We start from the raw sequence: 115,343 nt of genomic DNA, 5'->3' as shown, positions 1-115,343 counted from the left end.
GATGATCAGGTCGCAATGGCTGGACACCACCGGCACGATTGGCAGCGGGTTGAGGATGCCACCGTCGACCAGCATGCGGTTGCCTTGCATCACCGGCGTGAACAGGCTGGGAATGGCCGCCGAGGCGCGCATGGCCTGATGCAGGCAACCTTCCTGGAACCAGATTTCCTGCTGGTTGGTAAGGTCGGCGGCCACTGCGGTGTAGGGTATGCGCAGTTGCTCGATGTTCATCTCGCCGACGATCTTGCGGATCTGCCCGAACACCTTGTCGCCGCGAATCGCACCGAGGCGAAAGCTGACGTCGACCAGGCGCAGCACATCGAGGTAGTCGAGGCTTTCGATCCAGTTGCGATAGTCGTCGAGCTTGCCGGCGGCATAGATACCGCCAATCACCGCGCCCATGGAACACCCCGCGACGCAGGCTATGTCGTAGCCGCGGCGCTCGATTTCCTCGATCACGCCGATGTGCGCATACCCTCGGGCTCCGCCCGATCCCAGTACCAGTGCCACACGTTTACTCATGAACATTCCCCGGCCAGTGCCATCATGGTCCTACAATGCACCCATCGCTGCCTGTGCTTCAATGTAGATCGTGCTGAGCTACTGTAATAAAACTGGCCAGGCAAAGCCGGCTGGGCATGGCACTTTCCAGCTGTCGGAGCGTCGAACAGCCACCGTTTTTCCATAGAGGTATTACTGATGAAAGCCTGGATTTGCCTTCCACTGATTGCCCTGGCCCTTGCTGGCTGCGCGGGCAAGACGGCCTACCGTGACAGCTGCGCGACCCAGCTGGATGCCGCCTGGAAGGAGCTGGACCTGGCCAAGGCCGAAGGCTTCGCCGGTGCCGTAAGTTATTCCAAGGCCTTGTCATTGCTGACCGGGGCCAAGACCCAGCAGCAGTTCGAAGGCTACGAAAGCTGTACCCGCAAAGCCGAAAAGGCGCGGTTCTACATTCGTGAATCTCGCGCCGGGCGCTGAACAGGGAGCATCGTATGTCTGCCATGCTCGACCATGTCGTTGCCCAGATACTGACCTTGCAGGTGCGCTTGCTGGCCTGTCGTGAACGCCTGGCTGCCAATACCGACAGCGAGGCCTTGCACGACTTGCGTACCACCTTGCGGCGCCTGCGCAGTCTGCTGAGGCCGCTGCGTGGGCTGCCTGGCGTGGAGCAGCTGGAGGATGCTGCGCGTTCGCTGGGGACCCTTACCACACCGCTGCGTGATCGCGAGGTGCTGGCGGCCGAGCTGATCGGGCGCGGTCACACAGCAGCCGGGCAGCGGCGTCTGGAGGGGCGTGACAGGACCTTCGCCAGTGTCGCTGCCAGCCCACAGCTGGCCAGGGTATTGGCAATTCTCGACGCCTTTCCATTGTTCCTGCGAGCGGCGGGCCGGGAGGGGCTGGTCAAGTCGCTAAGCAAACGTATCGACAAGCGCTTGGTCAAGCAGTGGCGCAAGTTGCACAAAGCGTTGCAGGACCCTGCTCACGATCGCCACCGCCTGCGTTTGCTGATCAAGCGTGCACGCTATGGCGATGAGGCCTACCCGCAACTCGATCACGCAGGGAAGAAGCTGCAACGTCTGCTGAAAAAGGCACAGGGCGACCTGGGCGATTGGCACGACCGCCTGCAATGGCTGCTGCAAGCGCGCGACCATGCCGACTTGCTCCCCTGCAAGGCCGATTGGGAGCAGGAGCTGCATGAGGCGGAGCGCCAGTCGGATGTGACGCTGGATGCCCTGCAAGAGGCGCTGGCGCGGCGTTATCACGGAAAATGACCGATATGCGGGCTGATTGCCTGGCGTTTGCTGGCTAGGATGAGCGGACCTTTTTCTTTGCAGGCAGGAGCCGGCCAATGACTTTCAACCAACTGCTCGACGCCGTGCGGGCCAACCCGGATTCCGTCAGCATTCCGCCCAGCTGGGCCCAGGGGCGCGCTGCCTTTGGCGGGCTGATGGCGGCCATGGTCTATGAAACCATGCGCCTCAAGATCAGCGACAACCGCCCGGTACGCTCATTGGCCATCAGCTTCGTGGCACCCGCGGCGGCGGATGTGCCCATCCGCTTCGAGGTGGAGGTTTTGCGCGAAGGCAAGGCGGTTAGCACGTTGCTGGGCCGCGCTGTTCAGGATGGCCAGGTGGTGACTTTGGTGCAGGGCAATTTCGGTGCGGGCCGCCCTTCGGTGGTCGAAGTGCCGGCGTTGCCGGCCATCGAAATGCCTGCGCTCGATGAGGCGGCCCCGGAGTTGCCCTATATCAAAGGCGTTACCCCTGAGTTCATGCGGCACGTGGCCCTGCGCTGGGCAGTAGGTGGGCTGCCGTTCAGTGGCAATCAGTCGCGCAAGATGGGCGGCTGGGTGCGCTTGCGGGATGTGGTGGAAGAACAGGTGAACGAGGCGCACCTGTTGGCGTTGGTCGATGCCTGGCCGCCCAGCCTCATGCCGTTTCTCAAGCAGCCCGCTGCGGGCAGTACGTTGACCTGGACCATCGAGTTCATCCAGCCAACGGCGAAGCTGTCGACCCTGGATTGGTGCCGGTACTGTGTGGAGACCGAGCATGCGCGGGATGGCTATGGGCATGCTGCTGCGGCGTTGTGGACGGCGCAGGGCGAGTTGTTGGCGTTGAGCCGGCAGACCGTCACCGTTTTCGCCTGACCCTTGCAAGGCTGCTCACAAGCAGCGCTCCGGCAGCTGGCTCAGTGCCGGTGCTTGTGCCGCTCCCGCCAGGCCCTCCACCAGGCCCCGCTCACCACAAAGCGCGGAAAGGTGATGAACTGCTCGGTCAGTAAGCGCTGCACGGCATCCTGGCGGTTGGCGAACGGTTCGGGTTGCTGGGCTTCAAGGCGGTGGCCTTGGCGCTGCAGGCCCAACGCTGCGATCAAGGCAATCACACCCACCGCGATCTGGCCGAGGTCGAAACCAAACAGACCGGACAGCACCAGCAGTGTCCCCAGAATGAACAACGGCACAGCGATCAGGTGCAACACCAGGTTGGCCGGGTGGCGGTGATTGTGGTGGTAGCCGCGCCATTGCCAGGCGGGAAGATTGGGCAGGCGTTTGCTCATGGGGATTTCCTCTCGGTCATGCCCAAAGCTTAGTGCGGCCCCCAAGCGGGGGCCAATCGAACCTGGCTATGGTGACTATAGCTTGAGCTGGCCAATGGCCTTGTTCAGTTCGCCGGCCAGGGTCGCCAGTTCGCTGCTGGTGGTCGCCGAACCGACCGTCTGCTGCACGGTCCGCTCGGTGACATCGCGGATGCTGACCACCGCGCGGTTCATTTCCTCGGCTACCTGGCTTTGCTGCTCGGCCGCTACAGCGATCTGGGTATTGCTTTCGCGCATCTGCGCCACGGCACCGGTGATTTCAGCCAGCGCCTCACCGGCTTCCTGTGCCTGACGCACACAGTCGTCGGCCTTGTACGAGCTCTCCTGCATGAACTCCACCGCATCGCGGGTGCCCGACTGCAGGGCCGAAACCATGGTGGTGATCTCATCCGTGGAGGTTTGCACGCGTTTGGCCAGGTTGCGCACTTCATCGGCCACCACGGCAAAGCCACGGCCTAGGTCGCCGGCGCGCGCGGCTTCGATGGCAGCGTTAAGCGCCAGCAAGTTGGTCTGTTCGGCAATACTGTGGATCACACTGACTACACCGTTGATCTTCTGGCTGTCCTCGGCTAGTTGTCGAATCATCTCGGCAGTTTGTTGCACGCCGCTGGAAAGCCCGGAAATCGAATCCTGCACTCGGCTGACTACCGCTTGGCCGCTGCCGGCCAAGGTGTCGGCGGTTTGTGACAAATCGCGGGTGGCACCGGCGTGCTGGGCAATGTGGTGCACGGTCGCCGACATTTCGTTGATGGCAGTGGCGGCCTGGTCGGTTTCACTCTGCTGGCCGAGCATGCCATGGCGTACGTCGCTCATGCTGGCGGCCAGGCGTGCAGCGCCCGAGTCCAGCTGTGCTGCGCTGTGGGCGACGGTGCTGACCACGCGGTGATAGGTGGACTGCATGGCGTTGAAGGCTCCGGCCATCTGGCCGACCTCGTCGCCACTGGCTAGCGGTACGCGGGCCGACAGGTCGCCGGTTTTTTCCACGTGCAGCATCACGTCCTTGAGGGTGTTGAGTTGGCTGAGCAGGAAGCGGATCAGCAGTTGCGAGGCGCCGAGCATGGCCAGCATCAGGATCAGCACACACACCGCGTAATTGCTGAAGCGATCGAAGAAGACCTGGCGCAGGCTGGGCGACTGGGCCAGCACAGCCAACTGCTGGTCGCCATTGCGCAATACCTGTGCGCCACGCGGCGGGTTTTCACCGAGGATCCAGGCGCTCGGCAATGCTACCCAGCCTTGGGCGTTGCGCAGGGCATCGAGCGCCTCCCCGGCGTAGGTTGGCGTTTGCCCGGTTGACCAACTGATGACGTTGGCCGGGCGTGGCAGTGCTTGCCCGGCTGGCCAGGCGGCCAGCAACTGGGCTTGCGCGGCCGCCTGGGCCTGAGCCGCCTCTGCACGTGCGCGTTGCTCCAGGTGCACGGCGTACAGCACCAGCAGCAAGGTGGTGACAAAGGCCACTGCGTTGACGGCCCAGAATTTGTACTTCAGGGAAACATTGCTAAGCCAGGCACCCATGGGCAGGTCTTCTCTGAGTTGAGCGGAAACAATATTGGCAAGGTGCCATCATTGTGCCCACATCCACCTGGACATGTGTTGATGCATATCAACTGTGTTCACCCGCCCCGCAACAACACGCGAGACTCAGGGGAGCTGGAAAAAATCGCGCGCCGTTGCCGTGGTATGCGCCGCCGTGTGCTCGGCTGATTCACCGCGATGCAAGGCCACCTCGCGCAGTACCTCCGGCAAGAACGCCGGCTCGTTGCGCCCGCTCTTGGGCTTGGGCCGCAAGCTGCGCGGCAGCAGGTAGGGCGCGTCGCTTTCCAGCATAAGCCGGCCTTCAGGGATGTTGCCCACCAGCGGGTGCAGGTGAGTGCCGCGGCGTTCGTCGCAGATCCAGCCGGTAATGCCGATGTGCAGGTCCAGGTCCAGGTAGGCGAACAGCGCCTCGCGCTCACCGGTGAAGCAGTGCACCACCGCGCCGGTCAGGTGGTCGCGGTAGTCCTTGAGAATCGCCAGCAAGCGCTCGCTGGCATCGCGCTCGTGCAGGAACACCGGCAGGCGCAGCTGCGCAGCCAGTGTCAGCTGGGCTTCCAGGGCTTTTTCCTGCAGCGGGCGAGGGGAAAAGTCGCGGTTGAAATCCAGGCCGCATTCGCCTACCGCGCGTACGCGCGGTTCGCTCAGCAACAGTCGCAGCTGGCGCTCGCTGTCGGTATCCCAGGCCTTGGCATCATGAGGGTGCACGCCGGCCGTGGCGAACAGGTGCGCGCCGCTGGCATCCAGTTGTTGGCACAGCTCCAGCGCTTGTTCGCTGACCGCCAGGCTGGTGCCTGTCAGCAGCATTTGCGTAACGCCGGCCTCCAGTGCGCGCTCGACGATTGCGGCCTGTTGGTCGTGGAAACTGCTGTTGGTCAGGTTGACGCCGATATCGATCAGTTGCATGGTGCTATCTCGTGCCGCGGGGCGGCCAGCATAGCAAAAACCGCGTTTTTCTGAAAAAACCAAGAACTTCATGCTGTTGCCGTGGTCTTTTACCGTCGTTTATCACTTGGCGGTGCAACCCATGGATGCCGCTCACCGACCACGGACACGTTTTCGCATGCAGCGATGCTGGCTCATTTTTCTGCTGACGCTGGGGTTGGCCTTTGCCGGTCCCGCCCAGGCGCGCTCGCCGGGGCCGCAGCAAAACATACCGCCTGCCAAGGTGCGTGACCTGGCGCAGATTCGCACCAGCAAAGTACTGCGAGTGCTGGTCAACCAGAGCCGCAACAGTTCTGGTGAGGTGAAGGGTGAGCCAGTCGGCATCGAGTATTATCGCCTGCGTGCCCTGGAGCATTTCCTCAATGCTCGTACCGCCGACGACCAACAGATCCAGCTAAAGCTCATCCCGCGGGCCAAGGAACAGTTGCTGGGCGCCCTGGCCCGCGGCGAGGGTGACCTGGCCGCGCCGGGCGAGCTGCTTGACCCCACTACGGTGAGCGGTGTCCGCAGCAGTGCACCGATACTCGACCAGGTGCCGCTGATGCTGGTCGGGCGCAAAGGCGAGCGAAGTTTCAGCAAGGTCGAACAGCTGTCAGGGCGTACCGTGGCCCTGACCAGTGCCAGTGCCGCCGGGCCGCTGATCCAGCAGGTCAACCAGCAACTGGCACTGCGCAAGCGGCCGCCGATCAAAGTGGAGTGGGTCGATTCGACGCTGGCCGTGGAGGATGTGCTGGAGATGGTACAGGCAGGCATCTACCACCTGACCGTGGTCGAGCAGCCCATTGCCCGGCGTTGGGCCCGGGTTATGCCGCGCCTGCGCCTGGACAGCCGGGTGCGCCTGGGGGCGCCGCAAGCCATGCGCTGGTATGTAGGGGGGGAAGCGCCGCAATTGCTGGCCGCAGTCGATCACTTTCTGCAAGGTTACCGCGCGCCAGATAACCAGGATGCGGCGTTCGAGCGCATCTACCGCCGCCAGTACCGGGTACACAACCCGTTGGCCAGCAAGGATCGCCAGCGTCTGGCATCGGTGCGGGCGGTGTTGCAGAAGCATGGCCAGGCGCAACAGATCGACTGGCTCAACCTGGCTGCATTGGCCTTCAAGGAGTCGACGCTCAACCCGGCTGCACGCGGTACTGGCGGTGCCCATGGCCTGATGCAGATTACCCCTTCGGCGGCCCAGCGGGTGGGGGTGAGCAATACTGCGACGGTAGATGGCAATGTCCTGGCCAGTGCCCGTTACCTGGCGCTTATCCGGCGCAAGTTTTTTGCCAGTGCCAAGATCAACGAGCGTGAGCGCATGGCCTTCGTGCTGGCAGCCTACAACCTGGGCCCCGAGCGGGTTCAGGCCATGCGTGCAGAGGCTCGACGGCGGGGGCTCAACGGCAACCAGTGGTTTTTCCAGACCGAACGCATCGCCATGGAGCAAGTGGGGATGGGACCGGTCAACTTCGTCAACAGCATCAACAAGTACTACCTGGCGTTCAACCGCGAACGTGCGGCACTGGAGCGTGTAGCGAAGCGTTAAGTATCGATTTTGTCGATTGTTATGTTGGGTTTTTTGCGATTTTCATATCAATAGAATTGATTATGATGGCGCCCATACCCACACAACTGCTTCACTTCAAGGACGCTTCGACATGAACAACACTACCCTCAACGCTCTGTTCTCTACACGTGCTGGCGCTGGCTTGAGCGTTATCCGCATCCTGGTCGGCATCATCTTCATGGCTCATGGGGCGCAAAAACTCTTCGGCCTGTTCGGTGGCTACGGCCTGGAAGGCACCGGCCAATGGATGGAAAGCATCGGCCTGGCGCCGGGTTACCTGATGGCCCTATTGTCCGGTAGTGCCGAATTCTTCGGTGGCCTGGCCTTGGTGGTCGGCCTGCTGGCTCGCCCGGCGGCCCTGGCGCTGACGGTGACCTTGATAGTGGCGATCGTTTCGGTGCACATCGGCAACGGCCTGTTCATGTCCAACAACGGCTATGAGTTCGCCCTGGCGCTGTTGGCCGGCACCGTTGCAGTCATGATCGAAGGCGCTGGCCGCTTCTCGCTCGACCGCCTGATCGCCCGGTAATCAGCTGCACGCTGTGTGCTACGAGCCGCAGGCAAGCGCAGGCCAATACTCGGCTTGTTCTTGCTTGCGGCTTGTCGCTTGCAACTTGGGGCTCATCGCTCTAGCATACCGCCTGCGCCGATTTAAACAGCTACTTGCGGGGCGCAGGAAAGCCCCACCTCCGGGCCGTCCGAAATACCGCTAAAGCGCTGGTTCGGTGACGCCTCCCACCGCTGCCCAGCGGGATTCGCGAGGCGGAGAGAAGCTCCATGAGTTGCCCACGTACCAGTGTCTGTTTGAGCCCTTTGCCTGCCAGCCAGGCGTCCCGCACACCGCGCATCCTGCTCGGCGGCCGGCATCAACCCAGCCTTTTGCGTCATCTTGAAGGCCTGTCACGGCGCAAGGGGCAGGCGCGTGCCTTTCTGATCCAGTTCGCCGATAGCGGCTGTCACCTCGCGCAGTATGGCAATGACCGTTTCGACCTGGCTGTGATCCAGGCGCCGGCACCGGACGAAGCCGCCGAAGTCATCGGCCATCTCACCCGCATCGCGCGTCAAGGCCTGATTACCCGCCGCTGAGGAATGCGCTATTGAGCACCAATATCATCACCACAGAAGGCCATGAGGCGCTGAAGAAAGAGCTGGACCACCTGTGGCGGGTGTATCGTCCGGAAATCACCCAAAAGGTTGCCTGGGCGGCTTCGTTGGGTGACCGCAGCGAGAACGCGGACTACCAGTACAACAAGAAGCTGCTGCGCGAAATCGACCGCAGGGTGCGATACCTGCGCAAGCGGCTTGAAGATGTGAAAGTGGTGGCGTACTCGCCCGAGCAGGAAGGCAAAGTGTTTTTCGGTGCCTGGGTTGAGATCGAGAACGACGAGGGCGAGACCATGAAGTTTCGCATTGTCGGCTACGACGAGATCTACGGGCGCAACGATTACATCTCGATCGATTCGCCCATGGCCCGTGCCTTGCTGAAGAAGGAGGAGGGTGATGAGGTGGTGGTGCATACACCTACCGGTGAAGCGACCTGGTATGTGAGCAGCATCCGTTACGGCCAGGGCGTCTCGACGGACTGACTGGCCCGTCTTGCGTCAGCTTGAGGCATGTGCTGTCCCGGCAGAAGCGCTGACTGCCAGGCCTCAAGCCTCGCGCAACACCGCCAGCGGGCTGGCATTCAACGCCCGCCGTGTTCCCAGCACCCCAGCACCACCCACCAGCAGTGCCCCCGTCAGCGGCAACACCAGCAGCCACGGGTGCGGGCTCCACTGCAAATCGAAGGCATAGCGGTACAGCACCCAGGTAATCAGTTCGCAGCCCACGGCCGCCAATAGCCCGCTGGCCGCACCCAGCAGGCCGAACTCGATTCGCCGGGCCTTGACCAGCAACGGCCGCGCCGCGCCCAGTGCGCGCAACAGTGCCCCTTGGCGAATGCGCTCATCCAGCGTGGCCTGCAAGCCGGCGAACAGCACTGCCAGCCCGGCGGCCAGCACGAACAGCAACACATACTCCACCGCCAGGGTTACCTGCGCGAGAATGCTGCGCAGCTGGTCGAGCAAGGCATCCACCTGCAGGATGGTCACCGCCGGAAACGCCCGTGACAGCGCGACGACATCCAGGTCATGCCCCGGTGCCAGGTAGAAGCTGGTCAGGTAAGTGGTCGGCAGCCCCTGCAGCGTGCCAGGCTGGAAGATCATGTAGAAGTTCGGCTGGAAGCTGTCCCAATGCACGTTGCGCAGGCTGCTGACGCGGGCCTGGCGCTGCTGGCCGCCAATATCGAACGTCAGCAGGTCGCCCATCTGCAGTTTCAGGCTGCTGGCCAGTTCCGCCTCCACCGAAACCCCGGGGATATCGTTGTCGGCTGGCAAGGCTGGCCACCAACTGCCTGCGGTCAGCACGTTGCCTTCGGGCAACTCGGCGGCCCAGGTCAGGCTGAGGTCGCGCTGCACGGCGCGCTCGCCTGCCGAGTCCTTGCTGACCACCTGCTGTACCGGTTTTTCGTTGATTTGCACCAGGCGCCCGGGCGTCACCGGGTACAGCGGCGCTGAGGCGGCATTGACCTGGTGCAGGTGTTGAATGAACGGCTCACGGTCATCTGGCAGGATGTTCAGGGCGAAGTGGTTAGGCGCATCCTTGGGTAGCTGTGCTTGCCAGGTATCGAGCAGCTCTGCGCGCAGCAGGGCGACCAAGGCCATGGCCAGCAGTATCAGGCCGAATGCCAGGGCCTGGCCTGCTGCCGCCGTGGGGTGGCGCAATAGCTGGCCCAGCCCCAGGCGCCAGGTGAGTGGCGCACCGGCCAGCAGCTGGCGCAGGCTGCGTAAACCGAGCAACAGCAGGCCGCCGAGCAGAAGTGCAGCGACCAGGCCGCCACCGAGCAGGGCGAAGGTGAGCAGCAGATCGAGGCTCAGGCGCCACATGATCAGGCCCAGGGCGAGCAGGGCGGCGCCGTACACCAGCCAACTGCTCGCAGGTATCGGCAGCAGGTCACGGCGCAGCACGCGCAGTGGCGGCACCTGGCCCAGCGCTGCAATCGGCGGCAGGGCAAAGCCAGCCAGTGCCACCAGCCCGGTACCGATACCTGCCAGCGCAGGAACGATGCCGCCAGCGGGCACCACGCTCGGCAGCAAGCCGTGCAGCAGGCGGAACAGGCCCAGCTGAGCCAGCCAGCCGAGCAAGGCGCCGGCCAGGGCAGCGACCAGGCCGAGCATGGCCAGTTGCAGGCAATACAGGCCCAATGCCTGGTGGCGCGACAGGCCCAGGCAGCGCAGCAGGGCACTGGCGTCCAGCCGGCGTGCAGCATAGCGACTGGCCGACAGTGCCACGGCTACGCCTGCCAGCAATACAGCCACCAGGCTGGCCATGTTCAGGTAGCGTTCGGCTTTGCCCAGCGCGCCGCCGATCTGTTGGTTGCCATCACGGGTGTCACGCAGGCGCTGGTTGGCGGCCAGGTCTTTTTCCACGGCCTGACGATACTGCGCCAGCGCCTCGGCATCGCCGCGCCACAGGTCGCGATAGGTGACCCGGCTGCCGGGCTGGATCACGCCGGTGGCTTCCAGGTCGGCCAGGTTCATCATCACGCGCGGGGTAAGGCTGTAGAAGTTGTTGGCGCGGTCCGGTTCGTAGGTAAGCACACGGCTCATGCGCAGGGTTTTGATGCCCACGTCGATGCTGTCGCCGATCGCCAGCCCCAGTGCCGCCAACAGGCGTGGTTCGACCCACACTTCGCCAGGGGCAGGGCCGCCGCCGGGTGTTTCTTCGGCATAAGGTGCCGGAGCGCTGCGTACTTGCCCGCGCAATGGGTAGGCGCCGTCGGCGGCCTTTACGCTGGACAGCTGGATGCCATTGTCGCCGCCGACCACGCTGGTGAACTCGACCACGCGTGCATGGCGCAAGCCCAGTGCCTTGCCGGCATCGAGCTGTTGCTCGCGGGCCGGCGCGCTGCCCTGCAGTACCAGATCGGCGCCCAGAAACTCGCTGGCGCGCAGCTGCATGGCGCCGTTTAGGCGGGCGCCGAAATAGCCGATGGCGGTGCTGGCAGCTACCGCCACCAACAGGGCAAAGAACAGCACGCGCACTTCACTGGCGCGAACATCGCGCAGCAACTGGCGCAGTGCCAGGCCACACAGGCGGGATAGCGGCATACGGCTCACCGGGCCTCCATCGGCGCCACAAGGCGGCCCGCGTCCAGGCGGATCTGGCGCCGGCAGCGGCGGGCCAGGCGTTCGTCATGGGTGACCAGCACCAGGGTAGTGCCGCGCTCCTTGTTCAGCTCGAACAACAAGTCGCTGATGCGTTCGCCGGTGTGGCTGTCGAGGTTACCGGTGGGCTCATCGGCGAACAGCACCGCAGGCTGCGCGGCGAAGGCGCGGGCGATTGCCACGCGCTGCTGCTCGCCGCCCGAGAGCTGCCGAGGTGTGTGGCTCAGGCGCTTGCCCAGGCCGACCCGCTCCAGCAAAGTGCGAGCCTGTTCGCGGGCATCGCGGCGGCCGTCCAGTTCCAGTGGCAGCATGACGTTTTCCAGTGCATTGAGGCTGTCGAGTAACTGGAACGACTGGAACACGAAACCCACATGTTCGGCTCGCACGCGGGCACGCTGGTCTTCATCCAGTGGCCCCAGGTCGTGGCCGGCGAGCATGACGCTGCCAGCGCTGGGCCGGTCGAGGCCGGCGAGCAAACCGAGCAGGGTCGACTTGCCAGAGCCCGAGGCGCCGACGATGGCCAGGCTGTCGCCTTGGGCCAGGTCGAGAGACAGTGCGTGGAGGATGGTAAGGTCACCTTCCGCGCTGGGGACCACTTTGCTAAGGTTCTGCGCAACGAGAATGCTGGGGCTCATGGAGAATCCGATGCGAGTGTGGTGGTTGAGTGCCGGTCTGGCCCTGTATTGCCTGGCCCAGAGCGCAGCGGCAGGAACACTGCTGGTTGTTGGCGATAGTATCAGCGCCGGTTTTGGCCTGGATAGCCGTCAGGGCTGGGTGTCTCTCTTGCAGGCCCGCCTCAGGGACGAAGGTTTTGACGAAAAAGTGGTCAATGCTTCGATCAGTGGCGATACCAGCGCAGGTGGACAGGCGCGGCTGCCGGCGCTGCTTGCAGCACATAAACCAAGCCTGGTGGTGCTGGAGCTGGGCGGCAACGATGGCCTGCGCGGGCAGTCGCCCGCACAATTGCAACAAAATCTTGCCTCGATGATCGAGCGTTCGCGTCAGGCAGGGGCCAAGGTGCTGTTATTGGGCATGCGCCTGCCGCCCAATTATGGTGTGCGTTACACCACCGCCTTTGCCAAGGTGTATGAACAGCTGGCAGCGGACAAACAGGTTCCTTTGGTGCCGTTTTTCCTCGAAGGGGTAGGGGGAGTGCCTGAACTGATGCAGGCTGATGGCATCCATCCGGCCCAGGGGGCTCAGCAGCGCCTGCTGGAAAATGCCTGGCCAGCGATAAAACCCTTGCTGTGAAGCTTTAAACGGGGCCGCCTTTGGGCTAATGTTGCGCCCCCCGTTTCGAGTGCTCCAAATGCCGCGCCCTGCCTGGTCCCTGTATGCCTATCAACTGATCGAGCCCGACGAGCAGCTCGACCTGTTCGCCTGCCAGGAAAGCCGCGTCCACCTCGTGGCCCGCCAGCTCGAGCTGGGCGTGCCGGTCGACCGTACTTTGTGTGGCGGCCTGCTGCCAGCTCAGCCGCGTTGGTCGGGGGTGCCGCGATCGATCTACCGCGATGGTCGCCTTTGTGAGCTGTGCCGTGCCATCCTCGATGCCCAGCGACGTGGCATGCGTCCGGTGTGGCCAGAGCTGCACGGCAGCTGAACGAAAAGCACCTTTCATCATCTGAAACGCTTGCAACGTGCCAATGCCTCCCGCTTGCATCGGCGCGGGTGTACAATCGATCCTCTTGACCCACCTTTCGAAGGATTTACCGGATGTTGCCGCGCTTTCCTGCCGTCACCCGTAGCCTGTCCCTGGCCGCCCTGCTGATAGCGGGCCCCGCTGCTGCGCTGGAGCTGCCACTGCCACCGCCCGGTGAAGACATCGTCGGCCAAGTGCATGTGATCAAGGCAAAGTACGAGGACACGTTCGCCGATATCGGCACCGCAAACGACCTCGGCTACCTGGAAATGATTGCCGCCAACCCCGGCGTGGACCCTTGGCTGCCGGGCGCCGGCACCGAGATCATCCTGCCAACCCGTTTCGTCCTGCCGCCGGGCCCGCGCGAAGGCATCGTCATCAACCTGGCCGAGTACCGCATGTACTACTTCCCCAAGGGGGAGAGCGTGGTGTACACCTTCCCGCTGGGCATTGGTCGCGAGGGGTGGGGGTCGCCGATCGCCAACACCAGGATTACCGCCAAGACGCCCAACCCGACCTGGACGCCGCCCGCTTCGATTCGCAAAGAGCACGCCGAGGACGGTGACATCCTGCCGACTGTGGTGCCTGCTGGCCCGGACAACCCGCTGGGGCCGTTCAAGTTCACCTTGGGCGTACCGGGCTACCTGATCCATGGTTCGAACAAGAAGTTCGGCATTGGCATGCGCACCAGTCACGGTTGCTTCCGCATGTTCAACAACAACGTGCTTGAACTGTCGAAGATGGTGCCGGTGGGGACTCCGGTGCGCATCATCAACGAGCCTTACAAGTTCGGTATCAGCGCTGGCAAGGTCTATCTTGAGGCACACACGCCACTGGATGACCAGGGTAACCCGTCGGTTGTCGACAAACACACCGCAGTTATCAATGCCTTGCTCAAGCGCGAAGACCTGGCCAATAACCTACGCATGAACTGGGACATGGTGCGTGACGTGGTGGCTGCAGAAGATGGTATGCCGGTAGAAATTGCCGTGCCGGTGGAAAACCAGGGGGCCGCACCGATGGTGACGAGCATTCCGCCCGAACTGCAGTAAGGTAATTTCGGCGTACCCAGGCCTGCCCTTAGTGCAGGCCTTTTCGTACCTGCTGACCGCGTTTGCCGGTTTCAAAGGCAATAAAAAAGCCGACCCACAAGTGGGTCGGCTTCTTAACAATCCGTGAGGATTATTACTTGCGGCTGGCTTTGTCCAGCATACGCAGGGCGCGCTCGTTGGCTTCGTCAGCGGTCTGCTGAGCCTTCTGAGCGGCTGCCATTGCGTCGTCAGCCTTACGGTAGGCTTCGTCAGCACGAGCTTGAGCGCGAGCTGCTGCGTCTTCAGTCGCAGTCAGACGAGCTTCGGTTTCTTTGGATACGCTGCTGCAACCGGTAGCCAGAACTGCGGCCAGAGCCAGAGCAGAGAATTTCAGAACGTTGTTCATCGTGTTCCCCTTCAAGGACTTTCTATTAAATAGCCATCTCTCAGGAAAGAGAAACTGGCCGGCGTACATAGTACCCATTACTTGTAGTAAGTAAACTGACAGAGCGCAAGAACTGCAAAAAAAATGTTGCTTGACTCCGCGCCGACAAGATTTGCGACGTGTCTGTGAAAAAAATCTGCAGGGTTCGCAAGCGGTTGTGGTACAGGAACTTTTTTGTTGAACTAAGGGTGACTTTAACTGTCGATCAGCGTCTTAAGCCCTAGTACATCCGGTGGCTGTTGGGCGGGCTTGGGAAAGTCGCCTAGGCGGCGGTTTAGCCTTTTTTAACCGCCAGCACCTTGAGCAATCCCGCTTGCGGTGCCTACTATCTTGTCAGTGCCAGACGATCCGAACGATTACAATCGTCCAATGGTCGAAGCGGCAACAGGTGGCATAGAGGATTCTGTGCCGGATAAACCACCATCGGTTAAGGTAAGGGTCTGCCGAGAAGACCTGCGAGGAGTAGTGATGAGCGAAGCGCTGACCATCCACCATGACCAGGCCGGTCATCAGTTCGAGACCAACGTGGACGGTCATCGTGCCTACTTGACGTACATGGATCTGGGCAAGCAGACGCTGGACATCTATCGCACCTTCGTGCCCAACGCCCTGCGCGGCCGTGGGATCGCTGCCGCCCTGACCGAGCGGGCTCTGGAGTACGCCGAGCAGATGGGGTACACGGTGATCCCGTCTTGCTCATATGTGGAGCGTTACATGGAGCGCCAGCAGCGGCATTCGAGCAAGGCCTGAGCTGACGACAGGCACCAGACACAATCGAGTAGGAGGCGGATTCACACCCGCCGTCCTCTCACACCACCGTGCGTACGGTTCCGTACACGGCGGTTCAGGTTACGCGGCTAAGCCGGTTAATCGTATCCAGTATCGAGACCAGCCCGAGCCGGTCCCACAGTTTCTTTGGCAGCGCGTAGTTCATATGTTGCGCTCCCGAATTCCACCATGGACCTCGGCCATTGAAGGCTGACTTGTTGGCACGCTCCTCGCTCAACCCCAGGCGCATCAAGTTTCTCAGCCTCGTGGGAGGCTGCTTCCATTGACGCCAGATGACGCAGCGGAGTTTGTGCCTGACCCAACCATCCAGTTCCTCAAGCGGCCGCTTGCTCTGGCTGAGCTTGAAGTAGCTAGCCCAGCCTCTCAGGACGGGGTTGATCCGCTCGATGACAGTCGCCATTTTGCGAGCCCGTACGCTGCGCAGCAGCATTCTGAGCCGGTCGCGTAAGCGGTCTAGGCTCATCCTTGCCACGCGCAGCCTTGGCTGCTGGTGCCAGCTCATCCCATAGCCTAGGTAGTCGCACTTCCACGCCCTTGCCACTTGGCTTTTCTTCCTGTTCACCGTCAGCTTCAGACGTTCTCTCAGGAAGCGCTCGACGCTGACCAACACCCGTTCGCCGGCCCGGGGACTGCGTACATAGATGTTCGCATCATCGGCATAACGTACGAAGCGATGGCCCCGCCGCTCCAGCTCGCGGTCGAGTTCGTCGAGCAGGATATTCGACAGCAACGGCGAAAGCGGGCCGCCTTGCGGCGTCCCCTCCTGCCGTGGGCTGACGACACCGCCCGACATGATCCCGGCTTCAAGGTAGCGGCGAATAAGCCTGAGTACGCACTTGTCTTTGATCCGACGTTCGATGCAGGCCATGAGGATGTCGTGATTGACCCGATCGAAAAACTTCTCCAGATCGAGTTCCACGCACCAGCGGTGTCCCGCTGTCACATGAGCACGGGCCATCTCGATGGCTTGATGCGTACTTCTGCCCGGACGAAAACCATAGCTGTAGTCCGAGAACAGTGGGTCGAAGATAGGTGTGAGCTGCTGCTGCAGTGCTTGCTGGATCAGGCGATCCACGACGCTGGGGATTCCCAGTTGCCGTGTGCCGCCCTGCGGCTTGGGAATTTCAACCGCTCGCACTGCTTGGGGCTGGTATTCACCGGCCAGTAACCTGACCTTGAGGGTTGGCCAATACTGTCTCACGTAGCCCGCCAAGTCAGCGACCGTCATGCCATCGGCACCCGGTGCTCCCTTGTTGCTGACCACGCGTTGATACGCACGTCTGAGGTTGGCCGGTGCAAGCACCCGCTCCATCAGCGTGTCCGGCTCCGCGTTCGTCCACGTCACGGACGCCGTCGATACCTTTGCACTGTCAGGCGTCACCCTCGGCTTCTGGCCGGAGCTCGGGATGACAGTTTCCGCTGTGGGAAATTTCTGCATTACGGTTACCAACGAGACGGCGACGCCTACTGGCGGCATAACCTGTTCGGCCCTTGGTGGCGCGGTTAACCGCCACTTACTACGGCTTCGGCTGACTTCTGCACGCTCATCCCGTCGCCTTTCGACGCGCGGTAGCACAATGGCAAACGTACAGATCTCCCAGGGTAATTCGCGCGACCTTCCTGCTTATGCCTGTCGGATCTACGTCACAGCGTTCCGTGCAAGTATTGGGCTTTGGCGATTTGTGCCACCTCACCCCGCTGTGCCGCCTCTATCCGCTTCCTGTTCGTCAGGCCAGCATTTTGCCTCGGGCTTCCTTCAGATTCGCGGTCACCCGCGACACCCTTGCCTCCGGCTAACACTTCCCCTTGCCGGGTGTGTAGAGGACTTTCACCTCCAAGTCACCCACTTGGCCACCACAACCAAGCGGGTTGCGCATACGCGCAACGCGCCATGCCTGGCGCACACAAAAAACGCCGGGCAGTGCCCGGCGTTTTTCATTCCCGCAATGTTCAGCCGCGCTTACGCTGCGGCAGCACATCCTTGAGCTTGGCATGCATGCTGCGCAGGGTTTTCTCGGTAGCCGACCAGTCGATGCAGGCGTCCGTGATCGACACGCCATACTGCAAATCGTCCAGGTTTTTCGGAATGGACTGACAGCCCCAGTTCAGGTGGCTTTCGACCATCAGGCCGATGATCGACTGGTTGCCTTCGAGAATCTGGTTGGCGACGTTCTCCATCACCAGCGGTTGCAGGGCCGGGTCCTTGTTGGAGTTGGCATGGCTGCAGTCGACCATGATGTTGGCCTTGATCTTGGCCTTGGCCAGGTCCTGTTCGCACAGGGCGACGCTGACCGAGTCGTAGTTCGGCTTGCCATTGCCGCCGCGCAGTACCACGTGGCCGTATGGGTTGCCCTTGGTGGTGACGATCGACACGCCGCCTTCCTGGTTGATGCCCAGGAAGCGGTGCGGCTTGGACACCGACTGCAGGGCATTGATGGCAACGGTCAGGCCGCCATCGGTACCGTTCTTGAAACCCACCGCCGAGGACAGGCCCGAGGCCATCTCGCGGTGTGTTTGCGATTCGGTGGTGCGGGCACCGATGGCCGACCAGCTGATCAGGTCTTGCAGGTACTGCGGCGAAATCGGGTCGAGCGCTTCGGTGGCGGTCGGCAGGCCCATTTCGGCCAGGTCCAGCAGCAACTTGCGGCCGATGTGCAGGCCGTCCTGGATCTTGAACGAGTCATCCAGGTACGGATCGTTGATCAGGCCTTTCCAGCCGACGGTGGTGCGCGGCTTTTCGAAGTACACGCGCATGACCAGGTACAGCGTATCGGACACTTCTTCGGCCAGCACTTTCAGGCGCTCGGCGTATTCGTGGGCTGCCTTGATGTCGTGGATGGAGCAAGGGCCGACCACGACGAACAGGCGATGGTCCTTGCCGTCGAGAATATTGCGCACCACTTCACGGCCGGCAGTCACGGTCTGCAGGGCCTTGGCGCTGAGGGGGATTTCCTTCTTGAGCTGATCAGGGGTGATCAGGGTCTCGTTGGAGGCAACGTTCAAGTCATCGATCGGTAAATCAGCCATCGTGTTACTCGTCAGGTCACGGGTGCCGGCCGCCAACTATCCCCGTGCGGCCCAGCAGCAAGAATAATCGCAGCGGGGAGCCGAACCTTAGCGCGTTACAGATGGCACGACAATGGGCTGAACCCAGTCATTGTGGGGTTTTTACCTGAGCGAGGGTGTTGCGCGCTAATGGGCTGCCCAGCGCGACGTAACCTGTGTAAAAAGAGTGCTGACCCTTTACCTGGAGATTGGCATGCATTCGCACCCCCCTCGCATCGGCATCATCGGCAGTGGCGCCATCGGCGGCTTTTATGGGTTGATGCTGGCCCGGGCCGGTTTCGATGTGCATTTTCTGTTGCGCAGCGAGTACCAGGCCGTTTGTGAGCGCGGGCTGAGCCTGGACAGTGCCGTGCATGGCGCACTGCACATGCGGGTGCAGGCTTACGTCAGTGCCGCTGACATGCCGCCCTGTGACTGGCTCCTGATCGGGGCCAAGGCCACCAGCAACGAGCAGTTGGCACCGTTGATCGTCCAGGCTGCTGCGCCCGGCGCCAAGGTGGTGCTGTTGCAGAACGGCCTGGGTGTCGAGGAGCAGTTGCGTCCGGCCTTGCGCAGCGACATGCACCTGCTCGGCGGCCTGTGCTTCATCTGCGTCAACCGCCTGGCTCCAGGTGTAATCCGCCACCAGGCGCTGGGGGCGGTCAACCTGGGGTATCACAGTGGGCCGGCCTCCGATTGCGGTGTCGCGCTGGTGAATGAAGGCGCCGGGTTGTTCCAGGCTGCGGGGATCGACTCGCAGGCCATGCCGAACCTGGCCTTGGCGCGCTGGCAGAAGCTGGTGTGGAACGTGCCTTACAACGGGCTGTCGGTGCTGCTGGGGGCCAGCACTTCGCCACTGATGGCCGACAGCAATAGTCGCGAGCTGATACAGGCCTTGATGGCCGAGGTGGTGCAGGGGGCGGCAGCCTGTGGCCATGTACTGCCCGCGGGCTATGCCGAGCACTTGTTCCAGGTGACCGAGCGCATGCCCGACTACTGGCCGAGCATGTATCACGACCATGTCCACAAACGCCCGTTGGAGCTGGAGGCCATTTACGCCGAGCCGCTGGCACGCGCACGGGCGGCAGGCTGCAGCATGCCGCGCACTGAAATGCTGTACCAAGCGCTGAGTTTCATCGACTGCAGCGACCGGCCGGCCTGAGGGTGGCCGAGGCTTCGGCGGGGCCCTCCAGCCCACGGCAGCAGCGCGCCGGACGGCAAAGCGAGCGTCCGGCGCGCTGCTAAGCTGAAGCTTGCTCTGCCGCTGCGGCAGTCGAGGAGGTCGAATGATCCGCTCCATGCTGTACGCCACCGACCTCGGTGTCTACGCCCCTTTCGTGATGCAACATGCGCTGGCCCTGGCGCGCACGTTCGGTGCCGAGTTGTATGTGATCCACGCGGTCGAGCCGATGGGCCAGTTCGCCGAATCCCTCCTGCAAAGCTACCTCGATGAGCAGACGCTCGATCAATTGCACAGCCAGGGGGTGAACACGGTGATGGCGAACATAGAGCAGCGTGTACTGGAAAACTTTCGCGACGAGTTGGGCGAAGAGGCTGACCTGGCGGTGATCAAGGCCGTGCGTGTGCGGCAGGGCGACCCGGCGCAGGTGATTCTCGACCAGGCCCAGCGGCTAAGCGTCGACCTGTTGATATTTGGTAGCCACAGTGCCGGTGCCGGGGTGGATGTACCGCTGGGGCGCACGGCGGTGCGGCTGCTGCAGCTGTCGCCGGTGCCGGTGTACATGGTGCCCTTGGCGCAGCATCTGGGGCGTAGGAAAACGTGAAGATAGGTGCAGTCCATTTCCGCGGGCATGTAACAAAATAGTTCTAGATTTATTTCCAGAACCACTAATATAGTTATATATCGTCGCTGCCTGCTGCCGCGGACTCACCGCTGAACCGAGGGAAACCTATGAAGCTTCAACAACTGCGCTACATCTGGGAAGTGGCGCACCATGACCTCAACGTCTCCGCGACGGCGCAGAGCCTGTATACCTCCCAGCCAGGTATCAGCAAGCAGATCCGCCTGCTCGAAGACGAATTGGGTGTTGAAGTCTTTGCCCGCAGCGGCAAGCATCTGACCCGCGTTACCCCGGCCGGTGAGCGCATCATCAATACCGCAGGCGAAATCCTGCGCAAGGTCGAGAGCATCAAGCAGATTGCCCAGGAGTTCTCCAACGAGAAGAAGGGCACGCTGTCCATCGCCACCACCCACACCCAGGCGCGCTATGCGTTGCCGCCGGTTATCAGCAGCTTCATCAAGCAGTATCCGGAGGTGTCCCTGCACATGCATCAGGGTTCGCCCATGCAGATTGCCGAGATGGCTGCGGACGGTACGGTCGATTTCGCCATCGCCACCGAGGCGCTGGAGCTGTTCGGCGACCTGATCATGATGCCGTGCTACAAGTGGAACCGTTGCGTTGTGGTGCCGCAGGGGCACCCGCTGGCCAAGCTGCCGAAACTGACCCTGGAAGCCGTCGCCGAGTACCCGATCGTCACCTACGTGTTCGGTTTCACCGGGCGCTCAAAGCTGGATGAAGCTTTCAATCACCGTGGCCTCACGCCAAAAGTGGTCTTCACCGCGGCTGACGCCGACGTGATCAAGACGTATGTGCGCCTGGGGTTGGGCGTGGGTATCGTTGCCGGCATGGCTGTGGACGCCAAGCTCGACAGTGACTTGGTGGCGCTGGATGCCAGTGAGCTGTTTGAAGCCAGCATCACCAAGATCGGCTTCCGTCGTGGCACCTTCCTGCGCGGCTTCATGTGCGACTTCATCGAGAAGTTTGCCCCGCACCTGACCCGTGAAGTGATGGCCAAGGCCATTCAGTGCCATAACAAGCAAGAGCTGGAAGAATTGTTCGAAGGCGTCGAACTGCCGGTGCACTGATTCGGGGGTGATGGGGCCGCTGTGGGAGTAACGGCCCTTGCTCAATGTCTAAAAGCTGGCGCGATCCCTGTGGGAGCGGGCTTGCCCGCGAACACGGGCGAAGCCCGTGCCATCCACCGCGGTGTCTTCTTCGCGGGTAAACCCGCTCCTACAGGCCGCCCTAGCTATCTCAAGCCTTGCTGATCAGGTTGCCCGCATGCAACCCGCATTCCTTCTGCGTCGACTCTTCCCACCACCAGCGCCCTTCACGCTCATGCTGGTTTGGCAGCACCGGGCGGGTGCATGGCTCGCAGCCAATGCTGATGAAGCCACGCTCGTGCAGGCTGTTGTACGGCAGCTCGAGCATGCGGATATAACCCCATACCTCTTCACTGCTCATCTGCGCCAGTGGGTTGAACTTGTACAGCGTGCGCTCAGGCGTGGAAAAGGCGCTGTCGATTTCCAGTGCCGCCACCTGGCTGCGGGTGCCCGGGCTTTGGTCGCGGCGCTGGCCGGTGGCCCAGGCGCTGACGGTGGCCAGCTTGCGTCGCAGCGGCTCGATCTTGCGAATGCCGCAGCACTCGCCATGGCCGTCCTTGTAGAAGCTGAACAGGCCCTTTTCCTTGACGAACGGGTCGAGCTTGGCGCGGTCGGGGCTGAGGATCTCGATGGGCAGGTTGTACTGTTCGCGTACCTGGTCGATGAACCGGTAGGTCTCCGGGTGCAGGCGCCCAGTGTCGAGGCTGAATACCTTTACCTGCTTGTTCAGCTTCCAGGCCATGTCGACCAGCACCACATCCTCGGCGCCGCTGAAGGAGATCCACAGGTCATCACCGAAGTGCTCGAAGGCAAGCTTGAGGATGTCCTGCGGGGACTTGTTGGCATAGGTCGCGGCCAGGGCGGCGACGTCGAAGGGTTGGCTCATCAGGCGGTTTCCATCTTGGCTGTGGCGCTGTGCGCTCGTAGTAGGGGGATGGTAACAAAAAAATCGTGGTCTAGATGGGCTCACAAGCCCTGCAGGGTCTGCATCAGCACCCGCACTTTGGCGATCGACTCTTCATACTCGGCCTGCCACTGCGAGTCGGCTACCACCGCGCCGCCGCCCCAGCAACTGACCTGGCCATCTTTGATCAGCAAGCTGCGAATGGCGATCGAACTGTCCATTTCGCCGCGCACATCCACATACAGCAGCGAGCCGCAGTACAGCGCGCGGCGCGCGGGCTCCAGTTCGTCGATGATCTGCATGGCGCGGATCTTCGGTGCGCCGGTGATCGAGCCGCCAGGGAAGCTGTCGCCGATCAGGTCCAGCGCATCCTTGTCGCTGGCCAGCTGGCCGGTGATGCTGCTGACCAGATGGTGCACGTTGGGGTAACTCTCCAGGCTGAACAGTTCCGGTACCTTCACTGAGCCAATCTCGCACGTGCGCCCCAGGTCGTTGCGCAGCAGGTCGACGATCATCAGGTTTTCCGAGCGGTCCTTCGGGCTGTGCAGCAGCTCCTGGGCATTACGCTGGTCTTGCGCCGGGTCACTGGCGCGTGGGCGGGTGCCCTTGATCGGCCGGGTTTCCACCTGGCCCTGGCTGACGCGGATGAAGCGCTCGGGCGAAAAGCTCAGCAGGGTACTGCCGTCGGCCAGTTGCTGGTAGCCGGAGAAGGGGGTCGGGCAGGCCTGGCGCAGGGCCTGGTAGGCCCGCCATGGATCGCCTTGGCAGGGTGCGCGAAAGCGTTGGGTGAGGTTGATCTGGTAGCAGTCACCGGCCTGGATGTAGCGTTGTACCTGGTCGAAAGCGGTTTTGTATTGCTCCGGCTCCAGGTCACCGGCCATCGGCGCGAGCAGCCGGAAGTCGCCGGTGGTGGCGCTGGTGTCCTGGAACAGGCTGATCAGGCGTTCGCGCTCGTCGCCGGCCAGGCTAGGGTGGAACACCAGCTGGCTGGTGCCGAGCAAGTGATCGCTGACCAGTGCCCAGGCATACAGGCCCAGTTGTGCGTCTGGCAGGCCCAGGTCGTCCACGGCCAGGCTTGGCAGGTGTTCCAGGCGGCGGCCGAAGTCGTAGCTCAGGTAGCCGATCAGGCCCCCGGCGAAGGGCAGCTCTACACCGTTGGGCAAGTCGGCGTGGCCCAGTTGTGCCAGGCCAGCGCGCAGGCGCTGGAGGAAGACGCGGCCATCTTCATCGGGCTGCGCCTGCAGTTGTTGCAGCGGCCAGGCGCTGAGCAGGTCGAAACGCCCGCGTTCGGCGCCGGGGCGAGCGCTGTCGAGCAGGATCGCACCGGGGGCCTGGCGCAGGTGGGCGAAATAGGCGGCAGGGTCGGGCTGGTAGGGCAGGGGGTGTAGCGTGCAGGTCGGCATCAGTATGGACGGCGATGTAAAAGCGAGGAGGGCGATTGTAGACCTGTGCAGGAAAAGCGCCTAGCGCTGGGTACGACATTCAACATTGTGTTTGGCCCATACGCAGCACAAGGCAGTTCCTGCAGGTCGAGCGAAGCGCTTGAATCAACTGCAGTGCTTGCAAGAGCAACCTTGTGCTGCGAATGGGCTGCAAGGCAGCCCCTGTATTTCAGCGGTTGGGCACATGCCCGAACAGACCCTGTGCTACCCGTACCCGCTGCTCGGCGTCTTCGGTCACACCCTCCTTGGCCAGTGCTTCGATGTGCGCCTCGATGGCATGGGTGCGCTGAGTCAGGCCGCAGTCGTTGGCAATCTGGATGTTCAGCCCCGGGCGGGCGTTGAGCTCCAGAATCAGCGGGCCCTTGTCCTGGTCAAGCACCATGTCCACGCCGATATAGCCCAGGCCGCACAGTTCATAGCAGCCAGCGGCCAGCTTCATGAAACCGTCCCAGTTCGGCAGTTGTACGCCGTCCACCGCGTTGGTGGTGTCCGGGTGCTTGCTGATGATGTTGTTCAGCCAGGTGCCGCGCAGGGTCACGCCGGTGGCCAGGTCGACACCCACACCGATGGCGCCCTGGTGCAGGTTGGCCTTGCCGCCGGACTGGCGGGTCGGCAGGCGCAGCATGGCCATTACCGGGTAGCCCATCAGCACGATGATGCGGATGTCCGGTACACCTTCGTAGCTGATGCTCTTGAATATCTGGTCCGGGGTCACGCGGTACTCGATCAGCGCGCGGTCGCGGTGCCCGCCGAGGGAGTACAGCCCAGTGAGGATGCTGGAAATCTGGTGCTCGATTTCCTCATGGCTGATGATCTTGCCCGACACTGTGCGGTAGCGATCCTCGAAGCGGTCGGCGATTACCAGGATGCCGTCACCGCCGGCGCCTTGCGCCGGCTTGATGACGAAATCGCTGCGACCGCCGATGATCTGGTCGAGCTTCTCGATCTCTTTTTCGGTCTCGATGATGCCGTACATTTCCGGCACATGGATGCCGGCCGCCAGTGCGCGCTCCTTGGTGATGATCTTGTCGTCGACGATCGGGTACAGGTTGCGCTTGTTGTACTTCAGCACATAGTCCGCGTTACGCCGGTTGATCCCCATGATGCCCCGGGCCTCCAGGGCTTTCCACGTCTTGATGAGGCCAAACATCAGGTGTCTGCCTTGTTCAGGAAAGCCTTGAAGCGCACGAGCTCGGTCAGGCGGTAGCCGCGATAACGGCCCATCGCCAGCATGAAGCCCACCAGGATCAGCAGCACCGCCGGGAAGGTGAACACGAAGTACACCAGCTCCGGCACCATCATCAGCAGGTGTGCCAGGGAGGCGGCGAACAGGGTGCCGATGGCCACTTTCATGGCATGGCCGCCACCACGCTCCTCCCAGGTGATCGACAGGCGTTCGATGGTCATGGTCAGGATCACCATCGGGAACAGCGCTACCGACAGCCCGCGTTCAAGGCCCAGCTTGTGGCTGAACAGGCTGATGGCGGCAATCAGCACCACGACGAAGGTCAATACCACCGACAGGCGTGGCAGCATCTGCAGCTTGAGGTGTTCCAGGTACGAGCGCAGCGACAGGCCCAGTGCTGTGATCACCGTGAACAGCATGATACCGAAGCCCAGCTGGGTTTCGCGGAACGCCAGGGCGATCAGCACCGGGGTGAATGTGCCCAGGGCCTGGATGCCGATCAGGTTGCGCAGCACCAGGATCACCAGCACGCCGATCGGGATCATGACCATGATCATGAAGGTTTGCTGGGTTTGCAGTGGCAGGCCGTACAGCGAGTATTCGAGGAAGTCGGCGTCGGTGTTCTCGTCGGTCAGCTTGGCCAGGCGGATGGCGTTCATCTCGCTGTTGTTCATGCTGAAGGTGACGGTGGCCTTCTTGCCGCCATCGACGGTGATCAGGTTGTCGTCACCGGTCCACCACAGCAGGCGGTCGCTCGGCAGGCCTTGCTCACCGGTGTCCGGGTTGAAGTACAGCCAGTCGTCGCCGTTGAAGCTGCGCAGCCACAGCTCCGGGGTTTGCGGGGTGTCGGCCAGCAGGCGGATGGTGTGCACCTTTTCCATCGGCACGTGGGCGATCGACAGCAGCAGGTCGATGACCTGGGCCTTCTTCATTGCCGAAGTGTCGCCGGCCAGCAGCAGCTTGACGTTGTCGTCGTTGAGGTTGTTGACCCGCTTGATGGTCTCGCTGACGAAGGTCTCGACGTCGGCCGAGTGCTGACGTATAGGCGCCATCAGGGCTTCAGCGGCGATCTTCTCGGGGCCTTCGACGGCCAGGCTGTCACGGAAGGTCGGGCCTTTGACCTTGGTCTTCTCGTTGCTGTAGCGCTTGGTCAGTACCAGGCGGTAGTAGAGGGTCTGGTTGCCACTGGCGCGACGTGCCGACCAGGTAACCTTGCGGTTGCCGTCGGCACGGTTGATGCTGACCCCGTAGTTGTTGGAGATGAAGCTCTCGTTGAGGCTGACGTAGTCGCGGTTCAGCGGTGGCACGAACATCTGCACCTTGACCGGGTCCTTGCTGCTGGCCACGAACTCGACCTTGGCGTCGATGTTCCACAGGTCGTCGGTTTCATCCTCGGTCACCGGGATGCCGAGCACGAAGATCTGATAAGCCGTGACCGCCACGCCCAATAGCACCAGCACGGTGATCAGGACTTTCAGATGGAGGGTAAGAGAGCGCATCGGGATTACTCTGCTTTGGGAGCGTCGGTGGCACAGGCAGGTTTGCCGGCCGCATATTTAAGGCTTGGGTCAACCAGTGCGTCGAAGTGCTTGAGCGCCTCGGAACCGATCAGCAGCGGGAACTGGAACGCGCTGCGGTCGGTGAGGTTGACTTCGATGGTGCGCCTGGTCTGGCCCATGCAGATTTCGAGTTCGATGACCGGGCGGGCCGTGTAGGCCTTGCCCGATTCGGCATCATAGTCGCCGGCCCGGCGCTTGATCTTGCTGACGCGTGCCAGTGGGCGTTCGATCGGGTGCGAATGGGCCGCATCGATGGCGAGGTAGAAGCGTACCCAGCTTTCGCCATTGCGCTTGAACCGCTTGATGTCGCGGGCGCTGAGCGACGCGGTCTTGGCACCGGTGTCGAGCTTGGCGGCCACTTCCAGGTCCAGGTCGCCCAGATGTGCGTATTCGTTGAGACCATACACGGTCTTGCCCGCAGCCTGGCCAAGGGCCGGCAGCAGGGTGAGGCATAGCAGCAATAAAACGGGTGTAAGTCTCATATTCCTGGCGCGGTGCATTGCAAGGTTCTAGGCAAGGTTCAGGTCAAGGTGACTGGCAATTACTGCGCAAGCTTCCTCGTTTATCTGTCAACAGGCACGAATGCATGACAGACAGGCTATCCATACCCCATCGGAGGCGCGGCATTCTATCACGCCGACGTCTTGACGCCAGCGGTGCGCGATCTGACAGCGTTGAAGTGGTGATAGTTCGCGATTAGACGATTGTCGACAATGTTCATTTTGTCTTTGACTTGCAGGTCTTGTTTCGCTAGTTTCTGACCAAGAGTTTTAAAAGGTGTCGACAATATGCAGGACCTTTCCACCCCCGGCCCGGTGCTGACAGACGAAACGGAAACCCTCTCCGAAAACGTCTTCCGACGCATCCAGGCGGCCATTGTCAAGGGTGATATCGCCCCCGGCAGCAAGATTTCCGAACCGGAGTTGGCGCGCACCTATGGCATCAGCCGCGGGCCGCTACGCGAGGCTATCCACCGCCTTGAAGGCCAGCGCCTGCTGGTGCGCGTGCCGCATGTGGGCGCGCGGGTGGTATCGCTCAACCACGCCGAGCTGATCGAGCTGTACGAAATCCGCGAGTCGCTGGAAGGCATGGCCTGCCGCCTGGCCGCCGAACGCATGAGCCAGGCCGACATCGACGAACTGCGCCGGGTGCTCGACACCCATGAGCGCGATGCCGCGTTCCAGGCCGGCCTGGGCTACTACCAGCAGGAAGGCGACTACGACTTCCATTACCGGATTATTCAGGGTAGCGGCAACCAGACCCTGGTCAAGATGCTCTGCGGCGAGCTGTACCAGCTGGTGCGCATGTACCGTATCCAGTTCTCTGCCACGCCTAACCGGCCACGCCAGGCCTTTGCCGAACACCATCGCATTCTTGATGCCATCGCCGACCGTGACGGCGAACTGGCCGAACTCCTGATGCGCCGCCACATCGGCGCGTCCAAGCGCAATATCGAGCGTCACTACCTGGACGCCCACAACAACAGCACACGAGGTGAGAAATGACAGTCAAGAGCACCCCCGGTCAGCGTTTCCGTGACGCCGTTGCCGCTGAGCATCCGCTGCAGGTGGTTGGCGCCATCAACGCCAACCATGCCCTGCTGGCCAAGCGCGCCGGCTTCAAGGCCATCTACCTGTCAGGTGGCGGCGTGGCCGCCGGCTCCCTGGGCCTGCCAGACCTGGGCATCACTGGCCTGGACGACGTGCTCACTGACGTGCGTCGCATCACCGACGTGTGCGACCTGCCGCTGCTGGTGGATGTCGACACCGGCTTCGGCGCTTCGGCTTTCAACGTTGCCCGTACCGTGCGCTCGATGAGCAAGTTCGGCGCTGCCGCCATCCATATCGAGGACCAGGTTGGCGCCAAGCGTTGCGGCCACCGTCCCAACAAGGAAATTGTCAGCCAGCAGGAAATGGTCGACCGTATCAAAGCTGCCGTCGACGCCCGCAGCGATGACAGCTTCGTGATCATGGCGCGTACCGATGCGCTGGCCGTCGAAGGCCTGAACGCCGCCCTGGACCGTGCCCAGGCGTGTGTCGAAGCTGGCGCCGACATGATCTTCCCGGAAGCCATCACCGAACTGCAGATGTACAAGACTTTCGCTGATCGGGTGAAGGCACCGATCCTGGCCAACATCACCGAGTTCGGTGCCACGCCGCTGTACACAACCGAAGAGCTGGCCTCGGTCGACGTGTCGTTGGTGCTGTACCCGCTGTCGGCGTTCCGCGCCATGAACAAAGCAGCCGAGAACGTGTATACCGCGCTGCGCCGTGACGGCACGCAAAAGAATGTGATCGACACCATGCAGACCCGCATGGAGCTTTACGATGCCATTGGTTATCACGCCTTCGAGCAGAGCCTCGATGCACTGTTTGCCCAGAAGAAGGGCTAAGCGCTAGCGCCCGAATTAGCCAGAAAGCATCCATAACAAATTCAAGAAAGGAGAAACACCATGGCCGAAGCAAAAGTACTCAGTGGCGCAGGCCTGCGTGGCCAGGTGGCCGGCCAGACTGCACTGTCGACCGTGGGCCAGGCCGGTGCCGGGCTGACCTACCGTGGTTATGATGTGCGTGACCTGGCCGCCGGTGCCGAGTTCGAAGAAGTCGCCTACCTGCTGCTGTACGGCGAGCTGCCAACCCAGGCTGAACTGGCCGACTACAAGCGCAAGCTCAAGGGCCTGCGTGACCTGCCGCAAGCCTTGAAGGAAGTGCTTGAGCGCATCCCGCGCGATGCCCACCCGATGGACGTCATGCGCACCGGTTGCTCGGTACTGGGCACCCTCGAACCAGAACTGACCTTCGAAGCCCAGCGCGACAAGACCGACCGCCTGCTGGCGCTGTTCCCGGCCGTGATGTGCTACTGGTACCGCTTCACCCACCATGGCGTACGCATCGACTGCACCACTGATGAAGACACCTTGGGTGGCCACTTCCTGCACCTGCTGCACGGCAAGAAGCCGAGCGAGCTGCACGTCAAGGTCATGAACGTGTCGCTGATTCTCTACGCTGAACACGAATTCAACGCCTCGACCTTCACTGCCCGCGTCTGCGCCTCGACCCTGTCTGACTTGTACTCCTGCGTTACCGCAGCCATCGGCTCGCTGCGTGGCCCGCTGCACGGCGGTGCCAACGAGGCTGCGATGGAACTGATCGAACGCTTCCAGAGCCCGCAGGAAGCCACCGCCGAACTGCTGCGCATGCTCGAGCGCAAAGACAAGATCATGGGCTTTGGCCATGCCATCTACAAAGAGTCCGACCCGCGCAACGAGGTGATCAAGGGCTGGTCGAAGCAGCTGGCTGACGAAGTGGGTGACAAGGTGCTGTACCCGGTGTCCGAAGCCATCGACAAGACCATGTGGGAGCAGAAGCGCCTGTTCCCCAACGCCGACTTCTACCATGCCTCGGCGTACCACTTCATGGGCATTCCGACCAAGCTGTTCACCCCGATCTTCGTCTGCTCGCGGCTGACCGGCTGGGCGGCGCACGTCTTCGAGCAGCGCGCCAACAACCGCATCATCCGCCCGAGCGCCGAGTATGTCGGCGTCGAACAGCGCCAGTTCGTGCCGATCGAGCAGCGCTGAATAGCTATAGAGAGGCAACCCGTTTCCCTTGAGGGAGCGGGCGTGCCCGCGAATGCACCCGGCCTTGTAACCACTGTGCACCTGCTGACGCATTCGCGGGCACGCCCGCTCCCACAGGTACGGTGAAACCTTCCGAATCCTGTGACCGAGCCTGATTCCATGATGAACACTGCATACCGCAAGCACCTGCCAGGCACCGACCTGGACTACTTCGACGCCCGCGCGGCGGTCGAGGCGATCAAGCCCGGCGCCTACGACGGCTTGCCATACACGTCCCGCGTGCTCGCCGAGAACCTGGTGCGCCGCTGCGACCCTGCTACGCTCGACGCCTCGCTGAGCCAGCTGATCGAACGCAAGCGCGACCTCGACTTCCCGTGGTTCCCGGCCCGCGTGGTGTGCCATGACATCCTTGGCCAGACTGCGCTGGTCGACCTTGCCGGCCTGCGTGACGCCATTGCCGACAAAGGCGGCGACCCGGCCCAGGTCAACCCGGTGGTGCCGGTGCAACTGATCGTCGACCACTCGCTGGCCGTCGAGTGCGGTGGTTTCGACCCGCAGGCCTTCGAAAAGAACCGCGCCATCGAAGATCGCCGCAACGAAGACCGCTTCCACTTCATCAACTGGACCAAGAAGGCGTTCAAGAACGTCGACGTGATCCAGCCGGGCAACGGCATCATGCACCAGATCAACCTGGAGAAGATGTCACCGGTGGTCCACAGCGACCGCGGTGTCGCCTACCCGGACACCTGCGTCGGCACCGACAGCCACACGCCGCATGTCGATGCACTGGGTGTGATCGCCATCGGCGTAGGCGGCCTGGAAGCCGAAAACGTGATGCTCGGCCGCGCCTCCTGGATGCGTCTGCCGGAAATCGTCGGCGTCGAGCTGACTGGCAAGCTGGCCCCGAACATCACTGCCACCGACCTGGTACTGGCCTTGACCGAATTCCTGCGCAAGCAGAAAGTGGTCGGCGCTTACCTGGAGTTCCATGGCGAGGGTGCCCGCGCCCTGACCTTGGGCGACCGCGCCACCATTTCCAACATGGCCCCGGAATACGGCGCCACGGCGGCGATGTTCGCCATCGACCAGCAGACCATCGACTACCTGCGCCTGACCGGCCGTGAAGAGCAGCAGGTCAAGCTTGTGGAAACCTACGCCAAGGCCACCGGCCTGTGGGCTGACAGCCTGGGCGGCGCGGTCTACGAGCGTACCCTGAGCTTCGACCTGTCGAGCGTGGTACGCAACATGGCCGGCCCGTCCAACCCGCATGCCCGCGTCGCCACCAGCGACCTGGCGGCCAAAGGCATCGCCGGCAGCTGGGAAGAGGTGCCGGGGCAGATGCCGGACGGCGCGGTGATCATCGCTGCCATCACCAGTTGCACCAACACCAGCAACCCGCGCAACGTGATTGCCGCAGGCCTGATTGCGCGCAATGCCAACAAGCTGGGCCTGACCCGCAAGCCGTGGGTCAAGTCGTCGCTGGCTCCCGGCTCCAAGGCCGTGCAGCTGTACCTGGAGGAAGCAGGGCTGGAGAAGGAGCTGGAGCAACTTGGCTTTGGCATCGTCGCCTTTGCCTGCACCACCTGCAACGGTATGTCCGGCGCCCTGGACCCGGTGATCCAGCAAGAAATCATCGACCGCGACCTGTACGCCACTGCCGTGTTGTCGGGTAACCGCAACTTCGACGGGCGTATCCACCCGTACGCCAAGCAGGCCTTCCTGGCTTCGCCACCGCTGGTGGTGGCGTATGCCATTGCCGGTACCATTCGTTTCGACATCGAGAAGGATGTGCTGGGCGTGGTCGATGGCAAGGAAATCCGCCTCAAGGACATCTGGCCCAGCGACGAAGAAATCGATGCGGTGGTGCGTGCAGCGGTCAAGCCGGAGCAGTTCCGCAAGGTCTACATCCCGATGTTCGCCATTGAGGAAGACCGCGGGCCGAAAGTTGCGCCGCTGTATGATTGGCGCCCGATGAGCACCTACATCCGCCGCCCTCCCTACTGGGAAGGCGCCCTGGCCGGCGAGCGCACCCTGCGCGGCATGCGTCCCCTGGCGGTGCTGCCGGACAACATCACCACCGACCACCTGTCGCCGTCCAACGCCATCATGCTCGACAGCGCCGCCGGTGAATACCTGGCGAAAATGGGCCTGCCGGAAGAGGACTTCAACTCCTACGCCACTCACCGGGGTGACCACCTGACGGCCCAGCGCGCCACCTTCGCCAACCCCAAGCTGTTCAACGAAATGGTGCGCAATGACGATGGCAGCGTGAAACAGGGCTCGCTGGCGCGTATCGAGCCGGAAGGCAAGGTTACCCGCATGTGGGAGGCGATCGAGACCTACATGCAGCGCAAGCAGCCGCTGATCATTGTCGCCGGTGCCGACTACGGCCAGGGTTCGTCCCGTGACTGGGCGGCCAAGGGCGTGCGTCTGGCCGGTGTCGAGGCGATCGTGGCCGAAGGCTTCGAGCGTATTCACCGCACCAACCTGGTAGGCATGGGCGTGCTGCCGCTGGAGTTCAAGCCGGGCACCGACCGCAAGACCCTGGGCCTGGATGGCAGCGAAACCTATGACGTGCTGGGTGCGCGTACGCCACGGGCGACCCTGACCCTGGTGGTTACCCGTGCCAATGGCGAGTGCCTGGAAGTACCGGTGACCTGCCGTCTGGACACCGCCGAGGAAGTGTCGATCTACGAAGCGGGCGGGGTGCTGCAGCGCTTTGCCCAGGACTTCCTCGAAGCGACCGCCTGAGCATGAATCGGGGGCCGCAAAGCGGCCCCAGGGTATTTCACCGGACTATCAGGATGCCCAAGAAAATGTCACATGTACCCCAGATCAAAATCCCCGCCACCTACATCCGCGGCGGCACCAGCAAAGGCGTGTTCTTCCGCCTGCAAGACCTGCCCGAGCAGGCGCAAATTCCAGGTCCCGCCCGCGATGCGCTGCTGCTGCGGGTAATCGGCAGCCCCGACCCTTACGGCAAGCAGATCGACGGCATGGGCGGCGCCACGTCGAGCACCAGCAAGACCGTGATCCTGTCGCAAAGCATCAAGCCCGAGCACGATGTCGACTACCTGTTCGGCCAGGTCAGCATCGACAAGGCCTTCGTCGACTGGAGCGGCAACTGCGGCAACCTGTCCGCTGCGGTCGGTTCGTTTGCCATCAGCAGTGGCCTGGTCGACCCGGCGCGTGTTCCGCGCAACGGTATCGCCACCGTGCGTATCTGGCAGGCGAATATCGGCAAGACCATCATCGCCCACGTCCCGATCACTGAAGGTGAAGTGCAGGAAACCGGCGACTTCGAGCTGGACGGGGTCACCTTCCCGGCGGCCGAGGTGCAGCTGGAGTTTCTTGACCCTGCAGCCGATGAAGACGGCGGTGGCGGTGCCATGTTCCCCACCGGCAATCTGGTCGATGACCTGGAAGTGCCGGGGGTCGGTACGTTCAAGGCGACCTTGATCAATGCCGGTATCCCGACCATTTTTGTCAATGCTGCCGATATCGGCTACACCGGTACCGAACTGCAGGACGCCATCAACGGCGATCCGCAGGCGCTGCTGCGCTTCGAGACCATTCGCGCCTATGGCGCCGTGCGCATGGGGCTTATCGACAACGTCGACCAGGCTGCCGGGCGTCAGCACACGCCGAAAGTGGCGTTCGTCGCGCCGCCGAGCACCTACACTGCCTCCAGTGGCAAGGCGGTGCCGGCCGGTGAGATCGACCTGCTGGTGCGGGCCTTGTCGATGGGCAAGCTGCACCATGCCATGATGGGTACGGCTGCGGTGGCAATTGGCACTGCGGCGGCCATTCCGGGCACGCTGGTCAACCTCGCCGCTGGCGGAGGCGAGCGCAGCGCTGTGCGTTTCGGTCATCCTTCGGGCACCCTGCGGGTCGGGGCCGAAGCACGCCAGGTGAATGGTGAGTGGACGGTAACCAAGGCAATCATGAGCCGTAGTGCTCGCGTGCTGATGGAGGGCTGGGTTCGCGTGCCTGGCGATAGCTTCTAAAGCACCACTGGCGCTCGGCTTCAAGAGGGGCCGCTTTGCGGCCCTTCGCGGGCTTGCCCGCTCCCACAGGTAATCACAGGGTTTGAATGCTGTGATATCCCTGTGGGAGCGGGCAAGCCCGCGAAGGGCTGCACAGCAGCCCCGGCAATTCTGAAGGGAGCTGGATATGAGCGCCAACGTAGACCTCAACGATCGCCCGGATTACGACCGGGTGCTACAAACCCTGGCCGATTACGCCCTCGGCTACCGGGTCGATTCCCGCGAGGCCCTGGACACCGCGCGCAACTGCCTGATGGACACCCTCGGTTGCGGCCTTCTCGCCTTGCGCTTCCCTGAGTGCACCAAGCTCCTTGGCCCCCAGGTGGAAGGCACGCTGGTCCCGAATGGTGCTCGCGTCCCCGGCACCTCCTATCGCCTCGACCCGGTCAAGGCTGCCTGGGACATTGGCTGCACGGTGCGCTGGCTGGACTACAACGACACCTGGCTGGCCGCCGAATGGGCTCATCCCTCGGACAACCTTGGCGGCATCCTGGCAGTGGCTGACCACCTGTCACAGAAACGGGTTGCCGCGGGTGAAAAGCCACTGCTGATGCGTGATGTGCTCGAGGCGATGGTCATGGCGCATGAGATCCAGGGCGTGCTGGCGCTGGAAAACGCCTTCAACCGTGTCGGCCTCGATCACGTGATTCTGGTGAAGGTCGCCTCGACCGCCGTGTGCGCCAGGCTGATGGGGGCCAATCGTGAGCAGATGCTCTCGGCCTTGTCCCACGCCTTCGTCGACGGCCAGGCCCTTCGTACCTATCGCCATGCGCCCAACGCCGGTTCGCGCAAGTCCTGGGCTGCGGGTGACGCCTCCAGCCGAGGTGTGCGCCTGGCCGACATCGCCTTGCGTGGGGAAATGGGCGTGCCGGGCGTGCTCACGGCGTCGCAGTGGGGGTTCTACGATGTTTCGTTCAGCCATACCAACAAAGACCTGGCGCTCAAGCCCGCTGGGCAGTACGAGCTGCGCCTGCCCCAGGCGTTGGGCAGCTATGTGATGGAGAACGTGCTGTTCAAGGTCAGTTTCCCTGCCGAGTTTCATGCGCAGACCGCCTGTGAGGCAGCAGTAACCCTGCATCCACTTGTGCGTAACCGTCTGCATGAAGTCGACCGCATCGTCATCACCACCCAGGAATCAGCGATCCGCATCATCTCCAAGAGCGGCCCACTGGCCAATGCCGCCGACCGTGACCACTGTCTGCAGTACATGGTGGCCGTGCCGCTGATCTTTGGTCATCTGGTGGCGGAGCATTATGAGGACGCCTTCCATGCCAACCACCCCAGTATCGACCGCCTGCGCGAGAAGATGGAGGTGGTGGAAGACCCGCGCTTCAGTCGCGAGTACCTGGAGCCGGGCAAGCGTTCGATCGCCAACGCGCTGCAGGTGTTCTTCAAGGATGGCAGCAGCACCGAGCAAGTGGTGGTGGAGTACCCGATCGGGCATCGTCGGCGGCGCGGGGAGGGGATACCGTTGCTGGAGGCCAAGTTCAGGGCCAACCTGGCGACCCGCTTTGCCCGGCAGCGGTGTCAGCAGGTTTTCGAACTGTGCAAGGACCAGCAGAAGCTGGAAGGCACGGCTGTGCACAGGTTCGTGGACTTGTTTGTGATATGAAGCGGCCGGCACAGGCCCAAACAACAAAGCCCCGGCATCGCTGCCGGGGCTTTGTTTACAACCTGTAACTCAGCTTACGCCTGAACCACCGGGATCTTGGCGTTGGCTGCCGCTTCGCGGAACTCGGCGATCTGGTCGAAGCTCAGGTAGCGGTAAACGTCGGCAGCCATGCTGTCGATGTCTTTCGCGTACTGCATGTACTCTTCGACGGTCGGCAGTTTGCCGATGATCGAAGCGACAGCGGCCAGCTCGGCCGATGCCAGGTACACGTTGGTCGCGTCGCCCAGACGGTTCGGGAAGTTACGGGTCGAGGTGGAGACCACGGTCGAACCGGTCTGCACGCGTGCCTGGTTGCCCATGCACAGCGAGCAGCCTGGCATTTCCATACGTGCACCGGCCTTGCCGTAGATGCCGTAGTAGCCTTCTTCGGTCAGCTGGTGAGCGTCCATCTTGGTTGGCGGAGCCAGCCACAGACGGGTCGGAATGCCACCCTTGACCTTCTCCAGCAGCTTGCCGGCAGCGCGGAAGTGACCGATGTTGGTCATGCACGAACCGATGAACACTTCGTCGATCTTCTCGCCTTGTACCGAGGACAGCAGGCGGGCATCGTCCGGGTCGTTCGGCGCGCAGAGCACAGGCTCCTTGACGTCGGCCAGGTCGATTTCGATGATTTCGGCGTATTCGGCATCGGCGTCGGCCGACAGCAGCTCAGGCTTGGCCAGCCAGGCTTCCATGGCCTGGGCGCGGCGCTCCAGGGTGCGGGCATCGCCGTAGCCTTCGCCGATCATCCAGCGCAGCAGGGTGATGTTGGACTGCAGGTACTCGGCGATGGCCTTTTCCGGCAGCTTGATGGTGCAACCGGCAGCGGAACGCTCGGCCGAGGCATCGGACAGCTCGAAGGCTTGCTCGACGGTCAGGTCGTCCAGGCCTTCGATTTCCAGGATGCGGCCGGAGAAGGCGTTTTTCTTGCCTTTCTTCTCGACGGTCAGCAGGCCCTTCTGGATGGCGTAGTAAGGGATGGCATGCACCAGGTCACGCAGGGTGATGCCTGGCTGCAGTTTGCCCTTGAAGCGCACCAGGATCGATTCTGGCATGTCCAGTGGCATGACGCCGGTGGCGGCAGCGAAGGCCACCAGGCCGGAACCGGCCGGGAACGAGATGCCGATCGGGAAGCGGGTGTGCGAGTCGCCACCGGTACCTACGGTGTCAGGCATCAGCATGCGGTTCAGCCAGCTGTGGATGATGCCGTCGCCCGGGCGCAGCGACACGCCGCCACGGGTGCGGATGAAGTCTGGCAGGGTGTGGTGGGTGGTGACGTCGATCGGCTTCGGATAGGCCGCGGTGTGGCAGAACGACTGCATGACCAGGTCAGCAGAGAAGCCCAGGCATGCCAGGTCTTTCAGTTCGTCGCGCGTCATCGGGCCAGTGGTGTCCTGGGAGCCGACGGTGGTCATTTTTGGCTCGCAGTAGGCGCCTGGGCGCACGCCCTGGCCTTCTGGCAGGCCACAGGCACGGCCGACCATTTTCTGCGCCAGGGTGAAGCCCTTGCCGGAATCGGCAGGCTGCTCTGGTTTCTTGAACAGGTCGGAAGCACCCAGGCCCAGCTCGGCACGGGCTTTTTCGGTCAGGCCGCGGCCGACGATCAGCGGGATACGGCCGCCAGCGCGGACTTCATCCAGCAGCACTTCGGTTTTCAGCTCGAAGGTGGTGACCAGTTCGTCGCTGTCGTGACGGCGTACTTCACCTTTGTATGGGTAAACGTCGATGACGTCGCCCATGCCCAGGTTGGTGCAGTCGAATTCGATCGGCAGGGCGCCGGCGTCTTCCATGGTGTTGTAGAAGATCGGGGCGATCTTGGTGCCGAAGCAGAAGCCACCGGCGCGCTTGTTCGGCACGTAAGGGATGTCGTCGCCGAAGAACCACAGTACCGAGTTGGTAGCGGATTTACGCGAGGAACCGGTACCGACCACGTCGCCGACATAGGCAACCGGGAAGCCCTTGGCCTTGACGGCTTCGATCTGGGCCAGCGGGCCGACCGAACCAGGCTGCTGCGGCTCGATGCCGTCGCGGGCCATTTTCAGCATGGCCAGGGCGTGCAGCGGAATGTCAGGGCGCGACCAGGCGTCCGGGGCAGGCGACAGGTCGTCGGTGTTGGTTTCGCCAGGCACCTTGAACACGGTCAGGGTGTACTTGTCGGCGATGGCCGGGCGCGAGGTGAACCACTCGCCGGCAGCCCAGGATTCCAGGACGGCCTTGGCGTGCGTGTTGCCGGCCTTGGCTTTTTCGGCCACGTCGTGGAAGGCATCGAACATCAGTAGGGTGTGCTTGAGCTGTTCGGCCGCGATGGCGCCCAGTTCGGCGTCATCCAGCAGTGCGACCAGCGTTTCGATGTTGTAGCCGCCCTGCATGGTGCCCAGCAGTTCGGTGGCGTGCTTGCGGTCGATCAGTGGCGACTTGGCTTCGCCCTTGGCGACGGCGGAGAGGAAAGCGGCCTTGACGTAGGCAGCTTCGTCGACCCCTGGCGGTACGCGGTTGGTGATCAGGTCTACGAGGAAGGCTTCTTCGCCGGCCGGCGGGTTTTTCAGCAGCTCGACCAGGCCTGCAGTTTGTTCGGCGTTCAGCGGCTGGGGAACGATACCCAGGGCGGCACGCTCTTCGATGTGTTTGCGGTAGGCTTCAAGCACAGTTATTTCCCTCATCAGTGGTCCCTAAAGGGGGTCCGGGACGCTTATCCAGCATTCAATGCACCCATGCGCTGCCGCGGCTTTGTGGGCCGCCCAACCAGGGTCGCAAGGAATCCTTACAGAAGCTGCTTTCAAAGTTTTACGCCTGCAGAACGGGGACTGATGAGGGCTGGCGCGGGCATGCGAGGGATGCATGGCCCGGGCCAACGCCGTTCTACCGGATCAACTGTGCTCGTGACGCTTTGAAAACAGCTTCCAACGGACATTGTTGCCTTTGAAAAGGCCGGGTGATTCTACGGTAAAAAAAGCCTGAAGGTAAGGCGGTGTTCATGACTTTAACGAGTGACCCTGGTTAGACAAAGGGCTAACATGGGCCTGTGTTCCATCGCCAAGCTGTTGTTTTTCATGTCCAACAAGTCCATCAAAACCCCTTGCGTCGGCCTGTGCTCCACGGTGTACGGAGACACGGTGTGCCGTGGCTGCAAGCGTTTTCACCACGAAGTGATCAACTGGAACGGCTACGACGACACGCAGAAGCGCGCCGTGTGGTTGCGCCTTGAGCAACTGCTGGTGCAGGTGATGATGGCCAAGCTTGAGGTGTTCGACAAAGGCCTGCTGCGCCAGCAACTGGAGCAGCGCTCCATCCGCTTTGTCGAGCAGCAGTCGGCGTATTGCTGGGCTTACCAGCTGATTGCCCGCGGGGCGCGGATGATCCGTGACCTGGAGGCCTATGGCATGGTGTTGCTGCCGGAGTTCCGTGACTGGGAACTGCCCCAATTGCGCGATGCGATCGATCGCGAGTTCTTCCTGCTTTCAGAGGCGCACTACCAGCGCTATATCGCCCCCAGCTTCCTGCGCGATGCCATGGGCAGCGCGCAGGGCCAGTGAGCCGGGCGAATCAGTCGCCGGTGTATTCGCAACCGCTGGTGCAGGTTTCGTGGATGCGAACCTTGGACAGCTCCGGCATCAGCGGCTTGACCTGGTCCCAGATCCACTTGGCGATCACTTCGCTGGTGGGGTTTTCCAGCCCGGGGATGTCGTTCAGGTAGTTGTGGTCCAGCTGATCATAGATCGGCTTGAAGATCGCCTTGACCTCGGCGAAGTCGCGGATCCAGCCCGTGTGCGGGTCGAGCGGGCCGGTCAGGTGCAGGCCGACCTTGAACGAGTGGCCATGCAAACGGCCGCATTTGTGCCCTTCAGGGACGTGGGGCAGGCGGTGGGCCGATTCGAATGTGAATTCCTTGAAAATTTCCACTGGTGGACCTGTATAAGCTGGTGGGATAAGGGCTTGGGCAGAAACTGGAGTTTCAGTGGACTGCTCAATGTACTGATTGGTCGTCGCTGGCGCCAGGCAGCCGAATTGCGCGTATCTTAACCTGTTTTGTAAACGCGCCCTCACGGATTCCGCGATAGGCGGTGTCCCGGTCTATCCTCGTCAAGTGCAGCAACATGTCGAGGCGCAGGAAGCGGTCGAGGTGTTCTGCATGTCGCATGGGCTTCTCTTATATGGCCGGTCAGGCCTTGAGCGGTTCACTGCCGGCCAGGTACAGCTGCAGGCTGGACTTGCGTGCCATGAAGAACGAGACCTTGGCGGTGATAGCTGCGGGTACAGATTCGATTCGTCTGCTCGTCCCGCCTCTCCTGGGTGCGGAGAATAATGCTGCAGTGGTACATTTCCTGATCGTCAAAAGGACCGAGAAATGACCCAAGAAGAACAGGAAATTTCTAGCCGCGCTCTGCAGTTCGCAAAAGAGAATCGTACACGCATCGCTCGTGAACTGACTTGCATTGAAACCTATCCGGCGGATGAATACCCGGTGTCAGTTTTTATGGCAGGATCTCCTGGCGCTGGGAAAACCGAGGTTTCAAGAGCTTTTATCGGTTACATGCAGTCCACAGGATCTAGTGCGCTACGTATCGATCCTGACGATTTCAGGGAGTATTTTCCCGACTACAACGGGAAAAATTCCAGCCTTTTCCAGCGTGGGGTAACCACGTTTGTGGAGAGAACCCTGGATCTGGTGTACAAGCAGCGGCAGTCTTTTCTCTTGGATGGCACCCTCGCCAACCTTGATGTCGGAAGAAGAAACATCGCTCGCGCGCTTGAAAAAGTGAACAGGTCGGCCCAGGTTATCTACGTGTACCAGCGACCTGAGCTGGCTTGGGAGTTTGTTCTGGCGAGAGAGAAGAAGGACGGAAGGAACATCCCGTGCTCGGAATTTGTAAGACAGTTTTACGCGGCCAAGGTGTCGGTATGTGCACTAAAACGTGAATTTGATGGCAGGCTGCAGGTAGATGTGATCATCAAGGATAACGATGGCAGCAACAGTGACATCGGTATCGACCTTTCAGCTGACGAAATTGACGCATTTGTCAACCAGCCCTATGATCACCATGAGCTTGAGCGTGTTTTGAACGGAGAGTCCCAATGAAAGGCGAAAAGGTAGCAGGCGTGTCGACTAAGCCCCACGAGGCATCGACTATGTCTGAGTTTTTCCGCCACGGGTCCGTGGAGGAGAGACGATCTGTGTATCGAATGGCTGCAACGGCTGCCATCGACGAGCAGAAGGATGTGATTCGCTCAGCAAAGTCTGGGGAATTCAGTATGGCCAAGTGCAAAATGTGAGCGTTCACTCCGCCTAGTAATCCCAAGCCCAGCCCCTTGCTGGGCTTTTTGCATCTGCGCGGTCTGCCGTGCTGCAAGCTTTTCAATCAACGATAGGCTTGTGACATGACGCTACAAGGCTTGCAGGCGTTCATGCAGCCGCCCGGTGGCGGTCAGTTCCAGAAGTTCATCCCCCAGGCGCTGGCTTTCAGCAATGGCTTTGTACCAATAGCGCTTGCGCCCTGGCGCATCGCCCATGAAGCGCTTGAAGTCGTTGCGGTCGGGCAGTTTGCCGTAGGGCAGGGCGGCCAGGTATTGCGGCGAAGGCGTCATCAGCAGCACGTTTTGCAGGCGGGTGGCATCGCCCTTGCGCCAGGGCAGGGCCTTGTCGAACCAGCCGGGTACCACCTTGTCGGTGAAGTGCGGGTACAGCACCAGGTCGTCGCCGCGATAGGGCAGGTCGAGGTGATAGTCGAGCAGGCCGCCGTCGCGGTAGGTGCCGGCGCCGGCACCGGGGATGTCTTTCACGCCCTGCATGACCATCGGTATCGACCCGGAAGCGAGCAGGGCGTGGCGCAGGTTGGTCAAGTCCAGCGGCAGGTAGCGTGAGGGGAAGTCGGTCAGCGTGTCGAGCGGAGGCGCGGCGCGCCCATCGTGCAGAATGATGCGCTCGAAGTGACGGGCCAGGCGCGAACGGCCCAAAAGGTTACTGGCAACCACCGAGCCCAGGCCCAGTCCCAGGCGGCCGCGATGGTCGTGAGCGAGCTGGCCATGGCTTTTCACCACCAGGATGTTCAGGCGGTAGTGCGGGTTGGCCAGCAGCTGGCCGTCGCGGCCCTCCAGCAGGTCATCGAGCATGCGTTGGCAGCTGCGGCTGATTTCGGCCGGGGTGACGCCCTTGGCGAAATCCTGCTCGGTGTATAACTCGCCCAGGCGACGGATGCCGGCGACCGGGTCGTCGAGGCAGGCGCTGGCGAAGCGCCAGGCACCGATCGATGCGCCGATCAGGGCACGCTGACGGGGTGCCGAGGGTAGCCACTCGCCGAACAGCGCCAGGTCCAGGCCCTGGATGCCCAGCGGCTTTGGCCCACCCGCCGCGCCCGGCAATACCCCGACATCGGCCGCCTGCAGGCCACGCTCGCGGATGTGTCGCAAGGCACGCTGGCCGGCCTTGAAGGTGAGGGCGGGGTATTTGATGTGGATGGCGCTCATGGCGGGTCTCTTGGGCATAGGAGCAGCCTTGTGCTGCGAGGGGCCATTACAGATAACACACCTGTAGGTGGCTGTATTGGCCCTTTCGCAGCACAAGGCCGCACCTTGCACTGGGCCGAGTCGGGTTGGCGGCGTAACTGCGCTATCATGCCGCCAGCTGTTTTCAGGTTGAATTAAGGACTGCTGGTTAATCTTAACCCCGTAGACAACTTGCACAGTTCTCAGGAGAGAAGAACGATGAAAACCATGACTGCCCTGATCACCGCCGCTGCCCTCGCCCTGGGTGCCAATGCCGCCTTCGCCAAGGACGTTCAGCCTGACGAAGTGGTCAAACTGGTCAACGCCAAGACCATCAAGTCGCTGGACGAGCTCAAGGCCGCTGCCGTGGCCAAGCACCCAGGCGCCACCGTCACTGACTCGGAACTTGAAGACGAGTACGGCCGCTACATCTACAAGGTCGAGCTGCGTGATACGCAGAACGTCGAATGGGACGTCGACATGGATGCCAAGACCGGTGAGGTGCTCAAGGACGAACGAGACAGCTGATGATCCATGTATCCCGGACGGCACGTTACCTGGCGCTCTCGCTGCTTGCCGTCTGCTCCCTGGCTGTTGCCCGCGACCTGGACCAGGATGAAGCCCTGAAGCTCCGTCAGAAGGGCATCATCCTGCCGCTCGAGCAACTGCTCGAGACCGCCCTGGGGCGTCATCCCGGGGCGCGTCTGCTGGAAGCCGAGCTGGAAGAAGACGATGATCGCTACGAATATGAAGTCGAGTTGCTGACGACTGAAGGTGTGGTGCGCGAGATCAAGCTCGATGCCAGCACCGGCGCCCTGCTCAAAGACGAGGAAGATGACTGAATGCGCCTGTTGCTTGTCGAGGACAACGTACCGTTGGCCGATGAACTGACCGCCGGCCTGCAGCGCCAGGGCTATGCCGTGGACTGGCTGGCTGATGGCCGTGACGCGGTTTACCAGGGGCAAAGCGAGCCTTACGACCTGATCATCCTGGACCTCGGCCTGCCTGGCTTGCCCGGCCTGGATGTGCTGGCCCAGTGGCGTGCCGCTGGCCTGGCCACACCGGTATTGATCCTCACCGCCCGCGGCTCCTGGGCCGAGCGCATCGAAGGGCTGAAGGCCGGGGCTGACGATTACCTGAGCAAACCCTTCCACCCCGAAGAGCTGCAACTGCGCATCCAGGCGTTGCTGCGCCGCGCCCGGGGCCTGGCCAATCAGCCGAAGCTGGAAGCGGCCGGCCTGCACCTTGACGAAAGCCGTCAGTGCGTGAGCCGCGATGGGGTGGATGTGCAACTGACCGCCGCCGAGTTCCGCCTGCTGCGCTACTTCATGCTGCACCCGCAGCAGATCCTGTCCAAAAGCCACCTGGCCGAGCACCTCTACGACGGTGAAACCGAGCGCGACTCGAACGTGCTGGAGGTCCATGTCAACCATTTGCGCCGCAAGCTGGGCCGCAGCGTGATCGAAACCCGTCGCGGGCAAGGCTACATCTATGCCGGGAGCGGCGAGTGAAGTCGATCCAGGCGCGCCTGAGCCTGGGCCTGGTGGCGGTACTGGTGGTGGTCGGCGTGGTGCTGGCGCAACTGACCTTGTGGCTGTTCGAGGCCGGCCTGCAACGTTATCTGGAAAACGGCCTGCGCAACGAAAGCGAGAACCTTCTGGTGGCATTGGTGCGCGGGCCCTCCGGCCTGCAGTTGGATGAGCGGCGCATCTCGGCTGCCTATCAGCGGCCGTTTTCCGGTTACTACTTCCGCATCGATTTCGACCAGGGTACCTGGAGGTCTCGTTCGCTGTGGGACCTGGACATGCCCAAGCCCGCAGCGCCCGGGCTTTCCGATAGCCATGAACTCGGCCCGGAAGGCCAGCAACTGCTGGCCCTGCGTGCCGACTACCGGCGCCTGGGCCAGGACATCTCGATCAGTGTTGCTCAGGACTATTCACCGGTGCGCGAAGGTTTCCGACGCTTGCAGCAGATCGGCCTGGGCATGGGCCTGGTGGCGCTGATCCTGATTCTGGTGCTGCAGCGCATCACGGTTACCCGCTCGCTGCGGCCGCTGGAGCGGGCGCGCCAGCAGATCGCCCAGCTGCAGCAGGGGCAGCGCTCGCAGCTGGATGCCGAGGTGCCCAGCGAGTTGGTACCGCTGGTGGGGCAGATCAACCACTTGCTTAGCCATACCGAAGACAGCCTGCGCCGCTCACGCAATGCCCTCGGTAACCTCGGCCATGCGCTGAAGACGCCGCTGGCGGTGTTGCTGAGCCTGGCTTCCAGTGACCGCCTGCAGGGTCTGCCGGAGGTGCGCGCGCAAATGCGTGAGCAGTTGCAGCAGATTCAGGAGCGCCTGGCGCGCGAGCTGAACCGTGCACGTCTGGCAGGGGATGCGCTGCCGGGTGCGCAGTTCGATTGTGATGCCGAACTGCCGGGGTTGCTCGGGACCTTGGGCATGATTCATGGCGAGGGCCTGCTGCTGGCAAGTGATGTGTCGCCCGGGCTGTTGTTGCCATGGGACCGCGAGGACGTTCTGGAACTGTTGGGTAATCTGCTGGACAACGCCTGCAAGTGGGCTGACAGCGAGGTGCGCGTGGGTATCGCGTCGAACGCCGAGGGCTACCGGCTGTGGGTCGATGACGATGGCCCGGGTATTGCGCAAGACCAGCGGCAGCAGGTGCTGGAGCGAGGTTCACGGCTGGACGAGCAGGTGGCTGGGCATGGGCTGGGGTTGGGCATCGTGCGCGATATCGTCGACGCATGGGGCGGGCGACTGGCCTTGCTGGAGAGCCCGCTGGGCGGGTTGCGGGTGAGTATCGACCTGCCGCGCAAGGCTCGTTGATGCCGGGGCCGCTGTGCGGCCCATCGTGACACAAGGCCGCTCCCACGGATACGCAATACCCTTTGGCCCTATCAGTACTGCAAAAAAATTGCAGTACAGCCGCAGTTTTTTGAATTAGCCCAAATTCCCCCCTCCCGGCAAAATCCCCCCACGAAACCCTGCGGTTTCCATCTCTCCACGGACGGAGCCCCTTGTGGTATTGCATGCGCAATACGAGGCCCAGGCCAACTCGGCTGGGCTTTCTTTTTAAACAGAAAAACCAAAGATCCCGATTGCCCAAATGTCTGCCTCGCGTTCCGAAAGTCGTCTGCAGCGGCTGTTGCCGGCCTCCCTCAACATCCCCCCGAAAGAATGGTTGCGTGCCGGTATCGGTGCGCTGCTTGGCCTGTTCCTCGCGGGCTGGCTGACCAGCCTGGCCTATGGTCCCAGCATCGCCCTGCACTTGCTCGGCCCGCTGGCTGCTTCGGCGGTACTGGTGTTTGCGGTGCATTCCGGCCCCTTGGCCCAACCTTGGCCGGTGTTGGGCAGCTACGCCCTGGCGGGTGCAGTGGGGCTGGCCATGCGCGAAGGCTTCGGCCCCGAGCTGTGGGTGGCTGCTGCGGCGCTCGGCATCTCGATCCTGGTCATGTGCCTGTTGCGCTGCCTGCACCCGCCGGGTGGCGGTGTGGCAGTGAGCGCGGTGCTGGCCGACCCGGGGTTGACCGCTCTGGGCGATCACCTGCTGGAGCCGGTGCTGCTCAATGCGTTGATCCTGGTGACAGTGGCAATCGCCTACAACCGTTTGACGGGGGTGCGCTACCCGAAAGGCGCGCTGCCACGCAAAGACCTGCACCACACCCATGACCCACTGCCCGGCGAGCGGGTCGGCATCCGCAGTGAAGACCTGGACCTGGCCCTGGAAGAGCTGGGCGAGTTCGTCGACGTCAGCCGTGACGAGCTGGAGCGCATCATCCTCGCCACTGAGCAGCACGCCCTGCAGCGCAGCCTTGGTGGTATCACCGCGGCCTCGGTGATGTCCCGCGATGTGCAGTTCGCCACGCCTGATACCACACTGGAGCAAGCCTGGAAAATGCTCGCCAGCCATCACCTGAAAACCCTGCCTGTCCTGCAGCACGGCAAGCTTGTGGGCATCGTCAGCCTCAGCGACCTGGTTGGCCCGGCGATGCAGCGTGGGCGTTTCAGCTGGCGCGGTCTGTTCGGCCGCCAGGCGGTGCGCATGGCACAAGTGATGAGCAGGCGGGTTGTCAGTGTCAGCAGCCAGCACCCGTTGGAACGCCTGCTGCCCTTGTTGTGCGAACAAGGCCTGCACTGCTTGCCGGTGCTTGATGGCGACAAGCTGGTGGGGGTGATCACCCAGACCGACCTGATCGCCGGCCTCAAGCGTCAGTTGCTCAGCAAGATCGAGGCTTCAGATAACCGGGTCCCAGCGTTGTGACCAGTCGCTGGCGCCGGCAGCTACCAGCCGGCGCAGGATCGCGAAGGCCTGTTGCAGGGCTTCGCTGTCGCGTTTGCGTGGGTACACCAGGAAGGTCGGGTAGGTGAACTCCGGTGCCTGCGGTACCCGCTCGAACACGCCGCTGTCCAGATAGGCCTGCACCACCCGCGTGCGGAAGTAGCCACTGCCACCTTGGTCGAGTATGAACTGCAGGGCCAACGGGCCAAGGTTGAAACTAAGCGCCGGGCGCGCGCAGTCGGGCAGGGCGGCATCATGCTGGCGGCGGAAGGCCTCGCCCCAGTCGATGTAGATGTACGGCTCGGGCCGCTCGACCCGGCGCACGCGAATCAGCTTCTCTTCCATCAACTGCTCCACCTGCAGGCCTGGACCGTAGGTCGGCTGGTAGACCAGCGCGGCGTCCAGCAAGCCCATCTCGACCTTGCGCAGCAGCGATTCTCCGTCGCTGACCTCGCTGCGGATGGCATGGCTGGGCAGTTCACGGTGCAGGGCACTTACCCAGTCGAGCATCATCGGGTTGCCCAGGCTCACCTCGCCGCCCACATGCAGCACCTGCTGGCAACCTTCAGGCAACGGCAGGTCGCGGCGCGCGGCTTCCCAGGTTTGCACCAACTGGTTGGCATAACTGACGAACGCTTCGCCATCGCTGGTCAGGCTGGCGCCGCTGCGGCTACGCACGAACAGCTGGCAACCCAGTTGCTGTTCCAGGCGCTGCACGCGCGCGGTGATCGCGGTTTGTGACACGAACAGGCGCTCGGCCGCGGCGACCAGGCTGCCGCAACGCACAATTTCCAGGAAGGTACGGGCCTGCTCGATGTCCATGGGCTGCTCGGTGGTTGAAGGGGAGGCCTATTCTAGAGGCTTTGCACCGTTATGGGGCGTAATTGCGTTGTCTGCAAATTTGCAGGTCGGTTGTGACTTTAGTCCCATGGCGGCGTGGGTATAGCGGTCCATACTCAAGTTTCGCCCTTCAATAACAACAAGTACCGGGTTTCTAACGACATGAGCTACCAGCACAGCTACGCCCATTCCATTTCCGACCCTGCCGCTTTCTGGGCGGAACAGGCCGCACACCTGGCCTGGCACCGCAAGCCTGCCCTGACCCTGCAAGATAACGCCGACGGTACCCACCGCTGGTTCGCGGATGGCCGCCTGAACAGCTGTTACCTGGCCCTCGACCACCAGATCGAGCAGGGCCGCGGCGAGCAGTTGGCGCTGATCTACGATTCGCCAGTGACCGGCGTGCAGCAGACCTACACCTACAACCAATTGCGCGACGAGGTGGCACGCCTGGCCGGTTTGCTGCGCCAGCTGGGGGTGAACAAGGGCGATGGCGTGATCATCTACATGCCCATGGTGCCGCAAGCGGCCATGGCGATGCTGGCCTGCGCGCGGATCGGCGCGGTGCATTCGGTCGTGTTCGGTGGCTTTGCCGCCAACGAGTTGGCCCTGCGCATCGATGACGCCCGGCCCACCTTGTTGCTGACGGCATCGTGCGGGCTGGAGTTCGACCGGGTCATTGCATACAAACCGCTGGTTGACCGTGCCCTGCAACTGGCCCGGCACCAGCCGCGCAATGTGCTGGTGCTGCAGCGGCCACAGGCACACGCTGAACTGCTGCCTGGCCGCGACCTGGACTGGCAGGCGGCCTTGGCCGACGCCGAGCCGGTGGCCCCCGTCGAGCTGGATGCCGGCGACCCGCTGTACATCATGTATACCTCAGGCACCACCGGTAAGCCCAAGGGTATCGTCCGGGAAAACGGCGGCAATGCCGTGGCGCTGTGTTACGCCATGCGCCATATCTATGGCATGCAGGCCGGTGATGTGTGGTGGGGCATTTCCGACGTCGGTTGGGTGGTCGGCCACTCACTGATCGTCTACGGGCCGTTGATGAGCGGCTGTACCACGGTGTTCTACGAAGGCAAGCCAATCCGCACCCCGGATGCTTCGGCCTATTGGCGGGTGGTGGAGCAGTACCGGGTCAACGCGCTGTTCTGTGCACCTACGGCCATGCGCGCCATCCGCAAGGAGGACCCGGAGGGCGACCTGATTCGCAAACATGACCTCAGCTCGCTGCGGCAACTGTTCCTGGCGGGGGAAAAGCTGGATTCCAGCACCCATGAATGGCTGGAACGGGTGAGTGGCAAGCCGGTGCACGACCACTGGTGGCAGACCGAGACCGGCTGGCCGGTCACCGCGCCTTGCGTCGGGCTGGAGGGCAGTGCGGCGAAGCCAGGATCGAGCAACCGGGCGGTGCCGGGTTACAACGTTCGCGTACTGGATGACGAAGGCCACTTGCTCGGGGCCAACCATCAGGGTTCGATCGTGATTGCCCTGCCATTGCCACCCGGTTGCAGTCAGACGCTGTGGGGGGATCACGAGCGCTACCTGCAGGCCTACCTGCGCACGTATCCGGGGTACTACCACACGGGCGATGGCGGCTATCTGGACGATGATGGTTTCGTCTACATCATGGGGCGCACCGATGATGTGATCAACGTTTCCGGTCATCGTTTGTCCACCGGTGAAATGGAAGACCTGGTCGCCCGCCACCCGGCGGTAGCGGAGTGTGCTGTGATCGGTGTGCATGACGAGATCAAGGGCCAGGTACCGTTGGCGCTGGTGGTACTCAAGGATGGCGAGGGCATTGCCGAGGCGCAGTTGCTGGTGGAGCTGGTGGGCAGCGTGCGCGAGGAAATTGGCCCGCTGGCCTGTTTCAACCGGGTACGGCTGGTGAAGCGCCTGCCCAAGACCCGTTCCGGCAAGATTCTGCGGGCGGTGCTGCGCAAGATTGCCGATGGGCAGGATTATGTGCCGCCGTCGACCCTGGATGACCCGGCAGTGCTGGGGGAGATCGAAGCGGTGCTGGCAGATTTGCCCAGGGCGGGTTGATGGTTTGACCTCGATGGCCCTTTCGCGGGCGGCACGCGCATCGGTGGTTCGGCAGAGGCCGTCGTGTAGGAGCGGGTTTACCCGCGAAAGGGCCATCTCAGGCACTGCAGGCTCAGGGGGCAATCTGGTGCAGTTGCCCCAACCGGCTGCGGGTACGCATCAGGTCGGCCAGCGGGCCGCCCAGGCTCTCTTCCAGCGGACGTTTACCTATGACAATCACCCGTCGATCCTGGTCATACAGCACATCCACCAGGTTGACGAAACGCTGCTGAGCCGCCAGCGAACACGCCGAGAGGTCATCCAGCCCATCGATCACCCACTCGTCATACTCCCTGGCCAGCACCAGGTAGTCGATGACCGCAGTGGCCTTCTCGCACAGATCGTCAAAGCCCAGCACCACCCGCCGGCCATCGATGGCCAGCGCTCGCAGCGGGCGCTTGTTCACGTCCAGTATCACCGGTTGTTCGTTCGGCACGTTCAGCGCCTGGCGCTGCGCCGCATCACCCGGCCAGACATAATGGCCCTGGGTAAAACGCTGATGCTCGCGGTTGGCTGGCAAACTGCGAAAATCCGTGTCGCCACCGACTTCGAGCACGTGCATCGAGCTGTTGATCAGGCGAATGACCGGCAGAAAACGTTCGTGATACAGCGGGTTGGGCAACAGCCCTTCGGGCGCGTAGTTAGAGGTCACCAGCAGGTACACGCCACGGGCGAACAAGGCGTTGAACAGCCGGGTGAGCAGCATGGCATCGCCTATGTCATGCACGTGGAATTCGTCGAAGCACAGCACCCGGCAACCACCCACCAGCTCGTCCAGCGTTGCGCCCAGCGCGTCGTCCAGCGCCCGGTGGCGGTGCATGCCCTGGTGCAGGCGTGCAAAGAAATCATGAAAATGCAGGCGCAGCTTGGCGGCTATCGGCACGGCCTGGAAAAAGCCATCGAGCAGCCAGCTTTTACCCCGGCCGACCGAGCCGTACAGGTACAGACTGCGCGGTTGACCTTGTTCAAGCTGCGTCAGTTGTTCGGCCATGCAGTGGATTACCCGCCGCTGGCCGTCACTCAGCTGATAACCGCGGCTGTGCGCCTTGTCCTCGAACCAGCCGAGCAGCTCGCTCTGTTGATTGGCGGTGCCGCGCAAGCGTTGGCCAAGCTGGCGCAGCGGGGTAGGGATCCAGGCAGACAAAAGCAACGCTCCTTGGGCGATGGCGGGGCAGCCTGCAGCTTGCCCGAGAGCGGCCATTTTGACTAATAGAGAAAGTGCCGGGCAATCATCACTTCTTGCGATAGGTCTGGCCGCCTCTTGTGCCTGTGCGGGCTATGCCTTTCGCTCCAGCTGGCGTTCGATCATGTACTTCACCGCCAGGCGACGTTCCTTGAGGTGGCGCAGGTCTTCGTCGACGAAGTTACCGGCCGATATCGATTCGGCAGCCAGCACCTGGTTGTCGATGTCCACGTACTCGTCCAGCAGGCGATCCAGCGCCTTGTCCTGCTGGCGGCGCTGCTGGACGATTTCGCGCGGGTAGTGCAGGTCCTGGTAGAGGTCGTGAGAGACAGGCATGGGGTCCTCCTTGGTCAATGCAATGGGCTTACCTGATTGGAAGTGCGGAATGCGATTGTGTTGAAGCGAGGCGGGCGGAAACCGACGGACGGTCGCTGCACCAGCACCGAAATGACTAACTCGCTGTTTTTTGGCAATTTTTTTTATCAGGGGGGTTCACAGACCGAAAGTTTGTTGTTAAAGTGCCGCGCATTCCAAGACAACAACCCAGTTGTCACTCAGTTGGAATTGTCAGAGCAGCAAATGCTGCATCCGATACAGGGGCGTCGCCAAGCGGTAAGGCAGCAGGTTTTGATCCTGCCATGCGTTGGTTCGAATCCAGCCGCCCCTGCCATTTTTCAAGATTAAAACGTATTCAACCCGGTGCCAGGAAAGATGAGCACTGGGTTTTCGCGTTTTTGTGATTTTGCGCGCCTCCGCGCCTCCTGAGCGCGGGTCGTGCCGTACCGGGTTACCCGGAAATCCCCAGCATTTCGTTCAGCGCCCTGGCCAGTTCATCAGCCTGCACCGGCTTCTGGATCACCAGGCTGCCCGGCAGTTCCAGCCCCTGCAACTCCGCATAACCGGTAAGAAACACCACCGGCAGGCGGGGATACCGTTCGCGGGCAGCCAGCGCCAGTTGTGCACCATTGAACTCGGGAATGGCGAAATCAGTCAGCAGCAGGTCAATGTCGTCATCCAGCAAGGCCAATGCCTGCTCGCCGCTGTGCGCCTGGCGCACCTGGTAGCCGTATTGGCGTAACACATCGCCTAGCATGTCGCGCACCAGGTGGTCGTCGTCCACCAGCAGTACCGTGCGGTTATGGCCGCTTTCGCTGATCGACTGACTGAGCACTGCTGGCACGGGTTCGTTCACCATCTCCTCTTTTACCGCCGGCAGGTATACCGCCACTTCGGTACCGCGACCGAGTGTGGTGTCGATGCGCACGCCGCCACCGGACTGCTTGGCGAAGCCGAACACCTGGGCCAGGCCAAGGCCCGAACCTTTGCCGATGTCCTTGGTGGTAAAGAAAGGCTCGAATACCTTGGCCAGCACCTCTTCGCTCATGCCGCAACCCGTATCGCGGATGCTTAGCATCACGTACTCGCCCGGGTCCGGGTCTTCCGGACGTTGCGGGCGCTTGTCGATAAGGGTGTTGCGCGTTGTCAGGGTCAGCTGGCCGCCGTCGGACATGGCATCGCGGGCATTGATCGCAAGGTTGAGGATGATCATCTCGGTCTGGGTGGGGTCGGTCAGTGCCTGCCACAGGGCCAGGTCAAGGTCCAGCCGTACCGAGATGTTGCCACCCAGCGTGCGGCGCAGCAGCTCTTCCAGGCCGGCCAGGGTACGGTTGAGGTTCAGCGGCACCGGCTCCAGACGCTGGCGGCGGGAGAAGGCCAGCAACTGCGAGGTCAGCTTGGCACCACGCTCGCCCGCTTCGCGGATATGGGTGAGGCGAGTGCGGGCCTTGTCCAGGTCGGCCTTGGCCAGATCGCGCTCCAGAAAGCTGGCACCGGTGAGTATCACCGTCAGCAGGTTATTGAAGTCATGCGCCACGCCAGCCGTTAGTTGCCCAACCGCTTCCAGCCGCTGCATCTGCTGCAGAGCGGCCTCGATGCGCTCGCGCTCGTTGATCTGTTCGCGCAGCCGCGCGTTGGCGTCTGCCAGGCTCAGGGCGGCTTCGCGCTCGCTGGTGATGTCGCGTGCCACCACGTACAGCAAGGTGTCCTCCGGCACCACCACCCACGACAGCCAGCGCTGTTGGCCGCCGGCATGCAGGATGCGGCCGACAAAGCGCGCGCTGGTGCGGCCATGGGCGAGGGCGGCCAGTTCGGTGAGTAACTGTTCCTGGTCGTGCTCAGGCAGCAGGTGCAGCAAGGAGGACTGGCTCAGGCGTTCGCGTGAGAAGCCCAGGCTGGCTTCCCAGGCGGGGTTCAGTGCGACCGGGGTCAGGTCTTTGTTCAGCACGGCCAGCAAATCTTGCGACAGCTCCCAGGCACGATCGCGTTCGCGGGTACGGCGCTCGACCCGCTCGCCAAGCATCTCGTTCAGCTGACGCAGCGCCTGGGTGGCCTGGCGTTGCGCGTGGATGTCCTGCAGTACGCCTGAGAAGCGAACGCACTGATCATCGACGAACTGGCTTTGGCCGCTGCTCAGCAACCAGCGGGGTTCCAGGCCATTGGGTTGCGCGATCCGAAACTCCACGCGGTAATGACCGTCACTTTCCGGGCGCATGGCATGTTCCACCGCCTCGCGCACCAGTGGCAGGTCGTCGGGGTAGATGCCGGCGTAGAACACTTCAAGGCTCATTTCGGTGCTGGTGGGCACGCCGAACAAGGTCTTGCAGCGGTCATCCCACAGCAACAGGCCCTCTTGCGGGCGCAGGTCCCAGGTGCCCATGCCGGCGGCGTCGATGGCGATGCGGGCACGTGCTTCGACGTCCGCCAAGGCCTCTTCGGCGCGGCGACGGCGCTGGCGTTCCTGTACTTCGCTCAGGGCCCGGCGCACGGCTTTGGGCAGCAGTGGCAGGTTCTTCTTCAGCACATAGTCGGTCGCGCCCAGGCGGATCATTTCCACCGCGTGCTCTTCGCCATAAATGCCGGACAGGAATATGAACGGGATGTCGGGTGCCAGGCGTTGGGCGATGGCCAGCACTTCTGTGCCGGACGAGCCTGGTAGCACGCAGTCACACAGGATCAGGTCGTAGCGGGCCTGGCGCAGGGCATGTTCGACACCCGCATGGTCGAACACCAGCTGCGACTGCACATGCAGCCCGCTGCGCTCCAGGCGCATCAGGGTAAGCTCAGCGTCCATCGAGCTGTCTTCGACCATCAGTAGTTTCAACGGCGTTTGCTGCATCGTTGCGGCGGCCTCAGTTGCTACCGCGACGGTTCAGTCGCAGTGAGCCGGGTGGCGGTTCGTTTAGCACTGCCCAGAATACCCCGAGGTCGGAGATGGCGGTGACGAATTCCTTGAACTCCACGGGTTTGACCACATAAGCGTTTACCCCCAGCTCGTAGGCACGCAACAGGTCGGGCTCTTCGCGCGACGAGGTGAGCATCACGGTGGGGATGCTGCGCAGCTCTGCGGTGGCGCGCACTTCCTTGAGCACTTCCAGGCCGTCGACCTTGGGCAGTTTCAGGTCGAGTAACAGCACGGCAGGGTTGCCGTCATCGCGCTCGGCATAGGCGTTGCGGCGCAGCAAGTAGTCGAGGGCATCGGCGCCGTCACGCAGCACGATGACCTCGTTGGCCAACTGGCTGCGCTCCAGGGCCAGCAGGGTCAGCTCCAGGTCTCGGGGGTTGTCTTCGACCAGCAGAATGGGCTTGAGCATGATGGTAGCGATGCCTCAGGTAGCAGTGTTTCGGGGTAGGGTGAAGTGGAAGCTGGCGCCTTGGTCGACCTGGCCAGTGGCCCAGACTCGACCGTCGTGGCGCTCGATGATGCGGCGTACACTCGCCAGGCCAATGCCGGTGCCTTCGAAATCTTCCATGCGGTGCAGGCGCTGGAAGACGCCGAACAGCTTGTTGGCGTAGGCCATGTCGAAGCCCACGCCATTGTCGCGGATGCAGACCTCGGTTTCTTCAGGGTGCTGTACGGCACTGATCTCGATGCGAGCAGGCGTACGGCCGCGAGTGTACTTGATGGCATTGGCTATCAGGTTGTGCAAGGCCATGTTGATGAATGCCGGGTCGCCGATCACCTTGGGCAGCGGGGCGATGTCCCAAACGATTGCGCGACCTTCGTAATCGGGGGCCAGCTCGCTGCGAATGGCCTCGACCAGGGCGTTGAGGTCGACATCGGACAGGCGCAAGGCCGAGCGGCCCATCTGCGAGAAGTTGAGCAGGTTGTCGACCAGGCTGCCGGCAAAGTGCGCCGCCTCACCGATATGCTGGAGGAAGCGCTTGCCGCGTTCGCTCAAGCCTTGGCCTTCGATCTCGCCAAGCAGTTCGGTATAGCCGGCGATGTGCCGCAGCGGGGCGCGCAGGTCGTGGGAAACACTGTAGGAAAACGCTTCGAGCTCCTTGTTGGAACGGCGCAATTCGCCAGCCAGTTGTGCCAGTTCTTCGGCCTTGCGCAGGACAATGCCCAGTACCGCGGCGCGCAACTCTATCACGCCCTCGATCACCAGCGGGTCCCACGCCTGGCTATAGCCGCGCTGTTCTTCCTGCCAGCGTTCAAAACTGTGCCGCGGGTCGAGGTTGCCCTGTGGCCCGACCTGCTTGGTCGGCTGGCCGGCCCAGTTGACCGTGCGTATCTGCTCGGGGCGGAACCACAGCAGGTAGTGCGAGTGGATCTGCGAGATGGCCACCGCCAGCACCCCGCCAGCATGGTTTGCCAGCTCGGGCAGCTCAGTGATGTCGCGGCGCAGGTTGTCGCTATGGAATACCTTGTCTTCGTCACGTTGGCCTAGCCAGTGCACCAGCGCCGTCACCTGGGCTTCAGGCGGGGTCTGGCCGATCAGGTCACAGCGCTCGGCCGAGATCACTGCCGCGCCCTGCGCGTCGGCGAAGGCCAGCAGCACTTCAGGCAGGTCGCGCAGGCCGTCACTTACGCTGTCGTGGTCGGCCATGGACGAGATCATGCGTACGATGTGCTGGCGCAGCGTCAACAGCTTGCGCGTACTGGCATGGGACTCGCGGGACTCTATCTGCAGCGACAGCACGCTGGCCAACAGCTCGCAGGCCGTGCGGGTGCGCAGGTCCACCGGGCGTGGCTGTTGATGGTGGCAGGAAATCAGCCCCCACAGCTGGCCGTCAACCACGATCGACAGCGACATCGAAGCCAGCGTGCCCATGTTGCGCATGTACTGCAGGTGCACGGGCGATACGCTACGCAGCGCAGCAAAACTCATGTCCAGCGGCTTGCCGGTGCGCGGGTTGGTAGCGGGCAGCAGTGGCGAGGGCTGATAGTTGGCATCTTCGATCACGCGGATACGGTTGACCCGGTACAGCTCGCGCGCCTGGCGCGGGATGTCTGCAGCCGGGAAACACAGGCCTGCGTAGCTGGGGTAGCCGGGGTCGACTACCTCGGCCAGCACCTGGCCATTGCCTTCGGCATCGAAACGGTAGGCTTTGACCCGCCCAAAGCCGGTGATCCGCTTGAGCTGCAACACCGTTTGCTGCAGCAGGTCTTCGATACTGCTGGCCACTTGCAGACTGGCGACAAAGCTGCGCACCAACGGGTAATAGTCGCCTTGCCCGACCAGGTCTGCTGGCAGGCGGGGCGGTTCGAACTCGGCAATCAGTACCTGATCGTGGCAATGGACCAGCATGTGCAGCAGGGCACTGATGGGGGCGCCCTGGCGCAAGCGCACGTCGCCAATGTGGAAGGGGAAGACTTCATCTTCGGGAAGCCGTGTCAGGTGCGCGTGCAGGTCAAAGCCCTCGTGAACCAGGTCGGCGAAGTGGCAACCGATCAGTTCGCGGGCTGGCAAGCCCAACCAGTGCTCGACATTTTCACTGGCCTGCAGCACACGCAGGTCGGTGGCATCCAGCACCAGCAGAAAGCCGTGAGGCTGGATGCTGCCCGGAACCTGGATCGGTTCCTGGGCACAGCGCTCCATGGCGTCTGCCAGTGAGTTGTCTGCAGTCATGATTGAAAAAGCTCCTGTCATGTCCGTCCGTGTACGGCACAGGTGTCTGGCGCGGGACGAATACGATTCACCCTAACAGAATCCCGGCGAATTTACCGGCTCCTGGCCATTGGAGGCACGGGGTGGCCACGGGTTCTGTGCGGTACTGGCTTTTTTTGATGCCACGGTATCGCTTTGTCGCTAATACAAAAAAAATGGCTTTATGCCACATCGGCTGCGCCGCCTCACTGCTACGCTCAGTTCAGGACGTTTCGATAAGGATAACAAGGTGACGGAGCGCATGCTGGCCGCGCTGTTCGGCCTGTTGTTCAGCGGCAGTACCGTGGCGGCGGATTTTCTCGTGGAAGTGCGGGTACTGGTGCAGCGTGGCTGCATGCTGGTCAACCAGACCCGCGATGCGGGAGCTCAGGCCCTGGGACGTATCGACCTAGGGGCGACGGCGCGCCTGGATGGCCCTGGCGCGCCCTTGAGTGGTGTGCTGTTGAGCCAGCGTCCGCCGCGCCTGGAGTGCAACCCGGATACGCCCTATCAGGTGCGCGTCGATGGTGGCCAGCATGGTGGCATCGGCGAACTGCGCTACCTGGCCAGCGACGATCACCTGGCGCGGCCCATTCCTTACCGCTTGTACCGTGACGCTGCCTGGCGTGAGCCGCTGGCAGTGGGGGTAGCCCAATCGGCGCGTGTACCGGGCAGCGGTTCGGTTGAATTGCCGTTGTATGCGCGTATCGACAAATTGGCCTGGGTGCCGGATGCAGGGGTTTATGCCGACCTGCTGAAAGTCACCGTCACCTGGTAGGGACGCCATTATGCACAAGGACGCCATGCCATGAGCCGCACTTCGATCCTGTTGCTCACCCTCGGCCCGCTGCTGGTCCCCGGCGGTGCGGTGCATGGCAGCACCACCGGTTTCATCCAGGCGCGGCTGGTGATCAGCGCGTCTTGCCAGATCAGCAGCAACGAGACGCAACCGGCCGTGCTGGGTGACCCAGGCGTACTGGACTTTGGCGAGCGCGGTCCGAACTGGGACCAGCCGTTGCGCAGCCAGGTGGACGAAGTGGGCGGTCAGGGTAGCCTGCAGATCAGTTGCACGCCTGAGGTTCGGGCCTTCAACGTGCGTATCAATGGTGGCCTCAATGGCGATGATGGCATTCGCCGCTTGAGCAACGGCCGTGAACTGATTCCATACCAGCTGGCGGTTGACCCAGGCGGCAACAGCCGCTACGGCGTCGGCCAGGCACGGGCCTTCACCATTAGCAGCAGCCAGCAAGTACCGATTCCCATCTACGGTGTGGTAGTGGCGCAACCGCGTGCGCTGCCGGCCGGGCTTTACCGCGACACCCTCAGAGTGACCCTGGACTGGTAACCACGCAAGGAGACTCCGATGCGAACGAACCTTTCATATTGCGTCCTCGCAGGCCTGGGCCTGGCGTTGGCTTCCCAGGCCCAGGCGGCCACGGTGACAGGGAGTATCAGCTCGACCCTGACGCTGACTGCGGCCTGCCAGGTCAATGGCACGTCGGGCACGTCGGGGCTTGACTTCGGTGCCCTGGACTTCGGCACCGAGGATGCCTTGTTCGTCACCGCCGATGCCCAGGTGCTGGGAGGCGGGGGAGGCGCCATGAGCATCCTGTGCTCTGCAGGTACGGTACCTGTGATCAAAGTGAGTGCAGGCCTGCATGATGGCCAGTCGAGCGGTGGCACCCGTGCGCTCGCCGATGGTTCTGGCAACTTTGTACCGTACGACCTCTATACCGACGCGGGGCGTACGGCGCTGCTGGCGGTCGACGACACCATCACCCTGCCGACCAGTACCGGCGCCGCTCAGACGGTCAACCTTTATGGCAAGGCCGTCGGCAAGCCGGGCCTGCCCGCAGGGGTGTACAGCGACACGATCTCGGTCGAGCTGTCGTTCTGACCCATGCGCGGCTGGCTGGCAGGAGGCCTGACTGGCGTCAGCGTGTTGTTGGCCGCTCCTTTGGGGGCAGTGACTACCAGTACCTTCACGGTGACGGCGCAGGTTGTCGCCGGGTGCCTGGTGGTGGGGGGTGTCACCAGCTACGGCACGCTCGATTATGGCTCGCAGTCGGCGCTGTCCACGGGGCTGCTCAGCACATCGCTGGGTGGTTCTACCGTGACGTTCCAGTGCACGCCTGGCGTGGCCATGAGCATGAGCCTGGACGGCGGGCAAAACAGTGCCAGTGGCACACGCAACCTGAAGCGCACCAGTGGCACGCAAGTGCTGGCCTACCAGTTGTACCGGGACGCCGCCTATAGCCAGGCCTTGGGGATCGGTCAGAGCGTGGCGGTGAGCTATTCCGACCCGACGGCGATCAAGCTACCGGTGTACGGGCGGGTTCAGCTGACCGGCACGCAGCCGGCAGGGACCTACACCGATGTGGTGCAAGTGACGGTGACCTGGTAACGGCCAGCGCCACCCATGACAAGTGTCTAAGGAGAGCTGCATGCGGGCAGGCGCGAAGTGGACGCGTGGATTGACTGGATTATTGTCGCTGGCAAGCCTGCCGGCCTGGGCGGCCACTTCGGTGCTGATCTGGCCGATCGACCCGGTGCTGGAGGCCGACCAGAAGGCAGGTGCGTTGTGGCTGGAAAACCGCGGCACTGCGCCGGCAAACCTGCAGGTGCGGGTATTCGCCTGGCGCCAGGGTGATTACCAGGAGCAGTTCCAGGCGCAGCGCGAGATTATCGGCAGCCCGCCGGTCGCCAACATTGCACCCGGGCAGAAGCAACTGATCCGCCTGACCCGTACCGGCCCTTCACCCGCCGGCCAGGAGCAGGCCTACCGCATCATCATCGACGAGATTCCGCCCGCCATCCCGGTCGACAAGGCCGAGCCCGGCGCGACGGCGGCCATTCGATTGCAGATGCGCTATTCGGTGCCGCTGTTCGTCTATGGCGAAGGGCTGTGGGGCAAGGCCGACCCTGACGGCAGACGCAATGCCGAGGGCGTGGGCAAGCCGCAGCTCAGTTGGCGCCCGGTGACGGTGCAGGGCAAGCCCTACATTGAACTGCGTAACACGGGCCCGGTACATGCGCGGCTGACCGATGTGGTCGTGCAGCAAGGCAGCCAGAGCAAGCCACTGGCTGAAGGCCTGCTGGGTTATGTGCTGCCGGGGGCAAGCATGCGCTGGCCGGCTCCCGTGGCATCCGGCAACGGCAGCGTGCTCAAGGGCAGGGTCAATGGTCAACACTCGGCGGACGCCATCCGCCAAGGCCAATGAGCCAACGGCCGAATGAAGTGCAGGGGCCAGGGAGGACCCGGCAATGGTTGGAAACCGTGTGTGAAATGGCTCCCGGCGACGACGTGCCGCTGGTGCCTGGGGCTGGCCATGGTCAGCCCCGCGCTGGTACTGGCCGACGACTTGCCCCCACCGCCCACGGAGATGTCCGCCATCGCCGAGGCCACCCTTTACCTCGACCTGGTGGTGAACCAGATGCCCAGGGTTGACCTGATACCGGTGCAGCAGCGGGCCGGGCGGTTGTACCTGGACAGCGACGTATTGCGTGCAGCCGGCGTCTCGCTGCCGGGCAACCCCCAGGGGGAGGTGGCCCTGGACAGCATCGCGGGGCTGCACACCGACTACGACAGTCAGAACCAGCGCCTGCTGCTGCAGGTGCCGCCAGCCTGGTTGCCAGAACAGCAAGTGGGTGATCGCAACCTTTACCCGGCCAGCGATGCGCGCAGCAGTTTCGGCGCCTTGTTCAACTACGACCTGTATATCAACGACACCGATGAAGGCGGTACCTACCTGGCCGCCTGGAACGAGCTGCGCCTGTTCGACAGCTGGGGTACCTTTTCCAGTACCGGGCAGTGGCGTCAGTCTTTCAAGGGCGCACAGGCGGACGATACCCGCCGTGGCTTCATGCGTTACGACACCACCTGGCGCTTTACAGACGAGCAGCGCCTGCTGACCTACGAAGCCGGTGACTTCGTGACGGGCGCCTTGCCCTGGAGCAGTTCGGTACGGGTGGGCGGAGTGCAGCTGTCACGCGACTTCGCGGCGCGTCCGGATCTTGTCACTTACCCGTTGCCTGCGTTCGCCGGCGAAGCGGCGGTGCCGACGTCGCTCGACCTGTTCATCAACGGTTTCAAGTCCAGCACCACTGAACTGCAGCCAGGCCCGTACACCCTCACCAACGTGCCGTTCATCAACGGTGTCGGGGAGGCGGTGGTGGTCACCACTGATGCCCTTGGCCGGCAGGTGTCGACCACCTTGCCGTTCTACGTCACCAGCAGCCTGCTGCAGAAGGGCCTGTCGGACTACTCGGTGGCCGCCGGCAGCCTGCGCCGTGATTACGGTGTACGCGATTTCAGCTATGGGCCGGGTATTGCCTCGGGCAGCCTGCGCTATGGGCTCAGTGACATGTTCACCCTGGAAACCCACGCCGAAACGGCGGAGTCGCTGATGCTGGGTGGGCTGGGCGGCAACATGCGCGTGGGCAACTTCGGCGTGCTCAACGCTGCCTTGGCGCAAAGCCGGTTCGAGGGCGACAAGGGCCACCAGGTCGCCCTTGGCTACCAATACAACAGCCAGCGCATCGGCTTCGGTTACCAACGCCTGCAACGCCATGGCGATTATGCCGACCTGAGCCGGGTGGTCTCCCCGGACATGCAACTGAGCAAAAGCAGCGAACAGGTCACCCTCAGTGTCAACCTGAACGAGTACGGCAGCATTGGCGCTGGCTACTTCGATGTGCGCGCCGGTGACGGTACGCGTACCCGGTTGATCAACCTGAGCTACAGCAAGCCGCTGTGGGGCAGCAGCAGTGTGTACCTCTCGGCCAACCGTGAAGTGGGGGACAGCCAGTGGGCGGTGCAGGCGCAGCTGGTGATCCCGTTCGACCTGCACGGCACCCTGGCGCTGAGCATGGAACGCAGCAATGAAGGCGAGACCCTGCAACGGGTCAACTACAGCCGTGCGGTGCCAGCCGGTGTCGGCGTCGGTTACAACCTGGGCTATGCCGCAGGCAGCGACCGTGATGCCTATCGCCAGGCCGACGTCACCTGGCGCCTGCAATCGGTGCAATTGCAGGCCGGTACGTATGGCAGCAGCGGCGAGATGACCCGCTGGGCCGACGCCAGTGGTTCTCTGGTGTGGATGGATGCCGGCGTGTTCGCTGCCAACCGTATCGATGATGCCTTCGTGGTGGTCAGCACCGCAGGTTACGCCGATGTGCCGGTGCGTTATGAAAACCAGGAAATCGGCCGTACCGATGCCAAGGGGCACTTGCTGGTGCCTTACAGCAGTGGTTACTACCGGGGCAAGTACGAGATCGACCCCATGAACCTGCCACCGGATGTCCTCGCACCGGACGTTGAGCAGCGTGTGGCGGTACGACGGGGCAGCGGTTACTTGCTGGAGTTCCCCCTCAAGCGCGTCATGGCGGCCAGTGTCGAATTGGTGGATGGCAACCAGCAGGTGCTCAAACTGGGTAGCCGTGTCACCCACGCAGAGAGTGGCACCCAGGCGGTGGTGGGGTGGGACGGGTTGGTGTACCTGGAGAACCTGTCGTCGCATAACCGCCTTCAGGTGGCGCTTGAAGGGGGTGGGCATTGCGAAGTGGCGTTCGACCTGCCCGAAGCGCAAGGCTCGGTCCCTTTGATTGGTCCGTTGGTGTGCCGATGAATGCCTGGCGGCGGGGCCTGGTGGCGAGCGTGCTGCTGTTGCCGAGCAGTACGGCCTGGGCGCTTTGTTCGTCGGTGGCCACCTTGCCGGCAGCGTTTGGCAGCCTTAATTCGACGCAGGTTCGCAACACGGTACAGACGGCTTCCAGCCTCAACTCCGGGTTGCAGTGCACCGGTTCGCTGCTGACCTTGCTCAGCAGCGGTGATCATTTCTACGCCACGATCACGCCCGCCTCGGGTGGGCTGGTCGGCCCGACAGGCGATGTCATTCCCTACACGCTGTATGCCGACAACACCACCCGCTACCCGATTACCCGGGGTGTGGCCTACGACTTCGCCCGCAACGGCATCCTCGACTTGCTGGGGCTGCTCGGCGGTACCACGCCCAAGGCGGTGCCGATCTATATGCGCACCCAGATTGGCAGCAATGTCGCGGCCGGGTTGTATCAAGAGGCCCTGACCGTGGCCTGGAGCTGGGATTATTGTTCGGGGATTGGCGCGTTGGGGATATGCCTTGGGCGCGACATCGGCTCGGGTAGCCAGCTCTTGAACGTGAGCCTGACGGTGACCAACGATTGCCAGATCACCACGCCTGACATCAGCTTCGCCAGTGCGCCGGTGGTGGCGGGGTTCGGCACGGTGAGCCAGGGCATAAACGTGTCATGCACCAAGGGCAGCAGCTACACGGTAGGGCTGGGTGACGGGCAGAACGTGTCCGGTGGGCGGCGGCGGATGAAGTCTTCGGCCAACAACTACCTGGCCTATGACATTTTCAAAAGTGCCGGCACCGTGCGCTGGGGGGCGTCCGGGGCTGCCAGGCGTTCCAGTACGGATGCCGACATCAACCCCGGCGTAGGTACCGGCACGGGTAGCCAGGTGTTCAACTACAACGCCAAGGTCTATACCGATCAGGCGACACCGCCGGCTGCGAACTACACCGACAGTGTGATACTGGATGTGCAGTTCTGAACGGCGGTCAATACCCCCGAAGCAGCCGCCGCCTGTCGCGACGGGCTGCTCCCGCAGGGGCTGCGCAAGGCGAGGTTCAGCGCAAATCCCCAACCATGCTGGCCAAGGTCTCCAGCACCGCCCCGGCCAGTGCCTTGGAGCGCGCCCCCGACCACCCGGTGACGGCATCGGGCGCGTCGTCATGGTCCTTGAACGGCATTTCCAGCGTCAGTGACAGGCAGTCATGGGCCATGCCCACCGCATTGCAGGCCAGCGTCGTGTTCGCCTGTCCGGGCTCGTCACGGGTATAGCCATGCACCGTCTGGAAGTCGCGAGTCAGGCTGCACAAGGTGCTACGGAACTGCTCTTCGAGTTTGGCCAGCCGAGGGGTGTAACCCGGGTTGCCCTCGCATGCGGCCGTGAACACGTGGGGGATCTCTTCGTCACCGTGCACGTCGATGAAGGCATCCACACCGTACTGCTTCATCTGCGCCTGTGCAAAGAACACTTCCGGGCTGAATTCGACGCTGGCGTCCTGCCAGGCGCGGTTGAGGTCCTTGCCCTTGAAGTTGGTGCGCAGGTGGCCGAGGAAGGCGCCGTCGGGGTTCATGTTGGGGATCAGGTAAAGGTCGGCCTTGGCCAGCAATTGCTCGACCACCGTATCGTTGGCCTGCAGGCGGTCGATCACGCCTTCCATGAACCATTCGGCCATGTGCTCGCCCGGATGCTGCTGGGCAATCAGCCACAGCTTGCGCTTGCCTTCGGCACCGTCGCCTGCCCGCAGCAGGGGGATATCACGGCCCTGGACACTGCGGCCGCTGGCCAGCAACTCGACCCCCGGGAGTTGGCAGGCACGTTCGATCAGCTGGTTGTGGCGGGCACGCGGGTAGGGCTCGAAGTAGGCGAACCAGATCTGGTCCTGTTCAGCCTTCACCTCGAACGATAGCGCCGTACCGTCGAACTGGCTTGGCACACGGAACCAGCGCTGCTGGTCGTAGCTGGCCACAGCGTTGTAGCCGCTCCACGCATTCTTGTACGAGGAGCCAGAAGCGTTGTCCAGGCTGAAGCGATGGACCTGCCCCGGTGTGAGCCCGCTGACCTTGAAGTGGAACCACTGGTAGTGGCCGCTGTGGGTGTCCGGGCGAATGGCCAGGTGTACCTGGGCCGGGTTGCTGGCATCCAGTACCTGTATGTTGCCGGAGTCGAAATCGCAGTCGATCTGCAGGGGGGACAGCGTCACGGTCATGTGCCGGGCTCCTTTGCGGGCATTGTTGTAGGGGTACTGTATACGGCTTGGCGGGGATGCTGTGCAAGAACAGGCAGGGCGAGCCGTCAGCGGACAGCCCGTATGCGGCGGGCCAGTGCCGGCAAATGCGTGGACTTCAGGTTATCTGAAGAACTGACTGGGCGTGGTACCGAACTGGCGCTTGAACATGCTGGCGAAGGCACTTGGGCTGTCATAGCCCAAGGCCCCCGCCACATCGATGATTCGCTCGCCCAAGGCAATCCGCTCCAGTGCCTGCATCAGCCGCGCCTGCTGGCGCCACTGGCCGAAGGTCATGCCGGTTTCCTTGCGGAACAACCGCTGGATGGTCTTTTCGTCCACCCCCAGTCGCAGGCCCCAGTCGGCAACGGTGGCGTTATCCTCGGGCCGTTCATGCAATGCCGTGCAGATCACCCGCAGGCGCTGGTCGCTGGGCTGCGACAGCTTCAGCGGCAAGGTCGGCAGTACGCAGATTTCGTCGAGGATCAGGCGCATGACCCGGGCTTCGCGCGAGTCCTCGGCAAACGGTGCGGTGAACCCCACCGAGGCCTTGATCAGTTCGCTGAGCAAGGGCGAGATGCTGATGGCCTTGCTCTGCAGGGGCAGGCCGGTTGCCGCGTCGCTGCGCACGAACACACTGCGCATCTTCACGTCGCCGACACAGCGAATGGCATGCACCTGGCCGCAAGGCATCCACACACCTCGGCTGGGTGGCACCGTCCAGCATTCGTTTCCGGACTCGACGATCATCAGGCCTTTGATGGCATAGATCAGTTGATGCTTGGTGTGGCTATGGGGCTCGATGAACCAGTCGCTTGGGTAGTCGGTCGCACGGCTACCCACTTCCCAGGTCCACTCATCGACCTCCACCAGCAGTTCACGTTGCGGCTTTACCATCGTGACCTCGTATCGAAGCAGCCTGGCAGCGCCACTTTAGCAGCAACGGCCAGGGCGGGCCTGCGAGCGGGTGGCCGGTAGCAAGGCGGTGGCCAACCCGAGCAGCGGCAGGAACGCGATGGCTTGGTACACCCATTCGATGCCATGCCGGTCGGCCAGTGCGCCCAGGGCGGCTGCACCCACACCGCTGATGCCGAACATCAGCCCGAACATCACCCCCGAAACCATGCCGACCCGGCCTGGCACCGCCTCTTGGGCATACACCACCAGGGCAGCGAATGCCGAGGACATCACCAGGCCGATGGCCACCGCCAGTACGGCTGTCCAGGCGAGGTTGGCATGGGGCAGGGCCAGGGCGAACGGTGCCACGCCGAGGAACGAGACCCAGATCACGGCCTTGCGCCCGATGCGATCACCCACCGGGCCGCCGGCAAAGGTGCCCAGCGCAACGGCTGCGAGGAACACGAACAGGTACAGTTGGCTGTGCTGCACACTCAGGCCGAAATGCTCGATCAGGTAGAAGGTGAAGAAGTTGGTGAACGAAGCGATGTAGACGAACTTGGCGAACATCAGCACGGCGATCACCGCCACAGCGCGCCACATGGCACCCTGCGACAGGCCGGGGGCCTGTTGGCCCGCGAAGGTCTTGAGCCGGGCCTGGCCGTGGCGCACGCTCCAGCCCGTCACCCGCAGTAGCACCAGAACAGCCAGCGCAGCGGCCAGCATGAACCAGGCAATGGCCGGTTGGCCGTGCGGAATGATAATGGCAGCAGTGAGCAGCGGGCCGAGGGCCGAGCCGGTATTGCCGCCGACCTGGAAGGTGGATTGCGCGGTACCGAAGCGCCCGCCGGAAGCCATTCTGGCCACCCGTGAGGCCTCTGGGTGAAAGGTGGCCGAACCCACGCCGACCACGGCGGCAGCCACCAGCAGCATTTCATAGTTGCCAGCAAAGGCGAGCAGGGCGATACCCACCAGCGTCACCAGCATGCCGGCAGGTAACAGGTAGGGTTGTGGGTGCTTGTCGGTGAACATGCCGACCCAAGGTTGCAGCAGGGAAGCGGTCACCTGATACACCAAGGCGATCCAGCCGATCTGGGCGAAGCTCAGCGCGAAATCGCTTTTCAGCATGGGGTAGATCGACAGCAGTACGGCTTGAATCAGGTCGTTGAGCAGGTGGGCGAATGCAGCAGCACCGACGATGCGCACGACAAAGCCCTGAGGCTGGTCGGCAGGCGTGGCGGCGGCTACGGAGGCGGCGGAGGTTGTCATGGGCAAGGTTCTTCTAGGGCAAGGGAACAAGGCGTTGCCGCAGCAGGTTATCCAGTGCCGAGGTTGCCTGTCTCACGCCGAACAGGCAGCCAATGTCGCGTTTCGGGCATCCGTGCCCACAGCCTGTCAGGAGACCGGAGGCGCTCCTGCAGATGATTGCCTTCAGGCCATATCGGCTGCGGTCTTGCCGGCGACCTTGTGGCGCCCGCCCAGCCATACCAGCAACAGCCCCGCAGCTGCCAGCACACCTCCGGCCATCGGCACGGCGGCGTAGCCCAGGTTCAGGCTGATAACCGCACCACCCAGCGCCGCGCCCACGGCGTTACCCAGGTTGAACGCACCCACGTTGATCGACGACGCCAGGCCTGGCGCCTCGATGGCGGCAGTCATGACGCGCATTTGCAGCGGCGGTACCACGGCGAAGGTGAACATGCCTCAGACCAGCAGGGCGATGGCAGCGCCGATGTGGCTACCCAGTACCAGGGGCATCGCCAGCATGATCAGCGCCAGCACGGCGAGGAAGATCTTCGCCGCGCCATCCAGCGACCAGTCGGCCAGGCGGCCACCCAGGCTGTTGCCAAGGGTGAAGCCAACCCCGATCAGTACCAGTCCCAAGGTTACGAAGCCGTCCGAGGCACCGGTCAGTTCGGCCAGCACCGGCGCCACGTAGGTGTACAAGGTGAACATGGCACCGGCACCGAGCACGGTGGTGGCCATTGCCAGCAGCACGCTGGGGCGGGCAATGACCGCCAGTTCCTTGCGCACATGCGGCACGCTGCCGCGTTCACCCTTGGGCAGGGCGTACCACAGTGCGGCCATGGCCAGCAGGCCGAGTACGGCGGTACCGGCAAATGCCATGCGCCAGCCAATCTGCTGGCCGATCCAGGTGGCGGCCGGCACGCCGCCGATGTTGGCGATCGTCAGGCCCATGAACATGGTGGCCACGGCGCTGGCCTGTTTCTCCTTGGGCACCACGCTGGCTGCCACCACGGCTCCCAGACCGAAGAACGCACCATGGTTGAGGCTGGTGACCAGTCGCGAGGCGAGCAGGGTGTAGTAGTCCGGCGACAGTGACGACAGCAGGTTGCCAAGGGTGAAGATGGCCATCAGCGCCATCAGCGCAGCGCGCTTCCCAAAGCGGCTGAACAGCAGGGTCATGATCGGCGCGCCGACCATCACGCCAATGGCATAGGCGGTGATCAGCATGCCGGCGCTGGGGATGCTCACCTCCACGCCCTGGGCGATGACCGGCAGCAGCCCCATCGGGGTGAACTCGGTAGTGCCGATGCCAAAGGCACCAATGGCCAACGCGAAGAGCACGCGGCCGGGTCTCATTGTTTGAGCAGTCATCGGTGTCAGTCCCAGGTTGGCGCCAGGCCGTCAGGGCTGACCTCGCGGCCGTTGCGCTCCAGCTTGGCGATGCGTGCCATGTCGTCGGTGTCCAGCGTCAGGCCACGGGCAAGCAGGTTGCTGGCCAGGTTTTCACGCTTGGTCGACGACGGGATCACGGCATAGCCCAGTTGCAGGGCCCAGGCCAGGGCAACCTGGGCGACGGTAGCCTTGTGCTTGGCGGCGATCTGGGCCAGTACCGGGTCTTTTAGCACTTTGCCGTAGGCCAGGGTCATGTACGAGGTCACGGTGATCCCTTGTTCCTTGAGGAACGCGGTCAGCTTGCTGTTCTGCAGATAGGGGCTGAGCTCGATCTGGTTGGTGGCGATTTCCCCTTTGCCGACCACGGCAATGGCTTGCCTGGTCAGCTCGATGTTGAAGTTGGAAACGCCGATCTGGCGAGCCAGGCCTTGCTGCTTGGCGTCGGCCAGGGCCTTCATGTACTCGGGCAGTTCTACGCCGTTGCCCGGCGCTGGCCAGTGGATCAGCAGCAGGTCGACGTAGTCGGTGCGCAGTTTCTGCAAGCTGTCACGCAGGCTGGGGATCAGCTTGTCGGCGGCGTAGTTGTCGACCCAGATCTTGGTGGTGATGAACAGCTCGCTGCGCGGCACGCCGCTTTCGGCGATGGCCTGGCCGACTTCGGCTTCGTTCTTGTAGATCTGTGCGGTATCGATGACACGGTAGCCGACTGCCAGGGCAGACTTGACCGAGTCGATGACGGTTTGGCCGGTGAGGCGGAAGGTGCCGAGGCCGAAGGAAGGAACGCTCATGGGGTTGCTCCTGAATAGGGGGAGGATCATGTGGTGCCCAGTGTGCAGGTTTGAACGGCAGCGAATAAGCCGCTATGGCGCCAAAGTCATTTGACCTGTAGGCACAAATACATTTTCAAGTTGTGCATTCACTACATAAATAGGGCCAGAGGGGATTGGAACCTTGTTCAGCTAGCGCTTTTTTATCAAGCGTTGAGGCTGCCCATGACCCCTTCCGTAATACCTGCCGATTCCATCGATGCGCTGATTGCCCGTCAGTTGCCAGGCTGGCTCAAGCGCGCGTCTGCCCAAGAGCTGACAGAGCTGCGCGCCGCTGCTTTGCGCCAACAGCGGGCGCAGGACCAAGTAGACGCCTGGTTAGGGGCCATAACCCCCTTGGATGAGTTCGCCGAGTCGTTGCTCAAACGTGCGCCCGAGGCCCGTTCGATCAAGCAGGTAGACCTGCGCCAGGCTCAGCTCAGGTTGGTGACCCTCCAGCCAAAACCGTCGATATCGCCTGCTTTACCTAGCACGTCAACACGCATCGTCAGCACCCAGACGCTTCTCTCGGCGGCACTGCATAACTTCCACGAAAAGGAAATGCAGCCTGGCTGGTTCGCGGCCGGGTCGCAGTTGGTCACTGCCAGCGGGCACCTGCTGCCGCTAAGTGCGCAAGCCTTTGTCCGCCTTTGCAGAGACATTGATATTGGCAGGCGTTATCAAAGCCATTTGCAATCGAAGCTTGAAGGCGAGGGGGGGGCCGTCGAGAGCACCCTGGAGGAGGCGTTGAGGGCCAACCTGGCGCTTGCTGCAATCGCCGCAAGGATCAAGGATGAAATCGATGAGCAGACCTGTCAGTGGATCAACCAGGCGGTGGGCACAGCGTCTTTCCTGCCAGCCGACAACGCCGTGTTGAAGTGTCACACCCTGCGGCTGTTGGGGAAGGAGGTCATTGGCGCACTGGTGATCGAAGTGCGTCAGAACGCCCGCCTGCTTGGCGTTATCGCGTGGTTCCCTGAGGACCCGTATGCCCCGGTGAGTTGGCACACCAGCTGGGAGCTGCTGTACATGACGCTTGGCATACGCTTGCGTAATGAGGCCTATCGGCGCTACTTCCAGCGCTTCGTCGCAGAGCGTGATCGCATCGCCTTCTGCGCGGCCCTGAACGCACTGCTCAGCCACGGTAATACTGTTCTTCCGCTTGAGCTGGATGGCCGCTGTTTTGCGATCGAGGGCGACGTGTTCGTCGCGCTGCGCCAAGCCCGGATCGAAAAAATGCTGGATGACGCACGGGTATTGGCGGTTTCGACAGAGGATGAAGATGTCGCCGACCGTCGCGCACGTTTGCAGGGCTATCTGGATTTGGGGTTGAGCGTGGCAGGCCTGGCAGCGCTGTTTGTGCCTGTGTTGGGGCAGGCCCTGCTGGGGCTTACGGTGGTGCAACTGGCGGGTGAGGTGTACGAAGGCTACCAGGATTGGCAGTTGGGTGATCGCGACGCCGCATTGGGCCACTTGTTCAACGTGGCCGACACGGTCGTGATGGCGGCGGTGACGGCGGCCGGAGCGACGGCACTTGGCAAGCTGGCACAGCGAGTGGCGCGGGTGGATGCCATGGTGCCAGTAAGCCTGGGCGATGGCCAGTTGCGGCTGTGTGATCCGTCCTTGTCGGGCTATCAGCGTGAGGGCGTCGATCTGATGGTAGGCCAGGCCGTGAATGAAACTGGCCGTTCGCTGAGGCGCCTGCACGATGCTGTCTATGAGGTGAGCGAAGGGGACGATGGCGCATGGCGTATTCATCACCCATCAAGGCCAGGGGCGTATTCACCAGCACTTGAGCACAATGGTGCCGGGGGATGGGTGCATGAGTTCGAGCAACCGCAGCGCTGGCATGACCCCGCCTACATGGTGCGCCGCCTTGCCAGCCGCACGGCGCAGGTGCCCGATGAGGCGGTATCTGTAGCGCTGCAGACCACCGGTTTCGAGGCTGACTGCCTGCGCCGTTTGCTGCTGGAAAATGCGCCCGCGCCGGCACGCTTGCTCGATGCCATCGAACGCCAGCAATTGCACCGTGATTTCCCGATGTTGCGGGGGGACGCTTTCGAGGAGGTCTTCAACGAGCGACAGATCAGCCCGCAAGCAGCGGACCGCGTATTGATGCGGGACTTCCCAGGCCTTTCCCACCGCTGCGCACGGGAAATCGTCGAGGGGGCCAGCAGCATCGAGATGGAGAGCCTGACGGGTGCAGGCCGGGTACCCCTGGCCTTGGCGGAGCGTGCCCGCTGGGCAATACGCGACAGCCGGATAGACCGTGCCTGCGCAGGGTTGCGCCAGGCCGCCGCAGAAAATGACGATACCGGTAAGCTCGCGCTGGGCCTGATCGATGCCATCGCCCCTTGGTCGGCTGGGGTCAACGTTGAGCTGCCTGCCGCGGGCAGGGGTGGGTTGCTGCAGACGTTGAGACGGCAGCTGGACAGCCGCCAGCGACAGTTGCTTGGTATTAGCCAGATGACGGATGACGCACTGGGTGAGCGGCTTGGGCGTGAGGCACTCGCTGACCGTGAAGCGGCGGCCCGAATGATTGGGCTGGCCCGTGTGGGGCAGGGGATTCGCCCTCCTGTACGGTTGTTCGATGGACGGTTGGGCTACCCGCTCAGTGGCCACCTGACAGGGACTCGCCAGGCACTGCGGCGCACGTTGAACCACGTGTATCCGGTGATGAGCAGTGAGCAGCTGGAGGCCTATCTGCAAGACCTGGCTTGGCGGGGAGTGGACCCCTGGAACCATGTGAGCCAACTGCTACAGGCCAAGGTCAGCCTCAAGCAGGCATTGCAAGCCTGGCGAAATGACGCAGGACTGAACATTGTTCGCCGCCTGCGTCGTTTCAAGGTTGCCAGGCGCATTACGGCAAGCTGGCAGCGCTTTACCCCAGGGGAGGTGGCGGGTGACTACCACCTGACCCTCGTGGGTGAGCGGGTGGGTGAGTTGCCGACCTTGCCTGACAATGTGAGTTTCGACCACATCACGCACCTGACCCTGCGCGATATGCAGGTGACGAGCCTTGATGCAGGCTTTCTTGGTCGCTTCAGCAAGGTACGCAACCTGGACTTGCGGAACAACCAGCTGACGCGCCTTCCCGCAGGTATCGAGCAACTGACCGAACTGAGGACCCTGCGCCTTGGCGGCAACCAGATCGTGCTTTCCAGCGAGGATAACCTGCGTTTGAGCCAGCTTGTGGAACTGCGCCGCCTGGAGCTCAACGGCAACCCGGTCGGTTTGCTGCCACCCTTGGCGTCTTTCCCCCTGCTGCGCCGGCTGTCCTTGCGCAACACCGGGCTGGGCGAACTGCCCGCTGATCTGGCCAGGCACGGTAATCTGGAGTTGCTGGACATGCGTGACAACCAGATCCAGACGCTGCCTGAAGCGTTGTCTTTAGTGCCGCTTCGCCTGTGGCGGGGCCTGGAGCTGCACGACAATCCACTCTCGGACGAAACCCTGCAGCGCTTGCAGTTGGCCAGGGCGTCGGCCGGGGCCGCTGAGCGGCGACGTGTAGCCCATGCCACTGCGATCCCGAATGCTGCAGCCCCTTGGTTGTCAGGATTCACGCCGGCCCAGCGCGAGGTGCGATTGGCGAGCTGGAACCGCTTGAACCAGGAAGCCGGGGCGCAGGATCTGTTCCGCTTTTTCTCTGATTTACGCGCCCTGCGTGAATACGACGCACAACCGCGCGACCTGCAGGCCCGGGTGTGGCATATCCTCGAGGCCTGCGAGCAGCACGCTGAAGTACGCGCGAGCCTGTTCGAGCAAGTTGCCCGGCCGCGCAGTTGCAGTGACGAGTTGCTGCTGACGCTCAGCGAGCTGGAGGTTGGCGCGCTGGTCGCCAAGGCCGGTACAGCCGGTACCGGGTTACAGAAGGAGCGGGCGCTGGTCAGGCTGGGGCGTTCGTTGTTCCGCCTGGACAAAGTCAACGCAATTGCCGCGCGGCATATTGCGGATTACTTCTCGAACGATCCCGTTGAGGTTTACCTGACCTATCGCGTCAGGCTGGCAGATAGTCTCGACCTTCCCGTGCAGCCCAGCCATCTTTCGTACGAGAGTTTCAGTGGAGTTGGCCGTGAAGACCTGGACGCCGCGCGCAGCGAGGTGCTGCGGCAGGAAACGCCACAAGCCTTGGCGCAGGCGCTGGCAGATCGAACCTTCTGGCAGGACTACCTGCAGGAGCAGCAGGCGGCGCGCTTCAGCCGCCTGGACGAGCCTTTTCAGCAGCGCCTGGATGCGTTGCTCGAACAATCGAAAACGCTGAGTGATGGCGACTATTTTGCCCAGGTCGAGCATATCTGCGCAGCGCGTGAGGTCGCGAAACGGCAGCTTTTGCTTGAGTTGAGCCGTGAGGCAATCCAGCGCCACGGCCTGTGAACGAAACAGCCCGCCGAGAGGCGGGCTGTTCGCTGGGGCGGGACGATCAGCGGCGGCGGAACAGCGGCAGCGGTTCGTCGGTGGCGGCCTGGTAGGTCACCGAGAAGTCCTTCAGGCTTTGCAGCGCGTCTTCCGGGTCCTTGTCGGCACGGATGGCGAATGCGTCGAAGCCGCAGCGGGCCATGAAGAACAGCTGGTCGCGCAGCACATCGCCGATGGCGCGCAGTTCGCCCTTGAACTTGTAGCGGTCACGCAGCAGACGCGCATTGGAGTAGCTGCGGCCGTCGGTGAATGCCGGGAAGTTCAGGGCGATGACCTGGAAGTGGTGCACGTCTTCACCGATTTCCTCCGCTTCCTGGTCGCTGTCCAGCCATACACCCAGGCCGCCATCGCGGGCCTTGAGCACGTGGGCATGGTCGCGCCACATTTGCAGCGGCACGATGTAGTCGTCGCAGTTGGTCAGCTCGTCGAACGAGGTTTCCTTGGGCAGCAGGTGCCAGGTTTCGTCGACGATCTGGTTGTTCTTAATGATTCGCTGCATAGACGCGTTCCTTGAAGGGGTCGATGCCGATACGCTGGTAGGTGTCGATGAAACGCTCTTCCTCGGTACGTTGCTCGACGTACACGGCGATCAGCTTCTCGATCACATCGGCCATGTCATCCTGCGCGAAGGACGGGCCAAGGATCTTGCCCAGGCTTGCGCCGCGTGCGGCGTTGCCGCCCAGCGACACCTGGTAGAACTCCTCACCCTTCTTGTCCACGCCGAGGATGCCGATGTGGCCCACGTGGTGGTGGCCGCAGGCGTTCATGCAGCCGGAGATGTTCAGGTCGATTTCGCCGATGTCGAACAGGTAGTCCAGGTCGTCGAAGCGGCGCTGGATGGACTCGGCAATCGGGATCGACTTGGCGTTGGCCAGCGAGCAGTAGTCGCCACCCGGGCAGCAGATGATGTCGGTCAGCAGGCCGATGTTCGGGGTGGCGAAGCCGCTCTCGCGCAGTTCAAGCCACAGCGCGTGCAACTGGCGCTGCTCGACGTCGGCGAGGATGATGTTCTGCTCGTGCGAGGTGCGCAGGAAGCCGAAGCTGTAGCGTTCGGCCAGGTCGGCCACGGCGTCCAGCTGCTTGTCGGTCACGTCGCCCGGGGCAACACCGGTAGGCTTGAGTGACAGGGTCACAGCCACGTAGCCCGGGCGCTTGTGGGCGCGGGTGTTGCGCGAGCGCCAGCGGGCGAACCCTGGGTGCTCGGCATCCAGGGCGGTGTAGTCGACGTTGTCGAGTGCGAGGTACTCGGGGTCGACGAAGTGGCGCGATACGCGCTGCACTTCGGCTTCGGTCAGGGTGGTGGTGCCGCCACGCAGGTGGACCATTTCGGCCTCGACCTTTTCGGCGAACACTTCCGGGGTAAGGGCCTTGACCAGGATCTTGATCCGCGCCTTGTACTTGTTGTCACGGCGACCGTAACGGTTGTACACGCGCAGGATGGCGTCGAGGTAGCTGATCAGGTCCTGCCACGGCAGGAACTCGTTGATGAACGAGCCCACCACCGGGGTACGGCCCAGGCCACCACCTACCAGCACACGGAAGCCCAGTTCGCCGGCAGCGTTGCGCACCGGCTCAAGGCCAATGTCGTGCACTTCGATGGCGGCGCGGTCTTCCTGCGAGCCGTTGATGGCGATCTTGAACTTGCGTGGCAGGTAGGCGAATTCCGGGTGGAAGGTGGTCCACTGACGGACGATTTCACACCACGGGCGCGGGTCGACGATTTCGTCTGCGGCCACACCGGCGAACTGGTCGGTGGTGGTATTGCGCAGGCAGTTGCCGCTGGTCTGGATCGCGTGCATCTGCACGGTGGCCAGTTCGGCGAGGATGTCGGGGATGTCTTCCAGCGCCGGCCAGTTGAACTGCACGTTCTGGCGGGTGGAAATGTGGGCGTAGCCCTTGTCATAGTCGCGAGCGATCTTGGCCAGGGTGCGGACCTGGTTGGCGTTCAGCTGGCCGTACGGCACCGCGACACGCAGCATCGGCGCGAAACGTTGGATGTATAGGCCGTTCTGCAGGCGCAGAGGGCGGAATTCTTCTTCGCTCAGCTCACCGGCCAGGTAGCGGCGGGTCTGATCACGGAACTGCTTGACGCGGTCCTCGATGATCCGCTGATCGTACTCGTCGTATACGTACATAAAAGTCCTGTCTCAGGCATGCAGCTATTCGCGCGCACGGCCGCGCACTCCGGTACGGAGCCGGGGAACGATAGCAGGTTGCGGTTATGCGCTAAAGTGATGTTTTTGCATATGAAAAGAACCAAATGGACTATGTGAGATTGACTGCCATTTGTGCGCTGAGCATCGCCAGGCGTTTATAATCCGGTGTTTGCTTCGCAGAGATGTGACCCCATGCTCAAGGCCCTGTGCCAAAGCTTGTGCCTTGTCTTGCCACTGGTGGCAAATGCGCAACCGGCTTCGGTGGTGTTTCTCAACCCGGGGCTGTCCACCGAGACATTCTGGACCAGCTATACCCGCTTCATGCAGGCCGCCGCGGACGAGCTGGGCATGACCCTGCAGGTGCAATATAGCGAGCGCCGCGCCGACCTGACACTGACCCAGGCCCGGGCGATCCTGAGCGCGCCGCAGCGGCCGGATTACCTGGTGCTGGTCAACGAGCAGTACGTGGCACCGGAAATCCTGCGCCTGTCGCGTGGCACCGGGGTGAAGCTGCTGCTGGTCAACAATGGCCTGACCGCCAGCCAGCGCCTCAGCATCGAGGGCCAGCCCGACAAGTATGCCGAGCCACTGGGTACCTTGATGAGCAACGACGAGCAGGCAGGCTTCCAGATGTTGCACCTGATGCTCGCGCAGCTGCCTCGCGACGCAGGGCCGGTGGATCTGGTGGCTTTTGCCGGGGTCAAGACCACCCCCGCCTCGCAGTTGCGCGTTGAGGGCATGCGCCGCGCCCTGGCCGATTTCCCTCAGGTGCGCTTGCGGCAAGTGGTATACGGCGGCTGGAACCGCCAGCGCGCCTATGAGCAAGCGAAGCAGTTGCTGGAACGTTACCCGGCCACCCGGCTGGTGTGGTCGGCTAATGACCAGATGGCCTTTGGTGCCATGCAGGCGTTCGAGGAGGCCGGGCACACGCCGGGGCGTGACGTGCTGTTCGCTGCCGTCAACAGCTCGCCCGAAGCCTTGCGCGCGCGTATCGATGGGCGCCTGAGCGTACTGATGGGTGGGCATTTCACCCTTGGCGGTTGGGCCATGGTGATGCTGCACGATGATGCCCACGGGCTGGCGTTGAACCGCGACGGCGTGCGCGAACGCCGTATTCCGGTATTGCAGGAAATCGATCAGGCCAAGGCCAGGCGTTGGCTGAAGCTGTTGGAAAGGGACGACTACGGCGTCGATTTTCGGCGTTACAGTGCCGAAGGGCGGCCGCCCGGGTACCGTTACCCGTTTCTGGCGTCACCGGTCGAATATTGAATGACCCTGCTTGAGGGAAGGGCATTGCTCGTCTTAACTGCTGGTGGTGAAGTGCATTCCCATAACCACTACAAGAGGCAATGCAATGGGAAACTCAACCAAGGTCCGCAAAGCTGACAGCAGCGTCGATGCCTGGGCGATCCTCTGCCTGATCGTTCTGGTGGTGGTCACTGCCGTGTATTGGGTCAGCCACCAGTGACTTGCAACTCAAGACCGTGATGTAGCAGGGGCGTCTGCGGGAGGGAATCTCGCAGGCGCTTTCTTATTGCCTGTGGCCGCCTCTTCGCGGTGAAAACATATCCCTTGAGAATGGCGCAGGACCGTCGTAGGGGCAGGTTTACCCGCGAAAGGGCCGGGCCTGCTGGCCAATTTCCACCTGCCGTTCACCGTTGCCGCCGCTACCGTATTCGCGGGTAAACCCGCTCCTACGCCTGAACGAGGGTGGACACAGGTCGGGGGTTGGACACAGGCCGCTGTAGGCGCGGGTTCACCCGCGAAGAGGCCGGCACAGGTTAGCGGGTCAGGTGCAGGGCCAACTGCACCAGCCCGATCAATACCGCAATGAACACCAGGGTGAACAGCGCCCCCAGCGCAATGAAGTGGCTGGCCTTGCCGTGGGTGAAGTCGCGTGCGCGGTTTTTGCCGCTTTGCACGCCGAAGGCGGCAGCGAGGATGCTGTGCAGCATCTGCCAGAAGGTCGGGGGTTTGCCCTGGCTGGAATCGTCCATGGTGGCTCCTGGGGAAATCAGAGGCAATCAGGGACAGTGTAGGCAATGGTTGTGAGGTTGCCCGTACCGGCCTCTTCGCGGGGAAACCCGTTCCAACAGGTAAATGACTGCCCTTGAGGGCTGTGTCATACCTGTGTGGGCAAGCCCGCGAAGAAGCCAGCGCAGTCGTTTAGCTGTCATACCCCAGGTTAGGCGCCAGCCAGCGCTCGCTCACGCTGATATCCTGGCCTTTGCGTGCGCTGTAACGCTCGATCTGGTCCTTGTCGACCTTGCCTACGGCAAAATACTTCGCCTGCGGGTGGGCGAAGTACCAGCCGCTGACCGCCGCCGCCGGGAACATCGCGAAGTGCTCGGTGAGGTACACCCCGCTCGGCCCGGTTTCACCGATGGCGGTGCCATCGAGCAGGCGGAACAGAGTTTCCTTTTCAGTGTGGTCGGGGCAGGCCGGATAACCCGGCGCAGGGCGGATGCCGCTGTACTGTTCCTTGATCAGCGCCTCGTTGTCCAGGTGCTCGTCGCGGGCATAGCCCCAGTGCTCTTTACGCACCTGCTCGTGCAGCCATTCGGCACAGGCTTCGGCCAGGCGGTCGGCCAGTGCCTTGACCATGATCGAGCTGTAGTCGTCGCCCTTGTCCTGGTAAGCCTTGGCCACTTCCTCGGCACCGATGCCGGCGGTGGTGATGAAACCACCTACGTAGTCGGTAACGCCACTGTCTTTCGGTGCGACGAAGTCGGCCAGCGACCAGTTGGGCTTGCCGTCCGGCTTGATGGTCTGCTGGCGCAGGTGATGCAGGGTGGCCAGTGCCTGGCCGTCTTCGCCGTAGACTTCGATGTCGTCATCGTCCACCTGGTTGGCCGGCCAGAAGCCGAATACCGCGCGAGCGCTGATCAGCTTCTCATCGATCAGCTTGTCGAGCATCTCGCGGGCATCCTTGTACAGCGCCGTGGCGGCCTCGCCAACCACCTCGTCGGTGAGGATGCGCGGGAACTTGCCGGCCAGGTCCCAGGAGATGAAGAACGGCGTCCAGTCGATGTACTCGGCCAGGGTGCGCAAATCGATGTCCTCCAGCACCTTGACGCCGGTGAAGGAGGGCGCCGTCGGCTGGTAGCCGGCCCAGTCGTACTGCGGCTTGGCGGCGATCGCCTGGGCGTAGCTGAGGCGTTCGGTGCGGGCGCTGCGGTTGGCGGTACGCTCACGCACGTCCACGTATTCCAGGCGGGTCTTCTCGACGAAGCCTGGCTTGAGTTCTTTGGACAGCAACTGGGTGGCCACGCCGACCGCGCGCGAAGCGTCGGTGACGTAGATGACCGCGTCGTTGCTGTACTTGGGCTCGATCTTGACTGCAGTGTGCGCCTTGGAGGTGGTGGCGCCACCGATCATCAGCGGCAGTTCGAAGCCCTGGCGCTGCATTTCGCGGGCAACGTGGACCATTTCGTCCAGCGACGGGGTAATCAGGCCGGACAGGCCGATGATGTCGCACTTCTGCTCGCGGGCCGTTTGCAGGATCTTCTCCGCCGGTACCATCACGCCAAGGTCGACGATGTCGTATCCGTTACAGCCCAGCACCACGCCGACAATGTTCTTGCCGATGTCGTGCACGTCGCCTTTCACCGTGGCCATCAGGATCTTGCCCTTGGCTTCCGGCTTGTCGCCTTTTTCGGCTTCGATGAACGGGATCAGGTGAGCAACGGCCTGTTTCATGACGCGGGCCGACTTGACCACCTGCGGCAGGAACATTTTACCCGCGCCGAACAGGTCGCCGACCACGTTCATGCCGTTCATCAGCGGGCCTTCGATCACTTCGATGGGGCGCGCGCACTGCTGGCGGCATGCTTCGGTGTCTTCGACGATGAACGCGGTGATGCCCTTGACCAGCGCGTGCTCCAGGCGTTTTTCCACCGGCAGCGAGCGCCACTCTTCGTTTTCCACTTCCTTGGTTGCGCCGCCACCCTTGTAGTCGTCGGCGATGGCCAGCAGTGCATCGGTGCCATGCGGGGTGCGGTTGAGTACCACGTCCTCGACCTTTTCACGCAGCTGGGCCGGGATCTCGTCGTAGATCTCCAGCTGGCCGGCGTTGACGATACCCATGGTCAGGCCGTTCTGGATCGCGTGATACAGGAACACCGAGTGGATCGCTTCACGCACCGGGTTGTTGCCACGGAACGAGAACGACACGTTGGACACACCACCTGAGCTCAGGGCGTGGGGCAGGTGGTCGCGGATATAGGCACAGGCCTCGATGAAGTCGACGGCGTAGTTGTTGTGCTCTTCGATACCGGTGGCGACGGCAAAGATGTTCGGGTCGAAGATGATGTCTTCTGGCGGGAAGCCCACTTCGTTGACCAGGATGTCATAGCTGCGCTGGCAGATTTCCTTCTTGCGCGCGGCTGTGTCGGCCTGGCCGACTTCGTCGAAGGCCATGACCACCACGGCAGCGCCATAGCGCTTGCACAGGCGGGCGTGGTGCTTGAACTGCTCGACGCCTTCCTTCATGGAAATGGAGTTGACGATGCCCTTGCCCTGGATGCACTTGAGGCCGGCTTCGATCACTTCCCACTTGGACGAGTCGATCATGATCGGTACGCGCGAAATGTCCGGCTCACCCGCGATCAGGTTGAGGAACCGGACCATGGCCGCCTGGGAGTCGAGCATCCCTTCGTCCATGTTGATGTCGATTACCTGGGCGCCGGCCTCGACCTGCTGCAGGGCGACTTCCAGGGCTTCGGTATAGTTCTCTTCGCGGATCAGCCTGGCGAACTTGGCGGAACCGGTGATGTTGGTGCGCTCACCGACGTTGACGAACAGCGACTGGCGGTCGATGGTGAACGGCTCCAGGCCCGACAGGCGGCAGGCCTTGGCGATTTCCGGGATCTCGCGCGGCTTGTACTTGGCCACGGCTTCGGCAATGGCCTGGATGTGCCCCGGCGTGGTGCCGCAGCAGCCGCCAATGATGTTGAGGAAGCCGCTGGCCGCGAATTCTTCGACCACCGCGGCCATCTCGGCCGGGGTTTCGTCGTACTCGCCGAAGGCGTTCGGCAGGCCGGCGTTGGGGTGGGCGGACACGTGGGTATCGGCCTTGGTGGCCAGCTCTTCCAAATACGGGCGCAGGTCCTTGGCGCCGAGGGCGCAGTTCAGGCCCACGGAAATCGGCTTGGCGTGACGCACCGAGTTCCAGAACGCTTCGGTGGTCTGGCCCGACAGGGTACGACCGGAGGCGTCGGTGATGGTGCCGGAGATCATGATCGGCAGTTCGACGTTGTCGTCCTCGAACACTTGCTGCACGGCGAAGATCGCCGCCTTGGCGTTGAGGGTGTCGAAGATGGTTTCGATCAGGATCAGGTCGGCGCCGCCTTCGATCAGGCCGCGGGTGGCCTCGATGTAGTTTTCTACCAACTCGTCGAAGGTGACGTTGCGAAACCCTGGGTCGTTGACGTCCGGGGAAATCGAGCAGGTTCGGCTGGTAGGGCCGAGCACGCCGGCAACGAAGCGCGGCTTGTCCGGCGTCTCCAGGGTCTTGGCATCGGCAACCTGGCGAGCGATGCGCGCGCCTTCGACGTTCAACTCGTAAACCAGCGACTCCATGCCGTAGTCGGCCTGGGAAATCTGCGTGGCGTTGAAGGTGTTGGTTTCGAGAATATCGGCACCGGCATCCAGGTAGGCCTTCTCGATGGCGGCGATCACGTCCGGGCGGCTGAGCAGCAAAAGGTCGTTGTTACCCTTCACATCGCTTGGCCAATCGGCAAAACGCGTGCCACGATAGTCGTGTTCCTCCAGGCGGTAGCTTTGGATCATAGTACCCATGCCGCCGTCGAGGATCAGGATGCGCTCTTTGAGTGCGTTCTGGAGTGCTTGGAGACGAGCGCTGCGGTCGGACATAGGAACTACCTGGTCGGGCGAATATCAGAAGGTGCCGAATCATAACAAAGCTGCGCGGTTTTTAGGCATGTCGCCCATTTGCATGAAAACTGCTCATGTTGGGCGGGTGGAGGCAGCGCGAAGCACCCAGGACGACCAGGCAACAAATCGTGATGGCTTTCAAGAACCAGGACTTTCCGCACATGGTGCATCGTATCCTTGCCGGCGCCTTCGCCCTGCTCATCAGCGGCGCGGTATTCGGGCAGGCCCCCCAGTCGAGCCCGGCTATTTCCTACACCCGGGACATTCAACCGATCTTCACCGAGAAGTGCGTGGCCTGCCACGCCTGCAACGACGCCGCCTGCCAGCTCAAGCTGGAAAGCCCTGAAGGCGCGGTACGCGGGGCCAGCAAGGTCCCGGTGTACCAGGGCGAGCGGAGCAAGGCAGTCCCCACCACGCGGCTGTTCTACGACGCACACAGCGAAGAGCAATGGCGCAAGAAGGGCTTCTACTCGGTGCTCGACAACCAGGGCGGTCAGGCCGCGTTGATGGCGCGCATGCTGGAGTTGGGCCACAAGACCCCGCTTACGCCCAACGCCAAGCTGCCCGAAGAGATCGTCCTGGGCCTGAGCCGCAACAACATGTGCCCGTTGCCCCATGAATTCGACGCCTATGCCGGCGCACACCCCAAGGAGGGCATGCCGCTGGCGGTGACCGGGCTGACCGACAAGGAATATGACACCATGCGCCGCTGGCTGGCCGCTGGTGCGCCGGTGGAGTACCAGCCGATCCAGCCGAGCGCGGCCGAAGCCAGGCAGATCGCAGAGTGGGAAGAACTGCTCAACCGCCCGGGTTCCACCGAGGCGCTGGTGGGACGCTGGCTGTACGAGCACCTGTTTTTGGCGCACATCCATTTCGCTGGCGGCGAGCAGGGCCACTTCTTCCAGTGGGTGCGCTCGCGCACGCCAAGTGGCAAGCCGGTCGATATCATTGCCACCCGCCGCCCCAACGACCCACCGGGCACGGACTTCTACTACCGGTTGATCCCGGTGCAGGGCGTGATCGTGCACAAGACGCACATCACCTACCCGATGGGGCCGCAGAAGCTCAAGCGCGTGAAGCAGCTGTTCTATGCCGGTGACTGGCATGCTGCCGCGCTTCCGGGCTACGGCCCGCGCCACCGGGCCAATCCGTTTGAAACCTTCGAGGCGATCCCGGCGGTGGCGCGCTACCAGTTCATGCTGGATAACGCCGAGTACTTCGTGCGCACCTTCATCCGTGGCCCGGTGTGCCGCGGGCAGATTGCCACCGACGTGATCCGCGACAACTTCTGGGCGCTGTTCCAGGAGCCGGCCTTCGATCGCTACATCACCGATGCCAAGTACCGCGGCGAGGCTACCCCGCTGCTGGCCATGCCTGGTCAGATCGATGACGTGGGCAGTGTGCTGAGCCTGTGGCACGCCTATCGTGACAAGCGCAACGACTACGAGAAACTGCGCCGTGAAGCCTATGCCGAAATGCCGGCACCGAGATGGTCGACGCTGTGGGCCGGTAACGACAATGCGCTGCTGAGCATCTTCCGTCACTTCGACAGCGCATCGGTGACCAAGGGCCTGGTGGGGGATGTGCCGCTGACCGTGTGGCTGTTCGACTACCCGTTGTTCGAGCGCACGTATTACCAGCTGGCGGTCAACTTCGATGTGTATGGCAACGTTTCGCACCAGTTGCAGACGCGCCTGTATTTCGACCTGATCCGCAACGGCGCCGAGGTCAACTTCCTGCGCCTGATGCCGGCCGACCAGCGCAAGGCGATCCTTGGCGACTGGTACCAGAACAGTGGCAAGGTGAAGATGTGGATGGATTATGAAGACATCGACACCGACACCCCGAGTGGCATCAAGCTCGACCCGCGCAACCCCAAACGCGACTTTGGACTGAAGCTGCTGCAGCGCACCGGCAGCCTGAATGCCGCACCGGACCCGATCAACCGCTGCCAGGGCGCGTTCTGCTCACGGCCGCAGATGAGCGAAGAATTCCGCAATGCCGAGCAGTCGCTCAGCCGACTGGTGTCACGCCCGGCGGCCGGGCTGAAGGTGATCAACCAGTTGCCCGAGGCGACCATGCTGCGTATCGAAGGGCAGGACGGCCAGCGTCAGGTGTACAGCCTGCTGCGCAACCGCGCGCACAGCAACGTGGCGTTCCTGCTGGGTGAGGCGTACCGCTACCAGCCGGGGCTGGATACCCTGACCCTGTACCCGGGGGTGCTCTCCAGCTACCCGAACTTCATCTTCAACATCCCGACCAAGGATGTGCCGGAGTTCGTCGAGGACATGGAGTACGCCAAAGATGACGCGGCGAAGTTCGAGCGCATTGTCATGCGCTGGGGTGTGCGCCGCAGTCACCCGGCCTTCTGGCGCTATTTCCATGACCTGAACAGCTATATCAAGGAGACCGAACCGGTCGAGGCGGGCGTGCTGGACATGAACCGCTACGAGAACCTCTGATCGGGTTGGCTGACCTTTCCGAGTACCTTGCGGTCGGAACGGGTGGGTGGTCTTGATCGATTGCAAAGGGGGCTGCTTTGCAGCCCTTCGCGGGTGAACCCGCTCCTACAACAGGTACGGCGCTGCTCTCAAGGCTGGCGCTGGCCTCTGCACTCGATACGGGCCTCAATGCACCGCCAAGCGCAGGGTATTCCATGCTGTATTCGCTTCAGGCACTGCGGGCGTTCGCCGCCTGGGTGGTGGTCTGCCACCATTTCATGCAGATCTTCTTCGACTTCCACGCCACCGGCCCCATCGGCCAACTGCTCACCGACCGTGGCGCCGTAGGCGTCGACATCTTCTTCGTCATCAGTGGGCTGGTCATCTACCTGTCGACCCGCGACAAAACCGTCGAGCCGCGCCAGTTCCTGCTCAATCGGGCGCTGCGCATCGTCCCTGCCTACTGGTTCTACACAGCCCTGATGGCCATATTGCTACTGGCATTCAGCCAATGGATGCCACATCAGTCGTTTGACTGGCGGCACCTGTTCCTGTCGCTGCTGTTCATCCCGGCGGAAAACCCAGGTGGCTATGGCCTGTACCCGACCCTGAACGTGGGCTGGACGCTGAACTTCGAGATGTTCTTCTACCTGCTGTTCGGCCTGGCCTTCCTGGTACGCCAACGGCATCACCTGCTGCTGGTGACTGCCGCTCTGTTGCTGGTCAGTGAGGTACTGGGGCGCATGGGCGTGGTCAGCCGCTTCTACAACAACGACATCATCTACGAGTTTCTGCTGGGCATTGGTGTCGGTGTACTGTACCGCCGCGGGCTGATCCGCCAGGGCCGGTGGTTGCCGCTGGCGTTGCTGGGTGTGGCGGGCATGGCGATCTACTGTCTGGACGCTTCCCAGCGCTTGCTGCACTGGGGGTTACCGAGTGCGATGATCGTCCTGGCCTTCGTGGCCATGGAGCCGCTGTTCCAGGGCAATCGGCTGCTCAAGGCCCTTGGCGACTGTTCCTACTCGGTGTACCTGATACATGTGCTGGTGCTGTATGCCGGTTGGTTCGCCAGTCAGCGCCTGCATCTGAACCCGTTCCTGACATTTGCCCTGTGCGTGCCGTCCATTGGACTAATGTCGTGGTTCAGCTACCAGTGGCTGGAGCGCGGCCTGTACCGGCGAATGCAGGCCTGGCTGGCGGCGCAACGGGGGCCGGCCCCTGAATATGCGCTTTCCCGAGTCAATTGCTAGGACTTTGTTCGAAGGCTGGGTTGGCGTACACTTGGCCGCAAGTCTGTGAGGAACCTACATGAGCGCTATAACCATTACCGACGCCGCCCATGACTACCTGGCCGATCTGCTCTCCAAGCAGAATACGCCCGGCATCGGCATTCGCATTTTCATCACCCAGCCGGGCACCCAGTACGCCGAGACGTGCATCGCCTACTGCAAGCCGGGCGAAGAGAAGCCTGACGACACCGCCGTGGGTCTGAAAAGCTTCACTGCTTACCTTGACGCCGTCAGCGTACCCTTCCTGGAAGACGCGCTGGTCGACTACGCCACCGACCGCATGGGTGGCCAGCTGACCATCAAGGCGCCAAACGCCAAGGTGCCGATGGTCAACGAAGACAGCCCGATCAACGAACGTATCAACTACTACCTACAGACCGAGATCAACCCCGGCCTGGCCAGCCATGGCGGCCAGGTGAGCCTGGTGGACGTGGTCGATGACGGCATTGCCGTACTGCAGTTCGGTGGTGGCTGCCAGGGTTGCGGCCAGGCCGATGTCACCCTGAAGGAAGGCATCGAGCGCACCCTGCTCGAGCGTATTCCGGAGCTGAAGGGCGTGCGCGACGTGACTGACCACAGCCAGAAAGAAAACGCCTACTACTGAGTTGAAGGCGGCTCCCTTAGCAACAAAGTGTTACGGTTTCAACCCCTGCGACAACAGGCCGCAGCCCGTATTCAAAGGGCTGCAGGCCATCCCCGCCATGGTCGGGTAGAACCCCTCTGGGTGTCATGCCAGAATGCACCGGTTTTTCGACCGGCCCGTCCCGAGGGCCGGCACCTTCCCTGTAAAGGATGGTTTCATGAATGATCTTTTGACCCGGCGTGCGGTTGTCGCCGGCATGGGCGTTCTCGGGCTTGGCCTGCTGGCAGGCTGCAGCCCGGCCCGGGGGCTCGAGTTCAAGTACGGCAAGAACATGAGCAACGAAATCCTCGGGCGCAAGTTCAGCCTCAAAGACCCGCAAGGTAACGTGCGCACCCTGTCGAGCTTTTACGGCAGCATGCCGATGGTCTTCTTCGGCTTCACCCAGTGCCCGGCCGTCTGCCCGACCACGCTGGCGCGGGCGGCGCAGATTCGCAAGCTGCTGAGGGGCCGCGACCGCGACCTGTTCCAGGTGGTGTTCATCACCCTGGACCCGGAGCGCGACACGCCCGAGGTGCTCGATGCCTACGTCAAGGCCTTCGACCCGACGTTCACCGCGCTGACCGGCACCCCCGAGGAAATTGCCGCCGTGGCCAAGGAATTCAAGGTGTTTTACGAGAAGGTTCCGGCCGGAGACACCTACACCATTTCTCACTCGTCCACTAGCTACGTCTACGATACGCGTGGCACCCTGCGCCTGAGCCTGGGCCATTCCCTGAACGCCAAGGAATGCGCCGAAGATCTGGTCACCCTGATGGAGATCTGCTGAATGTCGATGCAACCGATCAAACGCGGTCTGGCTGCCCTGGTACTGATGGGGCTGGCCCTGCCGGCCCTGGCCCAGACCACCGTGAGTGATGCCTGGGTGCGTGCCAGCGTGCCGCACCAGCAGTCCACCGGTGCTTTCATGGTCCTGACTGCCAGCAGCGACAGCAAGCTGGTGGGCGTGGCTTCGCCCGTGGCCAAGACCGTGCAGGTGCACGAGATGACCATGAACGGTGACGTGATGGGCATGCGTGAGGTCAAGGCTATCGAATTGCCAGCCGGCAAGGCAGTGACCCTGGACCCGAATGGCCTGCATGTCATGCTGATGGGCCTGCACAATCAGGTGAAGGAGGGTGACAAAGTGCCTCTGACCCTGACCATCGAGGATGCCAAGGGCGCCAAGGAAACCCTGGAAGTTCAGGCACAAGTGCGTGCGCTCAACGCCGACGCGGGTGGTGGGCATGATCACATGCACATGAACCACTGACAGATCAAAGGGCCGCGTTCAGCGGCCCTTTTCTTTTCAACTGCGCCTTTCAGCTACGAAAGCGCGGCAGCGGTCTGTCGAGGGTCAGCGACGTCAGGGTCTTGCGAACCTGGGCCTCATCGGCCTCCAGTGCCTTCAGGCTAGCGCGGATCTTGCCGGCGGCGGGCACATCGCCCTGCCGGTCGATCCAGTCGGCAATCTCCTTGCAGGCACTGCTCAGACAGGCCTGGCGCTGGTTCATCAACGACAGAAGGGTGGTGAGCTCTCTTTCGGACATGGCAGGATCCTCCATTCAGCCTTGTCAGTGTAGCAGAGGGTTGGCCAGGCTCTTGCGGCCTTTGCAAGGTGCGCTGCGGCAGCTGCCAGTGGCTGCTCTTGCGGCCCAGTAACAACTCGTTACTTATAAACAGCGTGTTTAAAGTTGATGCTCGTGCCGTGCAAGGGATTCAGGGCTCGATTTCTGAACGTGACCTGTTGAAGTGCTCAACTGCACAGTCGGGAAAATGCCGTCGGGTCTGCATTCAAAGAATGGTTGTTGTAGGAAAATTCCGGGTTTCTGATTTTCGCTTGCAGAAAGCATCGGCGTTGTTACAACTTTCATGTTGAGCTCAATCCTGGCCGAGTCTTAGATTGAGTTGGCCAATATTTGGCAATCTCAATCGGCTCAAAGGAGTGCCCATATGAATCTGCAATCCAAGTGTTCAGGAGCGATGTCGCCAGGAAGTACCCGCTAATGCTGACATTGCGCATTAACCCCGGAACGCGTTCGCTGTCGCTGGGCTACAGCTTTTCCAAATGTGGTGAATTTGCCTTCGAGGCTGCATTTGCCGTGGCGATCGTGTCCATCACAGATGCGGATATGCTTTTGATCGGCATCGCCTACTTTTTTCGTTACTTGCCAAGTGTGGTGTTTTCGCCATTGGGTGGCTGGCTGGCAGATAACGCCAACAAGAAACACACACTATTAGCAATCGAGGTGACAAAAGGCCTGCTGGCACTTTCCTTCTTTGCCTTGTTCAGCGTGTTCACGCCAGTATTACTTGCGTTGGTGGGCCTCGCAATGGTCATGACAGCGCTCGAATGCCTTTATGTGCCCACGTTTCGCGCGTACTTTCCGGACCTTGTCGAAAAGGATGAGTTAGCCACGGTGAACAGCGGTATCCAGGTAATCGAGGACGCCGCCTCGATCCTCGGGCCGCTGGTCTTTTCGGCCTGTGTGTTACTGCTGTCTCGAGAAGCCACTTTCTTGTTTTTTGCAATGTGCCTTATCGTGTCGGCCATTTGTATCGCTACCTTGACGCCTGCCAGGTGTAGTGTCCAACAGGCATTCGATGGGTGCGCCATAATCAGGGATGCGGCGGGCAGTGTGAGTCAGTTGAGGGCCGGCAATGCGCCGTTGTTCGCTGTCATTGGCTGCACCACACTCTGTGCGATGTTCGCCACGTCGGTGATTCGCTTTATCCTTCCAGCATCGGTGCTGGAGCACTTCGCCTCTGAAGCGGCGGTTGGATACGTGTTTTCACTGCTTGCGGCAGGCACGGTGGTGGGGGGCATGCTCTACACGCGCTTCAATCCGCGCACAACCGCAGGATTGGTGCTGCGTTACTGGATGCTCTATGGCGGGCTGTTTTTTGCTGCAGCAGTGGCGCTGCAATTCAATAACTGGCTGTTCCTGTTGATTCTGTTCCTGGTTGGTTTCATTGGTGCATTTGTCGATATCGCAATCGTGACCAACATCCAGTGCTTGTCGAGGGAGCATGAAGTGGGCAGGAATTTTTCCCTCTATTACTTCACCGCCGTGATGAGTGATGCCGTATCAGGGTTGATTGCCAGTTTGGTCTTCGTGCTTGCGGGGCCGGCAACCTTTATCTGGATGACGCTCATGTTACTCATCGCGCCAGTGCGCTGGAACATGAAAGGACGTGGCCCAGATGTCGACAGCCGTACATAGCTTGGGCCTGGCGTATAGATGCAAGTTCGAGAGGGCGCTGCCGCCCTTTCACGCGCGTAGAGCAGAATGAACGCAGGCTTGCCGATACGCCCCCGGGGTCACCCCATAGGCCTGCTTGAACTGCCGGCTCAAATGGCTCTGGTCGGCAAAGCCGAGGTCGAACGCCACTTGCGAAGCGGCCAGGCCGTGCTTCAGCATTTCGCGGGCGCGGGCCAGGCGGCGTTGCTTCAGCCAGGCATGGGGTGGCAGTCCGGTGGCCTGGCGGAACACCCGGGCGAAGTGGAACGGCGACAGGTTGACTGCTGCCGCCAGCGCTTCCAGTGAGGGCGGGTCGGCCAGTTGGCTTTCCAGCAGTTCGCGGGCGCGGGCTACGGCCAGGGGTTCGTGGCCAGGGGCCGAAGGCTCGGCGCACTGCCCGTGCCGCTGCACCAGGGCCAGCACCGCCTGGCGCCAGGCCGTCTGCTGCTGCAAGGCGCTGGCGCTGGCTTCGGACAACTGATGCAGCTGGCTGAACGCGAGGGCCAGGGCCGGGTCATGGATCACGCTGTCCTTGAAGCTGGGCATGCCGTGGCGGCCCAGTTCCAGTTCGTCAAGCACACCGGTCACCCGCTCGTGCTCGGGATAGAAGCCGCGATAACGCCAGCCGGCTTCATGGGCCGTAGCGCCGGTATGCAGTTCGTCGGGGTTGATCAGCACCATGCTGCCGACCGGTGCCAGGTGCTCGCTGCCGCGGTGCCAGAAGCGCTGGGCGCCCGACTCGATCACGGTGAATACATAGCCTTCGTGCACATGCGGGGCGAAGCGCTGCTGATAGTAGCGAGCGTGCAGCATCTCGACGTCGCCAAGGGCTGGCGCCTGCCAGAGGTGTGTCTGCTCGCGCAAGGGCGGGCTCATGCCAGCCAGCTGCGCAGAAGGAAGAAGATCAACATGCTCACCAGCATGCTCAGCAATACGCTGCGGGTCAACAGCACCAGGGCGATGGCTACAAGGGAGCCCAGCAGGTAGGGGTTGAGCAGGCTCAGGTTGAGCTGGTGGTCAGGCATGAAGATGATCGGGCCGCAGATGGCGGTGAGCATGCCCGGCACGGCAAAGCCGAGAAACTGCCGGGCATTCGAGCTCAGGCGCAAGGGCAGGCGCGGCTCCAGGAATGCGTAGCGGTTGAGAAACACGATGGCGCCCATGGCGAAAATCAGGATCCAGGTCATGCGCGGGCTCCGGCGAATTTCTGGCAGATGAACCCGGCGCTCATGCCCAGCAGGCCTGCGACCACCAGGGCGGTTTCCCAGTGCCAGTAGCTGAACAGCACCGAACAGAACAGCGACACGGCTACGCACACCACGGTGGCCAGGTTGCGCACCAGGGGCGCGATCAGGGCGACAAAAGTGGCGACAATGGAGAAATCCAGACCGAACTGGTCCAGGTGTGGAATGTTCTGGCCCAGCAGTATGCCGGCCAGGGTGAACAGGTTCCAGGCGATGTAGAAGGTCAGGCCCACCCCCAAGGCATACCAGCGGTTGAATTGCTGCCGGTCGTACTGGCTGGTCAGGGCGAAGAATTCGTCGGTCAGCAGAAAGCCCAGGCCCAGGCGCCAGCGCAGCGGCTGGCTGGACAATACCGGGCGCATCGACAGGCCATACAGCAGGTGCTGCGAGGTCAGCAGCAGGGTGGTGAGCAGGATCGATGCCAGGTTGGCACCCCCCTTGAGCATGCCAATGGCCACCAGCTGTGCGGCGCCGGCGAAGACGATGGCCGACAGCCCTTGCCCCTGCCAGGCGCTGAGGTTGGCCTCGATGGCCATGGATCCGGCCAGCAGGCCCCAAGGGGCAACGGCCAGGGACAACGGGAGAATGGCAATGGCGCCGTGAAGAAAGGCTTGGCGGGCGATGTGGGGCATGATGGCTGCATGACGGCTACGAGGCAGGCCAGCATGACAGACGGGGCAGGGGATGGCTTGAACGATCTTGCTGGTCGAGGCGTGTTCGTCTCAACCTCAGTGGCCAACTGACAACAGGGCCGCAAGGCGGCCCCGAATGACCCTGGGTTATGGGCGGCTGGTCAGCAGCTGTTGCGCCGTTGCGCAGCCATTGATGTCTACGGCTTTCTGCAGCAGGCTCGTGCGCTGCTGTGGGTCGAGGTCGCCAAGCAGGCGGTACACCTCGGCCTGGTAGTCGCGCTGACGCCCCCACAGCATTTCCAGGCCTTGTGGCCGGCTGCGGTTGCAGGCCAGGCGCGTGGCCGGTTGCGGGTAGTAGGGGGCGTACACGGTGGCCATGCTGGGGATGGCCTCCAGCGCTGTACGGTACTCGCTGCTGACGTTGTAGGGCCGGCACCAGGTGGCGATGGCGGGCGCCGGTGCGGCAAAACCCTGCTGGAGGCTGGCTTCGAGCAACGGGCAGGCGGCGTCCGGGATTTGCGCGGCGGGCAGGTACGTCATGTAGTACAGCGCCAGGCGGTACTGTGCGACCGGGTGGCCAAGCGCTACCGATTTTTTCAGCAGGGCAACCGCTGTCGGCAAGGTGTGAGCCATGGCCTGGCCCTGGCGGCTAAGCTCAGGGTCGCCGCCCACTGCGGTGTGCAGCGTGCTGGCAGCGTCGTCCTGGTTGTCGGCCTGCTCCAGTAGCGGCAAGGCCTGACGGTAGAGCAGGTCGGCATGAGGGTCGATGCGTACCTCCAGCGCTTGCGCGGCCAGCGGCATCAGCGCAGCCAATAGCGGGGGCAGGCGTCGCACAAGGCTCACAGGCAAACCCCATGGGTGGCCAAGTACGGATGGACGGCTTCGGTGTTCATGGCGGTCAAACGTGCGCCTCGGGCAAATCGTAACGACGACGTATTCTAGCCACCCAAGGGGGGTGGCCGAAAGACCACCCGACAACTGTCAGACGAGCTTGATCGGCGTGACCTTGCGCTGGGCATGTTTTTCCTGGGCCAGCCCAAGCTTGGCGGTGATCACCTTGGCCAAGGCATTGTTGCCCAGATCGTTCAGGTGCAGGCGGTCGATGAACAGGTCGGCGCCGAACACGGGCGAGCTGTCGAGCATGCAGTTCATGTCGTAGCAGGGCACCGGGTCGGCCTGGCTTTTGATGCGGCGGAAAAATGCCGAATGCAACTGTCTGTCGAATGCGCCCTCCAGCAGCCGGTCGAAGTTCGCCGGTTGTTGCTGCAGCGCGGTCAGCATGGCTTGCTCTCCGGCGGGCAGGGTATCCCGGCACCAGGGCAGCAAGGGTTGCAGGATGAAGGTGAGCGTGGCGTGGCTGTCTGCCAGCAGGCGATCCCATTGGCGCAAGGTGCGGCCAATGTTGTCGGCGGCACGGGCCAGCCGTTTTTCCGGGGGCGACAGTGGCCAGCTGACCGGGGGCGCGGCCACAGGAGGGGTCAGCGCTTGTCCGATGCGCCGCCACAGCGACTGCCGACGAGGTGGTGCGCAGGGCTGCATGCCTTCGCTAAAACTGTTGAGAAAGGCCTGGTAGGCCTTGGCGTGCTGCGGGTCGTTGGTACCTGCGAGGACTTCACACAGGGCTTCGTGGGCCAGGCTGTTGAGGCCACTGAGCACCACCACATGGCCGAGTTGGCCAAGGCGGTGCTGGTGGGTCAGGAACATCATCAATTCCTGGGTGGCGTTCAGCCCGCAGCCGGCCAGGCTCAGCCAGACTTCGCCCGTGAGCATCGACAGGTGCGAGGCCACTGTGTGTTCGTCGGAGCTGGCGCCGATGCCCAGGGCTGTGGAGCCGCCGACCAGCAGGTTGATGCGCGACGCACCCCCGTGCTCGGCCGCCGAAAAGCGCTTGCCGGCGCAATGGCTGTAGCGCAGGCCAAGGGCATCGGTGTTGATGGTGCCGGAGCGGTAGCCGGTTTCGTGCACATGCAGGGTATAGGGGGCACGGCGACTGCCCAGCAGGAGAAAGCGCTGGTAGTCCTGCTGCAGCGGCGAAGGAGACGGGCGCGTGTCAGTCGTGGTCATGGTCTCTCCTTCGCTTAAGCCGGGTACTTTGCAGCAGATTCAGGCCGCCAGTTCCTTGAGGTTGTACAGCAGGCCGCCGGCGGCGATCAGCAGCAGGGCGACGCCCGACGCCAGGCTGATGATGCGGTTGCTGCGCTGCGAGGCGATCTTGCCGATGGCGAAGATGTACAGGCTGAGCACGGCGAAATCGATGGCCACCCACAGCAGCGACAGCACCACCATGCTCTTGCCGAACGATTCGGTGATCTGAATGAACTGCGGGAAGAAGGCGATGAAGAAAATGATGTCTTTCGGGTTGGAAATGCCCACCATGAAGCCTTGCATCAGCCCGCCGCGCCCAGCCTTGGGGGCCTCGCTCGCTGCGTCTGACGCGGGTGCCTGCAGGGCGTCCCTCAGCGTGCCCACGGCAATGTAGCCGATGAACAGGCAGCCCAGCAGGCTCATGGTGCTGAGCCATGTCTTGTCGATGGCGGCACTGGTGAGGATGATCCACGCTGCCGCGCCGATCAGCACCAGTGATGCCCAGTTGGTGCCGACGGCGGTGAACATGGCCTTGCGCGAGCCGGAGGCGGCCGCAGTGTTGACGATCAGTGCCACCACCGGGCCGGGAGTGGCGATCAGTAGCAGCACGGTGAGGGCGTAGGTGGCGGTGAGTGCGGTATTCACGGTCAGTTCTCGATCAGTATGTCGGGTGTCGGCTGGTGTGCGGCATGGGCGTGGAAGGGGCAGCGTGACGGGTTGAGCGAGCCTGCCTCCTGCAGTTGATACTGCTTCCACTCGTAGTTGTCGGTATCGCCGAAAAAGCCAAGGGTGTCGGGCACAACGCCGTCGTTGTAGTGGTGCACGCGCTCGCGAATGCGCTCGCGGATGCGCTTGCCACTCTCGGTGTTGGCGTTGGCCACTTCGTCGAAGTTCTCCCGCGGGTTGATGACGAAGGTGATGTGCTGGCCCAGGTTGCGGCTTTTCATCTGCTGGTGGCCGGGGAAGTTCATGTTGATGAACAGCGGCATGCCGGCATAGCAGAACGACCAGCCGGTATCGTCGGGATCGGTCGGGATGCCTTGAGGCCAAGGGTGCGGGTCGCGCGCATGCACGCCGCGCAGTACCTTCCAGGCCAAGGCCTGCTGCTCGGCCAGGCTGCTGCCGGCTGCGGTTTCGAGAAACACCACCAAAGGGCTGCCGATGCGCTGCTTGGGTGCGATCGGTGCGACGGTGCGCACATAGTTGGCCAGGCCCTGCGCGATATCATCGGCCAGTTGCTCGGCGCGGGCGAAGAGAATGTGGCAGGTTTCGCCGTTTACCGCCTTGCGGCCGAACAGGCAGGGGAATTCGGGGTTGGCGAGAATACTGCGAAAGTGTTCTATGGTTTTGAACGTCCAGTGTTGCATGGTGTGACCATGTTCAGCGGCGAGCTCCAGCGCATCCAGGCGATAGCAATTTCCATATCCCGTAAACATGATTTCCCCAGGCGTTGATTTAAGTGAACGTTCCAGTCACATGCAGGCAGGATCTTGGTTATGTTTGTTATTTACCGGCATTTTCCGAGACGCTCTTGTCGTTGTAAAACGCGTGGAGTTATGACCTACTATTAGTCCTACTCATGCTCGGGACGCCGCCATGTCGGAACGGATTCAGGCCTTGCACGCGTTACGTGCCTTCGAGGTGGCCTCTCGCTATGGCTCTTTCACCCGTGCGGCTGAAGAGCTGGCCCTGACCCAGGGCGCCGTCAGCCACCACATCAAGACCCTCGAAGCCCTGTTCGGCTGCGACCTGTTCGAACGTCGGGGCCCGAAGCTGAGCCTGACCGAGCACGGCCGCCTGCTGGCGCAAGAGCTGAAGGTCGGTTTCAAGATCATCGAGAATGCCTGCGCACTGCTGCGTCAGGATCGCTACGGCCTGCGCCTGAAGGCGCCGTCCACGCTCACGGTGCGCTGGCTGCTGCGGGCGCTGGATGCGTTCAAGAAGGTCGAGGACAACTGCAGTGTGCAGCTGTCCAGTGTGTGGATGGATATCGACAGCGTGGATTTCTATTCCGAGCCCTACGACTGTGCCATTCTCCTGGCCAGCGGGCGATTTCCCGCCGATATCGAGAGTTTCAAGCTGTTCGATGAATGGCTGATCCCGGTATGTCACCCGGATTACATGACGCAGGTGCAACCGCAACTGTCCGACCTGCCCCGATGCGAGTTCCTGCACCCGTCACCCGACCGGCGTGACTGGCGGCGTTGGCTGGCGCGAATGGATGCGCTGGACATCAGCATCGACCAGGGGCAGGTGTTCGATACCCTCGACCAGGGCATATCGGCCGCCCAGCAAGGCCTGGGCATTTCAGTGGTCGATCTGGTACTGGCCAGCACCGACCTGGCCGCCGGGCGCCTGGTCACGCCTTTCAAGCATGCCGTGGCCACCGGCGACGGTTACTACATGACCTGGCTCAAGGCCAGCCCAAAAGCGCGGCAGATGCACAAGCTGCGTGACTTCCTGCTCGGCCAGGTACCGCCGCTGGCCTACAAGGACATCAACTACCTGTACGGTTGAATACCCGAGCGAGCATGAAGTCGATGAATACCCGCAACTTTGGCGGCATCTGCCGCCCGGACGGCCACAGCAGATAGAAGCTGCCGCGCCGTTCCATGAAGTCGTCGAGGACACTGACCAGTGAGCCATCGGCCAGTTCGCGACCCACGTTGAAGTCCGGCAGACAGGTAATGCCGCGGTGGTTCAAGGCAAAGCAAACGCGTGTTTCGACGTGGTTGCAGACCATCGAGATGGGGATGTCATAGGCTTGCTCGGGATGCTCCTGGCGCAGCGGCCAGGTTTCCAGCTTGCCGTTGCTGGGGAAGCGATAATGCAGGCAGGTATGCGCCGGCGGGTCTGCTCGACCAGATCGCCGATGGCATGCACATCAGCCAGGCCATGGCTGGGCAATGGGTCACGGCGTATGCCTTGGGCTCGTTACTGACCGCCATCCCGTTGGTGACGTTGACCCAAGGCTGGTATCGGCGCCGGGCGCTGTTGCTGGCGATCATCGGCTTCGTGCTGTTCAACGGGCTGACGGCCTTGTCGAACTCCAACACGCTGACCCTGGTGCTGCGCTTTTTCACGGGGGCTGCGGCCGGCCTGGCATGGGGCCTGATTGCTGGCCATGCCCGGCGCATGGTGCCGGTGCCGTTGCAGGGCCGGGCCATGGCGCTGGCCATGCTTGGGCAGCCGATTGCCTTGTCGCTCGGCTTGCCGATTGCGACATGGCTGGGAGCGGGGCTGGGCTGGCGCGCGACGTTCGTGGTCGTCACGCTGGTGGCGTCGCAGCTGGTGGTGTGGGTGTTGCGATCCGTGCCGGACTACCCGGGGCAGGCTGCCGGCAAGCGCCCGGCGGCCATGCAGGTATTGCGCACGCCAGGGGTGTTGATCGTATTGCTGGTGATCCTCACCTGGATCCTTGGCCATAACATTCTCTACACCTATATCGTGCCGTTGCTGGCGGCGGCTGGCATGGCTGCGGACATTGGCCCGGTGCTGATGGTGTTTGGTCTGTCGGCGCTGGCCGGGATCGGCCTGGTAGGGCTGCTGGTCGACCGGCACCTGCGCAAGCTGGTGTTGCTGAGCCTGGCCGGTTTTGCCTTGGCCACGCTGGCATTGGGGCAGGCATCGTCGTGGCTTGTGTACCTGAGCATCGCCTTGTGGGGAATGACCTATGGCGGCGCCCCGACCCTGCTGCAGACAGCGTGCGCCGACGCCGCAGGCCAGGGTGGTGATGTGGCGCAGTCGATGCTGGTGACGGTGTGGAACTGCGCCATTGCTCTGGGCGGAATCATTGGCGGATTGTTGCTGGCTGGGGCCGGCGTGGCGTGGTTTGGCGGGGTAGTGCTGGGGTTGATCGCCTTGGCCTGGCTGCTGGCCGTGGCCGGGCGGGGAAGCGGTTTTGTGGCGGGGAGGCGCTAAAACACTCATGCCAGGCACGACACAGGTAGAATAACGCCATCTAAAGACAATCCAGAGGTCGACGCAGTGGAGTTGCAGCAGGGTTTTGTCCTGACCCGGCACTGGCACGATACGCCGGAAGGCACCTGCGTGGAGTTCTGGCTGGCCACCGATGCCGGGCCGCGACTGTTGCGGCTGGCGGCGCAGGAGTCGGTGGCTTTCATTCCTCAGGCGCAGGCCGAGCACGCCCGTGTGCTGCTGGCCAACGAAACCGGGACGAAGCTCAAGCCACTGCGCCTGAAGGACTTCGAGCATCGCCCGATGCTCGGCCTCTATACCCGCCAGCATCGCCAATTGATGCAACTGGAGCAGCGTCTGCGCACGGCCGGTATCGACGTGTTCGAGGCCGATATCCGGCCGCCGGAGCGTTACCTCATGGAGCGCTTCATCACGGCACCGGTGCAGTTCACTGGCCAGCCGGATGCGCAGGGCGTTTACCGGGACGCCCAGCTCAAGCCGCAGCCAGGCTATCGCCCGGCGCTGCGCCTGGTGTCGCTGGATATCGAGACCAGCGAGCGTGGCGAGCTGTACAGCATCGCGCTGGAGGGCTGTGGCCAGCGCCAGGTGTACATGCTCGGCCCGGCCAACGGCGATGCCAGCGGGCTTGACTTCGACCTGGAGTATTGCGCCGATCGCGCCGCCTTGATCACCCGGCTCAACCAGTGGATGGCCAGGCATGACCCGGACGCGATCATTGGCTGGAACCTGGTGCAGTTCGACCTGCGCCTGCTGCATGAGCACGCCAAGTCGTTGCAGGTGCCACTGGCCCTGGGGCGCAACGGTGCGGTCATGACCCTGCGCAGCCATGCCGGTGGTGGCCATGTTTTCGCCGATGCGCCGGGGCGGCTGCTGATCGATGGCATCGAGGCGTTGCGTTCGGCCACCTGGAGCTTTGCCTCGTTCAGCCTGGAGAACGTTGCCCAGACCCTGCTGGGTGAAGGCAAGGCCATCGACACGCCGTACCAACGCATGGACGAAATCAATCGCCGCTTCGCCGAAGACAAACCGGCCCTGGCACGCTACAACCTGAAGGACTGCGAACTGGTCACGCGCATTTTCGCCCATACCCGGCTGCTCGACTTCCTGCTCGAACGTGCCTCGGTGACGGGATTGGCCGTGGACCGCAGCGGTGGGTCGGTAGCCGCGTTCTGTCACCTGTACATTCCACAGATGCACCGCCTTGGCTTTGTCGCGCCCAGCCTTGGCAGCCGGCCGGACGAAGCCAGCCCCGGCGGGTTTGTCATGGATTCGCGGCCAGGGCTTTACGACTCGGTGCTGGTGCTGGACTACAAGAGCCTGTACCCGTCGATCATCCGGACCTTTCTCATCGACCCGGTCGGGCTGATCGAAGGCCTACGCCAGCCTGACGACGCACATTCGGTCGAGGGCTTTCGCGGTGGGCGGTTTTCACGCACACAGCACTGCCTGCCAGCCATCGTCGAACGGGTGTGGCAGGGCAGGGAAGCGGCCAAGCGCGAGGGCAATGCGCCGCTGTCGCAGGCCTTGAAAATCATCATGAATGCCTTTTATGGCGTGCTTGGCTCCAGCGGTTGCCGTTTCTTCGACCCGCGCCTGGCGTCGTCGATCACCATGCGCGGCCACCAGATCATGCGCCAGACCAGGTCCCTGATCGAGGCGTGTGGCTACGATGTGATCTACGGTGACACCGACTCCACCTTTGTCTGGCTCAAGGGTGCCCACGCCGAGGAAGACGCGGCGCGCATTGGCCGAGAACTGGTGGCAAAGGTCAACCAATGGTGGCAAGCCCATCTGCACGAGACCATGAACCTGCACAGCGCCCTCGAACTGCAGTTCGAGGTGCACTACCGGCGCTTCCTGATGCCCACCATCCGCGGCACCGACGAGGGCAGCAAGAAGCGCTATGCCGGCCTGGTGCAGCGGGCCGACGGTGCTGAAGAAATGGTTTACAAGGGCCTGGAGTCGGTGCGCACCGACTGGTCACCGCTGGCCCGGCAGTTCCAGCAGGAACTCTACGGCCGTGTGTTCCGCAGCGAGCCCTACCGTGATTATGTCCGCGAGTATGTACGGCGCACGTTGGCGGGCGAGCAGGACGAACTGCTGGTTTATCGCAAGCGCCTGCGTCGCCCGCTGGCTGATTACCAGCGCAACGTGCCGCCGCATGTGCGTGCCGCACGCCTTGCCGACGACTACAACAAGCGTCTGCAGCGCCCTCTGCAGTACCAGCGTGGGGGCTGGATCAGTTACGTGATCACCACCGCCGGGCCTGAGCCGCTGGAAAACCTGCAGGCACCGATCGACTACGATCACTACATCAGCCGTCAGCTACTGCCGGTGGCCGACGCCATCCTGCCCTTTGTCGGCGATGATTTCGCGCGCCTTACCGACCATCAGTTACTGCTGTTCTGAGCGGGTGGTAGATAGCTAGGCGTCAGCCTGACGCAACAGTCTTCAGACTCGGCCTTCCATGTCGTCGCGGAGGCAGAGATGCAGAACAATAGCAGTCAACCATCGGCTGCGGTCGATACCCTTGCCATGGCACAAGCATGCCAGGACCACTACATCGCACAGCGGTTGCCGGCCTGGATGAAGCGGCTGAGCATGGCCGAATTCACCCTGCTGAGCGAGGCGCTGCCTGAACTGCTGGCCTGCCGTGCAGGCTTGGCGTCAGCGCTGGCGCGGCTAAGCAACCTGAATGCATTTGCCCGGCCCTTGCTGCAGCAAGCGCTCGGTGCCCACGGCGACCTTGATGTCGATCGCCTGTACTTTCGCCAGTGGTACACCTTTCCCTCACACACGATCCATTATGTAACCAGTCGGTTTCCGGTTGTCGGCAGCGACTACTACGACATTCCTCTGCTCGAGGCCGCTTTGTGCAATTTCACCGCAGACCAGCAGCGCGACCAGCCACAGGGCAATTGCCTGGTCGATGTGCGCGGCGCAAGGCGTAGTGAACTGTCTGCACCGGGCTTCGCCAGGCTGTGTCGAGCGCTGGATCTTGGGCAGAAATACCAGGCGCATCTGGATTCGGTACTTCAGCCCGAAGTCAGGGGATTGCTGACGCGACGGCAACGCTACAGCATGCTGGTGGATGCCCTGCAGGCCAGGGCGCAGGGCATATTGAGCGCAGACGAACTGCAGTGGGTGGTGGCGCTGTGCACCAAGGACACGCTCGGCAAGCTCGAAGGCGCCTCGGTTCGCGTACGCCAGTTGGCGGTGTTCGGTTGCCGCTTGCAGCAAATCGTCGTGCTGGACGTGATCGACGCAGGCTTGCTGTTCAACACCAGCAAGCGCGTGCTGGTCTATGTACCGGGTGACCCGCACGGCCCCTGGAGCGTGCGCAGCGACCTGGAAGATTATGCCCGCCGGGTGCTTGGCAAACGCCTGCGCGAAGATGACTACCGGCGCTTCTTCAACCGCTTCGTGCGCCGACGCGATAGCCAGCGATTCTTCTCGGCCGTCAGTGAGCGCCTCGATGACGTGCCCAGCTGGGCTACCCGGGACCTCGATGAGCAGACCTTCGCCTATCGCCTGCCATTGTTCGAACACCTTGCTGACGACTGGGTCGCGCGGATCAAGGACGATGCTGCGATGATCGCGCCGCCCGTGGCCTTGCTTGATCGCGAGGTCCAGGCCGAACACGCCCGCCGTTTGCGTGCTGAAGGCTGGACCCTGTTGGGTGTTGCAGGGTTCTTCGTTCCTGGCATCGGCGCGGTGTTGTTGGGGGTGATGGCCTGGGAACTGCTTGAGCAGACGTTCCAGGCTGTAGGGGACTGGCAGGAAAACGAGCGCAATGCAGCGCTGGCGCACCTGCTGAATGTAGGCAAAGGGCTGCTGGCTGTCGGGGCAACCGTTGCCGTAGTCGCCACGGCCCGACGCGCCTGGAGTGTGGTGGACAACCTGGTACCGGCGCAGCTGGAAAACGGTGAGGAAAAACTGTGGAACGCAGACCTCGGCCCCTATCGCTGCGAAAGCCCGCCAGACACGGCGGTGCCGGACATGGAGGGTGTGCACCGTGTTGGCGAGCGCCGCTGGATCAGCATGGACGGGCACTGGTATGAGATGACCTGGCACAATGACGATGAACAGTGGCAATTGCTCCCTTACCAGGGCTATGCGCCGCCGCTCCGTCACAATGGGGCCGGTGCGTGGCGGCTGTGGTGCGAACAGCCCGCCGAGTGGGGCGACACACGCCAGTTGTTCCGCCGCCTGGGCGGGTCATTCAGCGACCTCGACGATGCGCAGATCGACCGGTCGCTGGCGATTCATGGCCTGGATGATCAGCATCTGCGGGCATGGCATGTGTATGGCCGACCGCCGGAGGCCGCGCTGCTCGACACCGTCACGCGCGTGCGGCTCGCCGGCAGGATTGGTACGTTGGTCAACCAGTTGCGCGAGGGCGGTGTAACCGCAGACCCGCAACTGCTGGAGCGGGTCATGCGCCTTCCACAAGCCGCCGGCAAGGAAGGAGCAGCGTTGGCCGATGTGGCTTGGGCCGGGCGACGAGAACTGCTTCAGGCGTTGTACGAAGAGCAGAATCCCGACACTGAAACTGGCCGCCTCTTACGACAGAACTTTGCCAGCCTGCACCGCTTGGCCGCGGATGAGGTGCTGCGCGATGCCAGCGAGGATGACCTGCAGCTTTTGCGTGAGACGGGGCGTGTGCCGTTGCTGATGGCCGAGGCAGCAAGGTTGCAGGTTGCGCGGATTCGAATGGCGCGGGTGTACGAGGCGCTGTGCATCGATACGCCGCAAAACCTCGACCTGGCACGTGTGGTCCTGAATCTGCTGGTGCATGTGCCGGGGGCTGGCGGGCCGGGGTGGCGATTGTACGACGGTGATGCCAGCGAGCCGTTACTGACGGTCGAGGGATCGGCGCAGACGTTCGACCTGCTTCATCGTCATGGGCTGTTCCGCCTGCGTGCCCCAACGCACACGGTTGCCGGTGAGAGGGGGGAGTTGTTCGAGACCTTGGCAGCAGCCTATGACGACGCATCGCAAGCGGCCATCGGCCAAGGCCAGCCCTTCGTGCCTGCGTAGCGCCAGGCGCTGACCAACGTGGCTTTCGACCAACGCCAGACCGTGGTGAACCTGCTCAGGCTGGAACAGCCGAGCGGCTCGTTTCTCGCGCCGCAACGTCTTGCTGATGGCCGGATTGGTTACCCCATGGCGGGCGGCAGGCTCTGGGGGGCGTTAGGGCGAAACAGGCCAAGGGCGCTTCAGGCCCGGTTGCGAGACCTGTACCCGGCCTTTACCGACGAACAGATCGGGCGCTGGTTGGCCTCAATTGACGCGCAGGCCAGGTTATCCATGCTGGAGCAGCAATATGGGGTGCTCAAAAGGCACTTGACCCAGTGGGCACGCAGTGCCTTGCTGTCACCAGAACTGGCCGCCCGGCGTGAGTTCTGGAAGGGGCTGATCAACTGCTGGCGCTGTCTTGTGCCGGAACTGCAAGGGCAAGCGGCACTGGATGACGGGCGCTTCATGCTGACCCAGACCATCAGCCGCTTGCGCCATCTGCCGGCCCTGCCCGCGCAAGTGGGCTTTCCCCACGTCTCGATCCTGGCCTTGCGCGCCATGCGCGTGGAGCACGTTCCGGATGAGTTTCTGCGGGCGTTTCCCAACTTGCGCAACCTGGAAATCACCCATTGCCGACTCACGCGTTTGCCATTGCCTTTGATGCTTGCCCAGAAGCTGGAGGTACTCGACTTGTCCGGTAACCAGATCACGCTCGACCAAGGCCAGGCGTTGGTCCTGGCAGATTGCCGGTCCCTGGTGTACCTGAACCTTTCGGACAACCCGTTGCGCAGGGCATTTTCCGTCCAGGCAATGACCGAACTGAATGCCCTCTACCTGTCAAACACCCAGATGCCCGGGTTTCCCTACGGGCTGATGGACGCGCCAGAACTGCACACCCTGAACCTCAGCGACAACCGTATTTCTGAACTGCCCGAGGGTTTTCATCAGTCGCAGTTGTGGCGTTCGGGCAGGGTCGAGCTTTCCGGCAATCCGCTGGAAGGCGCGCATGACGGGGTTTCAACCTGGCATTTGCTTGAGGCCAGTCGCGTGCCTTACCGGTTGCGTATTCTGGATGCGTTGCCTGGCGAACGTCGAGATGAAATGGCTGCACTGTGGGCCCATCTGGAGGCCGAGCAGCAATCGGAAGAGTTTTTCAATACCCTGTCGATGCTGACAGAATCCGGCGCCTTCAGTTTCTCATCGACTGCATCCGCGTTGGCGGCCCGTGTGTTCGACATGCTCCAGGCGATGTCTGAGCATGATGTCCTCAGGCAAGAGCTGTTCGAGCACGCAGCTGCGACCGGTTGCCAGGATAACGCCACCGCACGTTTCGCCGACCTGGAACTGCGAGTGATGATATGGCGCACGAGGCACAGCGGATCTGCCCGGCCTGAGCGGGCCTTGCTGAAGCTCGGTGCCCGGATGTGGCGGTTGGCGGTGCTTGAGCAAATTGCCGCTGAACATGCTTATCGGGTGGGGGCGGGCGCTGAATCGATCGAATTCGCCTTGGCCTATCGAATCGGCTTGCGCAAGTCTCTGGACTTGCCTGGCCAACCCGATGAAATGCTCTATGCAGGGATCCCTGCCTTGAGTAACCAGGACCTTCTCCTGGCCCGTGAAAGGGTCCTGGCGCGACAGACCCGGGAGGGCATTGCTGATTACCTGTCACGCCAGTGGTTCTGGCAGGATTACCTGCACAAGACTTTCCCGGTTCGCTTGCAAGTGCCACCCTCCATGCACGCTGAACTGGAACGGCTGATGGCGTTGGGAAATCGGGAAGAGGATATCGCACGGCTGCAGACCAGCAACCAGCAACGCGAGCATGCGGTGTTGCTGCAGTTGACGCTGGAGGCGCTGGACCGGAATACGGTGCAGCGTCCGCTCAGCTAGCGGGTTGGCGGTTGTCTGAGCGCAGGCATTAGCTATATAGCGCCTGGCGGGGAGCAGGCAACTTAGTCTGGCCTCTTTTCATGAAGAGGCCCCCGCTATGGACACCACTTTGCCGTCAGATGCGCAGGCCGCCATCGATGCTTTCCAGGACGGCATCATCGGCAGGCGCCTGCCACCCTGGTTGCGTCATGCACCTGCTGAGCAACTGCCTGAGATCGGCAGGGCATTGTCAAACAGCCTTCGCTGCTGTGAGCAAGTGAACACGGTGCTGCGAGGTATCGAGGGCATCGACAGTTTCGTCGCATCAGCCCTGGGAAAGGCCCTCGACGAGCGTTATGGGCTTGGCCGTAACCCTTACTCGCTCAGGTTTCTGGAGGGCCGCCGGGAAGCTGTGATCAACAGTCAGCCGGTGGGCGCGCACCTGACGGCCGTGGTCTATGAAGAAAAGCCGCTGCTCGAAGTGGCATTGCGCAACTTCACGGCCGCCCAGGCGCAGGAAGGTGGCCAGCCGCGCGGTAACCGCCTGCTGCTTCCCCGCCACGGCACGGTCAAACCCCCTACAAGCATCGAGTTTGCCGGACTGTGTCGTGAGCTGGACCTGGGTGAGCGCTATCAACGTCATCTGGATGCCATCCTCACGCCCGCTGGCAATGCCGAGCGCCTGGTGTCTCAGCTTGTAGATGCCAGGCGCTACACCATGCTTGTGGACGCCTACAAAGCCAGGCAGGAGGGAACGCTGGATGCCAGCGAACTCAATGTGATGGTGGCTGTGTGCGAGAAGGGGGAGCTGCCGCGCCTGGCGGGCGACCTTGTGCTGGCCAGGCAACTGAAATTGCTGGGTTGCCAGATTGAGCAGGTCACCGTGTTCGTTGTCATTGAGCAGGGCGTCCTGTTCAACACGACGCGGCGGGTTTTGCTTTACGTGCCTGGGGACCCTTTTTCGCCCTGGCGCGCGTTCGAGAGCGTCGACAAACTGAACCGCGAACTGGGCCGTTGCTTGCGAGACAAGGCCTATCAGCGTTTCTTCAGCCGCTTCGTGCTGCGGCGAGACAGCCAGGCTTTTTTCGCCCAGGTCGCGGAGCGCTTCGATGACCTGCCGAGCTGGGCTTTCCGCGATCTCGAACCGCGCTTGCAGGCTTACCCGCAGCCGTTGTTCATCAGCCTGGCACAGGCACATATCCACCAGATCAAGGACGATGCGGCGATGATCGCGGTCCCCGTGGCCAGGCTGGATCGTGAGGTTCAGCGCCAGCATGACCTGCGCCTTGCCGCTGAAGGATGGGCGCTGCTCAACTTGGCCAGTTTCTTTGTGCCTGGGGTTGGCCTGGCGCTGCTGGCCGTGACGGCCTGCGAACTGCTGGGCGAGGTCTACCATGGCGTCGAGGCCTGGCAGGAAGGCGATCGCCAGGAGGCGCTCGACCATTTGACCCATGTGGCGACAGACCTTGCTGTGCTCGCGACCACGGTAGCCGGGGTGGGTGTGGCTCGACGGGTTTGGGCACGCTCTGCGAAGGTCGATGCCCTGGTGCCGGCTCGGCTGGAGGACGGCACAGAGAAACTCTGGCAACAAGACGTGACTCCGTTTCAAAGCCAGGCACCCGTTGCAGCCTTAAGCCCGGACGCCTTGGGTATTCGGCATCAGGACGGGCTGGCCTGGATCGAAATGGACGGGCATCACTATCGCGTGACAGAGGCGGGTGATGATCAATGGCAGTTGTATCCGGTCGACGGCCACGGGCCGTTGCTGCGTCATAACGGCTCTGGTGCCTGGCGATTGTGGTGCGAGCAACCGGCTCGATGGACCGACAGATACCGCATGTTCCGGCGTCTGGGCGAGCCCTTCAGTGGGCTGAATGACGAACAGATCGATCAGGTTCTGCTGTTCCACGGCCTTGATGGCGACGACCTGCGTGGCCTGCATGTACACGCCCAGGCACCGAGCCCCGGGATGATCGACAGCGTGGCGCGGGTCAGGCTTGATCAACGCATCCGCAGCATGATTGGCCGTCTGCGCAGCGGCGAGCCGGTAGCAGATACAACAGTGCTCGATCACGCTCGGCGCCTGCCAGGTGCGAGTGGCCTGACAGATCAGGCACTGGCCGCGTTGGCCTGGACGCAGCGCCGAACACTGCTGCAGCACCTTTTCGAAGCCTTGCAGCCCAGCGACACCCCCGGCAGCGCGGCGCTGCGCCGGGTGTTCCCGGGGCTGAGCGCGCGCACTGCGCAAGCACTGGTACAGGCCGCCAGCAGCGTTGATCGCATGCGGCTGCTGTCCAGCGGAAGGGTTGCACTGGGGCTGGCCGAGGCGGCAAGGGGCAGCGTGCTGGCTACCCGCCAGGCTCGGGTATTTGAAGCGTTGTACCTTGATACGCCGCAGCATGCAGACCTGGCACGGGTGGCCTTGGGCTTGTTGCGGTATCTACCCGGAAGCGAACAAGGTGTGCGCTGGCGCCTGTACGAAGGCTCCCTGGGCGGGCCGATACTGGCGAAGACCGAGCAAGGGCCGCGGGCGTTCGATCTGGTGCACGTCAACGGTAGGTTTCAACTGCATGGCAGCCAGGGCACGGCGCTGGGTGAGGCAGGCGAGTTGTTCGATGTCATGGCGTCAGCCTATACCGAAGCGCAACGGCAGGCGATGGGGATCGGCGATCCATTCGCGCACAACCTCAGGGTGATACTGGCGCGCGAAGCGGCACGCCATCGTGATGAGATCAGTCGTTTGCTTGGCGCGGTACGCCCAGGTGCTGCCCGAGGGCCCATGCGCTTGGCCGATGGACGTATTGGCTATCCGCTGGGTGGTGGCGGAGTAGGGGGTTTTGCATCAAGGGGGAGTGCCCTGAGGGCAACGCTGCGCGATCTCTTTCCGTGGTTGAGTGATGAGCAGGTCGAGACCTTCGCCGATGACGCCAGGCGTTCAGGGCATCAGATTGAACACGTACTGGCTGACCTTCGCAATGAGTTCGCCATCCTGCGCATGACACTGAATACCTGGGTGGCACGAGGGCAGGGCGATGTCAGGGAAGATCGAGAGGCTCTACGCCAGACGTTGTTCAATTGCTGGCGGCGGTCGGTGGGCGTGGGGGAACTGCAAATCAATGCACAGGAAAACCTCCACGTCATGTTCTGCAATTTCAGATCGAGCGGCTTGCCCAACATACCCCCACAGGTCAGCTTCAGAGGTGTGACCAGCCTGTCGCTGCTGCACCTTGACCTTCTGGAGGTGCCCAGCAGCCTATTGCTGGCTTTCCCTAACCTGCAAACCCTCGATCTGGGAGGGAACCTGTTGACGCGCCTTCCGCAGCCGTTGCTGCAGATAGCGCAGCTGCGGCATCTGAGCCTGACCAACAACCGGATCGTCCTGAACATCGCACAAACCGCCACACTGGCCAGTTGCACGAGCCTGCAGTCTCTCGACCTGTCCCACAACCCCCTGGGGAGCCGGTTCACGTTGGCGGGTTTGGCTGAATTGCGTTGGCTGAACTTGCGCGACACACAGATCTCGCAGTTTCCACTGGGCGTGTTCGACAACGCTCAGTTGGTATCCATTGACTTGCGGGATAACCGGATCAGACACATTCCAGAGGGTTTCTACCAGTTGCCCGTGTGGCAGCGGCGGCGGTTCCGCTTGAATGCGAACCCCTTGGGCGAGGCCCAGACGTTACGCTTGCAGGCTTCGTTGAGCAGCGACGATCCTGCCCTCGACGAGGAGCAAGTGCTTCTGCGGCTGCAGCACGCGCGTGAAGTATGGGGGGATGCCGTGGCCCCGGAGCATCGCGGCTTGATGCTTGCTGCCTGGGACTCGCTGGATTCAGGGCAGGACGCCGAGCGTTTTTTCCGGGTGCTTCGCCAGTTGTTGCTGTCCGAAGACTTTCGTGTCAATGCGCGTGCACTGGGCAATCGGGTCATGGCGGTACTGCAGGCGATGGCCATTACGCCAGAGCTGCGGCAGAACTTGCTGTCGGTGGCCAATGATGAGTGGGGGTGCCAGGACGGTGCAACCTGGTGCTTGAGTAACCTTGAACTGAACTTGCTGGTTTGGCAGGTTGAGCACGCGGCTCAAGGAGAAAGCGAACGCGCTTTGCTAGACCTGGGCAAGCGTTTATGGCGCCAGGATGCAGTAGACCTGTTCGCTACCCGATGGGCGCTACAGCATGGCAGGGCGCTGGAAGGAAGCGAGGTGGGGTTGGCTTTCAGGATCGGGCTGAGGGAGTGTCTCGACCTGCCATTGCAGGTGGGAGAAATGAGCTTTCTTGCGATCTCAGGCGTTCTGGATGCGGACCTTGCACAAGCAGAGGCTGCGGTGCGGGATGCAGAAACCCCGGAAGAGGTTGCCCGCTCCATGGTTGACCGTGAATTCTGGCAGGCGCATCTGGAACGTTCCCACCCTGAGCGATTCGCTGCGGTCGACCTGCCGTTCAGAAGGCAGCTTGAAAGGGTCCTTGACGACGAAGCGCTGAGCGAAGGGGCCATGATCGACCAGGCGGATGCCATTCGTGATGCTCAGCGCGCTGCACGCAGAGGGCTGATGCTGGATATGACGATTCAAGCGATGGAAATGGGACCCAAGGGGCCATCGATCGATGTACGTTGACATGCGCTCAGGGTAAGGGCTTGCCCGGCCCTGCCAAAGCGGCTTTGGGCTATGCTCAATCAAGCTGAATGTGGTTTGTACCAGCGCCGTAGTCTTGGCTTCAGGTGGCTCGGAAATCGACAGTTACTTTTACACACCCCGTTCTGGAATGAAGTGGTTTAGGCTCCCTGTCGGATTTTTCTCCGTGATCTGTAGTCATTGGTTTATCGAGACAATAAGGAGATACGCATGCTTGTCCGGTCACTGACCCTCGCAACCTTGCTTGCTGTTGCCGGCCCCCTGTTTGCCGCAGACAGTGATGCGCCTCTAGCCAAGGAACTGGGCAAGGCCAGACCATTGGTGGTTATCGCTCCCAGCAGTGCCGACCCGACGTTGCGAGGGCTGAACAAGGCGCTTGAGGACCCGGCCACCCAGGCCGCGTTCAAGGAGCGCAACCTTGTCCTGTACAGCGTCGCCAACATGATGGGCAAGCGAGAAGACAAGAACCTGGAGCAGCAGACCACAATGGCCCTGATTCGGGAACTGAAGCTGGGGGCGAGCAAGGGTACCAAGGTGATTCTGGTGGGCAAGGACGGTGAGCGGCACATGCTCAAGGACGACGACACCGGCGAGGCCATCGACCCGCAGGTGATCCTCAAGGCGGTCGATGATCTGCCTGCCAGCGAAAAGGCGGTGGCGGCACCCGAGCCCGTAGCGGCGGCCCCGCAAGCCAAGGAAAAGGACAGCAAGCCGGCCAAGCCCGCCAAGCCAGCGGCCCCGCCCAAACCGCTGGAAGACTGATCACGCCTCATGGCCCCAAGGCACCTTGGGGCCCGTTGCCGGGTGGTGTGTATCGCACTGTATCTGCCTGTGCTGCAGACCTACTGCCATACAAAAGCGCGCCTGGCACGATACATCCCCGACAAACCGCAACGGCCTAATGGCTCCACTTTCCAACCCCAGTGGAGCTGCATCATGACTCAAGCAAAAAACACCCTCGGCCTGCTCGGCGCCGCCCTGATTGGCAGCATGGCATTGAGCAACAGTGCGTTCGCCGTCGAGCCGCTGGCTCAAGGTTACCAACTGGCCTCGGCCAAAGTGGCCGGCGAGGGCAAGTGTGGTGAGGGCAAGTGCGGGGGGAGCGGCAAGGCTTCCCAAAGCGAAGGCAAGTGCGGTGAGGGTAAATGCGGCGCCGGCGCCAAGGCCGGGGCTGAGGGCAAGTGTGGTGAAGGCAAGTGTGGTGACGCCTCGTTCGCCGAAACCGACAGCAATCACGATGGCAAGGTCTCGCGCGATGAGTTTCTGGCGGTGGCCAAGGACCGTGCCGGTGATTTCGACACGATCGATCGCAACCATGACGGTTTCATCTCCGAGCAGGAAGCGGCCGATCACCTCAAGGCGATTTACCAGGCCAATGGCAAAGCCATGCCGGATGGCTTGTTCAGCCACCTGACCGGCAAACCCTGACGTTCTACCCCATGAAACGCCACAACGCTCCTCCTGCTGGCCAGGTGGGGCGTTGTGCCTGTTGGAGAACTTTTATGTTTCCTGCGATGTTGAACGTTGGCCTAGGCTTGCGTCGCGGCCTGTTGCCGGAACTGCTGGCCATGGAGGCGGGTGCAGTGGACTTTCTGGAGTGTGCGCCGGAAAACTGGATTGCCGTGGGCGGCGCCTATGGCAAGGGCTTGGCCCAGTTGGCGGAGCGCTTTGCTGTCACCTGTCATGGGTTGTCTTTATCGCTGGGTGGCAGTGCCCCGCTGGACCGACATTTCCTTGAGCAGACCCGGCAGTTTCTCGACCGATACCAGGTGCGACTGTACAGCGAGCACCTGAGCTACTGCAGTGATGACGGGCACCTGTACGACCTGATGCCCATCCCGTTCACCGATGAAGCCGTACGCCATGTGGCCGCGCGCATACGCCAGGCTCAGGAGCAGCTGGAGCGGCGCATTGCCGTGGAGAACATCAGCTACTATGCCGCGCCGTATCAGGCGATGAGCGAGCTCGACTTCATCCAGGCGGTGCTTGAAGAAGCAGATTGTGACCTGCTGCTGGACGTCAACAATGTCTATGTCAACGCCTGCAACCATGGCTACGACGCCCAGCAATTCCTTGCAGGCTTGCCTCAGGCGCGCGTGGCCGGGATGCACGTTGCCGGGCATTACGATGAAGCGCCGGACCTCAAAGTGGATACCCATGGGGCAGCCGTGAAGGAGGATGTCTGGGCGCTGTACGCCAGCGCTTGTGCGCGCTTTGGCGTACAGCCGACGGTGCTTGAACGTGATTTCAACTATCCGCCCTTGGCCGAACTGTTGGCCGAGACGGCGCGTATGCGTGCCGTGCAATGCGCTGCCGGAGGGCAAGCAGATGAATGAGACCCTGCGTGCGCAGCAGTATGCCTTGGCCCGTCACCTGCGCGACCCACAGCGCCATGCCCCGCCGCCCGGCGTCGAGGCCCGGCGCCTGAAGGTTTACCGTGAGTTGTTCTATGGCGCCATCGAAGGCTTGCTGGCTGGCAGCTTCCCGGTGATGCGCCAGGCGTTGGGCGAGCAGCGCTGGCATGCCCGAGTACGTGATTTCTACGCCAGTTACCGTTGCCAGACGCCGTTGTTTACCGAAATTGCCGAGACGTTCGTCGACTACTTGCAACATGTGGCGCTGGACACCCCTTGGCAGCTGGAGCTGGCGCACTATGAGTGGGTCGAGGCGCAACTGTACCTGAGCGATGCCGAGGACCCGGCGCATGACCCGAGTGGTGACCTGCTGGCTGGAGAGCCATTGTTGTCTTGTGTGGCGCGGGTCCTGGCCTATCGTTGGCCGGTGGAACGCATTGGCGTGGACTACCAGCCAACGGCTGCCCCAGCATCGCCGAGCTTGCTGCTGGTTTATCGCGATGCCCGGTTGCAGGTGCGCTTTGCCCGGTTGGCACCTATGGCGTATCGGTTGCTGGTGGAGCAGGGGACCGGAAGAGAGCGGCTGCAGGCATTGGGCGGGGATGTGCAGCAAGGGTTGGCATTGCTGGAAGCATTTCGCGAGCAGGGTGTCATTGTCGGAACAGTGTGAAGGCATTGGGGGGCTGCGCAGCAGCCCCCGATCCTCATCTGCCGAACCGCATGCTCAGCCAATGATCGAGGCTAAGGCGCCCGGCGCCCTTGAGCAGCAGTGGCAGCAACGCCACCAGGTAGATCAGCGGCAACTTGTAATTGCCGAAGCCCTGGTCGGTAATGGCATAGCCTTGGGCCAGTTCCGCCAGGCCCGACCAGTGCGCCGGCCAGTGCACTGCCACTATCGCTACAACGGTCACCACCATCAAACCCAATGATGCCAGCCGGGTACCCAGGCCCAGCAACAGCAGCAACGGCAGTACCAACTCGGCCCACATCGACAGCTGCCAGTTCAGCTCCGCGGGCAGCAGGTTGAAGGGGAACGGGAAGCTGGACTGCAGGTCGGCGAACCAGTTGCTGCCGTTGAATTTCTCCAGGCCGGATTCGAAAAACTCCCAGGCCAGAAATACCCGTAATGGCACGTCGGCGCTCCAGCTGCCGAGGCGATCAACGGTGGTCAGGGTACGGGTCAAGGTCGTCATGTGCGGTGCTCTCTTCAGGCAAGGGCGCGGGTGCTGCGGCGTTGTTTACGGGCCACTTTGGCGGTGAGCTTGACGGCGATGGCGCTGAACATCAGGGCGAACGCCAGCGGGTACCACCCCCCCATGGGGATGCGCTTGTAGAACGACAGACAGAACACGGCAGCCAGCACCCACATGCCGCTGCTGTGCAGCGCTTGCCAGGCACGGCCGCCCAACAGCCGCATGGGGGCCTTGAACGAGGTGGCGGTGAGCAGCAGCAAGAACAGGTAGCCGACCGTGCCGGGCAGGCTGGAAGTGAGCGTGCGGCCGGCCCAGAACAGCTCGGGGAATTGCTGGGCGTAGCGATAGATCAGCACGCCATGCACGGTGTGGGAGAACGCGAATGCCAACCCCAGGTAGCGTCGCTCCTGAAGGATGCGGCGGCTTGCTGTGCCAGGCAGCAAGGTCACCAGCGACGAGGCCAGGAACGCCAGCAGGAACAGTGCGAACGAGCTACGTGCGGTGGCACGAATGGCACTGCGCAAGCCGTCTGGGTCGGGTTGGCTGGCCAGGACTATGGCGGTCATCGCCAAGGTCAGGCCGGCGAGGGCGGCGAACAGCTTCCAGCCGGAGGGCAAGGTGAGGGCTTTCATCAGGGACTCCCGGGGAGTGGTTGTGTGACCGGGAGTGTCTCGAGGCGGGGTATCTGCAGTGTGTCAGGGGGATGCAGTTGTGTATCTGTTTGTAGAGGCGACCGCGCGTTTTACAGGAACGGCCCGATCAAGACACAAGGCCGTTCCCGCCAACGATCGCAGAAGCCATTCAGGTGAGTTCGATCTGCGCGCACAATCCGCCCTGTTCGCGGTTGCTCAGGGTCAGCCGGCCCCCCATGGCCCGGATCAGCTGGTGGGCAATGGCCAGGCCCAAGCCGGTGCCACCCGTGCTGCGATTGCGTGAACCCTCCACCCGGTAGAACGGCTTGAGCACTTCATCCAGTTCGTCAACGGGTATCCCTGGCCCGTTGTCGAGCACGCGGATGATGGTGGTACTGCCCTCGCGCGACACTTGCAGCTCGGCAGCACCTGCAAACTTCAGGGCGTTGTCGACCAGGTTCACCAGTACCCGGCGCAGCGCATGCGGGCGGGTTTCCAGCAGGGTATCGCTGCTGCCGTGGCGCTCGACCTGGGCGCCGCTGTCCTGGTAGTCGAATACCAGGCTGTCGAGAAAGGCATCAAGGTTGACCCGGCAGGTCGCTTCGGTGCTGCTGTCCATGCTGCGGGCATACGCCACGCCTTCGCGCACCAGGTGTTCCATTTCATCCAGGTCGCTCCCGAACTTGTCCCTTTCGACCCCCTCATCCATCACTTCGACCCGCAACTTCATGCGAGTGATCGGGGTTTGCAGGTCGTGGGAAATGGCCGCCAGCAACTGCATGCGTTCCTTGAGGTGGGCAGCAATGCGCGCCTGCAGGGCGTTGAAGGCCACGGCAGCGTAACGCACCTCGCGTGGGCCGCTTTCATCCAGTTGAACGCCGGGCTGGTCCGGGTCGAGGTTGTCCACTGCCTGGGCCAGACGGGTTAGCGGGCCGATGGCCAGGCGTACCGCCAGCCAGGTACACAGCAACAGCACAGCCAGCTGAATCAGCAGCACCACGGGCAACCAACGGGCTACCGGGACCGGTGCTGGCGTCACGTCGATGGTCAGTGGCGCGCCGTCGGCCAGCTTCAGGTGCGCCTGGAAGTGCGCATTGGGCCCCGGGATTTCCAGGAAGGTCAGGCGGTAGTCGCTGCCAATGGCCTTGACGATCGACGCGGCGGCCATCGGTGGGTCACTGCTGGGCATCGCTTCGCCTGCCAAGCCCTGGTCGAGGCGATAGCGGTAGGTGCGCCGTTCCAGGCGTGGCAGCCAGGCGGCACGCTCGGCTGCGGGCAGGCGGTCAAGGATGGCAACCGAGGTCGCCACGTCCTGTTCGAGGTTACTGAGCATCATCGAGCGGCTGCTGATATAGCGCTCGTAGGCCTGCAGGCCGAACGACAGACCATAAGCCAACACCAGGCCGGTGAAGAAGATCAGCGCCAGACGCGAGGCCAGGGTGCGCGGCCATTTCATGAGGGGGACTCGAGCAATTGCACCGGCAGCGAAAACACGTAGCCCTCGCTGCGCACGGTCTTGATGCAGCTGGGCTCGCGGGCATCGTCACCCAGGCGCTGGCGCAGGCGGCTGACCAGCAAGTCGATGGAGCGGTCGAAGATGTCGGCTTCGCGGCCCTGGGTCAGGTTAAGCAGCTGTTCGCGGCTGAGCACCCGCTGCGGGTGGTCGAGGAACACTCGCAGCAGGCGGTACTCGGCGCCGCTCAGGGCCACCAGGGTGCCTTCGCTGTCGAGCAGGTGGCGCGCGGTGGTGTCCAGGCGCCATTGACCGAAACCCAGCAGGCGGCTGCTTTCACTGATGGTCAGGTTGGGCGGCAGCATGCGTGTGCGGCGCAGCACGGCGTTGATGCGGGCGAGCAGTTCGCGGGCCGAGAACGGTTTGGTCAGGTAATCGTCGGCGCCCATTTCCAGGCCGATGATGCGGTCGGTTTCGTCATTGCGGGCGGTCAGCATCAGCACCGGCGTATTGCGGTGCTTGCCGGCGCGCAGCTCGCGGCACAACAGCAGGCCGTCGTCGCCAGGCATCATGATGTCGAGCACGATCAGGTCGACGCTGTTGGCTTCGAGAAAGGCGCGCATCTGCCGGCCGTCTGCAACGATGCTGGTGCGCAGGCCGTTCTTCTTCAGGTAATTGCCGACCAGTTCGCGGATCTCGCGGTCGTCGTCGACGATCAGGATGTGATCGACGTGTTCCATGCGCTGGGTTCCTGTGCAAAGGGGGTTGGGCGCAGTGTACCGAGCGCGTTCGCCCTTGCCTGCGGGAGTTTGTATTGCAGTGTATCTGGCACGGGTAGGGATACAGCAGGAGGCACATCACAACGTTGGGCGACACATGCGGGATACCTGGCTGACGTGAAATGGTTCTCGACCGGGGAGCAACACTCCTCACACCCAAGTGTTACCCAGGAGAGAAGCCATGAACCTCAAGACTATCGCCAGCGCCAGCCTGTTCGCCGTGCTCGGCTTCGGTGCCATCGCCGCCCAGGCCGCCACTGCCCCGATGCAGGATGGCGGGGTCATGCAGTACCGCTACGGTGAGCCTCTGGATGTGAAGAGAGTGCTGTCGGTGCAGGATGATCAGCGCAATGCCTGCGGCCTGGTGAATACCCGAATGGACTACCTTGACTCCCATGGCCAGCGGCAAAGCGTGCAGTACCTCACCTATGCCACGGACGGTTGCCATGAAAACTGATCGGCGCCGGATGCTCAAGGCCGGTGGTTTTGCGCTGGCGCTGACGGGGCTTGGGTTGGCTGGGCACCTGAAGGCACGCGACAGCTACGGCGCCATGCCATCGCTGGCGGGCGCCAGCCAGTGGTTGAATTCGCCGCCCCTGGATGCCCCGGGGCTCAAGGGCAAGGTGGTGCTGGTGGACTTCTGGACCTGGGACTGCATCAACTGCCGGCGCAGCCTGCCGCATGTGAATGATTGGGCGCGGCGCTATGCCGATCAAGGGCTGGTGGTGGTAGGGGTGCACACCCCTGAGTTCGACTACGAGCATGATGTGGCGACTTTGCGGGACAAGGTAGCCCGGTTGGGTATCGGGTATCCGGTGGCGGTAGATAATGACTACAAGGTGTGGAATGCCTGGGGCAACCAGTTCTGGCCGGCGCATTACTTTGTCGACCGCAAGGGGCAGGTGCGCCATGTGCACTTTGGCG

At 62.7% G+C, this 115,343-nt stretch carries 97 protein-coding genes, 1 tRNA gene and 2 pseudogenes (2 of these 100 cut by a window edge); 55 read left to right on the top strand and 45 right to left on the bottom strand.

Going from position 1 to position 115,343, the window contains the following annotated elements; all coding sequences use genetic code 11:
* Nucleotides 1-522, bottom strand: partial view of a patatin-like phospholipase family protein gene (locus LU682_RS19450; RefSeq protein ID WP_049587660.1) — the 5' portion only. Its footprint begins 519 nt before the window's first position; 522 of the gene's 1,041 nt are visible here — the first part of the coding sequence; it begins with the start codon at nt 520-522; the stop codon falls past the left edge of the window.
* Nucleotides 523-699: 177 nt separating this feature from the next.
* Between LU682_RS19450 and LU682_RS19445 the strand changes: the two genes are divergently transcribed.
* The 3 genes from LU682_RS19445 (at nt 700) to LU682_RS19435 (ending at nt 2,647) form a co-directional block, all read left to right on the top strand.
* On the top strand, nt 700-978 hold the full coding sequence (locus LU682_RS19445; protein ID WP_003250254.1) for a lipoprotein: 279 nt from the start codon (nt 700-702) through the stop codon (nt 976-978).
* A gap of 14 nt (nt 979-992) precedes the next feature.
* Nucleotides 993-1,772 (top strand): CHAD domain-containing protein, encoded by a 780-nt coding sequence (locus LU682_RS19440; RefSeq protein WP_010953275.1) that lies wholly within the window; start codon nt 993-995, stop codon nt 1,770-1,772.
* 77 nt (nt 1,773-1,849) lie between these two features.
* On the top strand, nt 1,850-2,647 hold the full coding sequence (locus tag LU682_RS19435; RefSeq protein WP_010953276.1) for an acyl-CoA thioesterase: 798 nt from the start codon (nt 1,850-1,852) through the stop codon (nt 2,645-2,647).
* Between the two features lie 41 nt (nt 2,648-2,688).
* Here the strand turns inward: LU682_RS19435 and LU682_RS19430 are convergent, their stop codons facing one another.
* The 3 genes from LU682_RS19430 to LU682_RS19420 form a co-directional block, all read right to left on the bottom strand.
* On the bottom strand, nt 2,689-3,057 hold the full coding sequence (locus tag LU682_RS19430) for a DUF962 domain-containing protein (protein ID WP_010953277.1): 369 nt from the start codon (nt 3,055-3,057) through the stop codon (nt 2,689-2,691).
* A gap of 75 nt (nt 3,058-3,132) precedes the next feature.
* Nucleotides 3,133-4,611, bottom strand: a complete 1,479-nt coding sequence (locus tag LU682_RS19425; RefSeq protein ID WP_010953278.1) for a methyl-accepting chemotaxis protein — start codon at nt 4,609-4,611, stop codon at nt 3,133-3,135.
* A 126-nt stretch (nt 4,612-4,737) separates the two neighbouring features.
* Nucleotides 4,738-5,535 (bottom strand): TatD family hydrolase, encoded by a 798-nt coding sequence (locus LU682_RS19420; protein WP_010953279.1) that lies wholly within the window; start codon nt 5,533-5,535, stop codon nt 4,738-4,740.
* A gap of 157 nt (nt 5,536-5,692) precedes the next feature.
* On the opposite strand from LU682_RS19420, the gene LU682_RS19415 reads away from it, so the two are divergent.
* From LU682_RS19415 to greB, 4 genes are all read left to right on the top strand, one after another.
* Nucleotides 5,693-7,099, top strand: coding sequence for an MltF family protein (locus LU682_RS19415; protein WP_010953280.1), 1,407 nt, complete (start codon nt 5,693-5,695; stop codon nt 7,097-7,099).
* Nucleotides 7,100-7,211: 112 nt separating this feature from the next.
* Nucleotides 7,212-7,649 (top strand): DoxX family protein, encoded by a 438-nt coding sequence (locus LU682_RS19410; protein WP_010953281.1) that lies wholly within the window; start codon nt 7,212-7,214, stop codon nt 7,647-7,649.
* Nucleotides 7,650-7,897: 248 nt separating this feature from the next.
* Nucleotides 7,898-8,206: a hypothetical protein gene (locus tag LU682_RS19405; RefSeq protein ID WP_010953282.1), complete on the top strand. Its 309-nt coding sequence runs from the start codon at nt 7,898-7,900 to the stop codon at nt 8,204-8,206.
* Nucleotides 8,207-8,217: 11 nt separating this feature from the next.
* Nucleotides 8,218-8,706: a transcription elongation factor GreB gene (greB, locus tag LU682_RS19400; protein ID WP_010953283.1), complete on the top strand. Its 489-nt coding sequence runs from the start codon at nt 8,218-8,220 to the stop codon at nt 8,704-8,706.
* 63 nt (nt 8,707-8,769) lie between these two features.
* Here the strand turns inward: greB and LU682_RS19395 are convergent, their stop codons facing one another.
* Together LU682_RS19395 and LU682_RS19390 are read right to left on the bottom strand one after the other, a co-directional pair.
* The gene (locus tag LU682_RS19395) at nt 8,770-11,277 is read right to left on the bottom strand and encodes an ABC transporter permease (protein WP_049587564.1); all 2,508 of its coding nucleotides are present in this window, start codon (nt 11,275-11,277) and stop codon (nt 8,770-8,772) included.
* Entirely contained in the window at nt 11,274-11,960 is a 687-nt protein-coding gene (locus LU682_RS19390) for an ABC transporter ATP-binding protein (protein ID WP_010953285.1), read from the bottom strand. Before LU682_RS19390 ends, LU682_RS19395 begins: the two co-directional genes overlap by 4 nt.
* Nucleotides 11,961-11,970: 10 nt before the next feature.
* Here LU682_RS19390 and LU682_RS19385 point away from each other — a divergent pair, with 10 nt between their 5' ends.
* From LU682_RS19385 to LU682_RS19375, 3 genes are all read left to right on the top strand, one after another.
* Nucleotides 11,971-12,576, top strand: a complete 606-nt coding sequence (locus LU682_RS19385) for an arylesterase (RefSeq protein ID WP_010953286.1) — start codon at nt 11,971-11,973, stop codon at nt 12,574-12,576.
* 58 nt (nt 12,577-12,634) lie between these two features.
* A complete protein-coding gene (locus LU682_RS19380; RefSeq protein WP_014591666.1) occupies nt 12,635-12,925 on the top strand; it encodes a hypothetical protein in 291 nt (96 codons plus the stop codon).
* A 113-nt stretch (nt 12,926-13,038) separates the two neighbouring features.
* Nucleotides 13,039-14,016 (top strand): L,D-transpeptidase family protein, encoded by a 978-nt coding sequence (locus tag LU682_RS19375; RefSeq protein ID WP_010953288.1) that lies wholly within the window; start codon nt 13,039-13,041, stop codon nt 14,014-14,016.
* A gap of 133 nt (nt 14,017-14,149) precedes the next feature.
* Here LU682_RS19375 and LU682_RS19370 read toward each other — a convergent pair whose 3' ends face one another.
* Entirely contained in the window at nt 14,150-14,401 is a 252-nt protein-coding gene (locus tag LU682_RS19370; protein ID WP_003250288.1) for an Lpp/OprI family alanine-zipper lipoprotein, read from the bottom strand.
* 507 nt (nt 14,402-14,908) lie between these two features.
* Here LU682_RS19370 and LU682_RS19365 point away from each other — a divergent pair.
* Complete coding sequence (locus tag LU682_RS19365; protein WP_003250290.1) at nt 14,909-15,190, top strand: GNAT family N-acetyltransferase; 282 nt, start codon at nt 14,909-14,911, stop codon at nt 15,188-15,190.
* Nucleotides 15,191-15,284: 94 nt separating this feature from the next.
* On the opposite strand, the gene ltrA is transcribed toward LU682_RS19365, so the two are convergent.
* Nucleotides 15,285-16,706 (bottom strand): group II intron reverse transcriptase/maturase, encoded by a 1,422-nt coding sequence (gene ltrA / locus LU682_RS19360; protein WP_138868007.1) that lies wholly within the window; start codon nt 16,704-16,706, stop codon nt 15,285-15,287.
* 473 nt (nt 16,707-17,179) lie between these two features.
* The gene (locus tag LU682_RS19355) at nt 17,180-18,256 is read right to left on the bottom strand and encodes a 3-deoxy-7-phosphoheptulonate synthase (protein ID WP_014591663.1); all 1,077 of its coding nucleotides are present in this window, start codon (nt 18,254-18,256) and stop codon (nt 17,180-17,182) included.
* Between the two features lie 232 nt (nt 18,257-18,488).
* Here LU682_RS19355 and LU682_RS19350 point away from each other — a divergent pair, with 232 nt between their 5' ends.
* The 3 genes from LU682_RS19350 to cysB all read left to right on the top strand — a co-directional run bounded on the left by LU682_RS19350 (nt 18,489) and on the right by cysB (nt 21,161).
* Nucleotides 18,489-19,436: a putative 2-dehydropantoate 2-reductase gene (locus tag LU682_RS19350; RefSeq protein ID WP_010953292.1), complete on the top strand. Its 948-nt coding sequence runs from the start codon at nt 18,489-18,491 to the stop codon at nt 19,434-19,436.
* 124 nt (nt 19,437-19,560) lie between these two features.
* Nucleotides 19,561-20,058, top strand: coding sequence for a universal stress protein (locus tag LU682_RS19345; RefSeq protein WP_003250295.1), 498 nt, complete (start codon nt 19,561-19,563; stop codon nt 20,056-20,058).
* Nucleotides 20,059-20,186: 128 nt separating this feature from the next.
* Entirely contained in the window at nt 20,187-21,161 is a 975-nt protein-coding gene (cysB, locus tag LU682_RS19340) for an HTH-type transcriptional regulator CysB (protein ID WP_010953293.1), read from the top strand.
* A 169-nt stretch (nt 21,162-21,330) separates the two neighbouring features.
* Here cysB and LU682_RS19335 read toward each other — a convergent pair whose 3' ends face one another.
* The 5 genes from LU682_RS19335 to rloA all read right to left on the bottom strand — a co-directional run bounded on the left by LU682_RS19335 (nt 21,331) and on the right by rloA (nt 26,752).
* The gene (locus LU682_RS19335) at nt 21,331-22,065 is read right to left on the bottom strand and encodes a phosphoadenylyl-sulfate reductase (RefSeq protein ID WP_003250299.1); all 735 of its coding nucleotides are present in this window, start codon (nt 22,063-22,065) and stop codon (nt 21,331-21,333) included.
* An 80-nt stretch (nt 22,066-22,145) separates the two neighbouring features.
* On the bottom strand, nt 22,146-23,486 hold the full coding sequence (gene pabB, locus LU682_RS19330) for an aminodeoxychorismate synthase component I (RefSeq protein ID WP_010953294.1): 1,341 nt from the start codon (nt 23,484-23,486) through the stop codon (nt 22,146-22,148).
* 208 nt (nt 23,487-23,694) lie between these two features.
* Nucleotides 23,695-24,675: an alpha-L-glutamate ligase-like protein gene (locus LU682_RS19325; RefSeq protein ID WP_010953295.1), complete on the bottom strand. Its 981-nt coding sequence runs from the start codon at nt 24,673-24,675 to the stop codon at nt 23,695-23,697.
* A complete protein-coding gene (gene rloB, locus LU682_RS19320) occupies nt 24,675-26,210 on the bottom strand; it encodes an osmotic stress tolerance membrane protein RloB (protein ID WP_010953296.1) in 1,536 nt (511 codons plus the stop codon). Before rloB ends, LU682_RS19325 begins: the two co-directional genes overlap by 1 nt.
* A 5-nt stretch (nt 26,211-26,215) precedes the next feature.
* Complete coding sequence (gene rloA / locus LU682_RS19315) at nt 26,216-26,752, bottom strand: retropepsin-like aspartic peptidase RloA (protein WP_010953297.1); 537 nt, start codon at nt 26,750-26,752, stop codon at nt 26,216-26,218.
* Nucleotides 26,753-27,058: 306 nt separating this feature from the next.
* Between rloA and LU682_RS19310 the strand changes: the two genes are divergently transcribed.
* The 6 genes from LU682_RS19310 to prpD all read left to right on the top strand — a co-directional run bounded on the left by LU682_RS19310 (nt 27,059) and on the right by prpD (nt 35,508).
* On the top strand, nt 27,059-27,775 hold the full coding sequence (locus LU682_RS19310; RefSeq protein ID WP_003250308.1) for a GntR family transcriptional regulator: 717 nt from the start codon (nt 27,059-27,061) through the stop codon (nt 27,773-27,775).
* Nucleotides 27,772-28,662, top strand: a complete 891-nt coding sequence (gene prpB / locus LU682_RS19305) for a methylisocitrate lyase (RefSeq protein ID WP_010953298.1) — start codon at nt 27,772-27,774, stop codon at nt 28,660-28,662. Before LU682_RS19310 ends, prpB begins: the two co-directional genes overlap by 4 nt.
* Nucleotides 28,663-28,722: 60 nt before the next feature.
* Complete coding sequence (prpC, locus tag LU682_RS19300) at nt 28,723-29,850, top strand: bifunctional 2-methylcitrate synthase/citrate synthase (protein ID WP_003250313.1); 1,128 nt, start codon at nt 28,723-28,725, stop codon at nt 29,848-29,850.
* A 162-nt stretch (nt 29,851-30,012) separates the two neighbouring features.
* Nucleotides 30,013-32,601 (top strand): Fe/S-dependent 2-methylisocitrate dehydratase AcnD, encoded by a 2,589-nt coding sequence (acnD, locus tag LU682_RS19295; RefSeq protein WP_010953299.1) that lies wholly within the window; start codon nt 30,013-30,015, stop codon nt 32,599-32,601.
* A gap of 65 nt (nt 32,602-32,666) precedes the next feature.
* Nucleotides 32,667-33,857 (top strand): 2-methylaconitate cis-trans isomerase PrpF, encoded by a 1,191-nt coding sequence (prpF, locus tag LU682_RS19290; protein WP_010953300.1) that lies wholly within the window; start codon nt 32,667-32,669, stop codon nt 33,855-33,857.
* Nucleotides 33,858-34,023: 166 nt separating this feature from the next.
* Nucleotides 34,024-35,508 carry a 2-methylcitrate dehydratase gene (prpD, locus tag LU682_RS19285; RefSeq protein WP_010953301.1) on the top strand — a complete coding sequence of 495 codons (1,485 nt, stop codon included), beginning with the start codon at nt 34,024-34,026 and terminating at the stop codon, nt 35,506-35,508.
* Between the two features lie 74 nt (nt 35,509-35,582).
* Here the strand turns inward: prpD and acnB are convergent, their stop codons facing one another.
* The gene (gene acnB, locus LU682_RS19280; protein WP_010953302.1) at nt 35,583-38,192 is read right to left on the bottom strand and encodes a bifunctional aconitate hydratase 2/2-methylisocitrate dehydratase; all 2,610 of its coding nucleotides are present in this window, start codon (nt 38,190-38,192) and stop codon (nt 35,583-35,585) included.
* 405 nt (nt 38,193-38,597) lie between these two features.
* Here acnB and LU682_RS19275 point away from each other — a divergent pair, with 405 nt between their 5' ends.
* Nucleotides 38,598-39,080, top strand: a complete 483-nt coding sequence (locus LU682_RS19275) for a DUF1289 domain-containing protein (protein WP_162490568.1) — start codon at nt 38,598-38,600, stop codon at nt 39,078-39,080.
* Between the two features lie 10 nt (nt 39,081-39,090).
* Here LU682_RS19275 and queD read toward each other — a convergent pair whose 3' ends face one another.
* Nucleotides 39,091-39,447, bottom strand: a complete 357-nt coding sequence (queD, locus tag LU682_RS19270; protein WP_003250327.1) for a 6-carboxytetrahydropterin synthase QueD — start codon at nt 39,445-39,447, stop codon at nt 39,091-39,093.
* A 445-nt stretch (nt 39,448-39,892) separates the two neighbouring features.
* Between queD and LU682_RS19265 the strand changes: the two genes are divergently transcribed.
* Nucleotides 39,893-40,624, top strand: coding sequence for a zeta toxin family protein (locus tag LU682_RS19265; protein ID WP_010953305.1), 732 nt, complete (start codon nt 39,893-39,895; stop codon nt 40,622-40,624).
* Between the two features lie 305 nt (nt 40,625-40,929).
* On the opposite strand, the gene LU682_RS19260 is transcribed toward LU682_RS19265, so the two are convergent.
* Nucleotides 40,930-42,009, bottom strand: coding sequence for a patatin-like phospholipase domain-containing protein (locus LU682_RS19260; protein WP_004573881.1), 1,080 nt, complete (start codon nt 42,007-42,009; stop codon nt 40,930-40,932).
* Nucleotides 42,010-42,246: 237 nt separating this feature from the next.
* On the opposite strand from LU682_RS19260, the gene LU682_RS19255 reads away from it, so the two are divergent.
* The 5 genes from LU682_RS19255 to LU682_RS19235 all read left to right on the top strand — a co-directional run bounded on the left by LU682_RS19255 (nt 42,247) and on the right by LU682_RS19235 (nt 46,289).
* On the top strand, nt 42,247-42,555 hold the full coding sequence (locus LU682_RS19255; RefSeq protein ID WP_010953306.1) for a PepSY domain-containing protein: 309 nt from the start codon (nt 42,247-42,249) through the stop codon (nt 42,553-42,555).
* Nucleotides 42,555-42,869 carry a PepSY domain-containing protein gene (locus LU682_RS19250; RefSeq protein WP_003250344.1) on the top strand — a complete coding sequence of 105 codons (315 nt, stop codon included), beginning with the start codon at nt 42,555-42,557 and terminating at the stop codon, nt 42,867-42,869. The genes LU682_RS19255 and LU682_RS19250 overlap by 1 nt, the downstream gene beginning before the upstream one ends.
* Complete coding sequence (locus LU682_RS19245; protein WP_010953307.1) at nt 42,870-43,538, top strand: response regulator transcription factor; 669 nt, start codon at nt 42,870-42,872, stop codon at nt 43,536-43,538.
* Entirely contained in the window at nt 43,535-44,854 is a 1,320-nt protein-coding gene (locus LU682_RS19240) for an ATP-binding protein (RefSeq protein WP_010953308.1), read from the top strand. Before LU682_RS19245 ends, LU682_RS19240 begins: the two co-directional genes overlap by 4 nt.
* Nucleotides 44,855-45,134: 280 nt before the next feature.
* Nucleotides 45,135-46,289, top strand: coding sequence for an HPP family protein (locus LU682_RS19235; protein ID WP_010953309.1), 1,155 nt, complete (start codon nt 45,135-45,137; stop codon nt 46,287-46,289).
* Here LU682_RS19235 and LU682_RS19230 read toward each other — a convergent pair.
* Complete coding sequence (locus LU682_RS19230) at nt 46,263-47,129, bottom strand: LysR family transcriptional regulator (protein WP_010953310.1); 867 nt, start codon at nt 47,127-47,129, stop codon at nt 46,263-46,265. The genes LU682_RS19235 and LU682_RS19230 overlap by 27 nt on opposite strands.
* Before the next feature lie 180 nt (nt 47,130-47,309).
* Here LU682_RS19230 and LU682_RS19225 point away from each other — a divergent pair, with 180 nt between their 5' ends.
* Nucleotides 47,310-49,199 carry a propionyl-CoA synthetase gene (locus LU682_RS19225; RefSeq protein WP_010953311.1) on the top strand — a complete coding sequence of 630 codons (1,890 nt, stop codon included), beginning with the start codon at nt 47,310-47,312 and terminating at the stop codon, nt 49,197-49,199.
* A 112-nt stretch (nt 49,200-49,311) separates the two neighbouring features.
* On the opposite strand, the gene zapE is transcribed toward LU682_RS19225, so the two are convergent.
* Together zapE and LU682_RS19215 are read right to left on the bottom strand one after the other, a co-directional pair.
* Nucleotides 49,312-50,382, bottom strand: a complete 1,071-nt coding sequence (zapE, locus tag LU682_RS19220) for a cell division protein ZapE (protein ID WP_049587571.1) — start codon at nt 50,380-50,382, stop codon at nt 49,312-49,314.
* 132 nt (nt 50,383-50,514) lie between these two features.
* Nucleotides 50,515-50,757, bottom strand: a complete 243-nt coding sequence (locus tag LU682_RS19215; protein WP_020193386.1) for a hypothetical protein — start codon at nt 50,755-50,757, stop codon at nt 50,515-50,517.
* Nucleotides 50,758-51,016: 259 nt separating this feature from the next.
* Between LU682_RS19215 and LU682_RS19210 the strand changes: the two genes are divergently transcribed.
* Nucleotides 51,017-51,091, top strand: a tRNA-Gln gene (locus LU682_RS19210).
* Nucleotides 51,092-51,208: 117 nt separating this feature from the next.
* Here the strand turns inward: LU682_RS19210 and LU682_RS19205 are convergent.
* Genes LU682_RS19205 through LU682_RS19195 form a run of 3 tightly spaced genes read right to left on the bottom strand, consistent with a single transcriptional unit; the run spans nt 51,209 to nt 56,333 of the window.
* A complete protein-coding gene (locus tag LU682_RS19205) occupies nt 51,209-53,596 on the bottom strand; it encodes a hybrid sensor histidine kinase/response regulator (protein ID WP_232857005.1) in 2,388 nt (795 codons plus the stop codon).
* 13 nt (nt 53,597-53,609) lie between these two features.
* Nucleotides 53,610-54,071: a response regulator gene (locus LU682_RS19200; protein ID WP_003250360.1), complete on the bottom strand. Its 462-nt coding sequence runs from the start codon at nt 54,069-54,071 to the stop codon at nt 53,610-53,612.
* 15 nt (nt 54,072-54,086) lie between these two features.
* Nucleotides 54,087-56,333: an ATP-binding protein gene (locus tag LU682_RS19195; protein ID WP_049587576.1), complete on the bottom strand. Its 2,247-nt coding sequence runs from the start codon at nt 56,331-56,333 to the stop codon at nt 54,087-54,089.
* Nucleotides 56,334-56,601: 268 nt separating this feature from the next.
* On the opposite strand from LU682_RS19195, the gene LU682_RS19190 reads away from it, so the two are divergent.
* From LU682_RS19190 to LU682_RS19160, 7 genes are all read left to right on the top strand, one after another.
* Entirely contained in the window at nt 56,602-57,129 is a 528-nt protein-coding gene (locus LU682_RS19190) for a Csu type fimbrial protein (RefSeq protein WP_049587577.1), read from the top strand.
* Nucleotides 57,130-57,159: 30 nt separating this feature from the next.
* Entirely contained in the window at nt 57,160-57,696 is a 537-nt protein-coding gene (locus tag LU682_RS19185; protein WP_010953317.1) for a Csu type fimbrial protein, read from the top strand.
* A gap of 18 nt (nt 57,697-57,714) precedes the next feature.
* Complete coding sequence (locus LU682_RS19180) at nt 57,715-58,248, top strand: Csu type fimbrial protein (RefSeq protein WP_010953318.1); 534 nt, start codon at nt 57,715-57,717, stop codon at nt 58,246-58,248.
* A 3-nt stretch (nt 58,249-58,251) separates the two neighbouring features.
* Entirely contained in the window at nt 58,252-58,755 is a 504-nt protein-coding gene (locus LU682_RS19175) for a Csu type fimbrial protein (RefSeq protein ID WP_010953319.1), read from the top strand.
* Nucleotides 58,756-58,795: 40 nt separating this feature from the next.
* Complete coding sequence (locus LU682_RS19170; protein WP_049587580.1) at nt 58,796-59,572, top strand: fimbrial biogenesis chaperone; 777 nt, start codon at nt 58,796-58,798, stop codon at nt 59,570-59,572.
* Nucleotides 59,573-59,680: 108 nt separating this feature from the next.
* Entirely contained in the window at nt 59,681-61,978 is a 2,298-nt protein-coding gene (locus LU682_RS19165) for a fimbria/pilus outer membrane usher protein (RefSeq protein WP_049587582.1), read from the top strand.
* Entirely contained in the window at nt 61,975-62,946 is a 972-nt protein-coding gene (locus LU682_RS19160; protein ID WP_010953322.1) for a Csu type fimbrial protein, read from the top strand. Before LU682_RS19165 ends, LU682_RS19160 begins: the two co-directional genes overlap by 4 nt.
* Nucleotides 62,947-63,022: 76 nt before the next feature.
* Here the strand turns inward: LU682_RS19160 and LU682_RS19155 are convergent, their stop codons facing one another.
* From LU682_RS19155 to dkgB, 5 genes and pseudogenes are all read right to left on the bottom strand, one after another.
* On the bottom strand, nt 63,023-64,171 hold the full coding sequence (locus LU682_RS19155) for a M14 family metallopeptidase (RefSeq protein ID WP_010953323.1): 1,149 nt from the start codon (nt 64,169-64,171) through the stop codon (nt 63,023-63,025).
* 141 nt (nt 64,172-64,312) lie between these two features.
* Complete coding sequence (locus LU682_RS19150) at nt 64,313-65,086, bottom strand: AraC family transcriptional regulator (protein WP_010953324.1); 774 nt, start codon at nt 65,084-65,086, stop codon at nt 64,313-64,315.
* 36 nt (nt 65,087-65,122) lie between these two features.
* Nucleotides 65,123-66,355: an MFS transporter gene (locus LU682_RS19145; RefSeq protein ID WP_232914900.1), complete on the bottom strand. Its 1,233-nt coding sequence runs from the start codon at nt 66,353-66,355 to the stop codon at nt 65,123-65,125.
* Between the two features lie 162 nt (nt 66,356-66,517).
* Nucleotides 66,518-67,690 (bottom strand): annotated as a pseudogene (locus LU682_RS19140) (MFS transporter).
* 20 nt (nt 67,691-67,710) lie between these two features.
* The gene (gene dkgB, locus LU682_RS19135; protein ID WP_010953327.1) at nt 67,711-68,514 is read right to left on the bottom strand and encodes a 2,5-didehydrogluconate reductase DkgB; all 804 of its coding nucleotides are present in this window, start codon (nt 68,512-68,514) and stop codon (nt 67,711-67,713) included.
* A gap of 204 nt (nt 68,515-68,718) precedes the next feature.
* On the opposite strand from dkgB, the gene LU682_RS19130 reads away from it, so the two are divergent.
* Entirely contained in the window at nt 68,719-72,906 is a 4,188-nt protein-coding gene (locus tag LU682_RS19130) for an NEL-type E3 ubiquitin ligase domain-containing protein (RefSeq protein WP_010953328.1), read from the top strand.
* 46 nt (nt 72,907-72,952) lie between these two features.
* Here the strand turns inward: LU682_RS19130 and LU682_RS19125 are convergent, their stop codons facing one another.
* On the bottom strand, nt 72,953-73,447 hold the full coding sequence (locus LU682_RS19125; protein ID WP_003250391.1) for a DUF934 domain-containing protein: 495 nt from the start codon (nt 73,445-73,447) through the stop codon (nt 72,953-72,955).
* Entirely contained in the window at nt 73,431-75,083 is a 1,653-nt protein-coding gene (locus LU682_RS19120; RefSeq protein WP_010953329.1) for a nitrite/sulfite reductase, read from the bottom strand. The genes LU682_RS19125 and LU682_RS19120 overlap by 17 nt, the downstream gene beginning before the upstream one ends.
* 213 nt (nt 75,084-75,296) lie before the next feature.
* On the opposite strand from LU682_RS19120, the gene LU682_RS19115 reads away from it, so the two are divergent.
* Nucleotides 75,297-76,373, top strand: coding sequence for an ABC transporter substrate-binding protein (locus tag LU682_RS19115; protein ID WP_010953330.1), 1,077 nt, complete (start codon nt 75,297-75,299; stop codon nt 76,371-76,373).
* 512 nt (nt 76,374-76,885) lie between these two features.
* On the opposite strand, the gene LU682_RS19110 is transcribed toward LU682_RS19115, so the two are convergent.
* Complete coding sequence (locus tag LU682_RS19110; protein WP_004573790.1) at nt 76,886-77,101, bottom strand: DUF2970 domain-containing protein; 216 nt, start codon at nt 77,099-77,101, stop codon at nt 76,886-76,888.
* Between the two features lie 169 nt (nt 77,102-77,270).
* Nucleotides 77,271-80,978: a methionine synthase gene (gene metH, locus LU682_RS19105; RefSeq protein ID WP_010953333.1), complete on the bottom strand. Its 3,708-nt coding sequence runs from the start codon at nt 80,976-80,978 to the stop codon at nt 77,271-77,273.
* Between the two features lie 182 nt (nt 80,979-81,160).
* Here metH and LU682_RS19100 point away from each other — a divergent pair, with 182 nt between their 5' ends.
* The 5 genes from LU682_RS19100 (at nt 81,161) to LU682_RS19080 (ending at nt 86,621) form a co-directional block, all read left to right on the top strand.
* Nucleotides 81,161-83,461, top strand: a complete 2,301-nt coding sequence (locus tag LU682_RS19100) for a fatty acid cis/trans isomerase (RefSeq protein WP_010953334.1) — start codon at nt 81,161-81,163, stop codon at nt 83,459-83,461.
* 194 nt (nt 83,462-83,655) lie between these two features.
* Nucleotides 83,656-84,690, top strand: coding sequence for an acyltransferase family protein (locus LU682_RS19095; RefSeq protein WP_049587590.1), 1,035 nt, complete (start codon nt 83,656-83,658; stop codon nt 84,688-84,690).
* A gap of 58 nt (nt 84,691-84,748) precedes the next feature.
* Complete coding sequence (gene nfuA, locus LU682_RS19090; protein ID WP_003250416.1) at nt 84,749-85,333, top strand: Fe-S biogenesis protein NfuA; 585 nt, start codon at nt 84,749-84,751, stop codon at nt 85,331-85,333.
* Nucleotides 85,334-85,529: 196 nt separating this feature from the next.
* The gene (locus tag LU682_RS19085) at nt 85,530-86,138 is read left to right on the top strand and encodes an SCO family protein (RefSeq protein ID WP_003250418.1); all 609 of its coding nucleotides are present in this window, start codon (nt 85,530-85,532) and stop codon (nt 86,136-86,138) included.
* A complete protein-coding gene (locus LU682_RS19080; RefSeq protein WP_010953337.1) occupies nt 86,139-86,621 on the top strand; it encodes a copper chaperone PCu(A)C in 483 nt (160 codons plus the stop codon). It begins immediately after the preceding gene.
* 49 nt (nt 86,622-86,670) lie between these two features.
* Here the strand turns inward: LU682_RS19080 and LU682_RS19075 are convergent, their stop codons facing one another.
* Nucleotides 86,671-86,898: a hypothetical protein gene (locus tag LU682_RS19075; RefSeq protein WP_003250422.1), complete on the bottom strand. Its 228-nt coding sequence runs from the start codon at nt 86,896-86,898 to the stop codon at nt 86,671-86,673.
* Between the two features lie 456 nt (nt 86,899-87,354).
* Between LU682_RS19075 and LU682_RS19070 the strand changes: the two genes are divergently transcribed.
* The gene (locus LU682_RS19070; RefSeq protein ID WP_049587591.1) at nt 87,355-88,572 is read left to right on the top strand and encodes an MFS transporter; all 1,218 of its coding nucleotides are present in this window, start codon (nt 87,355-87,357) and stop codon (nt 88,570-88,572) included.
* A 48-nt stretch (nt 88,573-88,620) separates the two neighbouring features.
* On the opposite strand, the gene LU682_RS19065 is transcribed toward LU682_RS19070, so the two are convergent.
* From LU682_RS19065 to LU682_RS19035, 7 genes are all read right to left on the bottom strand, one after another.
* Nucleotides 88,621-89,466: an AraC family transcriptional regulator gene (locus LU682_RS19065; protein ID WP_003250425.1), complete on the bottom strand. Its 846-nt coding sequence runs from the start codon at nt 89,464-89,466 to the stop codon at nt 88,621-88,623.
* Nucleotides 89,463-89,777, bottom strand: coding sequence for an AzlD domain-containing protein (locus tag LU682_RS19060; protein WP_010953340.1), 315 nt, complete (start codon nt 89,775-89,777; stop codon nt 89,463-89,465). The genes LU682_RS19065 and LU682_RS19060 overlap by 4 nt, the downstream gene beginning before the upstream one ends.
* A complete protein-coding gene (locus LU682_RS19055) occupies nt 89,774-90,466 on the bottom strand; it encodes an AzlC family ABC transporter permease (RefSeq protein WP_010953341.1) in 693 nt (230 codons plus the stop codon). Before LU682_RS19055 ends, LU682_RS19060 begins: the two co-directional genes overlap by 4 nt.
* A gap of 147 nt (nt 90,467-90,613) precedes the next feature.
* A complete protein-coding gene (locus LU682_RS19050; protein ID WP_049587593.1) occupies nt 90,614-91,309 on the bottom strand; it encodes an SEL1-like repeat protein in 696 nt (231 codons plus the stop codon).
* 138 nt (nt 91,310-91,447) lie between these two features.
* Nucleotides 91,448-92,530, bottom strand: coding sequence for a hypothetical protein (locus LU682_RS19045; protein ID WP_010953343.1), 1,083 nt, complete (start codon nt 92,528-92,530; stop codon nt 91,448-91,450).
* Nucleotides 92,531-92,569: 39 nt separating this feature from the next.
* Nucleotides 92,570-93,196: a LysE family translocator gene (locus LU682_RS19040; RefSeq protein WP_010953344.1), complete on the bottom strand. Its 627-nt coding sequence runs from the start codon at nt 93,194-93,196 to the stop codon at nt 92,570-92,572.
* A 2-nt stretch (nt 93,197-93,198) separates the two neighbouring features.
* On the bottom strand, nt 93,199-93,987 hold the full coding sequence (locus LU682_RS19035) for a YqcI/YcgG family protein (protein WP_010953345.1): 789 nt from the start codon (nt 93,985-93,987) through the stop codon (nt 93,199-93,201).
* Nucleotides 93,988-94,147: 160 nt separating this feature from the next.
* Between LU682_RS19035 and LU682_RS19030 the strand changes: the two genes are divergently transcribed.
* Complete coding sequence (locus tag LU682_RS19030) at nt 94,148-95,068, top strand: LysR substrate-binding domain-containing protein (RefSeq protein ID WP_010953346.1); 921 nt, start codon at nt 94,148-94,150, stop codon at nt 95,066-95,068.
* Here the strand turns inward: LU682_RS19030 and LU682_RS19025 are convergent.
* Complete coding sequence (locus tag LU682_RS19025) at nt 95,049-95,339, bottom strand: LysR substrate-binding domain-containing protein (protein ID WP_232896363.1); 291 nt, start codon at nt 95,337-95,339, stop codon at nt 95,049-95,051. The genes LU682_RS19030 and LU682_RS19025 overlap by 20 nt on opposite strands.
* On the opposite strand from LU682_RS19025, the gene LU682_RS19020 reads away from it, so the two are divergent.
* The 8 genes and pseudogenes from LU682_RS19020 (at nt 95,270) to LU682_RS18985 (ending at nt 111,032) form a co-directional block, all read left to right on the top strand.
* The gene (locus LU682_RS19020; RefSeq protein WP_010953347.1) at nt 95,270-96,472 is read left to right on the top strand and encodes an MFS transporter; all 1,203 of its coding nucleotides are present in this window, start codon (nt 95,270-95,272) and stop codon (nt 96,470-96,472) included. The two genes, LU682_RS19025 and LU682_RS19020, sit on opposite strands and share 70 nt — an antisense overlap.
* Nucleotides 96,473-96,538: 66 nt before the next feature.
* Entirely contained in the window at nt 96,539-98,899 is a 2,361-nt protein-coding gene (locus LU682_RS19015) for a DNA polymerase II (protein WP_010953348.1), read from the top strand.
* Nucleotides 98,900-98,977: 78 nt separating this feature from the next.
* Nucleotides 98,978-103,399 (top strand): annotated as a pseudogene (locus tag LU682_RS19010) (NEL-type E3 ubiquitin ligase domain-containing protein).
* 97 nt (nt 103,400-103,496) lie between these two features.
* Nucleotides 103,497-107,990, top strand: a complete 4,494-nt coding sequence (locus LU682_RS19005) for an NEL-type E3 ubiquitin ligase domain-containing protein (protein ID WP_060489000.1) — start codon at nt 103,497-103,499, stop codon at nt 107,988-107,990.
* 228 nt (nt 107,991-108,218) lie between these two features.
* Entirely contained in the window at nt 108,219-108,770 is a 552-nt protein-coding gene (locus LU682_RS19000; RefSeq protein ID WP_049587595.1) for a DUF4174 domain-containing protein, read from the top strand.
* A 174-nt stretch (nt 108,771-108,944) separates the two neighbouring features.
* Nucleotides 108,945-109,436 carry an HvfA family oxazolone/thioamide-modified RiPP metallophore gene (locus LU682_RS18995; protein ID WP_049587597.1) on the top strand — a complete coding sequence of 164 codons (492 nt, stop codon included), beginning with the start codon at nt 108,945-108,947 and terminating at the stop codon, nt 109,434-109,436.
* 74 nt (nt 109,437-109,510) lie between these two features.
* Entirely contained in the window at nt 109,511-110,344 is an 834-nt protein-coding gene (locus LU682_RS18990; RefSeq protein ID WP_010953353.1) for an HvfB family MNIO-type RiPP peptide maturase, read from the top strand.
* Entirely contained in the window at nt 110,337-111,032 is a 696-nt protein-coding gene (locus LU682_RS18985; protein ID WP_010953354.1) for an HvfC family RiPP maturation protein, read from the top strand. The genes LU682_RS18990 and LU682_RS18985 overlap by 8 nt, the downstream gene beginning before the upstream one ends.
* Nucleotides 111,033-111,066: 34 nt before the next feature.
* Here LU682_RS18985 and LU682_RS18980 read toward each other — a convergent pair whose 3' ends face one another.
* The 4 genes from LU682_RS18980 to LU682_RS18965 form a co-directional block, all read right to left on the bottom strand.
* Nucleotides 111,067-111,555: an HvfX family Cu-binding RiPP maturation protein gene (locus LU682_RS18980; protein ID WP_010953355.1), complete on the bottom strand. Its 489-nt coding sequence runs from the start codon at nt 111,553-111,555 to the stop codon at nt 111,067-111,069.
* 14 nt (nt 111,556-111,569) lie between these two features.
* Complete coding sequence (locus LU682_RS18975; RefSeq protein WP_010953356.1) at nt 111,570-112,187, bottom strand: ferric reductase-like transmembrane domain-containing protein; 618 nt, start codon at nt 112,185-112,187, stop codon at nt 111,570-111,572.
* Between the two features lie 169 nt (nt 112,188-112,356).
* Nucleotides 112,357-113,643: a sensor histidine kinase gene (locus LU682_RS18970; RefSeq protein ID WP_010953357.1), complete on the bottom strand. Its 1,287-nt coding sequence runs from the start codon at nt 113,641-113,643 to the stop codon at nt 112,357-112,359.
* Entirely contained in the window at nt 113,640-114,380 is a 741-nt protein-coding gene (locus LU682_RS18965; RefSeq protein WP_003250463.1) for a response regulator, read from the bottom strand. Before LU682_RS18965 ends, LU682_RS18970 begins: the two co-directional genes overlap by 4 nt.
* Before the next feature lie 220 nt (nt 114,381-114,600).
* Between LU682_RS18965 and LU682_RS18960 the strand changes: the two genes are divergently transcribed.
* The gene (locus LU682_RS18960; protein WP_010953358.1) at nt 114,601-114,876 is read left to right on the top strand and encodes a DUF2790 domain-containing protein; all 276 of its coding nucleotides are present in this window, start codon (nt 114,601-114,603) and stop codon (nt 114,874-114,876) included.
* 10 nt (nt 114,877-114,886) lie between these two features.
* A protein-coding gene (locus LU682_RS18955; protein WP_049587599.1) for a thioredoxin family protein crosses the window boundary here: on the top strand, nt 114,887-115,343 show its 5' portion. It continues 59 nt past the right edge of the window; 457 of the gene's 516 nt are visible here — the first part of the coding sequence; the start codon lies at nt 114,887-114,889; its stop codon lies off the right edge, out of view.

This window comes from Pseudomonas alloputida (genome assembly GCF_021283545.2).
GTDB classification, from domain to species: domain Bacteria; phylum Pseudomonadota; class Gammaproteobacteria; order Pseudomonadales; family Pseudomonadaceae; genus Aquipseudomonas; species Aquipseudomonas alloputida.
This window is presented reverse-complemented; position numbering and strand designations above follow the sequence as displayed.

What these genes read in the sequence shown, in the direction of transcription:
- LU682_RS19445 (WP_003250254.1), top strand. Translation starts at nt 700, where the DNA reads ATGAAAGCCTGGATTTGCCTTCCACTGATTGCCCTGGCCCTTGCTGGC.
- LU682_RS19440 (WP_010953275.1), top strand. Translation starts at nt 993, where the DNA reads ATGTCTGCCATGCTCGACCATGTCGTTGCCCAGATACTGACCTTGCAG.
- LU682_RS19435 (WP_010953276.1), top strand. Translation starts at nt 1,850, where the DNA reads ATGACTTTCAACCAACTGCTCGACGCCGTGCGGGCCAACCCGGATTCC.
- LU682_RS19430 (WP_010953277.1), bottom strand. Translation starts at nt 3,057, where the DNA reads ATGAGCAAACGCCTGCCCAATCTTCCCGCCTGGCAATGGCGCGGCTAC.
- LU682_RS19425 (WP_010953278.1), bottom strand. Translation starts at nt 4,611, where the DNA reads ATGGGTGCCTGGCTTAGCAATGTTTCCCTGAAGTACAAATTCTGGGCC.
- LU682_RS19420 (WP_010953279.1), bottom strand. Translation starts at nt 5,535, where the DNA reads ATGCAACTGATCGATATCGGCGTCAACCTGACCAACAGCAGTTTCCAC.
- LU682_RS19415 (WP_010953280.1), top strand. Translation starts at nt 5,693, where the DNA reads ATGCAGCGATGCTGGCTCATTTTTCTGCTGACGCTGGGGTTGGCCTTT.
- LU682_RS19410 (WP_010953281.1), top strand. Translation starts at nt 7,212, where the DNA reads ATGAACAACACTACCCTCAACGCTCTGTTCTCTACACGTGCTGGCGCT.
- LU682_RS19405 (WP_010953282.1), top strand. Translation starts at nt 7,898, where the DNA reads ATGAGTTGCCCACGTACCAGTGTCTGTTTGAGCCCTTTGCCTGCCAGC.
- LU682_RS19390 (WP_010953285.1), bottom strand. Translation starts at nt 11,960, where the DNA reads ATGAGCCCCAGCATTCTCGTTGCGCAGAACCTTAGCAAAGTGGTCCCC.
- LU682_RS19385 (WP_010953286.1), top strand. Translation starts at nt 11,971, where the DNA reads ATGCGAGTGTGGTGGTTGAGTGCCGGTCTGGCCCTGTATTGCCTGGCC.
- LU682_RS19380 (WP_014591666.1), top strand. Translation starts at nt 12,635, where the DNA reads ATGCCGCGCCCTGCCTGGTCCCTGTATGCCTATCAACTGATCGAGCCC.
- LU682_RS19375 (WP_010953288.1), top strand. Translation starts at nt 13,039, where the DNA reads ATGTTGCCGCGCTTTCCTGCCGTCACCCGTAGCCTGTCCCTGGCCGCC.
- LU682_RS19370 (WP_003250288.1), bottom strand. Translation starts at nt 14,401, where the DNA reads ATGAACAACGTTCTGAAATTCTCTGCTCTGGCTCTGGCCGCAGTTCTG.
- LU682_RS19365 (WP_003250290.1), top strand. Translation starts at nt 14,909, where the DNA reads ATGAGCGAAGCGCTGACCATCCACCATGACCAGGCCGGTCATCAGTTC.
- ltrA (WP_138868007.1), bottom strand. Translation starts at nt 16,706, where the DNA reads ATGCCGCCAGTAGGCGTCGCCGTCTCGTTGGTAACCGTAATGCAGAAA.
- LU682_RS19355 (WP_014591663.1), bottom strand. Translation starts at nt 18,256, where the DNA reads ATGGCTGATTTACCGATCGATGACTTGAACGTTGCCTCCAACGAGACC.
- LU682_RS19350 (WP_010953292.1), top strand. Translation starts at nt 18,489, where the DNA reads ATGCATTCGCACCCCCCTCGCATCGGCATCATCGGCAGTGGCGCCATC.
- LU682_RS19345 (WP_003250295.1), top strand. Translation starts at nt 19,561, where the DNA reads ATGATCCGCTCCATGCTGTACGCCACCGACCTCGGTGTCTACGCCCCT.
- cysB (WP_010953293.1), top strand. Translation starts at nt 20,187, where the DNA reads ATGAAGCTTCAACAACTGCGCTACATCTGGGAAGTGGCGCACCATGAC.
- LU682_RS19335 (WP_003250299.1), bottom strand. Translation starts at nt 22,065, where the DNA reads ATGAGCCAACCCTTCGACGTCGCCGCCCTGGCCGCGACCTATGCCAAC.
- pabB (WP_010953294.1), bottom strand. Translation starts at nt 23,486, where the DNA reads ATGCCGACCTGCACGCTACACCCCCTGCCCTACCAGCCCGACCCTGCC.
- LU682_RS19325 (WP_010953295.1), bottom strand. Translation starts at nt 24,675, where the DNA reads ATGTTTGGCCTCATCAAGACGTGGAAAGCCCTGGAGGCCCGGGGCATC.
- rloB (WP_010953296.1), bottom strand. Translation starts at nt 26,210, where the DNA reads ATGCGCTCTCTTACCCTCCATCTGAAAGTCCTGATCACCGTGCTGGTG.
- rloA (WP_010953297.1), bottom strand. Translation starts at nt 26,752, where the DNA reads ATGAGACTTACACCCGTTTTATTGCTGCTATGCCTCACCCTGCTGCCG.
- LU682_RS19310 (WP_003250308.1), top strand. Translation starts at nt 27,059, where the DNA reads ATGCAGGACCTTTCCACCCCCGGCCCGGTGCTGACAGACGAAACGGAA.
- prpB (WP_010953298.1), top strand. Translation starts at nt 27,772, where the DNA reads ATGACAGTCAAGAGCACCCCCGGTCAGCGTTTCCGTGACGCCGTTGCC.
- prpC (WP_003250313.1), top strand. Translation starts at nt 28,723, where the DNA reads ATGGCCGAAGCAAAAGTACTCAGTGGCGCAGGCCTGCGTGGCCAGGTG.
- acnD (WP_010953299.1), top strand. Translation starts at nt 30,013, where the DNA reads ATGAACACTGCATACCGCAAGCACCTGCCAGGCACCGACCTGGACTAC.
- prpF (WP_010953300.1), top strand. Translation starts at nt 32,667, where the DNA reads ATGTCACATGTACCCCAGATCAAAATCCCCGCCACCTACATCCGCGGC.
- prpD (WP_010953301.1), top strand. Translation starts at nt 34,024, where the DNA reads ATGAGCGCCAACGTAGACCTCAACGATCGCCCGGATTACGACCGGGTG.
- LU682_RS19275 (WP_162490568.1), top strand. Translation starts at nt 38,598, where the DNA reads ATGTCCAACAAGTCCATCAAAACCCCTTGCGTCGGCCTGTGCTCCACG.
- LU682_RS19265 (WP_010953305.1), top strand. Translation starts at nt 39,893, where the DNA reads ATGACCCAAGAAGAACAGGAAATTTCTAGCCGCGCTCTGCAGTTCGCA.
- LU682_RS19260 (WP_004573881.1), bottom strand. Translation starts at nt 42,009, where the DNA reads ATGAGCGCCATCCACATCAAATACCCCGCCCTCACCTTCAAGGCCGGC.
- LU682_RS19255 (WP_010953306.1), top strand. Translation starts at nt 42,247, where the DNA reads ATGAAAACCATGACTGCCCTGATCACCGCCGCTGCCCTCGCCCTGGGT.
- LU682_RS19250 (WP_003250344.1), top strand. Translation starts at nt 42,555, where the DNA reads ATGATCCATGTATCCCGGACGGCACGTTACCTGGCGCTCTCGCTGCTT.
- LU682_RS19245 (WP_010953307.1), top strand. Translation starts at nt 42,870, where the DNA reads ATGCGCCTGTTGCTTGTCGAGGACAACGTACCGTTGGCCGATGAACTG.
- LU682_RS19235 (WP_010953309.1), top strand. Translation starts at nt 45,135, where the DNA reads ATGTCTGCCTCGCGTTCCGAAAGTCGTCTGCAGCGGCTGTTGCCGGCC.
- LU682_RS19230 (WP_010953310.1), bottom strand. Translation starts at nt 47,129, where the DNA reads ATGGACATCGAGCAGGCCCGTACCTTCCTGGAAATTGTGCGTTGCGGC.
- LU682_RS19225 (WP_010953311.1), top strand. Translation starts at nt 47,310, where the DNA reads ATGAGCTACCAGCACAGCTACGCCCATTCCATTTCCGACCCTGCCGCT.
- LU682_RS19215 (WP_020193386.1), bottom strand. Translation starts at nt 50,757, where the DNA reads ATGCCTGTCTCTCACGACCTCTACCAGGACCTGCACTACCCGCGCGAA.
- LU682_RS19205 (WP_232857005.1), bottom strand. Translation starts at nt 53,596, where the DNA reads ATGCAGCAAACGCCGTTGAAACTACTGATGGTCGAAGACAGCTCGATG.
- LU682_RS19200 (WP_003250360.1), bottom strand. Translation starts at nt 54,071, where the DNA reads ATGCTCAAGCCCATTCTGCTGGTCGAAGACAACCCCCGAGACCTGGAG.
- LU682_RS19195 (WP_049587576.1), bottom strand. Translation starts at nt 56,333, where the DNA reads ATGACTGCAGACAACTCACTGGCAGACGCCATGGAGCGCTGTGCCCAG.
- LU682_RS19185 (WP_010953317.1), top strand. Translation starts at nt 57,160, where the DNA reads ATGAGCCGCACTTCGATCCTGTTGCTCACCCTCGGCCCGCTGCTGGTC.
- LU682_RS19180 (WP_010953318.1), top strand. Translation starts at nt 57,715, where the DNA reads ATGCGAACGAACCTTTCATATTGCGTCCTCGCAGGCCTGGGCCTGGCG.
- LU682_RS19175 (WP_010953319.1), top strand. Translation starts at nt 58,252, where the DNA reads ATGCGCGGCTGGCTGGCAGGAGGCCTGACTGGCGTCAGCGTGTTGTTG.
- LU682_RS19170 (WP_049587580.1), top strand. Translation starts at nt 58,796, where the DNA reads ATGCGGGCAGGCGCGAAGTGGACGCGTGGATTGACTGGATTATTGTCG.
- LU682_RS19165 (WP_049587582.1), top strand. Translation starts at nt 59,681, where the DNA reads ATGGTCAGCCCCGCGCTGGTACTGGCCGACGACTTGCCCCCACCGCCC.
- LU682_RS19160 (WP_010953322.1), top strand. Translation starts at nt 61,975, where the DNA reads ATGAATGCCTGGCGGCGGGGCCTGGTGGCGAGCGTGCTGCTGTTGCCG.
- LU682_RS19155 (WP_010953323.1), bottom strand. Translation starts at nt 64,171, where the DNA reads ATGACCGTGACGCTGTCCCCCCTGCAGATCGACTGCGATTTCGACTCC.
- LU682_RS19150 (WP_010953324.1), bottom strand. Translation starts at nt 65,086, where the DNA reads ATGGTAAAGCCGCAACGTGAACTGCTGGTGGAGGTCGATGAGTGGACC.
- LU682_RS19145 (WP_232914900.1), bottom strand. Translation starts at nt 66,355, where the DNA reads ATGACAACCTCCGCCGCCTCCGTAGCCGCCGCCACGCCTGCCGACCAG.
- dkgB (WP_010953327.1), bottom strand. Translation starts at nt 68,514, where the DNA reads ATGAGCGTTCCTTCCTTCGGCCTCGGCACCTTCCGCCTCACCGGCCAA.
- LU682_RS19130 (WP_010953328.1), top strand. Translation starts at nt 68,719, where the DNA reads ATGACCCCTTCCGTAATACCTGCCGATTCCATCGATGCGCTGATTGCC.
- LU682_RS19125 (WP_003250391.1), bottom strand. Translation starts at nt 73,447, where the DNA reads ATGCAGCGAATCATTAAGAACAACCAGATCGTCGACGAAACCTGGCAC.
- LU682_RS19120 (WP_010953329.1), bottom strand. Translation starts at nt 75,083, where the DNA reads ATGTACGTATACGACGAGTACGATCAGCGGATCATCGAGGACCGCGTC.
- LU682_RS19115 (WP_010953330.1), top strand. Translation starts at nt 75,297, where the DNA reads ATGCTCAAGGCCCTGTGCCAAAGCTTGTGCCTTGTCTTGCCACTGGTG.
- LU682_RS19110 (WP_004573790.1), bottom strand. Translation starts at nt 77,101, where the DNA reads ATGGACGATTCCAGCCAGGGCAAACCCCCGACCTTCTGGCAGATGCTG.
- metH (WP_010953333.1), bottom strand. Translation starts at nt 80,978, where the DNA reads ATGTCCGACCGCAGCGCTCGTCTCCAAGCACTCCAGAACGCACTCAAA.
- LU682_RS19100 (WP_010953334.1), top strand. Translation starts at nt 81,161, where the DNA reads ATGGTGCATCGTATCCTTGCCGGCGCCTTCGCCCTGCTCATCAGCGGC.
- LU682_RS19095 (WP_049587590.1), top strand. Translation starts at nt 83,656, where the DNA reads ATGCTGTATTCGCTTCAGGCACTGCGGGCGTTCGCCGCCTGGGTGGTG.
- nfuA (WP_003250416.1), top strand. Translation starts at nt 84,749, where the DNA reads ATGAGCGCTATAACCATTACCGACGCCGCCCATGACTACCTGGCCGAT.
- LU682_RS19085 (WP_003250418.1), top strand. Translation starts at nt 85,530, where the DNA reads ATGAATGATCTTTTGACCCGGCGTGCGGTTGTCGCCGGCATGGGCGTT.
- LU682_RS19080 (WP_010953337.1), top strand. Translation starts at nt 86,139, where the DNA reads ATGTCGATGCAACCGATCAAACGCGGTCTGGCTGCCCTGGTACTGATG.
- LU682_RS19075 (WP_003250422.1), bottom strand. Translation starts at nt 86,898, where the DNA reads ATGTCCGAAAGAGAGCTCACCACCCTTCTGTCGTTGATGAACCAGCGC.
- LU682_RS19070 (WP_049587591.1), top strand. Translation starts at nt 87,355, where the DNA reads ATGCTGACATTGCGCATTAACCCCGGAACGCGTTCGCTGTCGCTGGGC.
- LU682_RS19065 (WP_003250425.1), bottom strand. Translation starts at nt 89,466, where the DNA reads ATGAGCCCGCCCTTGCGCGAGCAGACACACCTCTGGCAGGCGCCAGCC.
- LU682_RS19060 (WP_010953340.1), bottom strand. Translation starts at nt 89,777, where the DNA reads ATGACCTGGATCCTGATTTTCGCCATGGGCGCCATCGTGTTTCTCAAC.
- LU682_RS19055 (WP_010953341.1), bottom strand. Translation starts at nt 90,466, where the DNA reads ATGCCCCACATCGCCCGCCAAGCCTTTCTTCACGGCGCCATTGCCATT.
- LU682_RS19045 (WP_010953343.1), bottom strand. Translation starts at nt 92,530, where the DNA reads ATGACCACGACTGACACGCGCCCGTCTCCTTCGCCGCTGCAGCAGGAC.
- LU682_RS19035 (WP_010953345.1), bottom strand. Translation starts at nt 93,987, where the DNA reads ATGTTTACGGGATATGGAAATTGCTATCGCCTGGATGCGCTGGAGCTC.
- LU682_RS19030 (WP_010953346.1), top strand. Translation starts at nt 94,148, where the DNA reads ATGTCGGAACGGATTCAGGCCTTGCACGCGTTACGTGCCTTCGAGGTG.
- LU682_RS19005 (WP_060489000.1), top strand. Translation starts at nt 103,497, where the DNA reads ATGGACACCACTTTGCCGTCAGATGCGCAGGCCGCCATCGATGCTTTC.
- LU682_RS19000 (WP_049587595.1), top strand. Translation starts at nt 108,219, where the DNA reads ATGCTTGTCCGGTCACTGACCCTCGCAACCTTGCTTGCTGTTGCCGGC.
- LU682_RS18995 (WP_049587597.1), top strand. Translation starts at nt 108,945, where the DNA reads ATGACTCAAGCAAAAAACACCCTCGGCCTGCTCGGCGCCGCCCTGATT.
- LU682_RS18990 (WP_010953353.1), top strand. Translation starts at nt 109,511, where the DNA reads ATGTTTCCTGCGATGTTGAACGTTGGCCTAGGCTTGCGTCGCGGCCTG.
- LU682_RS18985 (WP_010953354.1), top strand. Translation starts at nt 110,337, where the DNA reads ATGAATGAGACCCTGCGTGCGCAGCAGTATGCCTTGGCCCGTCACCTG.
- LU682_RS18980 (WP_010953355.1), bottom strand. Translation starts at nt 111,555, where the DNA reads ATGACGACCTTGACCCGTACCCTGACCACCGTTGATCGCCTCGGCAGC.
- LU682_RS18975 (WP_010953356.1), bottom strand. Translation starts at nt 112,187, where the DNA reads ATGAAAGCCCTCACCTTGCCCTCCGGCTGGAAGCTGTTCGCCGCCCTC.
- LU682_RS18970 (WP_010953357.1), bottom strand. Translation starts at nt 113,643, where the DNA reads ATGAAATGGCCGCGCACCCTGGCCTCGCGTCTGGCGCTGATCTTCTTC.
- LU682_RS18965 (WP_003250463.1), bottom strand. Translation starts at nt 114,380, where the DNA reads ATGGAACACGTCGATCACATCCTGATCGTCGACGACGACCGCGAGATC.
- LU682_RS18960 (WP_010953358.1), top strand. Translation starts at nt 114,601, where the DNA reads ATGAACCTCAAGACTATCGCCAGCGCCAGCCTGTTCGCCGTGCTCGGC.